Below are 114,610 nucleotides of genomic sequence, written 5' to 3' on the forward strand. Positions count from 1 at the left end.
AACAACTTCAACCACTTGCGCTTCCGATCTCTCGTTAGCGGGAGGCGAATTCTACAGCGTTACACGCTGCTGTCAACACCTCTTTTTCTCCGCTTTCGACCGAGAAGATCGAAACGTTAATAGAGCCAAACAACACTGCCCTACCAACTCCTTCTGGGCTTCGATGATCTGAAGCAGCTCGCTGTCGAAACCTACATAACTCTTTGTTTACCAAGGAGTTTTCCGTTTCGACTGCGCCGGAAGTGGGGCGAATTATAGGCTTTCAGAATCTGCCGTCAACGCCTTTTTTCATATTTCTGTCATATCAGTCAAAAAGCCCCAAAAACGCGAAAGCCGGCCCCAAGGGGCCGGCTTTCTGCCTTACTTACAAACTAGGAAAGGCAAACTGCGACGCTTCATGGCTGGCCCGTTGTGGCCAGCGCTGGGTAATCGCCTTGCGACGCGTGTAGAAACGCACCCCATCCGGCCCATAAGCATGCAAGTCGCCAAACAGCGAACGCTTCCAGCCACCAAAGCTGTGATACGCCACCGGCACCGGCAGCGGCACGTTGACGCCGACCATGCCTACTTCAATCTCGTCACAGAACAACCGCGCCGCTTCACCGTCCCGGGTGAAGATACAGGTACCGTTGCCGTACTCGTGATCGTTGATCAACTGCATGGCCGCTTCCAGGCTATTCACCCGAACCACGCACAGCACCGGCCCGAAGATCTCTTCTTTATAGATGCGCATCTCAGGCGTCACGCGATCAAACAGGCAGCCGCCCAGGAAGAAGCCCTCTTCGTGACCGGCAACACTCAAGCCACGACCATCGACCACCAGCTCGGCCCCCGAAGAAACACCGTCTTCAATATAGCCACTGACCTTGTCCCGCGCCTGGCCGGAAACCAACGGCCCCATGTCCAGCCCACAGGACGTGCCCGCACCAATCTTCAGCGCCTTGATCTGCGGCACCAGCTTGGCGATCAACGCATCCGCCACTTGGTCGCCGACACACACCGCAACAGAGATCGCCATGCAGCGCTCACCGCACGAGCCATACGCCGCGCCCATCAAGGCACTGACCGCATTATCCAGATCCGCATCCGGCATCAGCACCGCATGGTTCTTCGCCCCACCCAACGCCTGTACACGCTTGCCGCGCTTGGTGGCTTCGGAATAGATGTACTCGGCAATCGGCGTCGAACCCACAAAGCTCAACGCCTTGACTTCAGGCGCTTCGATCAGCGCATCCACCGCGCTCTTATCGCCATGCACCACACTCATCACGCCTTTGGGCAGACCGGCTTCCAGCAGCAGCTGCGCAATCAGCAACGTAGAGCTAGGGTCACGCTCCGACGGTTTGAGGATGAAGCAGTTACCGCAGACGATAGCCAGCGGATACATCCACAACGGCACCATGGCCGGAAAGTTGAATGGCGTAATACCGGCCACCACACCCAGCGGTTGGAAATCAGACCAGGCATCAATGTTCGGGCCGACGTTACGGCTGTATTCACCCTTGAGGATTTCCGGCGCCGAACACGCGTACTCGACGTTCTCGATCCCGCGCTTCAGCTCGCCGGCAGCATCTTCAAGCGTCTTGCCATGCTCTTCGCTGATCAGTTGGGCAATGCGCGCTTCGTTCTGCTCCAGCAGTACCTTGAAACGGAACATCACCTGGGCACGCTTGGCCGGCGGCGTGTTGCGCCATGCCGGGAATGCCGCCTTGGCCGAGTCGATGGCGCTTTGAATCGTTTCACGGCTGGCCAACGGTACTTGGTGAATCACCTGGCCAGTCGACGGGTTGTACACGTCGGCCGTGCGACCGTTCTCGGTCACCAGTTGGCCGTTGATCAAATGTTGGATGAGGCTCATGCAGGGCTCCTGAAAAGTTGTTCTATATAGAAGGAGAAATCAGTCGATCTTGTTCAGCACTTCGCCGACCGCATCGAACAAGCGATCCAGGTCCTGCGGCTTGCTGTTGAAGGTTGGCCCGAACTGCAGAGTGTCGCCGCCAAAGCGCACGTAGAAGCCGGCTTTCCACAGGGCCATACCTGCTTCGAACGGACGCACAATCGCATCACCATCACGTGGGGCGATCTGGATCGCACCGGCCAGGCCATAGTTACGAATATCGATCACGTTCTTGCTGCCCTTCAAGCCATGCAGCGCGTTCTCGAAATGCGGTGCGACTTCGGCCACGCTCTGCACCAGGTTTTCCTTCTGCAGCAGGTCAAGTGCCGCCAGGCCCGCCGCGCAGGCCACCGGGTGAGCCGAGTAGGTGTAGCCGTGTGGGAATTCCACTGCGTACTCAGGCGTCGCCTGGTTCATGAACGTCTGATAAATCTCGGTACTGGCAATCACCGCGCCCATCGGGATCGCGCCGTTAGTGACTTGCTTGGCAATGCACATCAGGTCCGGAGTCACACCGAAGCTGTCGGCGCCAAACATCGAGCCGGTACGACCGAAGCCGGTGATCACTTCGTCGAACACCAACAGAATGTTGTGCTGATCGCAGATCTCACGCAGGCGCTTCAGGTAACCCTGCGGCGGCACCAGCACGCCAGCGGAACCCGCCATCGGTTCAACAAACACTGCAGCGATGTTCGACGCATCGTGCAACTCGATCAGCTTGAGCAGCTCATCCGCCAGGGCAATACCGCCCAGCTCCGGCATGCCACGGGAGAACGCATTGCTCGCCAACAAGGTGTGAGGCAGATGGTCAACATCCATCAGGCCCTGGCCAAACAGCTTACGGTTACCGTTCACACCGCCCAGGCTGGTACCGGCGATGTTCACACCGTGATAACCACGGGCACGGCCGATCATTTTGGTCTTGGTGGCCTGGCCCTTCAGGCGCCAGTACGCACGCACCATTTTCACCGCGGTATCGGCGCACTCGGAGCCGGAGTCGGTGAAGAACACGTGGTTCAGGTTGCCCGGGGTCAGGTCAGTAATCTTTTCTGCCAACTGGAACGACAAAGGATGACCGTATTGGAAGCCTGGCGAGTAGTCCAACGTGCCCAATTGCTTGGCGACCGCCTCCTGGATTTCCTTGCGGGTGTGCCCGGCGCCGCAGGTCCACAGACCCGACAGCGAGTCATACACCTTGCGCCCCTTGTCATCGGTCAACCAGCTGCCTTCGGCCGCCACGATCAGGCGCGGGTCACGGTGGAAGTTACGGTTGGCGGTGTACGGCATCCAGTGCGCGTCCAGCTTCAATTGGCTGGCCAGGGTGGACGGAGCGTTTTCGGGCATGTTCATCAGCAAAACCTCGCAAGGCAAAAGGCAGCGTAGGGATTTGAAAAAGCGTTGTTGCAGCTAAATTGCCACGGGGATAAAGTCGGTGAAATCCAACTCTTCTAACCTTCAGTCAGGCCTTCACTAAACTATGAGCAGCCGTCGACCCGACCCACTGGCCCAAGTCAGCGACTTCGATATCCGCCTGTTGCGCATCTTTCGCAGCGTGGTGGAATGCGGCGGCTTCTCGGCGGCGGAAACCGTACTGGGCATTGGTCGCTCGGCCATCAGCCAGCAGATGAGTGACCTGGAGCAGCGCCTTGGCCTGCGCCTGTGCCAACGCGGGCGGGCGGGGTTTTCCCTGACCGAGGAAGGACGCGAGGTGTATCAGTCGGCGCTGCAGTTACTCAGCGCCCTGGAAAGTTTTCGCACCGAGGTCAACGGCCTGCACCAGCATTTGCGCGGTGAGCTGATCATTGGCCTCACCGACAACCTCGTCACCCTGCCCCACATGCGTATTACCCACGCCTTGGCACAGTTGAAGGAGCGCGGCCCGGACGTACAAATCCAGATCCGCATGATCGCCCCCAATGAAGTCGAACAAGGCGTGCTCGATGGCCGCCTCCATGTGGGTGTAGTCCCGCAGGCCAGCGCCTTGTCGGGCCTTGAGTACCAGCCGCTGTACAGCGAGCGCTCGCTGCTCTATTGCGCCGTCGGCCATCCGCTGTTTTATGCCGACGACAAACAACTGGACGACGAGCGCATCAACAGCCAGGACGCCATCGCCCCCACCTTCCGCCTGCCCGCCGATATTCAGGCGCATTACCAGGCACTCAACTGCACCGCCAGCGCTTCGGACCGCGAAGGCATGGCCTTCCTGATCCTGACCGGCCGCTACATCGGCTACCTGCCCGACCACTACGCCAGCCTATGGGTACAACAAGGCCGACTGCGTGCGCTGAAACCGGCCACACGTTTTTACGATTTAAGCCTCGCTTCGGTCACGCGCAAGGGCCGTCGCCCTCATTTGGTGCTGGAAAGCTTCCTCGAGAGTCTGGCCGCAACGCGCTAGCACGGGCCTCACATAAAAACCTGAGCAACTGGACAGCTTTTTGCAAGGCAAGGGAATCTCGAACCATCAGCCATGAGTTCCCAACGCCATGCCGCCAGAATCCTCCAGCCCCAGCGACCTGATCTACGGCCTCAACGACCGCCCTAAACCACTGCCCGCATTGCTTGCTGCGTTGCAGCATGTATTGGCCGCCTTTGTCGGCATCATCACCCCGCCATTGATCATCGGCTCCACCCTGGGCCTGACCGCTTACCTGCCCTACCTGATCAGCATGGCATTGATGGTTTCGGGTGTAGGCACCTTCATCCAGGCGCGCAGGCCGTTTGGGATTGGCGCCGGGATGATCTGCCTGCAAGGCACCAGCTTTGCGTTCCTCGGCGCGGTATTGTCGGCGGGGTTTCTGGTCAAGCAACGCGGCGGCAGCCCGGAAGACATTCTGGCGATGATTTTCGGCATTTGCTTCTTCGGCGCTGCGGTGCAGGTGGTGTTGAGCCGTTTCATCGGCCAGCTCAAAAGGGTGATCACACCGCTGGTGACCGGCATCGTCATCACCTTGATTGGCATCAGCCTGATCAAAGTCGGCATCACTGACCTGGGCGGCGGCTTCAACGCCCCGGACTTTGGCGCCCCGACCAACCTGGCACTCGGTGTGTTCGTGGTACTGACGATCATCCTGCTCAACCGCTCGAACACCCCGTGGGTACGTCTATCCGCCATCATCATTGGCCTGGCATTGGGCAGCCTCGCCGCCTGGTTCAGCGGCAAACTCGTCCCCCAAGCCCTGCCCGACTTGCCATTGATCAGCCTGCCTACGCCGTTCCACTTCGGTTTCAACTTTGACTGGAGCGCGTTCCTGCCAGTAGCGCTGATTTATCTGATCAGCACCATTGAAACAGTCGGCGACCTCACCGCCAATTGCATGATCGCCCGCCAGCCCATCAGTGGCCCGTCCTATATAAGCCGGCTCAAGGGCGGCGTGCTGGGAGACGGCATCAGTTGCATGATCGCCGCCACCTTCAGCGCCTTTCCCAACACCACCTTTGCCCAGAACAACGGCGTGATCCAACTGACCGGCGTCGCCAGCCGTTATGTCGGCCTATACATCGGCGTAGTGCTGTTTTGCCTCGGACTGTTTCCGTTGATTGGTGCGGTGCTGCAACAAATTCCCAAACCGGTACTGGGCGGCGCAACCCTGGTGATGTTCGGCAGCGTAGCCGCCGCCGGCGTGCGCATCCTCGCCCAGGCCCCGCTGGACCGACGCAGCATGCTGATCATCGCCACCTCGTTTGGCGTCGGCCTCGGGATCGCCGCCCAGCCGAACCTGCTGCACTTGATGCCAACGCTGGTGCAGAACCTGTTCGACTCCGCCATCACCAGCGGCGGCCTGACCGCCATTGTGTTGTGCCTGTTGCTGCCTGAACCCAAGGCCACCGCGGATGCCGCAAACCGGGCCCCGGAAAGCGACACTCTGGAACCACTTTGAGGGTTTTATCGTATCGGGACTTGTCTGGGGCTTGAGGGTGGGTTATCTGTGCACACGTCGTATTCATCGATCTGCACGGAAACCTCCATGAGCCTCGAAGTTCCTGCCCACAGCAACCACGCCGGAAAACCTGCAAGCCGCATTCGGCAAAAGAACGAACAAGCGATTTTGCAGGCCGCCGAAGACGAGTTCGCCCGTCATGGCTACAAAGGCACCAGCATGAACACCATCGCGGCGAGTGCCGGGTTGCCGAAAGCCAACTTGCATTACTACTTCACCAACAAGCTGGGCCTGTACATTGCCGTACTCAGCAACATCCTCGAACTGTGGGACAGCACCTTCAACACCCTGACCGCCGAGGATGACCCGGCCGCAGCGCTGACCCGCTATATCCGCACCAAGATGGAATTTTCCCGGCGCCAGCCGCAAGCCTCGCGGATCTTCGCGATGGAAATCATCAGCGGCGGTGAATGCCTGACCGAATATTTCAGCCAGGACTACCGCGCCTGGTTCAGCGGCCGTGCGGCGGTGTTCCAGGCCTGGATCGACGCCGGCAAAATGGACCCCATCGACCCCGTACACCTGATCTTTTTACTGTGGGGCAGCACCCAGCATTACGCTGACTTCGCCACACAGATCTGCCGCGTGACCGGCCGCACCAAGCTGACCAAGCAGGACATGGAAGACGCCGGCACCAACCTTATCCACATCATTCTCAAAGGCTGCGGCATCAAGCCCGCCCTCTAAACGAAGTTACCCATGCCTTTCACGCTTACCGGCCTTTGCGAGTTTCGCGAAGAAATTCGCAAAAGCCGCTTCATTACCCTCGCCGCCCCCATCGCCAGCCCCCAGGACGCCCAGGCCTTTATTGACCAGCACAGCGACCTGAACGCCACGCACAACTGCTGGGCCTGGAAACTTGGCGATCAATACCGCAGCAATGATGACGGCGAGCCCGGCGGCACGGCCGGGCGACCGATCCTGGCCGCGATCGAAGCGCAGGATTGCGATCAGGTCGTGGTGCTGGTGATCCGCTGGTACGGTGGCATTCAACTGGGCACCGGCGGCCTGGCGCGCGCTTATGGCGGCGGCGCCAACAAATGCCTGCAAGCTGCCGAACGCGTCGAGCTGATCAAACGCGTGCCGCTGAGTTGCTCCTGTGGTTTTGCCGAGTTGCAGTTGGTGAAACTGCGAGTGGCCGAACTGGGCGGATTGGTGATGGAAGAAACCTTCACCGCCAATGGCGTCGACCTGCAACTGGCCCTCGGCGAAGCCTGTATCGACACCCTGCAAACCCAGCTCGCCGACCTGAGCCGCGGGCGTATCCTGCTGCAGCGTTGAAACTGCCCACATCTACTGTGCACCTGCCTGTGGATAACCTGAGCACACTCGCCTGTAACCCTTCTGTCACAAGGGTTCGAGGCGGTTGTTCAGTTTTTGTTCAGCTCGCCACACTAAAGTATTGATCCAGCTCAAAAACAGTCAGTCAGGCGGGTTATGTCCTTTAGAACAAAGGGCCACAGCGCTTATACCCACCGATTGCGCTTGCGCACAATTACTGTGGAGCAACCTGTGGATAACCCGTGCAAGAGTGAGCCGGCGGCAGAGCCCGCAACGCCCGGGCGCAACTGAGCGTTTTTTGATCAACTAGCTGCCCGGCGCACCGGCATCAACTGCGCCACCGCCCACAGCACCTCAAACACCACCACAATCACCAATACCGTACTGGCGCCGTGGGCCAGCGCGTAAATCTGCCAGGTGGCAAACAGCACTCGGCCGGCGGCGTCATAGCGACCAAAGATCGCTTGAGGATCGCGGATTCGCAGCACCGACCACACACAAACGATCGAGCCCATCAGGTTGGCCATCAACATATGCACAGGTGCGAACGACGGCAGTTCGCCGGGCAGATTCAACGCCACCAAGGCGTTATGCAGCAGAACAAAGGTCCAGGGGGTGACCAGCGCCGCGGTGACGATCAAATCGTACCAACCGCTGGCCCGAACCAGTTGACGGTATTGGTGTGCAGTCCACATGGCAGCAAGCTCCTTCAATTCAAGAAGCCAGCAACGTAAAGCCTGGAGTATGCTCCAAGGTCAAGCCCCTTCGAGCCCTCTGCATGCGTATCGGCGAATTAGCCCAGGCCAGCCAGGTCAGCCGCGACACCCTGCGCTTCTACGAGCAACGCGGGTTGATTGCCGCGCAACGCAGTGCCAACGGTTACCGCGACTACCCCGACGACATGGTGCAGTTGGTGCTGTACATCAAGACCGCCCAGCGCCTGGGCTTCAGCCTGGGTGAAATTGGCAACAGCGTCGGCGCATTATGGCAAGCGCCAGACCCCGACACCGCCGTCACTCAACTGTTGCAAGACAAGCTCAACCTGATCGAAACCCGCATCGCCGAACTCGATCAACTGCGCCAGGAGTTGCAGCAAAGGCTCGGCCAGCGTTGTCCACTGAACCCGTGAACCTCCATCGTCAAAGGAAGCCATTCATGTCCACTTCAAAAACCGCACTGATTATCGGCGCCTCCCGGGGCTTGGGCCTTGGCCTGGCCAAGCAACTGCTGGCGGACGGCTGGGAGGTGACCGCCACCGTGCGCGACCCACAAAAGGCCGATGCCTTGAAGGCCCTGGGCCCGGTGCAGATCGAAAAGCTCGACATGGATGACCAACAGGCCGTGATCGCCCTGAGCCAGCGGCTCAAGGAAAAAACCTTCGACCTGCTGTTCGTCAACGCCGGTGTCAAAGGCCCCGCCAACCAGGAACCCGGCCACGCCACGCTGGCTGAAGTCGGCCAACTGTTTTTCACCAACGCCGTGGCGCCCATCAATTTGGCCCAGCGTTTTGTCGGGCAGATCCGCCCGGACACCGGCGTGCTGGCCTTCATGAGCTCGATCCTGGGCAGCGTCACCATCCCCGACGGCTCGGACCTGGCCTTGTACAAAGCCAGCAAGGCCGCCCTCAACTCCATGACCAACAGTTTCGTCACTCAACTGGGCGACCAGAAACTGACCGTGCTGTCGTTGCACCCGGGCTGGGTAAAAACCGACATGGGCGGCGAAAACGCGCAAATCGACGTGCCCACCAGCGTCCGCGGCCTGGTCGACCAAGTGAATGCCTACAGTGGTAAGGGCGGCCATCACTTTGTGGACTACAAGGGCGAGACCATCGCCTGGTAAAAAACCGCGATCGTTATCGGCCGATTGCCGTCGATAACGATCCACCCGTACACTGCGCACCTCGCCCTCCCCGGCGACCCTGGATCAGCAGACAGGGCAACACTGAGCTGGCAAACCTGAACCCATCATTCAGAGGAGCCGGCCAATGCCTGCGACCCGTATCTGGTTAAAAAACCCCCTCGCGATTTTCACTGCCAATGGCCTCGACGCCCGTGGTGGCCTGGTGCTGCAAGACGGTGTGATCACCGAAGTGCTGGGCTGGGGCCGAGAACCTGCCGTGCCCTGCGCAAATATTTTCGATGCGCGCCAGCATGTGGTGCTTCCGGGGCTGATCAACACCCACCATCACTTCTATCAAACCCTGACCCGCGCCTGGGCGCCGGTGGTTAACCAGCCGTTATTCCCGTGGCTCAAGACCCTGTACCCGGTCTGGGCGCGACTGACCCCGGAAAAACTCGCCCTCGCGTCTAAAGTCGCCCTCGCGGAATTGCTGCTCTCAGGCTGCACCACCGCAGCGGATCACCACTACCTGTTCCCGGAAGGCCTTGAAAACGCGATCGACATACAAGTCGACAGCGTGCGCGAACTGGGCATGCGCGCCATGCTAACCCGCGGCTCCATGAGCCTGGGCGAGGCCGACGGCGGGCTGCCACCGCAGCAAACCGTGCAACAAGGCGAAGTAATTCTGGAAGACAGCCGCCGCCTGATCCGCCAGTACCACGAGCGCGGCGACGGCGCGCAAATCCAGATCGCCCTGGCGCCGTGCTCACCGTTTTCCGTGACCCCGGAAATCATGGAAGCCAGCGCCGAACTGGCCAACCACCTCGACGTGCGCCTGCATACCCATCTGGCAGAAACCCTCGACGAAGAAGACTTCTGCCTGCAACGCTTCGGCCTGCGCACCGTGGATTACCTCGACAGCGTCGGCTGGCTCGGCCCGCGCACGTGGCTGGCCCATGGCATTCACTTCAACCCGGAAGAAATCACACGCCTCGGCGCCGCCGGCACCGGAGTCTGCCATTGCCCGAGCTCCAACATGCGCCTGGCTTCCGGGATATGCCCAACGCTGGACCTGCTCGCCGCCGGTGCACCGATTGGCCTGGGCGTGGACGGTTCGGCGTCCAATGATGCCTCGAACATGATCCTGGAAACGCGCCAGGCCCTGTACATCCAGCGCCTGCGGTACGGGGCAGAGAAGATCACCCCGGAACGGGTGCTGGGTTGGGCTACCAAAGGTTCGGCGCAGTTACTGGGCCGCAGCGATATCGGCGAACTGGCCGTAGGTAAACAGGCCGACCTGGCGCTGTTCAAGCTTGATGAGCTGCGCTTCTCCGGCAGCCACGACCCGATCTCGGCACTGCTGCTGTGCGGCGCCGACCGGGCCGACCGGGTAATGGTCGGTGGCAAATGGCGGGTGATCGACGGGCAGGTCGAAGGCCTGGATCTGAAAGGCTTGATCGCCGATCACAGCCAGGCGGCACGTGCGCTGATAAGCGGGATTTAAGCCAAGCCCAGATCAAATGTGGGAGCCGGGCTTGCCCGCGATGCAGGCGCCTCGGTCTTTCAGTCGCGCCGAGGTGATGCTATCGCAGGCAAGCCAGCTCCCACATTTGATCAGCGGTGTACCCAAAATTGGTTACAGTCCAAGCAGCGACAGCATGATAAATGTCGCAAACAACACAAAATGGGTCATTCCTTCGATGGCGTTGGTTTCGCCATCGTTGAGGTTGATCGCGCTGACAATCAACGTGATAAACACCATCACGGTTTGCACCGGCGTCATCGCCATCTGAAACGGTTGGCCGGTGTACAAGGCCATGGCTTCCATCACCGGCACCGTCAGAATCACCGTCGACAGCGACGCACCCAGCGCAATGTTCACCACTGACTGCATGCGGTTGGCCAGCGCCGCGCGCAACGCGGTCAAAATCTCCGGGGCGGCGGAAATCGCGGCCACGATGATCGCGGTGATCACCGGCGGAGCGCCGGTGCCTTCCAGGCCGAGGTCGAGGGTCTTGGACATCACCTCGGCCAACGCGCCAATCACAACCACACCAAACACCAGGGTGGCGATGGAGAACGCCAGGTTGATCGGCGGCGATTCTTCTTCTGGCTGTTTCTTGCGACGTTTTTCCGGGTAGCTATAGCTGAAGAAATAACTGTGGGGCCCAACCTGCATCCGCAGGAACAGGGTGTAGAGCACCACCATCGCGCCGATGGTGAAGGCCGAGTAAATTTTCCAGTCGGCTTCGGGGATAAATTCCGGCACCACCATCGACACACCCATGGCGGTAAGGATCATCACGCTGTAGGTCCTTGCCGAATCATCGTTGTAGGACTGCTCGCCATGCTTGATCCCGCCCATCAGCGCAGCCAGGCCGAGGATGCCGTTGATGTCGAGCATTACCGCAGAGTAAATGGTGTCGCGCACCAGGGTCGGTGACGGTTCGTTACTCATCATGATCGCCAGAATCACCACCTCCACCAGCACCGCGGCGAGGGTCAGGATCATGGTGCCGTAGGGGTCGCCGACCTTTTCCGCCAATTGCTCGGCATGGTGCGCCACGCGCATCGAGGCCACGACGATAAAGCCGATCAGCGCAATGCCGCCCAGCAGCGCCACCATCTGCCCGCTGTGCAGCATCCAGTGCTCCAGCGGGTAGGCGGCGATGGCGGCAATCAGCGCCAACAGCATGAATTTTTCTTGCTTGATAGAGGTGAGCATTGCAGGCCTTTTATACGCGGCAAATCAGTCATTGATGGGGTACAGACTGCACCGCGCAGCTAACGTTTCGTTACACCTTAGTTCACGTACCGCTTGCACGACGCCTGCGGATACTCACCGCTTGGTCAGGTTTTGCCGATTATTTCGGCGTGCGCCTGTAGAATGCCGCCATTGCACCTGATGAGAATTTATAAATGTACGATTGGCTCAACGCCCTGCCCAAGGCTGAATTGCACCTGCACCTGGAAGGCTCGCTGGAGCCTGAACTGCTGTTCGCCCTGGCCGAACGCAACAAAATCGCGCTGCCCTGGAACGACGTCGAAACCCTGCGCAAGGCTTACGCCTTCAACAACCTGCAAGAGTTTCTCGACCTCTACTACAAGGGCGCCGATGTACTGCGCACCTCACAGGACTTCTACGACCTGACCTGGGCCTACCTGCTGCGCTGCAAGGCGCAGAACGTGATCCACACCGAACCGTTCTTCGACCCGCAAACCCACACCGACCGTGGCGTGCCGTTCGAAGTAGTGCTCAATGGCATCGCTGCCGCCTTGAAAGACGGCGAGCAGCAACTGGGCATCACCAGCGGTTTGATCCTGAGCTTCCTGCGCCACCTGAGCCAGGAGGAAGCCGAGAAAACCCTCGACCAGGCGCTGCCGTTCCGTGACGCGTTTGTTGCCGTGGGGCTGGACAGTTCGGAGATGGGCCACCCGCCGAGCAAGTTCCAGCGCGTGTTCGATCGTGCCCGTCATGAAGGCTTCCTGACCGTCGCCCACGCCGGCGAAGAAGGCCCACCGGAGTACATCTGGGAAGCCATCGACCTGCTGAAGATCCAGCGTATCGACCATGGCGTGCGTGCCATTGAAGACGAACGCCTGATGCAACGGATCATCGACGAGCAGATCCCACTGACAGTGTGCCCGCTGTCCAACACCAAGCTGTGCGTGTTCGACGACATGTCCCAGCACAACATCCTAGACATGCTTGAGCGTGGCGTTAAGGTGACGGTGAACTCGGATGACCCGGCGTACTTCGGCGGCTATGTCACCGAGAACTTCCATGCGCTGTACACCTCCCTGGGCATGACCCAGGACCAGGCCAAACGCCTGGCGCAAAACAGCCTGGACGCACGGTTGGTCAAGCCTTAATCACCGGTTGCAGCAAGCCGGGCAATTTCCAGTTGCCCGGTTTCACTGACCTGCAACGCCTGGGACTCATTGATCACACTGACCCAGCTCGACTGCATGCACAGCTGCAACAGCGCGGCCCCCAACGCACCGCCCAGGTGCGGCTGCTGTTCGCTCCAGTCAAAACAATCGCACACGATCGGCCGAGCCAGTGCCTGGGTGAAGATCCCCAGCCCTGCGAATTTGCGCGCACCAAAGGGCGTCACTTCCGTGCGTTGCTCCGGGCGCTCCAACCACCCGGCCGCCATCATCCGTTGATATAACCCCGCCGCCAGTTCGCCACCTAAATGCCCATGACAAAGCCTGGCCCGCCGTAATGCGGCAGGCGCAATCAATGACTGGGAATGGGTAGGCGTGCTGCGGGCGACGCTGGCCATGGTGGTGCAGGCCAGGGCATCCACGGCGGCCGCTACGTCGGCGGCGGCCACCCGAAAGAAGCGTTTGCCGCTACGGGCTTCGACGCGCAGCAGGCCACCGGCCGTCAATCGCGTCAGATGAGCATTCGCCGAGGCCGCTGACAACCCGGCAAGTGCTGCCAGTTCATTGGAAGGTTTGGCCGAGCCGTCCATCAACGCCCACACCATCGCGGTACGTTTCGGGTCGGCCAGCAAGGTGGCGATCTGGCTGATACAAGGTGCCTGTTCCATGTGCTCATTCACTCCCTGTTGAATCATTCGTCTGCTGCGGTTGGCGCAAAAGTATAAGCGTGAAAACGCCCGGTTCCGTGCCGTCTTACAGCGCAACCAAGGACAGGGGCTGAAGGAAATTTCCCGATATTCCCGGGGTTATGGTGTAGAGGTTGATCGCTCCGGCAACTGCGCAGTCAATGTCGCACAACGGGCGACGAGCATTTCCCGCAGCAGATTGATCGGTTTGCTCAACTGCGCGCGATGAGCGCACAACAGGTTGAGCGGCGTACGCTCGCCCCGCAGCTCCGGCAGAATCAGACGCAGGCGGCCCGCCAGCACATCGGAGCTGACATCCAGCCAGGACTTGTAGGCAATACCCACCCCGGCCACCGCCCAGCGTCGCACCACATCGGCGTCGTCACTGAAGCGGTCGCCGGTCACTGTCAGGCTGACGTCACGTTTGCCGTCGTTGAAGCCCCAATGGTCGTGCACCCGGCTGCCGAGCATGTACAGCAGGCAATTGTGCTGGGTCAGTTGCTCCAGATGACGAGGTTCGCCATGCCGCGCCAGGTAGCTGGGAGCGGCGCAGAGCACGCGGTAGTTGTCCGGGGCGATGGGCAGCGCGATCAGGCTGGAGTCTTCGGGTTCGCCATAGCGCAGGGCGATGTCCACCGGCTGGCGGAACAGGTCGGCAATCCGGTCGCCCAACAGCAGGCGCACGCTCAGGCCGGGGTAGTCACGCTGAAACTCATCCAGCCAGGGCAGCAACTGGTTGCGGCCAAAGTCCGACGGTGCCGACAGTTGCAACACCCCGCTGACCTGATCCTGGCCACTGGCCAATAACCGCCGGCCTTCATCCAGGCTGCTCAAGGCGGCCCGCGCGTACTCCAGGAAGCCTTCACCCTCGGCCGTCAGGCGCAGGCTGCGGGTGGAGCGCGCCAACAGCCGCGCGCCCAGTTGCTGCTCGATGCGCTTCAACGCCGCGCTGGCCACCGCCGCCGACATGTCCATGACCCGCGCCGCCGCCGATAGGCTGCCCAGGTCTGCCGCACGCACAAACAACTGCAAGTCATCAAAGCGCAGCACGCTGACCGCCTATTATCAAAAAAATATTGAAAGAGACTGCTCTTTTAGCGGGTTTTATCTTGCAGAGAAATAGCCAATCATCTGTCCATCCCGTTCATCACGTGTCTGGAGTCGAATATGTCCGCTGCCTTTAACGTCATCGCCACACTGATCGCCAAGCCCGGCCAACAAGCCACCCTGGAAACCCTGCTGCGCGAGCTGCTGGAACCGACTCGCGTCGAAGCCGGCTGCCAGCAGTACGACCTGCACCAGGACCTGCAACACCCCGAGACCTTCTACATGCTCGAACGCTGGAGTGACGACGATGCCCTGGCCGACCACGACCAGAGCGCCCACATCCAGAATTTCCGCGCCAAGGCTGCCGACGTGATCGAGCATTTCGACCTCAAGCGCCTGAAGTTTCTTGCCTGACCCCTGAACCCTTTTTGGAAACCATCATGAAAGCCATCGCCTACTACGCTGCATTGCCCATCAACGATCCAAAATCCCTGCAAGATATCGAACTGCCAGAAGCGGTCGCCGGGCCCCGCGACCTGCTGGTAGAAGTCAAAGCCATCTCGGTGAACCCGGTCGACACCAAGGTGCGCCAGAACGTCGCCCCGGAAAACGGTGCAGCCAAAGTGCTGGGCTGGGATGTGGCCGGTGTGGTCAAGGCCGTGGGCAGCGAAGTCAGCCTGTTCAAGGTCGGCGACAAGGTATTTTACGCCGGCTCCCTGATACGCCCCGGTGGCAACAGCGAACTGCACACCGTGGATGAGCGCATCGTCGGCCATATGCCAAAAACCCTGGGCTTCGCCGATGCTGCAGCACTGCCACTGACTGCCATCACCGCCTGGGAACTGCTGTTCGAACGCCTGCAAGTGCGCGAAGGCAAGACCGATGAAGGCCAGAGCCTGCTGATCGTCGGTGCGTCCGGCGGTGTGGGATCGATCCTGACCCAACTGGCGAAACAGCTCACCGGCCTGAAAGTAATCGGCACCGCCTCCCGCCCTGAAACCCAAGCGTGGGCCAAGGACCTGGGCGCCGACCTGGTGATCGACCACAGCAAACCGTTGAGCGATGAGTTGAAAAACGCCGGCCATCCGCAGGTGAACTATGTCGCCAGCCTGACCCAGACCGACCAGCACCTGGACCAACTGGTGGAAGCACTGATTCCCCAGGGCAAACTGGCGCTGATCGATGACCCCAAGACGCTGGACGTGAGCAAACTCAAGCGCAAGAGCCTGTCGCTGCACTGGGAGTTCATGTACACCCGCTCGATGTTCGAAACCAGCGACATGATCGAACAGCACAACCTGCTCAATCGCGTGGCCGAACTGATCGATGCCGGCACCCTGAAAACCACAGTGGGCGAGCACTTTGGCGTGATCAACGCCGCCAACCTGCGCCGTGCCCACGAGCTGCTGGAGAGCGGCAAGGCCAAGGGCAAGATCGTGCTGGAAGGGTTCTAACCAGGGGTTCTGTCAGTGTTGTCTGTTATTCGTGTAAGTAACGGACGACACCGCTAGTCAGAGACTTGATCCTTGTCATATTTGTAAGCGTATTCGGGTTTATATTGGCCGCCTTTGCCACGCAATCTTTTACGTGAGGAGGTCAGCAATGAAGATCCTGATAAAAGCGCTAGCAAGATCCGAAGGCAACAAATGGCAGGTGCGCCTGGACCACAATGCCTTTACCTTCCGCAGTGAGGCCGAAGCCCGCGCGTTTGCCGACACCCTGCAAACCCGCATCCAGGCGCCTCACCGCTTCCCCGAAAGCCAGCAGCGTTCTGCTGGCTGACCCTGATCAGTCCGCCGCTTGCAGTGCCCGTTGGCGCTGCAGGCGCCGGGTCAGCGTCGCGACCGTCACCGCCAGCACGCCACACAAGCTGATGACCATTGCCATCGGCATCGCCGTGCCATCATGCAACACGCCGACCAACGACGCCGCGCCCGCCGCAATCCCAAACTGTATGCAACCGAGCAACGCCGACGCACTGCCCGCCCGTGCACCCTGCCCACTCATGGCGCAGGCCGACGTGTTGGGCAAAATGCAGCCCAGGCTGGCGATGCAGATAAACAGCGGCACCAGCAACGGCCACAAAGCGTCAGTGCGCAGCGCAGTAATGGCCAGCAACGCCAGGCCCGCCGCCAGGTAGACCCACACCGTGCGCGACAACAAAAACGCCGGGCCGCGCGAGGCCAGCAAGCGTGCATTGACCTGTGCCACCAGGATAAAGCCGGCGGCGTTGGAGCCAAACACCCAGCCATAGTGCTCGGCAGGCACGCCGTATAGCTTGATAAACACGAACGGCGAGCCCGCGATGTAGGCAAACATGCCGGCAATCGAGATGCCGCCGGTCAGGGCATAGCCCAGGTAAACCCGGTCCGACAACAACCGGCCGTACTGGCGCAATGCACCCGACAGTGGCTGACGCGGTTGATGGGCGGGGAAACTTTCCGGCAGGCCAACCGCCACCGCGATGGCCGCCATCACACTGAAGGCCGTCAGTGCCAGGAATATCGACTGCCAACCCCATATGCCAACCATCACCCCGCCCGCCAGCGGCGCAAGGATCGGCGCCAGCCCGGTGACCAGCATCAGTTGCGAAAACACCTTGGCCGAGCCCACCGCGTCGCACTTATCGCTGACCACCGCCCGGGAGATCACCATGCCCGAGCAACCGCCCAGGGCCTGGACGAAACGTGCGCCGATCAGCCACTCCAGCGAAGGCGCGTACGCGCAGGCGAAGGAAGCGAGGGTAAACAGGGTGACGCCGCTGAGCAGCGGCCCGCGTCGCCCGAAACGGTCGGCCAGCGGCCCATAGATCAACTGGCCGATTGCAAGGCCCGTAAAGTACACGGCCAAGGTCAGCTGAATATGTTTTTCGTCGGTGCCGAATGCCACGGCCATGGCTGGGAAACCCGGCAGGTAGAAATCGATGGCCAACGGCGCGAACGCGCTCAAGGCCCCTAAAATAAGAATTATACGAAGGTTCATCAGGCACCCAGGAGAGTCGGCAGCCCGACAGTTTAGCCGGGCATGGGTGCCTTGAACATTAAGTTAGCTCGCTAACTATTCAAACACTCAGGCGAGCTTGACGCTGTAGCCTTCCTCACTGATCAAGTTGACCACCTGCGCCGGCGACAGCAGGCTGCTTTCCACGCCGACTTCCTTGGCCGCGAGGTCGACGCGCACGCTGGCCGCCGGGTCCATGGCCTGCACCGCCTGGGTCACTGCGCGAACGCAGTGGCCACAGGTCATTCCTTCAACGCTGAATACTTGCATGACATGACTCCTTTGATGAGGTTGCCCGCAGTTTTGACCTTGCCACGATGGCAAGGTCAAGTTCTGAAAACATCGGCCGGGCTGGCATTCATTCGCGGCCTCGGCCAAGCTGCAGCTATCCACGATGTGAACCTCGGAGAATTCGCCATGCGCTGGTCGTTTTTTGGCATTGTCAGCCTGATGGGCTTGTTTGCTGCTGTGCCACCGGCCAGCGCGGACCAAGATTACGCGGTGCTGATCATTTCCCGGGAGCGCCTCGAAGTACCGACCAACTGCGAGATCGGCCTGTACATCCAGGACCAGTTGGCCGGGCGGCTGTTCCAGGAGCAGGCCACCTCGTTTAATTTGCCGGCGGGGAATGTGTCATTGCGCCTGAAGTTATTGCCGGGCCAGTCCCAAGGCTGCTTGCCGGGCATGCTCGCGCCACCGGCGCAAAACATCACCTTGAAGGCCGGTGACGTGCGCAAGTTGCGCATCGCGCAAGGGCCAGACGGGATGTACCTGAAGCCGGCAGCACTGGAGTACTAAGCCCCGAAAACCTGTAGGAGCGAGCTTGCTCGCGAAAAACGTCAACGATAACGCGTTCATCCTGAATAAACGCGGCGCCCTCAAGCTTTTCGCGAGCAAGAACTAGGCGTCCCCCTCGCTCCAACAGTAAAAAGCGCCTTGACCTTCCCCACAGGTCAAGGTTGATCCTAGGGGCAATCTCTCCTGGAGTACTGCCCATGAACGGATCCACCACCTTCGACCTGTCGATCGGCGGCATGACCTGCGCCAGCTGCGCCGGGCGGGTTGAACGGGCACTGGGCAAAGTGCCCGGGGTGCAAAGCGTCAGCGTCAACCTGGCCAACGAACGCGCCCACATTGAAGTGCTCGGCCAAATGGACCCCAGCGTCCTGATCGCCGCCGTCGACAAGGCCGGCTACACCGCCACCCTGCCCCAAAGCGAAACCGCTACCCAAGCCAGCCAGGAACAACGCCTGAGCCATGAACGCTGGTCGCTTTTGCTGGCGATTCTTCTCGCCGTACCGTTGGTGCTGCCAATGCTGGTGCAACCGTTTGGCCTGCACTGGATGCTGCCGGCCTGGGTTCAGTTTGCGCTGGCCACCCCGGTGCAATTCATCTTCGGTGCGCGCTTCTATATCGCCGCCTGGAAAGCCGTGCGCGCCGGGGCCGGGAATATGGACCTGCTGGTAGCCATCGGCACCAGCGCCGGTTACGGCCTGAGTATCTATGAATGGCTTACCGCATCCGCCGGCACCCTGCCGCATCTGTACTTCGAAGCCTCGGCCGTGGTGATCGCCCTGGTGCTGCTGGGCAAATACCTGGAAAGCCGCGCCAAGCGCCAGACCGCCAGCGCCATCCGCGCCCTGGAAGCCTTGCGCCCGGAGCGGGCGATTCAAGTGATCGATGGCCGCGAGCAAGACGTTGCCATCACCGCCCTCAAGCTCAATGACCTGGTGCTGGTCAAACCCGGCGAACGCTTCCCGGTGGACGGTGAAGTGGTGGAGGGCCAAAGCCACGCCGACGAAGCGCTGATCAGCGGTGAAAGCCTGCCGGTGCCCAAACAGCCTGGCGACGCGGTCACCGGCGGCGCCATCAACGGCGAAGGCCGGCTGCTGGTACGCACCCTGGCCCTCGGCGCGGAAAGCGTATTGGCGCGGATCATCCGTTTGGTGGAAGACGCCCAGGCCGCCAAAGCCCCGATCCAGAAACTGGTGGATAAAGTCAGCCAGGTGTTCGTGCCGGTGGTGCTGGTGTTGGCCTTGGCCACGCTGGTGGGCTGGTGGTTGTATGGCGCACCGCTGGAAGTCGCGCTGATCAACGCCGTCACCGTATTGGTGATCGCCTGCCCTTGCGCCCTTGGCCTGGCCACACCCACCGCCATCATGGCCGGCACCGGCGTCGCCGCCCGCCACGGGATTTTGATCAAGGATGCCGAAGCCCTGGAACGCGCCCATGAAGTCAGCGCCGTGGTGTTCGACAAGACCGGCACCCTGACCTCCGGCGCGCCGAAAATCGCACACCTGGCGGCTGTCGATGGCAACGAAGCGGCCCTGCTGCAACAGGCCGGTGCGTTGCAACGCGGCAGTGAACACCCGCTGGCCAAGGCGGTGCTGGATGCCTGCGCCGAGCAAGGCCTGAACGTGGCCGACGTCAGCGCCAGCCAGTCCCTGACCGGGCGCGGCATAGCGGGCACGCTTGACGGTCGGCAACTGGCTTTGGGTAACCGCCGCCTGCTGGAAGAAACCGGCTTGAGCACCGGCGACCTCGCCAACTCGGCCAGCGCCTGGGAAGCCGAAGGCCGCACCTTGTCCTGGCTGATCGAACAAGCCCCGCAACCCCGTGTGCTGGGTTTGTTCGCCTTCGGTGACACACTCAAACCGGGCGCCCTGCAAGCGATACAACAACTCAAGGCCAGGCAAATCAGCAGCCACCTGCTGACCGGCGATAACCGTGGCAGTGCCCGCGTGGTAGCCGAAGCCCTGGGGATCGACGACGTGCACGCCGAGGTGCTGCCCGCCGACAAGGCCGCCACCGTCGCCGAGCTGAAAAAGACCGGCGTGGTGGCGATGGTCGGCGACGGCATCAACGACGCACCGGCCCTGGCGGCAGCCGACATTGGCATCGCCATGGGCGGCGGCACCGACGTGGCGATGCACGCGGCCGGCATCACCCTGATGCGCGGCGACCCGCGGCTAGTGCCCGCAGCCCTGGAAATCAGCCGCAAGACCTACGCTAAAATTCGACAGAACCTGTTCTGGGCCTTTGTGTATAACTTGATCGGGATTCCGCTGGCCGCGTTCGGTCTGCTTAATCCCGTGATGGCCGGCGCAGCCATGGCCCTGTCCAGCGTCAGCGTGGTAAGTAATGCGCTGCTGTTGAAAACCTGGAAGCCCAAGGACCTGGAGGACAAGCGTCCATGAACATCGGCCAAGCAGCACGCCAAAGCGGCCTGAGCGCCAAGATGATTCGTTATTACGAGTCCATCGGCTTGTTGAAAGCGGCTCATCGTACCGACAGCGGCTACCGTATTTATGGCGCCGACGACTTGCACACACTGGCGTTTATCAAGCGTTCGCGGGACTTGGGGTTTTCCCTTGAGGAAGTCGGCAAACTGCTGACCCTCTGGCAGGACCGGGGACGCGCGAGTGCCGACGTCAAGGCGCTGGCCCGCCAGCATATCAATGAGCTGAACCAGAAGATCCGCGAGCTGGGGCAATTGCGCGATACGTTGCAGGACCTGGTGGAACACTGCCAGGGTGACCATCGGCCAGACTGCCCGATTCTCAAGGAGTTGGCTTCGGGCAGTTGTTGCGCCTGACCAGACTTTACTGACTGCACAAAACAAATGTGGGAGCTGGCTTGCCTGCGATGCAGGCACCTCGGTCTGTGAGCCAAACCGAGGTGATGCTATCGCAGGCAAGCCAGCTCCCACATGGACCGGGATCCTTTCCGGTTATTGGATCACTGCATCCAGGGCGGCGGTGGAGGTTCTTCCGATGCCTTGCTCGCAGGTGCATCGTCTGCCGCACGAATCGCCTGGCGACGCTCTTCATCAAGCCGCGCCGCTTCGATTTCGCGGATAACACCGCCCACGTCAGCCAACTCTTCCGGCTCGTCGAACTCGCCAGTCAAGACGCTGGCCGGGTGCAGAGTGCCGGCTTCGTAAAGCGCCCACATCTCCTTGGCGTACTTGGTCTTCTTCAATTCCGGGGCAAAACGCCCGAAATAGGAAGCCATGTTGCCCACATCCCGTTCCAGCATGGTGAACGCGTGGTTGTTGCCCGCGGCATCCACCGCCTGAGGCAGGTCGATGATCACCGGGCCCGTCGGCGTCAGCAGCACGTTGAACTCGGAAAGGTCACCGTGCACCAGGCCGGTACACAACATCAGCACGATCTGGGTAATCAGGAAGGCGTGGTATTCGCGGGCCTGGTCCGGGTCCAGCGTCACGTCGTTGAGACGTGGCGCAGCATCACCGTATTCATCCGCCACCAGTTCCATCAGCAGCACGCCTTCAAGGAAGTCGTACGGCTTGGGCACGCGAACGCCCGCACCGGCCAGGCGAAACAGCGCCGCTACCTCGGCGTTCTGCCAGGCGTCTTCGGTTTCTTTCTTGCCGAACTTGGAGCCCTTGGCCATGGCCCGGGCCTGGCGGCTGTTGCGGACCTTGCGGCCTTCCTGGTATTCGGACGCCTGACGAAAACTTCGTTTATTCGCCTCCTTGTAGACCTTGGCGCAACGTAACTCGTTGCCGCAGCGCACCACGTAAACAGCTGCTTCTTTACCACTCATGAGTGGGCGCAGCACCTCGTCGACCAGACCGTCCTCGATCAGGGGTTCAATGCGTTTAGGAGTCTTCATCAGCTTTTATTGTGGGTCCTTTATTACCAAACACGCGTATGGCACTCGTTATACGGCAATCCTCTCGCCGCGGGGAGAGGGTACCGACCTTTGACCGCTTAAGAATGCATCCAATATGCCAAATTGACCGGCGGCCCGATCATAGCCGAGATCAGCGCTCAATAATCGCGGTGACGCCCTGGCCCCCGGCGGCGCAGATCGAGATCAGGCCCCGGCCCTTGCCCGCCGCATCCAGCAGCTTGGCCAGGTTGGCGACGATACGCCCTCCAGTGGCGGCAAACGGATGGCCGGCCGCCAATGAGCTGCCCTTGACGTTCAGCCGGCTGCGGTCGATGGAGCCCAGCGGCGCGTCCAGCCCCAGGCGGGTCTTGCAGTATTGCGGGTCTTCCCAGGCCTTCAGCGTGCACAACACTTGGGCGGCGAAGGCTTCGTGAATCTCGTAGTAATCGAAGTCCTGCAGCGTCAGGCCATTCCGGGCCAGCAAGCGCGGCACGGCGTACACCGGCGCCATCAACAGACCTTCGGCACCGTTGACGAAATCCACCGCGGCCGCCTCGCCATCGCGCAGGTACGCAAGAATCGGCAAACCGCGCTCTTTGGCCCAGGCTTCACTGCCCAGCAGCACCAACGAGGCGCCATCGGTCAGCGGCGTCGAATTGCCGGCGGTGAGGGTGCCCTTTTCGCTGCGCTCAAAGGCGGGCTTGAGGCTGGCGAGCTTTTCCAGGGTCAGGTCGGGGCGCAGGTTGTTGTCGCGGGTCAGGCCAAGGAAGGGTGTGAGCAAATCGTTATGCCAGCCTTCGGCGTAGGACGCGGCCATTTTCTGGTGGCTTTCCAGCGCCAGTTGATCCTGCTCGGCGCGGGGGATCTGCCAAGTCTGGGCCATCAATTCGCAATGCTGGCCCATGGACAAACCGGTGCGCGGTTCGCCGTTGCGTGGCAGTTCCGGCTTGAGGTGATGGGGACGAAGTTGTAACAAGACTTTTAATTTATCCGCCATGGATTTACTGCGATTGGCTTGCAGGAGGATTTTGCGCAGCCCTTCATTCACCCCGATGGGCGCGTCGGACGTGGTGTCGACGCCACCGGCAATCGCGCATTCGATCTGCCCCAAGGCAATCTTGTTCGCCACCAGCAATGCCGCTTCCAACCCCGTGCCGCAGGCCTGCTGAATGTCGTAGGCGGGGGTTTGCGGCGACAGGCGCGAGCCCAGCACGCACTCGCGGGTCAGGTTGAAGTCCCGGGAGTGCTTGAGCACCGCCCCGGCGGCCACCTCGCCCATGCGCAGGCCGTGCAGGTTGTAGCGTTCGATCAGGCCTTCCAGAGCGGCGGTCAACATCGCCTGGTTACTCGCCGTGGCGTAAGGGCCATTGGAGCGGGCGAAGGGGATGCGGTTACCGCCAATGATCGCTACACGGCGCAATTGAGTCATGGAAAGCTCCCTGAAGGTTGTGGGTGAGTCTGTGAGACTAGCCTAGGCTCAATCGAACGACTTTCACCTAACGATGGTCCACCGTTTGAACCCCAGCACTCGGAGAGCGTTCCATGTCTGACCGTTATATCGACTTCGCCAACTCCAGCCTCGGCCATCGCCTGGTCGCCGCCATTGGCCTGCCGTCACCGGTACGCCTGGAACGCTGGCAGGCCGGGCGCCTGCGTCCCGTGGAGGGCGCGCTGCTGATCGGCGGCGGCCCGCTGGCGACCAATATTCTGGCGTTCGCCAACAGGCTGACCGACGCTATCTATAGCTACGGTACCGAACCGTCGACGGCCACGCCCTGGATTCCCGGCCACGGGCCCAAGCTCAAGGCCGTGGTGTTCGATGCCAGCCAACTGCAGCACACCGATCAACTCAAGCAGCTGCGGGAATTCTTTCAGCCGCTGCTGAAAAATCTCGATCACAGCGCGCACCTGGTGATCCTTGGCCGCGCCCCGGAAAGCCTCAGCGACCCGTTTGCCGCCAGCGCCCAGCGTGCCCTTGAAGGCTTCAGCCGGTCGTTGGCAAAAGAACTGCGCAGCGGCGGCGTCCTGCAATTGCTGTATGTGGGCGAAGGTGCCGACGACCAGTTGGAAGGTGCGTTGCGCTTCTTCCTCTCGCCAAAAAGCGCGTACATCTCAGGGCAGGTGATTCGCCTGAACGCCTGTGCCACCCACGTCGAGGATTGGACCCGCCCTCTCGCCGGGCGCAAGGCGCTGGTGACCGGTGCCGCTCGCGGTATCGGCGCCTCGATCGCAGAAACCCTGGCCCGTGATGGTGCCGAGGTGATTCTGTTGGACGTGCCACCCGCCAAGGCCGACCTCGATGCCCTGGCTGCACGCTTGGGCGCTCGCAGCATTGCCCTGGATATCTGCGCCGAGGACGCCGCCGCCCAGTTGATCGAACACCTGCCGGACGGCATCGACATCGTGGTGCACAACGCCGGCATCACCCGCGACAAGACCCTGGCCAACATGACACCGGAATACTGGGACGCGGTATTGGCCGTCAACCTCAACGCGCCGCAAGTGCTGACCAAGGCCCTACTGGACAGCGGCACCCTGCACGACAATGGCCGCGTGGTGTTGCTGGCGTCCATCAGCGGCATCGCGGGCAACCGCGGGCAAACCAATTACGCCGCGAGCAAGGCCGGGCTGATCGGCCTGGCGCAGGCCTGGGCACCGTTGCTGGGGGAACGCGGGATCAGCATCAATGCGGTGGCCCCAGGCTTTATCGAAACCCAGATGACCGCGCATATTCCGTTCGCCTTGCGTGAGGCCGGCCGCCGCATGAGTTCGCTGGGCCAGGGTGGCCTGCCCCAGGACGTCGCCGAAGCGGTGGCATGGCTCGGCCAGCCGGGCTCGGGCGCCGTCAGCGGCCAAGCGTTACGGGTGTGTGGGCAAAGTCTATTGGGAGCGTAAGCATGCAGTGGCAGACATTAGGCAGCACCCCGTTTCTACCGCCGCTGTATTGGCGTGCGGCGCTCAAGCGCAAGATCACCGGCACCACATTGCCTGAGCACGGGCTGCGCTGCCGGGTCAGCGTCAACCCCAAGGAGGTGGCGGCATATCGCAAGGTCTGCGGGTTTGCCGAAAGCCCGGTGCTGCCGGCAACCTACCCACATATCCTGGCATTCGGCCTGCAGATGCAATTGCTCACCAGCAACGAATTTCCATTCCCGCTGCTGGGCTTGATCCACCTGAGCAACCGCATCCGTATCCTGCGCCCGCTGGGCGGTGTGAGTGACCTGATGGTCGGTGTCTACGCGCAAAACTTGCAGCCACACGCCAAAGGGGCAACTTTCGATATTGTGACCACGGTCGAGGACTCATTGGGGCCGCTGTGGGAAGCCGAAAGCCGAATGCTCTGTCGCGGCGTAAAACTCGAGGGGGTGGCAGTGGATAACACCCTGCAAACCCCTACGGGTGTCAGCGAGTTGGCGCGCTGGAAAGCCCCCGCCGATATTGGTCGCCGCTACGCCCGGGTGTCTGGCGACTACAACCCGATTCATTTGAGCGCGATGACCGCCAAGTTGTTTGGCTTCCCACAGGCCATCGCCCATGGCCTGTGGAACAAGGCGCACACACTGGCCGCGCTGAGTGAACATTTGCCGGCAGCCAACCTCCAGATAGACGTCGAGTTTAAAAAGCCGGTGCGTTTGCCGGGCGAAGTTATCTTATTGGCGAGTGCCGCCGGCCCCCGCGGTGAGTTGCAACTAAAAGGCGCCGCAGACATTGAACATATGACGGGGCGCTGGCAGCCTGCTTACTGATCAATTGTATATATACACCCTAAGTTATAGCGGGCTATTGATAGCCCGCTAAGTTTATCAACACCTTGATTTATAAAGCGTCAACTCTTCCACACCGCCTGCGGATATACCCTTGGTATTAGTCACTAAGCCGGCTAAACCGGCCTGTATATAAATCGTTAATACCAAGTTGAGCGTTGCGCTAAAAGGCACTCGGGTTTGTTATGGCCATAACGGACGAATGTATCGCTGCCCCTAGAAACAGCGAACTTCGATAACAACAAAGGCTGTACCAGGTGCAAGGAACTCAATCATGAAAACTCAAGTCGTGTTGTGGAAAGCAAGTACCGCGCTGGCCCTGATTCTGGCAGTAAGCCTCGGAGGCTGCAGCAGCGGTGGTGGTGGCCATCACACTAGCGTCGCGGCGTCTTCTCCGGATGCCGGCAGCGGCGCGGGTGGTGGTGCTGGCGGTGGTACCGATGGCGGCACTGGTGGAGGTACCGGCGGCGGCACAGGTGGTGGCACTGACGGAGGTACCGGTGGTGGTACAGGTGGTGGTACTGGCGGCGGTACCGGAGGTGGCACAGGTGGTGGTACTGGCGGTGGCACAGGTGGTGGTACCGGAGGCGGCACAGGTGGTGGTACTGGCGGTGGCACAGGTGGTGGTACCGGAGGCGGCACAGGTGGTGGTACTGGCGGTGGCACAGGTGGTGGTACTGGCGGTGGCACAGGTGGCGGCACGGGTTCGCCCACTCCCCTCGTCACCGGTCAGGTAGTGGGCGCCGTGGGCGGTGTAGTCGGCAATGTCGGCACCGCCGTGGGTGACTTGGGCACAACCCTGAACACCGTTCCAATTGTCGGCACTACCGCCGGCGGGCTGGTCACTGCGACGGGCACTGCCGTCACTAGTATTGGCACCGGCTTGACCAACGGCCTGGGTACCCTGGGCACCAACAGCAACGCCTTGGGCACCACCGTTGCCGGTGTAGCCGACGGCGTGGCCGACCTGGGCACCGGCGTATCCAATACCGGCAAGTCCCTGGGCACCACATTGGGCGGCATTCCCGTGGTCGGTGGCTTGACCGGTGGTGTCGGCGGCGCAGCCGGCGGCCTGGTTGATCAGGTTGGCCAGGCGGTCACCATGCTCGGCGACACCTTGAGCACTGCCAGCACTACCGGACCTTTGGGCAGCGCGACCAATACGGTAGGCAAAAGCGTATTGGTGCCAGTGGTTTCCCTGTTGGAAAACACCACCGGCAACCTCGGCAACAAGACAGGCCTGGGCAACCCGGTTGGTGGCGTACTGGATAAAGTCGGTTCCACAGTCACAGGCCTGGGTGGCCAAGTGGCCAGCGCCGGCGGCACAGGCAACCCGCTGGGGGCTGTCGTCGGTGGCGTATTGACCGGCGTCGGCACCACCCTCGACAAGTCGAGCGGCTACGTCAACCCGGCAACCACGACCCCACAATCGGGCCTGCCTGAACTCGTCGGCGGCCTCGTCGCCAACGTCGGTAACGGCCTGAATATCGGCAACACCAATGGCACCGTCAGTGCAGCGGGCATCGCAGGCGGCTCTGTGGGCAACACCGTGGCTTCCCTCGGCACGTTGATTGGCGGCAATGGCGTAGCCAACACCGGCGCCACAGCGCCAGTAGGCACCCTGGCGACCAACGTCGGTGCAGCACTCAACCCCGTCACCACGGGTGTTGCCGGCCTGACGCAAAACATCGGCACCAGCACCGGTATCGGCGGCCCCGTCAACGGTCTGGTGACTCAGGTCGGCGGGGCAGTCAGCAGCATAGGTACCACCCTGACAGCGGCGAATGCCAACCCGATCACCAATGCCCTGGGCGGTACGCTCAATACAGTCGGCGGCACCGTGGGCTCAGTGGGTGGGCTGGTTACCGGCGGTACTGCAACCGGCGGTAGCGGCGGCCTGCTCGGCGGGTTGAATCTGGGTGCCAGCGCATCTGCTGGAGGCACTGCAAACACCAACACCGGTGGCGGCCTGGGAGGCTTGCTCGGCGGGCTGACCGGCAAAAAATAGAATTGCACCTGGCCATTAGACGGCCTCCCCTACAGCGCCTACGCTTGGTTGAGACGAGAGATTCCGATGAGTCTCTCGTCTTTTTATTGGCCCCTGACAGGCCGTCTCGAACCGTGGCCCAAGACCCGGCGGGAACCCGCGAAACGCTGCTGCAGTTTGACCATGGAGTGTCCTATGCGCGCCTCGACGCCGTTGTTTTTGCTAACCCTCATTGCCGCTTGTGTCCAGGCCGAGACCCTGCCCAGCTTCCTCAATAGCAACGACACCATTCGCAACTTGCCGGTGCCCAATCTTCCCGCCGATGCCTACCGCCCGGTCACGCCCCAGACCCAGTTGCCCGAGCCGTCCGCCACCCAGGGCCAGCCGCTGTTGATGGAGACCAAGGTGACCATCCGCAAGCTGCAAATCGACGGCGGCACGATCTACCCACTCAAGGATGCGGCCCAGGTTTTCGAACCGTTGATTGGCCATGAAACCACCGTCGCGCAACTGATCGAAGCCACCCGTGGTATCACACGCCGCTACCAGCAGGACGGCTACTTGTTGTCCTACGCCTACCTGCCCGACCAGCGCTTCGAAAACGGCCTGGTACACGTGATACTCGTGGAAGGCTACATCAAGGATTACAACCTGCAGGGCGACATCGGCTCCGTCTCGGCCTACGTCGACAAACTGGCGGCCAAGCTGCTGGCCGAGCGCCCACTGACCCGCAAGACCTTCGAACGCTACACCACGCTGATGGGGCGCATACCGGGTGTGACGCTGCAGGCGCAAGTACCGCCACCAGGCACCACCGATGGCGGCACGCACATGCAGATTCAGGCCTCGCGCAAACCCTTCACCAGCAGCATGAGCATGACCGATGACAGCCGTGGCGGCCTGCAGGCCCTGATCACCGGCACCAGCAACTCCCAGACCTCCATGGGTGAGCAACTGAGCATCAGCGGCCTGTTCCCGCCGGGCGAAGACAAGGAGCACTACTACCGCCTCGGCTATAGCCAGTTCGTCAATGCCGAGGGCACCCAACTGGTGGTCAACGCCGAGCGCTATCGCGCCGACCCACGCAGCAATATTCAGTTGGACGGCGGCTTCGAACTCAAGCCCCACCAGCAAATTGACCGCTACTCCATTGGCCTCAGCCACCCGCTGATCGCCTCCCCCACCGAGTCGCTGACCCTGGGTACCCGGCTCTATGCCGTGGACCAGACCACCCGCTATCAACTGGTGGGTTTCCCCCAGCGTTTTGACCTGGAAACCAACCTGCGCGCGTTGGCGTTTGAAGGCGACTGGCGCAAGTCCGACACGCGCCAATTGCGCATACTCAGCGCCGGCCTGTACCAAGGCATCGACGGCCTGGGCGCCAAGACCCGCAGCGACCTGGAAGGTATAAAACCGGATATCGACTTCTTCCGCCTGCGCCTTTCGGGCGTGCAGAGCGACAAGTTCTTCGACAACTGGCAAGGCGTGGCATCGGCCGCGTTTTACTGGAGCAACGACACCCTGCCCGACAGCGAACGTGCAACGTTCGGTGGGCAGAATTTCGGACGTGGCTACCCCGATGACCAGGGCTCGGGCGACAAGGGCTGGGGCGTGGCGTATGAGGTCAACTACAGCTTCAACCGCAGTGGCGAATGGGTAAAAATCCTGCAACCGTACGTGGTACTGGAAAAGGCCAAGACCTGGTTCAACGCGTTGCCGGTCAAGGGCAATAACATGTCATCGGCGGCCGTGGGCCTGCGTTTTGGGGATAACAAGTACTACAACATTGCGCTGGAAGCGGCCAAGCCAATGTCGGACATCGCCCTGGACAGCTTCAATCGGCGGCCGCGGTATACGTTGAGTTTCAGCTACCAGCTTTGAACCCTACATCAGCCTGACTTTCGGCACGGGAAACAGGCTATTGAGGGTGTCGATCAAGCGCACCAGATAGATCGGCTTGCGAAACAGGTCCAGCACCTGCAAACGCAACATGTCGCTCACATCATCCATCTCGGCATGGCCAGACATGACGATCACCGGCAAGTGCTGGCGAGCGGTGTGTTCGCGCAGGCGCTTGATCAGGGAAATACCGCTTTCCTCAGGCATGCGCAGGTCGGTGATAACGAGGGCGATATCGGGGTGCAGGGTCAGCTCCTGCAACGCGAAGGTGACCGAGGTGGCGGTGAAACAGACAAAGCCCTCATTCTCCAGCGACTCGGCCAGTTCAATGAGGGCGTCCTCTTCATCGTCCACCAAAAGGATTTGTTGCCGGGGAGACAAAGAGGAGTTCATGGAGAAATGCCCGAGGCGCAATAGATCATTCAGCGGGACCTGCACGTGTTTGCGCGAGTGACACCATCAGGTATGAATGGCCGCCTGGATCGTCGTAAATACGTTTGTCACCGCAGTACGGATGGGGGTAATAAAGGCCGCCAGCGCAACAGCAACCATCGCGGCAACAAGCGCGTATTCAATACCCGACGCGCCCTCTTTGGAGTAGAAAAAAATCTGGACTTTGATGAAACCCATGCGAATAAGATCAAGGAACATAATGACTTCTCCTTTGCGCCTATGGCGCTGGTACTGCGGCATCACAAAATGATTCCGGTGTGCCACTAGAGCATTGTCAACAAACCCCATACCAACAACTGTAAGAACTGATTAATCACAAAGTATTAGTCGGCATGCTGGCGCCAAAAAAGCTGCCTTTTCACAGAATCTGGAGATATTTGTTGCCCAGTAATGGCATTTCGTCCTAGCTGGGCTACCTTCAAATAGCGAAATAGTTAGATGCCTTTAGCGCCCCAAACGCGTACGCATTAGTAGGAAAGAGCAGTGGATGCAGCAGGATAGGGAGAGCCATCATGAACAGTCGCATTAGCTTGATCCTCGCCGGGCTGCTATTGGTAGGTGCATTGATTGCTGGCTACTGGGGCCTGGTGCTTAGTCGCTCTGCTCCTGTCGCCCCCCCTGTAACTCCATCACCCGAGGTTGCGCAACCCGCAGCCGAAGACCAGACACGCCAACCCGTGGTGGTCCTGGCCCATGATGTTGCACCCTTTGTTGCCCTCACCGCCGCCGACCTGACCCTGGAAAGACTGCGCACGGTTCCCGCCGGCAGCTTGACCCGCCTCGACCAGGCCGTGGGCAAGACCCCCTGGCGGCCACTGCCTGCCGGCACATGGCTCACCGAGGAGAGCTTCAACGCCGGCGGTACCCTGGCCCGGATGATCCGCCCCAGCGAGCGCGCCCTGGCCGTCGCCGTGGATGAAGTAATCGGTGCCGGCGGGCAATTGACCCCAGGCGACTACGTAGACGTTCTGCTCTTCCTGCGCCAGGAAGCCAGCAACCCGCAGCAGTCGGCACAAGTGGTGGTGCCTGCCTTGCGCCTGCTGGGCGTCGGCGACCAATTGGGGCTGACCAACGATGGCAACCCCGCCTCTACCCCACCGGCCACCGCAGACGAAAAACTCAAGCAACAGCAAGGTCGTGCCAGCGCACGCACGGTCACCCTGGCCGTCCCCGAGCAGCTGTTGAGCCGGCTGATGCTCGCCACCCAATCGGGTGTATTGCGCCTGGCTGTACGCAGTGCCGACGAACAACTGTTGAGCCAATACTGGGCCGGCGACACGGAATCCGCGATCAACCTGGAAAACACCAAGCGCGATCTCTACCAGTTCAACCAACTGTCCTTCAGCCAGGCCCCCCTCAACAGTTTCGGTCCAACACCTGCCAACGGGGCTCCAAAACGCTCGGGGGTCGAGGTGATACGCGGCAACCAGGTGACTCAACAAACGCCCTGAAAGAGCTAAGGATGCCTTGAATGAGCAGTCGTTCCGTGTGGTTTTTTTCGCGAGTATTCTGGGCCCTTCTCACCGTGAGCCTGCCCGTCGAGGTGGCACTGGCGGCGTCGGGGAACTGCGCGGGGCTGGGCCAATTGCCGGCCGTGCTGGAGGTGGGCGAAGGTACACAACAGGCAATTCAATCGCCGGTACCGATTACGCGGCTAGCCATTGGCGACCCGAAAGTGGCCGATGTGCAGGTCAACGGTAACCAGGCATTCCTGCTCACCGGTATCGCGCCTGGCAACACCAGCCTGATGGTCTGGACAGCGTGTTCCAGCAGCCCGCGCCAGAGCATGGTGTTCGTCCAGGGCAAGGCCACGTCGGCCCTGACCAGCCTGACCCTGTCACCGTCCGATGACCCGACGCTGCCCAGCCAGGTGCAAACCGACATCCGCTTCGTGGAAGTGAGCCGCACCAAGCTCAAGGAGGCCAGTACGTCGATTTTTGGCCGGGGCGGCAACTTTTTGTTTGGCACGCCCAACAACGTCGCCAACGCGGCGGCCACAGGGTTTCGCGGGCTGCCGGTAAACAACGACACCTTCAACATCGGCTTTGGCGGCGGTCGCGTTTCGGCCATGATCAACGCGCTGGAAAGCAGCGGGTTTGCCTACACCCTGGCCCGCCCCAGCCTGGTGGCGCTCAGTGGGCAAAGCGCGACCTTCCTCGCCGGTGGTGAGGTTCCGATCCCGGTGCCCAGCAGTGGCAGCAACTCCCTCTCCATCGAATACAAGGAGTTCGGGATCCGCCTGACCCTGACCCCGACCGTTATCGACCATGGGCGTATTTCCCTGAAGGTCGCACCCGAAGTCAGCGAGCTGGACTACAGCAACGCGGTCACCATCCAGGGTATCTCGGTACCGGCGCTGACGATCCGGCGCACCGACACCAGCATCTCCCTGGCCGACGGCGAAAGCTTTGTGATCAGCGGCCTGATCAGCACCAACAACACCTCAAGCGTCAGCAAATTCCCGGGCCTGGGCGACATCCCGATTCTCGGCGCGTTCTTTCGCGACTCCAGCGTTAACCGCCAGGAAAAAGAGCTGCTGATGATCGTCACCCCGCACCTGGTACAGCCACTGGCCGCCAACGCCCAATTGCCCTCGTTGCCAGGGGAAAAACTGCGCAATTACGACCCGAACTGGTACCGCCTGTATTTCCTTGAAAACGGTAATTTCGACCGCCGCACTGGACTGTCCGAATGAGCGAGAGCCTGAGCCAGACCTTTCTGGCAATCACCCGCAACACCACAGACCTGGAATGGCTCCAGGGCGCGCTCGCGCCCCTGGGGCAGGTGGTCAGTGCCGGCGCGGGCAGCCTGGACGAGCTGTTGGCATTGGTGGACGTGACGTTCGCCAACCTGGTGTTCATCGGCCTGGACCGTGAACACGTGACCACCCAGTGCGCCCTGATCGAAGGCGCCCTGGAGGCCAAGCCCATGCTCGCCATCGTGGCCCTGGGCGATGGCATGGACAACCAGTTGGTGCTCAATGCAATGCGCGCCGGCGCGCGGGATTTCGTCGCCTACGGCTCACGCTCCAGTGAAGTTGCCGGCCTGGTTCGTCGCCTGAGTAAACGCTTGCCGGCCGTCACCCCCAATGCCCACCTGGGCGGGCTGACCGTACTCTATGGAACCCAGGGCAATGCCGACGGCGCGCTGATCGCCAGCCACCTGGCGCTGGTGGTGCAAAAAAGCGGGCAGCAAACATTGTTGCTCGACCTGGGCCTGCCGCTCGCAGACAGCCTGGCGCTGCTGGGGCTGGAAAGCTCGTTCCACTTCGGCGATGCCCTGCGCCACCTGCGCCGCCTGGACGCAACGCTGATCAACAGTGCCTTCACCTCGGCCGAAGCCGGCCTGCGCATCCTCGCCTACCACACCAACGACGAGCCGCTGGAGCGTACCAGTGCGGCCGAGCTGTACATGCTACTCAGCGCCCTGCGCCAGCACTTCCAGCACATTGTGGTGAACCTGACCGGGCAACCCGACAGTGAAGCCGTGCGCACCTTTGTCAGCCACTGCGACAAACTGCTGTGGTGCACCGACCAAAGCGTGCCGGACTGCCGCCGTAACCTTGCGATACTCAACCTGTGGCGAGAAAAAGGCATGAAACTGGAGCATGCCCGCCTGCTGGTAGACCGCTACCTCAAAGGTGCCGCCCCGGACTCGGAGGCGCTGGGCAAAAGCTTCGGGCTGGAAGTGATCGCCGTGTTGCCCTGGAGCCCGGAAGTTCGCCTGAGTGCCAAGAACCAGGCCCAGACCCTGTTCTCCCTGGCGCCGCGGGAAACCCTGACGCAAGCGTTGCGCAACTTGGGCGAGCGCCTGGCAAAACGCTCCGAAGGCCTGGCAAAACCCTCAACCAACTGGCTTAACCGCCTGCTGAGGACCAAATGAGCGGCGAGAAACTGTTTGGTGTTCCCGCACGCGGCAGCGTCGGCAATACCGATCACGACGGCCTGAAACTGGTGCTGCATCGCTACATCATCGATGCCATCGAGGAGTCGGGGAAAAACCTGCTGGAAGGCACCCGCCAGTCCCTGGCGCAGTTTGTGATCGACAAGGTGGCCGAGTACATCACCCGCATGCACCTGGCAATTTCCCGTTATGAGATGGAACGCCTGGCCGAAGAGATCGTCGATGAGCTGACCGGTTTCGGCCCGCTGGAAGTGCTGCTGCGCGACCCCACCGTCACAGAAATTCTGGTCAATGGCCCGCACCGGGTATTCGTCGAGCGCGACGGCCTGCTGCAACAGAGTGATCTGCGCTTCATTGACGACCACCATGTCGAGCGGGTCATGCAGCGGATCCTCGCGCCGCTGGGGCGCCGGCTGGATGAATCTTCGCCAATGGTCGATGCGCGCCTGCCCGATGGCAGCCGGGTCAATGCGATCATTCCGCCGATTGCCCTGGACGGGCCTTGCCTGTCGATTCGTAAGTTTCGCAAAGACATGCTTAAAAGCAGCGACCTGGTGGCTATGCAAACCATCGACCAGGCCATTTTCGAGTTCTTCCAGGACGCCGTCGGCAAGCGCTGCAACATCCTGATCAGCGGCGGTACCGGCACCGGCAAAACCACGCTGCTGAACATTCTCAGCCAGTTGATCAACCCCCGCGAACGCCTGGTCACCATTGAAGACGTGGCCGAACTGCAACTGGGCCATCCCCACGTCGTGCGCCTGGAAACCCGCCCGCCCAATGCCGAGGGCCATGGCGAGGTAAAAGCCAGCGACCTGATCCGCAACGCCCTGCGGATGCGGCCCGACCGGATCATCCTCGGCGAGATTCGCGGTGTCGAAGTCATCGATGTGTTGACCGCCATGAACACCGGCCACGACGGTTCGATGAGCACCGTGCATGCCAACAACGCCCAGGACGCCTTGCTGCGCCTGGAAACCCTGGTGGGCCTCACCGGGCGGGTGGTGGCGGAAAAAACCCTGCGGCAAATGATCTGCGCGGCCCTCGACGTGGTGATCCAGTTGACCCGCCTGCCCGATGGTCGCCGTTGCGTCAGCGAAGTGGTAGAGGTGGTGGGCATCCGCGAGGACGTGTACGTCATCAACACCCTGTTTCGCCATGACAAGCGCACCGGCTTTGGCTTCGTGCGGGAGGCTGTCAACCCGGCGGGTGACAAGTTGCGCCACGAAGGCCACCTGCCGGTGTAGGAGGCAACCCAATGATCGGTCCGATTCTGCTCGCCCTGCTCGCCGTGGCCCTGCTGGTACTGGGGATAGGCTTGCTGCGCAACGGTTTACGCAAGGCCCAGACCGACCGGGTACTGGAGCGCCTGGCCGAAGGGCAACCACAGTCCATAAAAGACAGCGCGGTAGCCACCAGCCTGGAACGCACCTTTATCCGTGCAGGCCTTGGCAGGCCTACCGAGCGCCTGGGCCTATGGTTGACCTTGTGGGCATTGGGCGCCCTGTTGGGAGGCCTCGTGGGCCAGTGGGTCGGCCTGGGGGTGATGGTGCTCGGGCCGCCCTTGGCACTGCGCCTGTACATCGCCGTACGCTACCGGCGGCGGCTGCGCCGAATGGTCGAACAACTGCCGCAACTGCTCGACCATGCCGTACGCAGCCTCAAGTCCGGACGCACCCTGGCGGATGCGATCCTGAGCGGCATCGAGGCCAGCGACGACCCGTTGAAAAAATCCATGGGCCGCATCAAGCGCAATGTGCAACTGGGTGTGAGCCTGCCAGAGGCGGCTCAAGACTATGCCGAGTTTTATGAACAGGATGAACTGCGCCTGTTTGCCTTGGGCCTCAAGGTCAACCACCGTTACGGAGGCAACGCCAGCGAGTTGCTGGAAAACCTGATCAAAATGATTCGCGAGCGTGACCAGGGTACCCGGCAATTACGCGCCATGACGGGTGAGACCCGGGTCACCGCAATGGTGCTCGCAGTGCTGCCGGTGAGTGTGGCGGGCTACTTCCTGATCGTTAATCCGACGTACCTGATGGCCATGTGGGATGACCCCAGCGGCCAACGCCTGATGCTCGGTGCGTTCGCCTTGCAAATCATCGGCTGCGTGGCGCTGTGGCGCATGTTGCGGAGCATCTGAGATGGCGATTTTGATCAGTGTCCTGTTGTTTCTTGCCGCGCTGTCGCTCCTGTTGGCCAATGTGTTGAGCAGTCGTCGCCAGCAACGCCTGGTCACCCAACGCTTGCAAGGCGAGCCAGGTCGTAACGAAAAAATGAGTGAGTGGCTGCACCAGCTGGGCAGCACCCGGATCGGCCAGCGCACCGTCAGCCTCGATAACGAAACCCAAACCCTGTTGAGCCGCATGGGCTGGAGAAAGGCCAGCCAACGCTCAATGTTCGCCGCGTGCCAGATCGGCTCGCCGATCCTCATGTTGGGCCTGACGGCGCTGGCACTGGAGCTGTTTTTTCCCGGCACCGAGCATGGCTCGGTGATCGCCCTGCTGGGCCTGATCATTGGGTATCTGCTGCCCAAGCGGGTCCTGGTTTCACTCGCCAAAAAGCGCCAGCAGCAAATCGCCCGTGAAGTGGCGACCTTCATCCCTTTGGTACGCATTCTGTTTGAGTCCGGCATGGCCGTAGAGCAGGCGCTTCGAGTCATGGCCTACGACGCGCAGAAACTGCTGCCGGTGCTGACCACCGAACTGCGCCTGGTGTTGGCACGCGTCGATTCCGGACTGGAGCTGGGTGAGGAATTGAACAAGGCCAGCCAGATACTGGACGTCGATGAACTGACCGATACCTGCCTGATCCTCCAACAGCTCCTGCATCAGGGCGGTGGTGCGATGAAGTCACTGCAGTCGCTCAAACAACTGCTGGATGACCGGCGCCTCACCCGCCTGCAGGAATACATTTCCAAGATGTCGGCAAAAATGTCCGTCGTGATGATGCTGTTCCTGTTTCCCGCATTACTGATCGTATTGGCCGGCCCTGGCTTTATCGCCATCGCCAAAGCCTTCACTTTTTGAGAGGACACGCCATGAAGAAAGTAATGATCGCCTGCAGCCTGCTGTTGCTGGGTGGTTGCGCCAGTAACGGACAACTGCCGTGGGCGGGTTTTAGCGCACAGGGCAGTTGTGCCAAGCCCAACTCCAACCAGGAGTTGTCGCTGAACCTGGCCGACGATATGGCCAACGAGGGCAAGCTCCACGCCAGCCTGGCCAACCTGCAAAACCTGCCAGACAACCTGCCCCAAGTGCGCCAGCGCCAGGCCAAGGTGTATCGCCTGCTGGGCCGCAGTGAAGCCGAGCCGTTGTACCGCAGCCTGCTTGGCACCTGCATGGCTGCCGAAGGCGAGCACGGGCTCGGCCAACTGGCCGCCGCCCGGGGCGACAACGGCCAAGCCATGGCGCATTTGCAACGCGCCGCCAAAATGTCGCCCACCGATGAAAAAATCCGCAACGACCTGGGTGTCGTGTACCTCAACCAACGGCGTATGGAAGACGCGCGCTTCGAATTCCTCACCGCCATGGAGCTCAAGCAAAGTGACCAACTGGCAGCGGTCAACCTGGTGACACTGATGATCTACCAGGACAACTGGGAACAGGCGGCGCAAGTGGTCAGCCGCATGGGCCTGAGCCCCGAACAAGTGACACAGGCCCAGGCCCGGGCACAGCAACTCAAGGCGCCCGCCTCGACGGTGACGCCGGCAAAGGATCAGGTCGCCGCCGTCAGCGACGTGCTGCAAGCGCCGCCTGTCAAATAGGCTTCTGAAGGGAGTACTCAAGATGAAACTCACACTGCTCGCCGCTGTGCTGCTAACCAGCCTGCCGCTGACGGCGCTGGCGATAGAACCCGGGCCTTCTTCGCCCCAACAAAAACAGACCGAGGGCTGGCTGCAACTGCAGGTCAGCGGTGAACAGGCCTCCTCCCACGTGCAAAAGGCCACGCCCGCTGAACGCGACCAAGCCCTGCAACGTTTGCTGGACAGCTACAAATACTCTATTCCGCAGTACTACGACCAGAAACAGGGCGGCAGCACCCCCGGGGGCGACAGCAACTAGGCCTGTACCGAATGGTGTGGCAGGACGGGAATACGAGCTGTCAGTGATTAATGCCGCAAGTTCGCCGTTAAAAGCAGGGCGCTTTCCAATCGAATGGTGTCGTCTACAAACTATCGATATGCCGACACTACACTGTCGCCAGTGGGAGCTTGTGCTTCGGCGCCCCGAATACTCGGTAGCCCTAGTGGGCAGTGACGCGCTGGCGTGCCGATGAATGGTTCGGCGACAACGCCAGCGCCAACTGGGTGCGGTTGTGCATATGGGTCAGGCGCAGCACTTGGGACACGTAGAGTTTCACCGTGTTTTCAGTGATGCCCAGCTCACAGGCAATTTGATAGTTGGTCTGGCCCTTGCCAACCAGCCTTGCAACATCTAGCTGGCGCGGGGACAACTGATTGAAGATCGCCGGTATTTCATCAGGGTCAGTTTCGTTGGCTTCGCCGTCGGTTTCAGTCGACGGGCTCGATTGCGGGCTGCTGCGCACTTTGTCGAGGTCGTGATACAGGTCGTCAATGGACGCCGAGAGGAACTGCAACTTCTGGTTCAGGTGCCCCAGGTCGACGTTTTTCTGCCGGTCTTTCAGTGCCACGACCTGGCGCTGAATACCTTCGAGCAGTTCGTCCAAATTGATCGGCTTCTGGTAGTAATCGGCAATCCCTGCGCGCAGAGCCTTGATCACGTCCTGCTTGTCGGCACGCCCGGTCAGCATGATGGCCTCAAACGCCCGTTGCTTGCCAGCCAGGCGCTGCAGGGCCTGGACCAGCTCGATGCCATCCATGTCTGGCATGTGCAGATCGCACAGCACCAAGCCAATCTCGGCGTCATCGCGAAAACGCTCGACCGCCTGCTGGCTGGAGTTGCAAGGGACGCAACGGTAACCGCTGCTCTCAAGAAACTCGCAAAGCTCTTCCACAATCAGGGGCTGATCGTCGACCACGAGCACTTTCACTTCAGAGGTAAGCTTGTTCACGCGCTACTCCATGCCTGGGCAAGCCAAAGACCGACCGATCCATTCCGACCACTTTCCTGTACGACCTACTCATAAACGTAGACGTACTTTCCTACTATGTACATAGCGATACCCTATGTGGCGACTAATGGGATCCAAAGCCAGGCCAGGCAAAATCCGACCAGTAAAAACGGCACGAATGGCTGCCTGGCCGACTGTTCCGGACCAAAGTACTGCAAGGTATTCCTAAGCCCTTGATTCATCAGCGGCCACAGCCTGGGCGCCAGTAACAGCCAGGCCGCGCTGGCAAGGCCTGCGCCGATAAACGTGCCCAGTACATAAAGGGTGTTGGTCGCCAGCCCCAATGCCACGATCAACTTCACGTCACCGGCGCCAAGCCGCCCCATTGCGTAGCCGGGCACCGTGAACAACAGCGCCACACCAAACGCCAGGCCACCCTCGACAGCCGGCGCGCCGAGCCAGGTGGTGCCACTAAAGAGCAGGTAAACCAGCGCCAGCAGGCAGGCACCGAGGGTCAAGCGGTTGGAGACCTGACGTAGACGAACATCCTGCACGGCGCACAGCACCAGCCAAACGAATAGGACGAGGCTTTGAATCACGTAAAAAAAATCCCTTTTTGCTGAATGATTCTATGCTGATATCAGGTAGTGGTAGTCAGGGTAGACGAGTCATGAAAAAAGGCCTCCCCGGGAAGCAAAAAGGTGCCGCCGCGCTGGAGTTCGCGTTGGTCTTCATGATTTTTTTTGGCGTGTTTTATGGTTTGGTGAGCTACAGCCTGCCGTTACTGCTGATGCAGTCCTTTACCCAGGCCGCCACCGAAGGGGTAAGACGTAGTGTGGCCCTGGACCCCGCCACGGCCGGTTACCCAACGGCATTGCCCCAACAGGCCATCACGGCGGCGCAGACGCAACTGTCGTGGATCCCTCCCCAATTCAAATTTCTTCCCGGCTACGTCACGGCAACCTACAGCCCGACGGGCCTGTTGACGGTGTACATCAACTACCCCACGTCCAGCCTCCAGAATGTGTTGCCGTTCCTGGTGCTGCCTGGCTTGGGTACCGTCCCCGCGCTGCCCCCCACGCTTTCCGCCCAGTCGAGCATGCAGTTTTGACCTCAGGGGATAAACTGTTCGGCCGCCTGCTCGGACGCGGCAACCACCTGCCTGCAGAAGCGTCGCCGGGAATGCCCGCCACCGCTGCGTTGTTGTTCTACCTGGACGCCCAAGGGCGAGTTGTAGACGTCCAGGGCCCGCTTCGCCATCGGCTGGAACAGCCCGCCGGGCAACTGCCCACCTCGCTGCTCGATTACCTCACCCCCATGAGCAGCCTGGTGATCGAAGGCGCGCCCGGCGAATGGCAAGGGCAAAGCCTGGACCTGGACTTCAAGGGGCTTGCCGGGCAAACCCTGCATACCCGCGGCTGGGTTCAACCCGAGGCCAAGGGCTGGCTGCTGCACCTGCTGGACATTGGCGACCTGATTGCCCATCGCCAACTCACCCAGCAACGCGACCTCAACCAGCGCGTCAGCGATCAGATCCACGAGCAACTACGGGTGTGCAGCCTGACGCGCCTGCCCGAGGTGTTGCTGGACACGCTGCAGACCATTTCCCAGCACTGGCACATCCCCTGCGTTGGTGTTGCCTTGCTCGATGAGCAGGGCCAGGAATGGTGTATCCAGGGCTGTTACAGCGCCCACGATGCACCGGCCCTGTGGCATAACGGGCAAGCCTTGGGCGCCAGTCTCGATAGCTTGGGCGGTACGGCGCCGGTCAGCCTTGGGGTCAACCGTGGCCACAGCGACCACCCACGCCTGCAAGGGCTGTTTGGCAATGCCGATGGTTTTCTGGTGCCTTACCGGGATGGCCAGGGCGTAGGAGCCTGGCTGCTGTGCGGTTTTTATAGCCGCCAGGAACAGACCAGCGACCGTGACTGGTTGCAACTGACCACCGCTCTCGCCGCACCGCTGCTCGGTCGCCTGCGCGAGCAGCGCCATCAACAGCAGCTGGACCGCCTTGAAGCGCTGCAAGGACTGCTCGGCACCGGCTGGTGGGAACTGCCTCCCCACACTGACGACATTGAGCTTGCGCCGCTGTTGCTGCGCACCCTGAGCCAAGGCGAGGCCACCACACGGCTCTCGTTGCCAATGTGGCTGAAGCTGATTCACCCTGCCGACCGAGAAGAACTCGCCAGCCGCCTGCAAGACCTCAAAAACCTGGGCAAGCCGCTGTCCAGCAGTGTTCGCCTGCTGCGTGCCGACCCGGCGCAAAACCCCATCTGGTACCGCGTGCAGGGGCAAGCGCTGGGCTCGGGCGCGCACCGTCGACTGGTGGGCTTCATGCTCGACATCAGCGATATAAAAAACCAGCAACAACAGGCCGCCGCCGCCCACGCCCGCCTGGACAACCTGATCGCCAGTTCCCCGGCCGTGATCTACGTACAGCGCTACGTGGAGGGCACGCTGCAACCGGTGTTTTTCAGCGACAGCCTGCTGCCGCTGCTGGGCCGCACCCTGGCCGACTTCACCCCGGCGGCGCTGAACCAATGGGTCCACCCCGACGACCGCGACCTCTACTTTGACCGTACCCGCCGCCTGTTGCGCGAAGGCCACGTAAGCTGCCGCTACCGGGTGCTCGACAAACAGGGCGCGTACCACTGGCTGCTGGACGAAGCCCGCCTGTTGCGCGACGACCTCGGGTTGCCCGTAGAAGCCGTGGGCCTGTGGCTGGATGTCACCGAATCGACCCTGGCGGCAGAACGGGTCAAGGCGAGTGAGGAGCGCTATCGGATCCTGGTGGAAGACTCCCCCGCGATGATCTGCCGTTATCGTCCGGACCTGACCCTGACCTTCGGCAATACGCCCCTGGCCACCTACATGGAGTGCCTGCCCGCGCAACTGCCGGGCATGAACCTCAGCCAGTGGCTGTCCGAAGAACAACGCGAGGCGTTTGTGCAGCGCATTGGGCAGTTGACCCCGGAGTTCCCCGTGAGTACCGCCGAAATCAGCCTGCAACTGCCGGGGCGTACACATGCCTGGTGGGTGTGGTCGGACCGGGGGGTGTTCGACCAACAGGGCCAGCTACAGGAAGTGCAGGCGGTGGGCCGCGACAACACCGAAGTGCGCCGCTCCCAACAGCAACTGACCCAAAGCGCAAAAATGGCCACCCTCGGTGAAATGGCCACCGGCCTCGCCCACGAGATCAACCAGCCGCTGAACGTGATGCGCATGGCCATCGTCAACGTGCTCAAGCGCTTGAGCAACGGCGATGCGCAAATCGACTACCTGACGGAAAAACTCCAGCGCATCGACGCCCAGGTCCAGCGGGCAGCGCGCGTGGTGGACCATATGCGCGTGTTCGGGCGCCGCTCGGAAGTCGAACAACAACCCTTCAACCCGGCGCAGGCGGTGGAAGGCACCCTGTCGTTGCTCAGTGAAGGCCTGCGCGGCAAGGGTGTGGAGCTGCGCGTGGCGCAGCCGGACGTTACGGTGCAAGTCAAAGGCTATGTCGACCAGTTGGAGCAGGTGCTGATCAACCTTATCGTCAATGCCCGCGACGCCCTGCTGAGTAAGCGCGAACACAACCGCGACCTGCAGCCGTGGATCTCGGTACACATCGAGCACGACAGCCGTCACGTACGCATCTGGGTGGAGGACAACGGCGGCGGGATTGACCCGCGCCTGCTGGAGCGGATTTTCGAACCGTTCTTCACCACCAAACCGATTGGCGTGGGCACCGGCCTGGGGCTGTCGGTGAGCTATGGCATTGTCGAAAACATGGGCGGCCGGCTGAGTGTCGCCAACAGCGAACAGGGCGCGAAGTTTTGTGTGGAGCTGCCGCTGGTTGAACCCTAGTTCACCAACGCCGCTTGCCCGTGAGGCCGGCAACTGAGGTTGGCCCCTACTTCCACCGCATTCAGGTTAACCCCAAGGCTCGACAGCAGGCTGTTCACCAACGGGTCCAGGATCGGGCTGAGTACCCCGCCGATCACCGTGCCCAAGGTGCTGTTGAGTCCGTTGAGCAGCGTCGCTGTCGTTGTCAGTAACCCTCCAAGCAGATTGAACCCGGTCGGTTTATAGACCTGCAATTGAATCCCCGATAACGCGTTGCTGATCGCACTGAGAAGACTGGCAGTCGATGAGGCGTAGTACTGCGGTGGCAGGCTGATTTCCGGCGGTTGCAGGTACGTGTGGGCGGGCAAGGCACTCGTCGCCGCCCCCACCGAACTATTGACGCTGAGGCCAATGCCGCCCCCGTAAAACGCCTTGCGCGTCGCGGGGTCGCACGTCGTCGGGCCTAGCCCCAGCAAAGGTTTGAAACAGGTAATGGCGCCGATATCCACCACTGGTAAAGGAGGAATCGGATTGAGCGTGGTGTTGCTGTTAAACGCGTTGATCAACTGCGGGCTCTGGCCAATTTGTACAGTAACAATCGAGGCATTGGTTTGAGTGGTCAGGGTCTTGGTGGCGTCGCTGGCGCAAGTAAACCCGGTGACATAGCTTTCCGCCCTGGCCAGTTGAACGACCACATCGATCCTGGCCGCCGGCGGATTTGAGGACGACGACAGCACTTGCAGATTGGTCATCTGGCAATAGCCACCCAACAGGCACAGCACCGAATTGATGGTGCCCCCCAGGTTCAAGCTCAACAGGTTGTTCAACACGTCCGAAAGCGGCCCGACCAAGCCGTTCAAGGCGCCGTCCACCAAGGGATTGTCCAGTACCGGCAGCCCCAGGGTCAGGCCGAGGCTTAACTGGGCGGTCTTCACATAAATGCGCGTCGCAGAGGTACCGTCCTTGGCGTAGGTAGGGTCGCCGATTGCCGACAACTGCGGCGGCTGGATCACCTTCAACTGCACCCCGCCGTTCAGCAGGCCCGGAATACTCACCGGGATGGTCGCAACCACCCCGTTCTTGGTATTGGCCAACTGCACAAAGGCTTCGGCCAGTTGGAACACGTTCAACGTGGTGTTCAGTCCCGCCGACACCGCCCCGGTTTGCAGTTGCAACAGGCTGCCCAGGGTGACATCCAGGTTACCAACAATAGCCTTGATACTGGTAAGGCCGCTGACCGCCACGCTGGCCGTACTGCCTCCGGCACTGAGCACCGTGATTGCCGCATCGAGCAGTTGGCTGATCTTGACGTTCTGGGTCAACAATTGGTCGTAGGCTCCCGCCGTCACTCCCACGTTCAACGCCAGTTGGTTGAGGTAACTGAGCAGATTGATGTTGGTGTCCACCAGCCCTTGCCAGCCTGCCACGCTCAGATTCAACGAGCCGCCCAACAACTGGCCGAACAACAGGTTCAATGCTGCCGACTTGCTCGAGTCCACGGTGACCAACGTAGATTTGATCGTCAGTTGCGCCTGGGGGGGCAAAATCTTCGGCGCCGCCACCGCAACCGCAGACAGCTGGGTGTTCACGTTGTATGCACTGCCACTGGCCATTGCCCAGATACCGCCGGCAACGCTGGTCATGACCGGGCGCGAGGCGATCACCTGGATGGCATCGGTCTTGGTCGAGTCTGCGGAGAACACCCGCTGGTTAGTGGCCCCGGTTGCCAGCACCCCACAGGTCACCACCAGGGCACTGCCCGGCGGGATGACATACCCGTTGCGCACCGCGCTGGCACCGGCATACGTGGGCGCAGTGTTGGTCGCCGGCAGGCAGTCGCCCTTGCGTTGCACAGCCTCCAGCGCCGCTATGTCGGCGATCGACTGCAACTTGCGCTTTTCCACGTACAGGCGGCTGCTGTCGATGACCAGCAACAGGAACACCAGGGCGATGCCCAAGGTCAGGGCCGCCATCAAGCCAATTGCACCGCGCTGCCTTGCATACCCGGCGAGGTTGCCGGAACGAAGTCGAAGAGACATCGAGCACTCCTTTGCCGGCACACTGCCGAGCGCTTACTCTCCTGTGTGCTTGGGAGTGTAGACAACAGCGGCAGGGGCTGCAGGCCAGTCGCCGTAAATCAACTGGCGACCGGCGCGGGGCAATTCAAAGCGTCAATGCGGCGGGTAGTTGGAAAGCACTTTGGTGACTGTTGCGCGAATCGCTGCGCTGCGGTCCTGCGGTTCCGGAGAGCTGGCGAGCATTTGCTCATCGCTGCCGCGCCACACCAGTTTGCCGTCCTTGCCGTCCAGCAGGTCGATCTGGATGGTCGCCACTTTGTAGGTGATGTTGCGGGTTTCGTTGTACATCGGTGCGCCCCAGTAACCATTCCACGGGCCGCCCCAGGCGCCGCCATAGTTGGTGGTGACTTGTTGCTGGCGGTCTTCGACGATCAGGTATGCCTGCACATTCAGGTCAGCCTTGGTGCCCGGCGCTGCAGGGCGCAGGCCACGCTGGTCGAGTTGCTCGCCCACGGCCTGGCGAATGCGCTGTTCGGTGAGGTCGCTCTTGATCCGCGGGTCATCCGGGCGGTACTGCAACGCCGGTTCTTTCCAGCCCCAACTGCGGTAGGCACCGAAGTCCCGGCTGGCGTCGAAATCATGGTTGACCTGGCTGCTCTGGCAGCCGCCCAGCAACACAACAACAGCAAGTGCAGCGATACGACGAAGCATGGTTTTTCTCCAAAAGACGAACTGAGCCTGAGATGAGAATAGCTGCTAACTGGGTGGGTAGGCGGTCATTGCTTTCTGCATCGCTTCCCGCAAGGCATCGGCACGTTCGCTGAGGCTGCCCTGGCTTGCGGTTTCGGCGCTGGTGCTCCATACCGGCTGGCGGGTGCGGGCGTCGAACAGGCTGATGCGCGCCACGGCCACCGTCACCTCATAGGTGCGTACCACCGGCACACTGTTGTACATGCCGTAGCCGTTGCCATAGCGGTTATACCCACCGCCATAACCGTAGCCATAGTCGTCCTGGACCTGGCGCAGGCGTTTTTCCAGGCGCACGTCGGCGCTCACAAACAGGTCGGGGGCGCGGTTGTCGTGCAGGGGGCGCAGGCCGCGCTGGTCGAGGGCGCCGCTGACCGCCTCGGCAATCTGCGCCGAATCGGCCCAGGCCGAGCCCGCCGGCAGTTGGTTGTTAAGCCAGGCCCAACTGCGGTAGGCGCCGTAGTCGCGCACCGGCGCCGGGTAGGCGCTGGCATCAAAGGTGTTGGCCGCCTGGGCAGGCGCCGGCGGCATCGGGGCAGACGCCGCCACATACGGGTTGTTGCTCTGGCAACCCGCCAGGCCCAGGCCCAGCAGGATCAGTCCAAGACAGCGCTTCATTTCGACCTCCGCAGACTGGGCCGCTTAAACCGGACGGCAAATCCAGTGCAAATAACGCCCAAGTCCGGCAAAGCTTGGGTGACGACGGTGAGCGAGCTCCATCTCCAACACGTCCTGCAACTCGGCGCGGGCCTGGAATTCCACCGGCATATAGTCGTGGAACACCCGCACGCCACTCTGGGTTTCGACCTGCCACAGGCCTTCTAGTTGCGTCGCCAACTCCCGTGGGTCCAGGGGTTGTTGCGGCGTGAGGCTCTGCTTCTCGCCGGCCATGTCGTTCTTGCGCATTTTGCGAAAGTGGCCTTTGAGCAGGTTGCGGTAAATCAAGGCATCGCGATTGTAGAACGCCAAGGACAACCAGCCACCGGGCGCGGTCAATTGGTGCAGCACCGGCAGGATCGCGTGAGGTTCGGCCAGCCATTCCAGCACGGCGTGGCACAACACCAGGTCGTAGGGTTCGGTGAGTTGGCCGAGCAAGTCCTGCCAGGGCGCTTGAATGAAGGTTGCCGTCTGCCCGGCGTCGGCGAAACGCTGGCGGGCGCCTTCGAGCATCGGCTCGGCGGGTTCGGCCAGCGTCACGTCGTGGCCGCGCTCGGCCAGCCATAGCGACATGTGCCCCAGCCCCGCGCCGATATCCAGCACCCGCAGCGGGCGATCCGGCAACGCCTCGATCAAATCAGCCTGGAGCACCGCCAGGCGAATTGCGCCCTTGGCGCCGCCGTAGATCTTCTCGGCGAAGCGGGTGGCCAACTGGTCGAAATGACGGTCGCTCATTTGGCAAACCGCCGTTCGCTGTCGGCCAGCTTGGCCTGTACCACTTGATCCATGTCTAACCCCAACTCACTGCACAACAGCAGCAGATACAACACGATGTCACCCACTTCCTGGCCTGCATGGGCGAGTTTGTCGGCGGGCAACTGGCGCGACTGGTCTTCGCTCAACCACTGGAATATCTCCACCAGCTCGGCCATTTCAACGCTGGCGGCCATCGCCAGGTTCTTGGGGCTGTGAAATTGCTTCCAGTCGTTGGTATCGCGGATGCGGTGCAAGCGTTCGGTGAGGTGTTCGAGATTCATGGGGGGCTCCTGAAGGTGCATAGCTTCGGGCGGATGCCGGGCGAAGGCAAGTGAATCCCTGCGGCCCGTAAACCTCTATGCTAGAAGGGAACTAGCTTGGACCAACAACGACCAAAGGCTCAGGTTCGGCAGCTACGCCCACCGTCTTATCAGGACACACACATGCAAACAGACTTTTTCGGATGGCTGGGTCTCAAGATCGGCCAGATCATCCACTTTATCGTCGAGCTGTTCGGCGGGCTGTTCAACACGCTGTCCCACGCGGGCGGCGACTTTGTCGACGGGCTGGCCAGATCCTTAGGGATGGACACCTCGATCATCAGCATCCTCATGCTGATTATCGGGTTGATGCTGCTGTACTCGGCGGTGCGCGCGTTTATGCGAGCGTCGATCATCATGGGGATTATCTGGTTGATGCTCGGGCTGTGGGTGCTCAGTTGGGTGGTGCATTAATAAAGGGCCAGCAGGGTAAATCCCTTTAATTTGCGGGACGTTTCCGAGACAATCTTTCGGCCTTGTGCCTGTTGGGATGGGTGGCTAGTCTTCGGCCCTTCACTGCATATCAGTGATCGGGTTTAGTCGCCCGGAATTAGTGAGCGCAAGTTGTCGCCATGCTTCATGGCGGCTGTGCGCAGGGCACCTTCGGGTGCGCCGGGTTCCACTAGCCGGTCGACTAACCTGCGTACAGCCGCCACCCTCGTTTAGTCGCGCGGGTGTCAGCTCCTTACCTTCTAGTGGAGTTACACCATGCATAAGCTCGTCCCCGATCCACCCAGCGACCTCCTCAACGACCGCGCCGCCTTCAATCGCGCCCTCGAACACTACCTGCCGTCTCAGGGCTTCCACACCATCAACGAAGACCTGAGCTTCGAAGATTCCCTGCTGTACACCGCCAGCCTGCTGAACAGCTCCTCGGCGACTGCGCTTGATTGTGGCGAGCTGCTGGATAGCCCGCAGCGAGCGAAGATTTTGGCCGTGTGGCACTTACTGGAAATTGCCAAGACCACCGTCGACCGCTCCATCGAATGCCTGCACCCGCGTAAGACTTAAGCCTTCATTGCCTGGCCGTCAGCTATCGCAGGCAAGCCAGCTCCCACAGGGGAATGCATTCCAAGTGTGGGAGCCGGGCTTGCCCGCGATAGCGATCAGCCAGGCAACAGATGAGCGTGCAGCCAGTTGCAGCCCAAAACCAAAGTTCAATACCCAGCTCTGGTTTATGGATGAAATGGGTATTTTCGCTATTTTCGAATAGCGGTTTCATTGATCCTGTGTGAAGTAGACCATCGCCGAATAACTCTTCATAAGTGCAACCCAGCCCTCTTACCAAACGAGCAATTGTTGCTATATCCATCTTAGTACCACCCCTGGTCTTCGTTGACCGTATGCATTTGAGTACGTGCCGCCTCAAGGCCAGGCTCGAAAAAAACCGCAACCAGCAGGTAGGTCTCTATTACATAAAAATTTCTCTCTACAAGAAAAGAGGGCACGCATTCATTTTAATTAAATGTCGCCCCCCCATTTTCTCATCAGTTCTGGACAGATCAGTCGTGGCCTTTATTAATTAAAGAAAACACCAACGTATTTACCGCCTCCATTGCAGTGTAATGAAAAACAGCCTTTTTATTCGTATGAGTTATAGGATTTAACAAGTAGGCGTCCCAACCGCCAGTTAGCCCCATGGGCTGCGGCATCTTTGCAGGCCCTTTCGAGGCCATCGGCTCACCAAAGTGAACGCGAACATCTGACTGCCTCGTTACTGTCGAAAAGGGCTTCGGCAGCTCACCTTGGTATGCTGCGGTCGAAGGCGTAGTTTTGAGCAGGGTAATGAATAGCGTCTCAAACCGCTTAGTCTCGGCCCAGAAGCTCATTGAAAGGCCTGGAGCAATGATTACGTCCAGCAAGTCCCGCCCCGGATAGAGCTCCTGCAGTGGTATGCCGAGAACGACGCCTTCGCAGACCAAATCTGCAAAAGGACGCCCTAGGTTCTTTATCCAGCACTCAATGGTTACCACGTCCATTTGGAAGCTCAATAGTGACCCGGCTTGAGCAAGGAAAAGCCGATGTTGTTCACAGCAAGGCTTTCGAGATAGCCGAATGTCACTTTGGCACTTAGATTCGACCCAGTGGACAAGCGATACGCATCCCAGCCTCCACGCATACCTAACCCACCCGGAAGCTTGGCAGGACCTTTGGTCTCCATTGGCTCTCCCAGCACGCTACGTACCCAGCGCTGGTTCATGTTCAGAGTGAACGGAGCGGGTAAATCTGCGGTGTACACTGGCTGGCCCACGGTTGAAATCAGAGTAATCAGCACTTGTTCCAAATAATTGGTCTCGTCCTTGAATACCAGCTCCACACCGGCGACCGGGTGCATCGTTGGCCAGTTACTTTGCCCAAACGGCTTTATAAGCGGTTGGTTGGGAATCGTCCCTTTGGCTACCAGTTCGGCGAATCCAAGACCCAAGCTGTTTATCCATAACTGAATAGTCTGAGAGTCCATCAGTACCACCCCTGTTCTTGATTGATCTTATGCATCTTGGCCCGTGCCGCCTCAAGATACATTCGATAACGCCCAGGCTTTTGCAGGTTGGGCAGGCAACTCTGTCACCTTCCCGGGCAATCAGCTTCCCTTCGATTTCTGCACCATCAAGGCCGGCCTTCACCACCCCGTGTGCCGTGGTTTTCGCCCCGTCTGTGATGTTGTAGCGCCTCACACCTGGCTCTCTATCCAGTAGCCGGGCTGTAAAAGCCCCGCAATACTATCGCCGTCTGCGTATTCAACAGTTTCTGCATTTTCCATGCTGTTTCCCTTTTCTCGCGCCCAAGCGCGTCTGAGCACCACAAGGGTGTTGATTGATCAGTGACGGAATAGCGCCGGTATGGCGTGAAAAGGATGTTGCTGAACAGCCCGAGACCAAACAACTGACCGTTCGGCTAGGTTCTTGAATAAACCGAATCGCCTCACGCCCATCGAGGCGTCTCGTGTAGGAATACCGCTCTTCACATTGGATCTGCGTCGCCGCTAACGGCCAGTTACAATGCCGCTCCCCAAAGGAGCCCGCATGACTTCCCTGCTAACCGACTGGCGCGACCGCCCCACCCACCGCCGCGTGTGGGCGCTGGCTGCGCCGATGATCCTGTCGAACATCTCCGTGCCGCTGGTAGCGCTGGTAGACAGCATGGTCATCGGCCATCTGCCCCACGCCCACCAGCTGGGCGCCGTGGCCGTGGGCGCCAGCCTTTACACCTTCCTCGCCTGGGCCATGGGCTTCCTGCGCATGGGCTCCACCGGCTTCGCCGCCCAGGCTGCCGGGCGCGGTGACGGCGCGGCGCTGAGGCAGATTTTGTTGCAAGGGCTGTTACTGGCGCTGGGCCTGGCGATGTTGCTCGGCAGCATCGGTATTCCGTTAAGCGGCCTGGTACTGGACTGGATGCAGCCCTCGCCCGAGCTGAACCAACTGACCCGCGAATTTTTCCACACCCGCCTCTTCGGCCTGCCCGCCGCCCTGGCCAGCTACGCGCTGGTGGGCTGGTTCCTCGGCACCCAGAACGCCCGCGCACCACTGGCGATTCTGCTCACCACCAACCTCGTGAATATCGCCCTCAACCTGTGGTTCGTCCTGGGTTTGGACTGGGGCGTAGTCGGCTCGGCCCGCGCCTCGGTAATCGCCGAATGGACCGGTGCCCTCCTTGGCCTCGCCCTCACCCAAAAAGCCTTGCGCGCCTACCCCGGCCATATCGCCTGGGCCGCACTCAAGCTGTGGCAAAGCTGGCGCCCGCTGCTGGCGGTGAACCGCGACATTTTTATCCGCAGCCTGGCCCTGCAATCAGTGTTTTTCATGATCACCGTGCAAGGTGCTCGCTTGGGTGATGCGACGGTGGCGGCCAATGCGCTGCTGCTGAACGGATTACTGCTCACAGCTCATGCCCTGGACGGACTGGCCCATGCCGTGGAAGCCTTGTGCGGCCACGCCATCGGCGCCCACGACCGCCAGGCCTTGCGCCGATCACTGGTGGTGGCCAGTGGTTGGTCGCTGCTGGCCAGCATCGGTTTCGCGATCCTGTTCGCCGTGTTCGGCCACCTGTTCATCGCCATGCAAACCGATATCCCAAGCGTGCGCGAAACCGCCGACATCTACCTGCCCTATCTCGCCGTGCTGCCGTTGATCGCGGTGTGGAGCTACCTGCTGGACGGCCTGTTCATCGGCGCCACCCGCGCCCGGGAAATGCGCAACGGCATGCTGCTGACGGTGGTCATTTTGCTGCCGTTCGCCTGGCTGTTGCAGGGCCTGGGCAACCACGGGCTGTGGATAACCTTCCTGCTGTTCATGGGCTTGCGCAGCCTCACGCTGTGGGCGATTGCCTGGCGCCTGAACAAACAGGACCGCTGGCTTACTGGCCCGGCGTGAACTTGATAAACGCCGTGACCCGGTCCAACACCGGCGCCAGCCAGCGCAGCGGCCGGGACATGGACGCCACCAACGTGGCGTGGCTGGTTTTGGTGAAGTAGAACTCCTCCACCGGCACACCCGCTGCCCGCAGCTTATTCGCCAAGCCGCCGGTATTGCGCTTGGGGTTGACCAGGTTGTCGTCCACCGAGGCAATCAACAGGCTCGGCGGCGCGCTTTGGCTGACGTGGTTGATGGGTTGGGAATCGGGCGGCGAATCCGGATAGAAGAACACCGGGCGCACATCGCGGTTTTCAATCGGCAGGAAGTCATACGGCCCCGCGAGGCCGATCCAGCCTTTGAAGATTGACGGAGACAGACCAACCCCAGCCAGCCACTGTGGGTCCAGCGCCAGCATCGCCGCGTTGTAGGCGCCGGAGCTGTGGCCCATCACATACAGCGTGCGGGGATCGCCACCGTACTCGGCACTGTGCTGATACGCCCAGGCGACCGCTTGCGCGCCGTCCTGTAGAAACAGCGGGTAACGCACTTGCGGGTAAAGCCGGTAGTCGGCAATCACCACCACGATGCCGCGTGAGGCCAGGGCTTCGCCGACAAAACCGTAGTCATTCTTCGAGCCGCTGTTCCAGCTGCCGCCATAGAAAAACACCACCACCGGCGCATTGGGCAAAGCGGTGACGGGGCGGTAGATATCGAGTGTCTGGCGGGGGTCATCACCGTAGGCAATGGAGGATGTCTTGGTGAAGGTGCTGGAGGGTGTGAGTGCGTTGAGCACGTTGATGGGGGAGCAGGCTGCGAGCAGCGCGACCATTGCCAGGGTGAACACTTGCAGGAGTTTACTCGACATCGCCTAGCCCCTCTTTGCGTAAACCCTGGCCTTTGTGGTGAGCGGGCTTGCCCCGCGCGAGGCAAGCTCGCTCACCACAAAAAAAGCTGCGCTGTACCCCGTATCAGGAGGACAGGTACGACGAACGCGTCAACCCAAGACGCAACGCGTCCAGGAACTGAGTCCGCTCCGCCGCCGTGATCTTCGCGCTGGCGCACTTGTCACGGTAGTGAGTCATCAACTCCTCCGGCGACAAGTGCACGTAGCGCAGCATGTCTTCGATGGTGTCGTGGGTCTCAATGCCGGCGCTGTACACCGAACCGTCTTCACGCTGGTAGATGTTCACCGAATCGGTGTCACCGAACAGGTTGTGCATGTCGCCCAGGATTTCCTGGTAGGCGCCCACCAGAAAGATCCCCAGCAGGTAGTCCTCACCTTCGTTCACCGCGTGCACCGGCAAGCTGGTCTCGATGCTTTGCTCGTCGACGTACTGCTTGATCTTGCCGTCGGAGTCGCACGTCAAATCCTGCAGCACGGCACGGCGCAGCGGCTCTTCGTCCAGGCGGTGCAACGGCAGGATCGGCAGCACCTGACCGATGGCCCAGGTGTCCGGCAGGCTCTGGAACACCGAGAAGTTGCAAATGTACTTGTCGGCCAGCTTGTCGTTGAGTTCGTCCAGCACCTGGCGATGCGAGCGCTGGCGAGCTTTCAACGAGTTATACAGGCGGCGGCACACGGCGAAGTAGCACTGTTCGGCCAGGGCTTTTTCGGCCAGGGTCAGCTTGCCGTCGGCGTACTGGGTAGCCACGTCGCTCATGTAGTGAGTGGCGCGCCAGTAGGTTTCGGTGACCATTTCAATGTCGGTCGGGCCCAGCAGGTCCACCAGCCATTGCACGGTTTCCGGCAGGCTTTCCTTGTTCTCGATTTCCGGCACGTCGTCGTTGTGCTTCTCGACGTCGGTCACTTGCACCACCAGCATGGCGTGATGCGCGGTCAGCGAACGGCCGCTTTCGGAGAAGATGTTCGGGTGCGGCAGGCTCTGCGCGTCGCAGAATTCCTTGAGCATGCCCACGACCACGCCGGCGTAGTCGTCCATGTCGTAGTTGATGGAGCTGGCGTTACGCGAGTGGGTACCGTCGTAGTCCACGCCCAGGCCGCCGCCGACGTCGATGTGGTCGACTGGCAGGCCGAGGTTGCGCAGTTCGCCGTAGTAACGAATGGCTTCCTTGAACCCGTGCTGATAGTCGGCCAGGTTGGCGATTTGCGAGCCCATGTGAAAGTGCAGCAGGCGGATGCCCTGGTCCAGGCCCGCCGCGCGGAAGCGCTCGACCACCGACAGCAGTTGCGCCGCCGACAAGCCGAACTTGGATTTTTCGCCGCCGGTGTCTGCCCACTTGCTCGACGCCAGGGACGACAGGCGCACCCGCAGGCCCACCTGAGGCTTGACCTTGAGGTTGGCGGCCTCTTCGATCACCAGGCCCACTTCGGATTCTTTCTCGATCACGATGAAGACGTTGTGGCCCAGCTTCTGGCCCATCAGCGCGAGGCGGATGAACTCACGGTCTTTGTAACCGTTGCAGACGATGGTGCCGCCTTTCGGGGCCAGGGCCAGCACAGCCAGCAGCTCGGGCTTGGAGCCGGCTTCCAGGCCGATGGACACGTCCTGGGTGGCGATGATGTTTTCGATCACCGCTTCCTGCTGGTTCACCTTGATCGGGTACAGCGCGGTGTATTTGCTCTGGTATTCCAGGCGCTCGATGTTCGCGTCGAAGGCACCGGTCAATTGGCGCACGCGGTCTTGCAGGATGTCGGGGAAGCGCACCAGCAACGGCAAGGACAGGCCGCTTTTGCGCAGCTCGTCCACTTGCTCGTACAGGTCGACGGGCGTGCTGTTCGGGCCGTTCGGACGGACTTCAACGCGACCGGCATCATTGATCGCGAAATACCCGGCCCCCCAATGGCGAATCCCGTAAACACTGCGGCTGTCCGCAACGGTCCATTGGCTGCCATCGTCTTTGCGTGTGCGTCGTACGGACATCGAAGTCCCCTATAAATGAAGTCGAAGTGCACCGGCCTGATCGGAGGCTGGCGCAGTCTAAAGAATGAAAATGACGATTTGCCTGTGAGAGGGGTAGACCCCACTTGCAGTGCAGAGTTTAGACACCGGTCAGGAACAGGCTCTGTGAAAACCATGGAGATGACAGTTCGCGTTCAGCAAGCGGTCATCGGGGTGGGTTTCACAGAGGCTGCTAGCCGCCGGATTTCTTCGCCTTGTAACCCAGCTTGATCAGCTCGGCCAACAGCAACTCGACGTGGTCGCCCTGGATCTCGATGATGCCGTCTTTCAAGGCACCACCGGTGCCACAACGCTTTTTCAGCGTGGTGGCCAACTCCTTCAGGGCGTCTTCAGCCAGGGGCACACCGGTGATGGTGGTCACCGTCTTGCCGCCACGGCCCTTGCTCTCGCGACGTACGCGGGCAATACCATCGCCTTCGGGAATCAGGGTTGTTTTGCAGGTACAGGCATCCACGGGCTGGCGACAGTCCGGGCAATGTCGACCTGCGTCGGTGGAAAATACCAGGCCACCAAGGGCGGCGAAGGATGCGGCTTTTTTGGCCACCGGCAATCCTCTTGGGAGGACAAAGACTGATCGATGGGGTCATCGACCGCGAAGCCCCACTCAGGCAGGGGCAGCGCACTGCACCGCCTGGGCGGCGCAGCTTGAAAAGTCGCGCAGTGTAACGGCAAAAACGCCCCTTGCTAAGGGCCAAATGGCGCCAATTTATGCAACTTTAGCGACGTAGGGCCAAATAACGACGCAACCCTTCCTGCGCGTCCGGGCAATAGGGCTTTTGCTCGGCTTCCTGCAACACGGTTGCCAGTGGCACAAAGCGCGCCTCCATGACTTCTTCCGGCTGGATGTGCAGCGGCCCGTCCCACACGGCCGAGAACGAGGTGCACCAAAGCCGGCTGTCACCGTCTTCGAAGTAGAAATGATCGTGGGCAGTCAGTTCGACGCCACTCACCCCCAATTCCTCCTCCAGCTCCCGGGCCGCCGACTCGGCGTAGGTCTCGTGGGCCGCCACCATCCCGCCCGCCGCCGTGTCCCAGAATCCCGGGTACATGGCTTTGCTCAGGGTGCGCCGGTGCACGCACAGTTCACCGGCAGAGTTGAACAGGAAAATAAAGGTGCAGCGCCCGATCAGCCCGCGCCCGCGCAAATCGGAACGCACCAGGCTGCCGAGCAGGTTGTCCTGCTCGTCGACCCAGGCAATCAATTCAGCGTCGGAGGCGGCACGGTGCGCAGCCTCCCGGGTGGAAGCATCCATCATCAACCCTGGTTCAGGAGCTGACGCAGGTCGATCACTGCAGCGTTGGCCCTGGAAATATAGTTGGCCATGACCAGCGAATGGTTGGCCAATATGCCAAAACCACTGCCATTAAGGATCATCGGGCTCCACACCGGCTCCTGCGAGGCTTCCAGCTCACGAATGATCTGGCGCACGCTCACGGTGGCGTTCTTTTTAGCCAGCACGTCGGCGAAGTCGACTTCAATGGCGCGCAGCAGGTGCGACAGCGCCCAGGCCTGGCCGCGGGCTTCGTAGAACACGTTGTCGATCTGCATCCATGGGGTTTCCACCACTTCTTCGTCGACCTGCGGCACTTCACCCGGCGCCAGCGCTTCGGTTTTCAACGCGGTGTTGAGCTTGACCCGGCCCACACTGGCCGACAGCCGTTGCGACAGCGAACCCAGGCGGGTCGCCACATCACCCAGCCAGTTGTTCAGGTTGTCGGCACGCGCATAGAACAGCGCGCCGCGCTGATTCGGGTCAGACAACCGTGCTTCGTAACGGCTCAGGGAGTTGATGCCTTCCTGGTATTCCGACTCGCTGGACGGCAGCACCCAGCTCTTGTTGTCGAAGTTGAAGCGCGGCTCGGCCTTGGCAAGATCCGCGTCTTCCGCCGACTGCGACTGGGAACGGGCGAAATCCTTGCGCAGGGCGCGGGTCAGGTCACGCACCTGTACCAGCACGCCGTATTCCCAGCTCGGCATGTTGTCCATCCACAGGCCCGGCGGGAACCGGTCGTTGGAAATATAGCCGCCCGGCTTGTTCAACAGGGTGCCGACCACGGTCTTGAGGGTTTCGACGGTGGTGAAGCCCACCACCATCTGCTTGCCTTCCTTCTCGGCGGCAATTTGCGCGTTCTGCTGAACCGGGAACAACGCGGGCTCTTCGCTCCAGTACCAACCCAGGGCACCGGTGACCAACAGGTACAACGCAATCAGCGAGAGCAACGCACGGCTCATCAGCAGGTTACGGAAATAGCTGCGGGGGGCCGACTTGGTCTCGGGGGCCGGGCCCTTTGCACTGCCTGCGCGGTTTTTCCAGTCCAGCATGGCGATATCCTTTCAATCACTTGAGTTCAATAGCTACGACCACAACCCTACCCCATCGTGCCGAGCCGTGCGGCGCTTTTAGTCGGGGTGGCGCGTGCACGCGGCTCGACTATAAAGGATGCACGCTTTTTAAGCCCGCATGACCGGTGGGTCGACAAATGAATAACCAGGACCTCGCAGTTAATTGACGTATGACACTCGTGCAACGGAAAAGAGGTGCTAGCATAGAGCCATCAGTTCGACCTCAGCATGCAGCCTAACTAGTAGTCAGGATATGACCGAGCCAGAAGACCCCAGCCGTGAGCGTCTCAAGCACCATTTTGCCCAGCGGGTAATTCATCAGGCACGTCAAATTCTTGAGATCTGGCAGCGCCTGCAACGCAGCGAATGGTCCACCGCTGACTTGTCCGAGCTCAGTGAGGCCAACCTGCGCCTGCTGCGTTTTGCCGAGCGCTTCGAGCAGCCGGAGCACGGCCAACTGGCGCACCTGATCAGCGCTTCGCTCAAGGCGGTGGACGACAACCGCGGCCGCCTGAGCAGCCACCTGATCACCGAACTCAACCGCTTGATGCAGCGCCTGTCGCGCACCGGCCTGCGCCAGGGCGACCAGTTGGAACAAACCTTCCTGCCGCCGATGCGCAAGCCCATCTACGTGATGCTGGCCGATCATGACCGCGCCGAGCGCCTGGCCAAGCAACTGGAGTTTTTTGGCTTGAGCGCCCAGTCCCTCGACAGCGTGGCGGCGTTTCGCGCATCGATGGCCGAGCGGTTGCCGGCGGCCATCGTGATGGATGTGGATTTCTGCGGCACCGGCCTGGGCCTCAAGCTCGCCGCCGAAGCCCAGGAAGGCCTGGAGCAAAAGCTGCCGCTGCTGTTTTTCAGCCTGCACGAAACCGACACGCCTACCCGCCTGGCGGCCGTGCGCGCCGGCGGCCAGGAGTTCCTCACCGGCACCCTGGAAGCGTCGAGCCTGCTGGAAAAAATCGAAGTGCTGACCTGCGTCGCCCAGTACGAACCCTATAAAGTGCTGATTATCGACGACTCGCGGGCCCAGGCGATGCACACCGAGCGCCTGCTCAACAGCGCCGGCATCGTCACCCGCACCCTGATCGAACCGATCCAGGCCATGGCCGAGCTGGCAGACTTCCAGCCCGACCTGATCATCCTCGACATGTATATGCCAGCCTGCACCGGTACCGAACTGGCCAAGGTGATCCGCCACAACGACCGCTACGTCAGCGTGCCGATCATCTACCTCTCGGCCGAAGACGACCTGGACAAGCAACTGGACGCGATGAGCGAAGGCGGCGACGACTTCCTCACCAAGCCGATCAAGCCACGGCACCTGATCACCACCGTGCGTAACCGTGCAGCCAGGGCGCGCAACCTCAAGGCGCGGATGGTGCGCGACAGCCTCACCGGGCTGTACAACCACACGCACATCCTGCAATTGCTCGAAGACTGCAGCTTCCGCGCACGCCGCGAGGCCAAGCCATTGAGCTTTGCGATGCTCGACATCGACCATTTCAAGCGGGTCAACGACAGCCACGGCCACCCCATGGGCGACCGGGTGATCAAGAGCCTGGCGCTGTTTCTCAAGCAGCGCCTGCGCAAGACCGACTATATAGGCCGCTACGGCGGCGAAGAATTTGCCATCGTGATGCCCGACACCGATCTCGACGCGGCCTGCAAAGTGCTGGACGAAATCCGCGGGCGCTTTGCCGAGATCCACTACCCCGCCCAACCGCAGGATTTGTGGTGCACCTTCAGTGCCGGCGTGGTGCAACTGTGCGACGGCTCCGACAGCCTGATGATGGCGGCCCAGGCTGACGAGGCGCTGTACCGTGCCAAGGACGCCGGGCGTAACCGGGTGATGGCGGCCCGTACACCAAAGCAAAGTGCCACCTTTTCACCGGAATCCACCGAATCCGTCATAACTCTGTAATAGAAACGCAATAACTTCAGGCACTTACTTCTGCTGTCGGTTGAAACCACGCATGCGCCTGAAGCTGCTGACGAATCTGAACACACTCTTGCTGGTCGCCGTTTGCCTGGCCCTGGGCGCGACACTCTGGTGGTCGCAACGCGCCCTGGAACGGCCCTATCTGTTGATGGAGCGCTACCTCGGCCTGTCGCAGACGTTCCAGAACCAGGCCGCGCGCAATATCGATGATTACCTGGCCAGCGGCGACGCCCTGCGCCTGAGTAGCGCCAGCCAGAGCCTGGAAAACCTGTTGCAGCAGCTGGATGAACTGCCGGCAGACCTGGCGCAAAACCTGCGCCCCAGCCTTGTGGACCTGGACACCTTCAGCAAGACCGACCTGCTGGCCGCCGGCAAGCTGGCCGGCGACCCGCAAGCCCTGTTGCTGCAAGCCGAACGCGAACTCGGTGCCAACCTGGAGCAACTGAACCAGTACGCCAGCGGCGTCAGTACGCCCGAGGCGGCGCGCTATCTGCCGCCGTTGTTCGCCGCCTCCCAGCACCTGGCCAAACTTTCCCTGGCCCGCGACAAACTGGTGAGCAGCGGGCGCAGCGAACTGGCCGACGATGTAGAGCGCGAAGTCAGCAACATCCGCAGCCAGGCTGACGTGCTGGGGCTATTGCCATTGCTGGGAGTGACCGCCAGCAGCGAATCCAATACCGACGACTTCTCGGCCATGATGGGCCTGGAAAACACCGAAAAAACCGTGGCCCAGGACACCGGCGTCGACCTCAAGCGCGAGCTCAACAGCCTGCTGACCCGCTACCCCGCCGAACTGAAACGCACCCGCGAGCAAATCCAGCAACGCACCGAACTGGCCACCAGCACCCACCTGAAAATCAACGCCGTGCAGCACGCCATCGCCGGGCTGGAGCCGGTGGTGCGGGCCCAGCATGCCCAGATCCAGGGCGAAGTGCGGCTGATGCAAGGCGTGATGATTGGCCTGATTTTGCTGATTGCGCTGCTGATCGACACCTTGCAGCGGCGCCTGGCGCGGGTGCTGACCAACCTGGCGCCGGCCTTGTCGACGTGGGCCGAAGGCGATTTCAGCCGGCCCATTGCCTTGGGCAAGACCAACCGCGAACTGCACGCTATCGAAGAGTCCCTGAACCGCCTGCGCGCTTATCTGGTGGACCTGGTAGGCACCATCAGAGGCAACGCCGAGCAAGTGGCCGGCAGCAGCAGCGCGCTGGCCGAACTGAGCAGCGGCATGCACGATGGCGCCGAGCGCCAGGCCGGTGACACAGCGCAGATTCGCGATTCCCTGGGCGAACTGGAAGCGACTATCCAGCAGGTGGCCGGCGACGCCAGCCAGGCTGCCGAAGCCAGCCGCAGCGCGGGCCAGGCGGTGGAACAGGGCCAGCGGGTGATCGGCCTGAGCCTGACCGGGTTGCACGCATTGGTCGGCGAAGTGCAGATAAATGCGCAGATGATCGAGAAACTCGCCGAAGAGTCCGCAACCATCGGTGGCGTACTGACGGTGATCCGCTCGATTGCCGACCAGACCAACCTGCTGGCGCTGAACGCCGCCATCGAAGCCGCCCGAGCCGGTGAAGCCGGTCGCGGGTTCGCCGTGGTGGCCGATGAAGTGCGCTCCCTGGCCCAGCGCACCGCTGGCGCCACTGCCGAGATCCAGCACCTGATCGCCGGCCTGCAAACCGCGGCCCGCCAATCGGTAGAGGGCATGCGCGCCCAGGTCGAACACGCCGAAGCCACCGCCGAGCAAGCACAGGCAGCCGACGGCGCGCTGGATGAAATCGTCGGCGCGATCCAGACCATTTCCGACACGGCGGTGCGGATTGCCGATGTCACCGCGCAACAAAGTAGCGCCGTCAGTGAAATCCGCGATAACAGCGAGCGAATCCACCAACTGGGCGAGGAAAACCTGCTACGAATTGGCCAGGGACGCAGCCAGGGCGAGCACTTGCTGGTACTTGGCGGGCAACTCAATACCGCCGTGCAAGCCTTCCGCGTCTGACACACGCCCTGTAGGAGCCGGCTTGCCGGCGATGAGGCCCGCACATTCATCGCCCTACTCACAGACGCCATCGCCGGCAAGCCGGCTCCTACAAATGACCGAATTTGACACCCCGGTCACATATTTTGCGCAATCCTCGCTAATCGTGCTGCCTACTGCATAGAACTGGACAGTCACAAAGCCTTTGCGGCATAGTCGCCGGGTTCTACCGTGCCCACATCAATAACAAGGAACAGCCGATGGCGACCTTACTGGTTCTTCACGGACCCAACCTGAACCTGCTCGGCACCCGCGAACCGGGCGTCTACGGGGCAGTGACCCTCGAACAGATCAACCTCGATCTGGAGCGACGGGCACGTGATGCCGGCCACCATCTGCTTTACCTGCAAAGCAATGCCGAGTACGAATTGATTGATCGCATCCATGCCGCGCGCAGCGAAGGCGTGGATTTTATCCTGATCAATCCCGCCGCTTTTACGCACACAAGCGTTGCATTACGTGACGCGCTGCTGGCGGTGAGCATCCCATTCATCGAAGTGCATTTATCGAACGTGCACAAACGCGAACCTTTCCGCCATCACTCTTACTTCTCCGACGTTGCGGTAGGAGTGATCTGCGGCCTTGGCGCCAGCGGTTACCGACTGGCCCTGGAGGCCGCCCTGGAACAGCTTGAAGACACGGCCAAGCGCCCCTGACCGACCCTTTGGGAGTTGATGATTCATGGATATCCGTAAAGTTAAGAAATTGATCGAACTGCTGGAAGAATCCGGTATCGACGAGCTGGAGATCAAGGAAGGCGAGGAATCCGTACGGATCAGCCGTCACAGCAAGACCCCGGCCCAACAGTTCTACGCACCACAGATGCAAGCGCCGGCGCCTGCGCCAGTGGCTGCCGCTCCGGTTGCAACCGTTGCCGAAGCCCCTGCTGCTCCGAAACTGAACGGTTTTGTGGTCAAGTCGCCAATGGTCGGTACCTTCTACCGCACCCCGGCACCGACTTCGCCAGCTTTTGTTGAAATCGGCCAGACCGTCAAAGTGGGCGACACCATCTGCATCGTTGAAGCGATGAAGATGATGAACCACATCCAGGCTGAAAAAGCCGGTGTGATCGAATCCATCCTGGTAGAAAACGGTCAGCCGGTTGAATTCGACCAACCGCTGTTCACCATCGTTTGAACCGCGGAGAGCCAACGATGTTGAAACCTGCGAAGCTGGAAAAAGTCCTGATCGCCAACCGCGGCGAAATCGCCTTGCGAATCCTGCGTGCTTGCAAGGAAATGGGCATCAAGACCGTCGCGGTGTACTCGACTGCCGACAAAGAGCTGATGCACTTGGGTCTGGCTGACGAGACAGTTTGCATCGGCCCGGCGCCTGCCAACCTGTCTTACCTGCACATCCCGGCGATCATCGCGGCCGCTGAAGTGACTGGCGCTACCGCCATTCACCCAGGCTACGGTTTCCTCGCGGAAAACGCCGATTTCGCCGAACAGGTGGAAAAATCCGGTTTTGCCTTCATCGGCCCGAAAGCCGACACCATTCGCCTGATGGGCGACAAGGTATCGGCCAAGCACGCCATGATCGCAGCCGGCGTGCCAACCGTTCCCGGCTCCGACGGCCCATTGCCTGAAGACCCGGAAACCGCTCTGCGCATTGGTCGCGAAGTCGGTTACCCGGTGATCATCAAGGCCGCTGGCGGCGGCGGTGGTCGCGGCATGCGCGTTGTGCACAAGGAAGAAGACCTGATCGAGGCGGCCAAGCAGACTCGCGAAGAAGCGGGCGCCTGGTTCAGCAACCCGATGGTCTACCTCGAAAAATACCTGACCAACCCACGCCACGTGGAAGTCCAGGTACTTTCCGATGGCCAGGGTCACGCGATTCACCTGGGCGACCGTGACTGCTCGCTGCAGCGTCGCCACCAGAAGGTGCTTGAAGAAGCACCGGCACCGGGCCTGGATGAAACCGCCCGTGCTGAAGTTCTGGCGCGTTGCGTCAAGGCCTGCATCGACATCAACTACCGTGGCGCGGGCACTTTCGAGTTCCTGTACGAGAACGGCCGCTTCTACTTCATCGAGATGAACACTCGTGTGCAGGTAGAGCATCCGGTCTCGGAAATGGTCACCGGTATCGACATCGTCAAGGAGATGTTGAGCATCGCCGCTGGCAACAAGCTGTCGTTTACCCAGGATGATGTGAAGATCCACGGCCACTCGCTCGAGTGCCGGATCAACGCCGAAGACCCGAAAACCTTTATCCCAAGCCCTGGCATGGTCAAGCACTTCCATGCACCCGGCGGCAACGGCGTTCGCGTCGATTCCCACCTGTACAGCGGCTACAAGGTTCCGTCGAACTACGACTCCCTGATCGGCAAGCTGATCACCTGGGGCTCGACCCGCGATGAAGCCATGGCACGCATGCGCAATGCCCTGGACGAAATCGTGGTAGACGGCATCAAGACCAACATCCCGTTGCATCGGGACCTGGTTCGCGATGAAGGCTTCTGCGAAGGTGGTGTGAACATTCACTACCTGGAACACAAGCTGGCTAATCAGTAAGCGAAGTGATCCACCCAACAAAGCCGCCTTCGGGCGGCTTTGTTGTTTCTGGGATACAAAAAACACCACAAAACCTTGTGGGAGCTGGCTTGCCTGCGATGGCGGTGGACCAGTGAGGTAATGCTCCGCTGACACTCCGCTATCGCAGGCAAGCCAGCTCCCACATTTAGCCTGCGTTCAGTCAGTGGTGTCGTCTTCTGCCCGCCGCTCGCGTAAACTTGCGCGCTTTCGCAGCCCCACCCCGCTGCACACTCATTTTTTTCAAAGGTGCCCGCCATGCCTTGGCTGCAAGTCCGTCTCGCCATCAGCCCAGAACAAGCCGAAACCTACGAAGACGCGTTCCTCGAAGTGGGCGCCGTGTCGGTGACCTTCATGGACGCCGAAGACCAGCCGATCTTCGAACCCGAGCTCAACACCACCCCGCTGTGGTCCCACACCCACTTGCTGGCCTTGTTCGAAGACGGCACCGATGCCGCCAGCGTCCTGGCCCATATGGAACTGCTCACCGGCGGCCCGCTGCCGGAGCACCACAGCGAAATCATCGAAGACCAGGACTGGGAACGCAGCTGGATGGACAACTTCCAGCCGATGCGTTTTGGCCAGCGCCTGTGGATCGTGCCGAGCTGGCACGCCGCCCCCGAGCCTGACGCCGTGAACCTGCTGCTGGACCCGGGCCTGGCGTTCGGCACCGGCACTCACCCCACCACCGCCCTGTGCCTGGAATGGCTCGACGGCCAGGACCTGCAAGACTGCAACGTGCTGGACTTCGGCTGCGGCTCGGGGATTCTGGCAATCGCCGCCCTGCTGCTGGGCGCCAAGGAAGCGGTCGGTACCGATATCGACGTGCAAGCCCTGGAAGCCTCCCGCGATAACGCCGGGCGCAATAACATCGCTGAAGAGAAATTCCCGCTGTACCTGCCGGAGCAATTGCCCCAGGTGCAAGCCGACGTGCTGGTGGCCAACATTCTCGCCGGGCCGCTGGTGGCCCTGGCACCGCAGCTGTCGAGCCTGGTCAAACCGGGCGGGCGCCTGGCGCTGTCGGGTATCCTCGCCGAACAGGGTGACGACGTTGCCGCCGCCTACGCCCAGGATTTTGAGCTGGACCCGATCGCCAACCGCGATGGCTGGGTACGCATCAGTGGTCGTCGGCGCTAGAATGATCGCCTGCATGAATCGGATGGCCGCATGACCGACAGTTTCGTCACCCAGTGCCCACACTGCCAAGCACGCTTTCGCGTCAGCCACGCTCAATTGAGTGTGGCCCGTGGCGTGGTGCGCTGCGGCTCATGCCTGCAAGTGTTCAACGCCGCGCGCCAACTGCTGGAGCAACGCGCCAGTGCGCCCGCGCCCCAGCCACCGGCAGCGGTAGAACCGCCACCCGAGGCGCCACGGGCCATCAGCCAAAAGCAATGGACCGCCGAAGAGCTGGACCTGGACAATTTGGACCTGGACGAAGAACTGGCCAAGCTGGAACGTCGCGAGATCCAGCACACACAGCCCGTGGGTGCAGACCGTCGCCAACACGGCGCCGACCGCCGTCAAAAAGAAGACGCCCTCAGCGCCAGCCGTGATACGGCCAAGGCCGAGGAAGAGCAATGGGCCGCCAGCCTGTTCAGTGAGCCGCGCGATGAACGGGCGCAAGCCCCGCAACCACCCGACGGCGAACCGCAACCCGCCAAGGCAGCACCCGGCAAACCCAAGCGCACCGAGCCCTCGATGTCGTTTGAAGCCGTTGAGCCGGACGACGAGCCGCCGCTGCACGCAAGCACCGCCGATGACGAACTCGACCCACCGGTAACCGCCGAAACAGTCGAGCCCGAACCCGAACAACCCGAACGCCCGCAGCCCAAACGCAAGCGCCCTCGCCCCGAGGCCAGCGCCCACGACGACATGCTGCAAGACCTGGAAGACGACCCGCTGCACCTGTACTCCCAGAAGCGCTCCTCCGGCTGGGGTCGCCGCCTGTTGTGGGGCCTGCTGGTGCTGCTGGCCGCCGCCGGCCTGGCGGGACAATACATCGCCTACCAATTCGACGACCTGGCACGCCAGGACGCTTACCGTCCGTGGTTCCAGGAACTGTGCCCAAAACTGGGCTGCACCGTGCCATCACGCGTCGATATCGCCCACATCAAGAGCAGCAACCTGGTGGTGCGCAGCCACCCGGAGTTTGCCGGCGCCCTGGTGGTGGACGCGATCATCTATAACCGCGCGACATTCTCCCAACCGTTCCCGCTGCTGGAGCTACGCTTTGCCGACATGAACGGGAGCATGATCGCCAGTCGTCGCTTCAAGCCCGCCGAGTACCTCAGCGGCGAGTTGGCAGGCCAGACCGAGATGCCCTCGCAGACGCCGATCCACATTGCCCTGGACATCCTCGACCCGGGCAACAAAGCGGTGAATTACAGCCTGAGCTTCCACTCTCCCGAGTGAAACGGTTCACCGGCCGGGGTTTGACGGCAGATTATTGACTGCGCCGCCCTGGACCAAACCGGCGGCGATAAGAAAATAACTGTTCAGATTTTATCCAATTCAGCCTTTATCCAGTCATCGAGAGCGGGTATCATGCCAACCCTTTTTCGAACTCTAATGATCCGGCCCCACAACAGGGAAGTCCTATGTCGGCGGTACGCATCGGCCCATACACATTGCACAACGGCTTGATCCTCGCCCCGATGGCGGGCGTCACCGACCAGCCCTTTCGTCAGCTTTGCAAGCGTTTGGGCGCAGGGCTTGTAGTCTCGGAAATGGTCACCAGCGACATGAGCTTGTGGAACACCCGCAAATCGCGGATGCGCATGATCCACGAAGGTGATCCCGAGCCCCGCTCGGTACAGATCGCCGGTGGTGATGCGCAGATGCTGGCGGACGCGGCCCGGGCCAACGTGGAGTTGGGCGCGCAGATTATTGATATCAACATGGGGTGCCCGGCCAAGAAGGTCTGTAACAAGGCCGCAGGCTCTGCGCTGTTGAAGGATGAGCAGTTGGTGAGCGAGATCCTGCATGCCGTTGTCGCTGCAGTGGATGTGCCGGTCACCCTGAAGATCCGCACCGGCTGGGACCGGGACAACAAAAATGGCCTGACGGTGGCGAAGATCGCCGAGCAGGCGGGCATTACAGCGCTGGCGGTGCATGGCCGCACCCGCGCCGACCTTTACACCGGTGAAGCCGAGTACGACACCATTGCCGCGATCAAGCAGGCGGTGTCGATTCCCGTCTTTGCCAACGGCGACATCGATTCAGCCGAGAAAGCCCGGCGCGTGCTGCACGCGACCGGCGCCGATGGCCTGTTGATTGGCCGGGCTGCCCAGGGGCGGCCGTGGATTTTCCGTGAGATCGAGCATTTTCTGCGTACCGGCGAAGTATTGCCGGCACCGGAGCTGATCGAGGTGGAACGTATTCTGCTAGAGCATCTGGCCGCCCTGCACGCCTTCTACGGAGACGTGATGGGAGTACGCATTGCTCGCAAGCATGTGGGCTGGTATCTCGCAACCTTGCCGGGCGCCAGGGAGTTTCGCGCCCACTTCAATCGTTTGGATGATACGGAAGCACAGTGCGCCAACGTTCGTGAATTCTTTTGCGAGCGTTACAAGAGCCTGGTGACAGGGGACGGAGAAGGGGTGGCCGCATGACGATGATGACCGAGACTTTAGTGAGTGGAACAACACCCGTGAGCGACAACGTCAATTTGAAACAGCACCTCAACACGCCGAGCGAAGAAGGCCAGACCCTTCGCGGGAGTGTCGAGAAGGCGCTGCACAATTATTTCGCCCACCTTGAGGGCGCTGCCGTCACGGACGTGTACAACCTGGTGCTCTCCGAAGTCGAAGCGCCGTTGCTCGAAAGCGTGATGAACTACGTCAAGGGCAACCAGACCAAGGCCAGTGAGCTGCTGGGCCTTAACCGTGGCACGCTGCGCAAGAAACTCAAGCAGTACGATTTGCTGTAAGCATTCAATCAAACCAGAAAGGCGCCCGCGTAAAAACGGACGCCTTTTTTGCTGACTCCTTTGCTTTTGATGGAAATTGAAATGACCGACCAGACTACCCGCCTGCCGATCCGCCGCGCCTTGATCAGTGTCTCCGACAAGACCGGGATCCTCGAATTTGCCCGGGAGCTGGAAGCCCTGGGCGTGGAGATTCTTTCCACCGGCGGGACCTTCAAACTGCTGCAGGACAACGGCGTGGCCGCAGTGGAAGTGGCGGACTACACCGGTTTCGCAGAAATGATGGACGGTCGGGTCAAGACCCTGCACCCGAAAATCCACGGCGGGATCCTCGGTCGTCGCGGTATCGACGACGCCATCATGACCGAACACGGCATCAAGCCGATCGACCTGGTGGCCGTTAACCTGTACCCGTTCCAAGCCACCATCGACAAGCCAGGCTGCGACCTGCCGACCGCCATCGAAAACATCGACATCGGCGGCCCGACCATGGTTCGCTCGGCAGCCAAGAACCACAAAGACGTGGCCATCGTGGTGAACGCCAGCGACTACGCCAACGTGCTGGAAAGCCTGAAAGCCGGCGGCCTGACCTACGCCCAGCGCTTCGACCTGATGCTCAAGGCCTTCGAACACACCGCCGCCTACGACGGCATGATCGCCAACTACATGGGCACCGTGAACCAGGCGGCTGAAACCCTCAGCACAGAAGGCCGCAGCCAGTTCCCGCGCACCTTCAACAGCCAGTTCATCAAGGCTCAGGAAATGCGCTACGGCGAGAACCCGCACCAGAGCGCGGCGTTCTACGTTGAAGCCAAACCGGCCGAAGTCGGGATCGCCACCGCGACCCAACTGCAAGGCAAAGAGCTGTCCTATAACAACGTGGCCGACACCGACGCCGCGCTGGAATGTGTGAAGAGCTTCGTCAAGCCAGCCTGCGTAATCGTCAAGCACGCTAACCCGTGCGGCGTGGCCGTAAGCCCGGACGCCGAAGGCGGTATCCGCCAGGCGTACGAACTGGCCTACGCCACCGACACCGAGTCGGCCTTCGGCGGCATCATCGCGTTCAACCGTGAACTGGACGCCGAGACCGCCAAGGCAATCGTCGAGCGTCAGTTCGTTGAAGTGATCATTGCCCCGTCCGTCAGCGAAGAGGCCCGCGCCATCGTCGCAGCCAAGGCCAATGTGCGCCTGCTGGCCTGCGGCGAATGGTCGGCTGACCGTGCCGCAGCCTGGGACTACAAGCGCGTCAACGGCGGCTTGCTGGTACAGAGCCGCGACATCGGCATGATCGGCAGCGAAGACCTGAAGGTGGTGACCAAGCGCGCCCCGACCGAACAGGAAATCAACGACCTGATCTTCGCCTGGAAAGTCGCCAAGTACGTTAAATCCAACGCCATTGTCTACGCCAAGAACCGCCAGACCATCGGTGTCGGCGCCGGCCAGATGAGCCGTGTCAACTCGGCACGTATCGCTGCGATCAAGGCCGAGCACGCCGGCCTGCAGGTGCAGGGTTCGGTGATGGCATCGGATGCATTCTTCCCGTTCCGTGATGGCCTGGACAACGCCGCGAAAGCCGGTGTGACCGCCGTGATCCAACCGGGCGGCTCGATGCGTGATGCAGAAGTGATTGCAGCGGCGGATGAAGCCGGCATCGCCATGGTCTTCACTGGCATGCGTCACTTCCGCCACTGATCCAATTGACTGGTGGGCACCAGCTCCCACAGAAAAGCCCCCCACTGTGGTCTTCAGAATTCAGCGTCATCCGAGGTTTTTGAAATGAATGTTTTGATCATTGGCAGCGGTGGCCGTGAACACGCCCTGGCCTGGAAAGTTGCCCAGGACCCGCGCGTCCAGAAAGTTTTCGTCGCACCCGGCAATGCCGGCACCGCCATTGAAGCCAAGTGCGAAAACGTCGCCATCGACGTATTGGCCCTTGAGCAGTTGGCAGATTTCGCAGAGAAAAACGTGTCCCTGACCATCGTCGGTCCGGAAGTACCCTTGGTTGCCGGCGTGGTGGACCTGTTCCGCAGCCGTAACCTGGACTGCTTCGGCCCAACCGCCGGCGCGGCCCAGCTGGAAGGTTCGAAAGCGTTCACCAAGGATTTCCTGGCGCGCCACAAGATCCCGACTGCCGACTACCAGAACTTCACCGAGATCGAGCCAGCCCTGGCTTACCTGCGCGAAGTCGGTGCACCGATCGTGATCAAGGCCGACGGCCTTGCCGCCGGTAAAGGCGTGATCGTGGCCATGACCCTGGCCGAAGCCGAAGACGCCGTGCGCGACATGCTCGCCGGCAACGCGTTTGGCGAAGCCGGTTCGCGCGTAGTAATCGAAGAGTTCCTCGACGGCGAAGAAGCCAGTTTCATCGTGATGGTCGACGGCAAGAACGTGTTGCCGATGGCCACCAGCCAGGACCACAAACGTGTGGGCGACGGCGACAGCGGCCCGAACACCGGCGGCATGGGTGCTTACTCTCCCGCCCCGGTAGTTACCGCGCAAGTGCACAAACGTGTGATGGACCTGGTGATCTGGCCAACCGTGCGCGGCATGGCGGATGAAGGCAATGTGTACACCGGTTTCCTGTACGCCGGCTTGATGATCGACAAGGCCGGCAACCCGAAAGTCATCGAGTTCAACTGCCGCTTCGGCGATCCGGAAACTCAACCGATCATGCTGCGCCTGCAATCGAGCCTGGTGCTGTTGGTGGAAGCAGCATTGGCCCAGGCCCTGGACAAGGTCGAAGCCCAGTGGGACCCACGCCCAAGCGTCGGCATCGTGCTGGCCGCCGGCGGCTACCCGGCCGACTACGCCAAGGGCGATGTGATTGAAGGTCTGGATGCGGCTGCTACGCTGGAAGGCAAGGTGTTCCATGCGGGCACCGCGCTCAAGGATGGCAAGGTGGTCACCGCCGGTGGTCGCGTGTTGTGCGCAACCGCCATGGGCAGCAGTGTAGATACTGCCCAGCAACAGGCTTACAGACTGGCGGCGAAGATCGACTGGAAGGGCTGCTTCTACCGCACCGACATTGGCTACCGTGCCATTGCCCGCGAGCGTGGCGAGAGTCAGTAAACAGCTATCCGTTCGGTTAGGCAGGGGCCCTTGGCCCTTGCCCTACGCTTGTGGCCCCGCGCATAGTTATACCCATGCATCAACCTACGAAGGGATTTCGCCGTGCGCTGGCTCAGGATCGCCATAGGTTTCACTGTCAGTCTGCTGACCTTGCTCTGCTTGCTACCGGCCCAGGCCGCCGCACAAGGCAGTGGCTGGGCGGTATTGCTTGATGAACAGGCCGATCTGCAACTGAGCGATATCCGCTCGCCCCGCTACATCAATCAATTCAGCCCCATCGAACTCGACCGGATTACCGCCGCGCAACCGGACGGCGCGCTGTGGGTACGCTTCAGGCTGCAACCTGGCAAGCACGAGCAAGTGCTGCGGGTATTCGCCCCTGACCTGTCACACCTGAACCTGTACGTGCTCGACGGCGACACCCTGGTGGAGCAACAAGCCACCGGCACCCGCCAACCCCAGGCCGAGCGCCCGCTGCCCAGCAGCGACTTCATGCTGCCGATGCCGCAAAGCCAGAAGCCGCTGGATGTGTACCTGCGCATGGTCTCGGAACACGAGCTGCGCCCGTACATCACCCTGGAGCCCGCGGTGCTGGCCGCGGCCAACCAGAACCAGACGCTGATCTACGGGCTGCTGTTCGGCTGCCTGGTGATGCTGATCCTGCACAACCTGACCCGCTACGCCTACCATCGCTCCCGCAGCAGCCTGTGGCTTGCCGCCTGCGAGCTACTGTTACTGCTCAGTTTGGCGCTATTGCTCAATGTGGTGGGGCCGTGGCTGCCGAACTGGCACGCGATACAAACCCCCGGCGCCTACCTCGCCCTGCTGCTGACGGCGCCGTGCGGGCTGATGTTTGCCTACCGCTTCTTTGCGCCCCTGGGCCCGCATCCGCTGAACAAACTGTTGATGGCCGACATCCTGCTGATCGTCCTGACCGGCCTGTTGCTGCTGTTCGTCAACACCCTGCCCCTGAACATCATCACCTACGCCCTGGTGGCGCTGGCCGGGTTGAGCATGCTGTTTGTCTCGGCCTATCATTGGCAAAAAGGTTATCGCCCGGCGCGGCTGTTCATGCTGGCGATGGTGATCTTCAACATCGGCACGCTGATTATCCTGCCGGCGTTGCTGGGCCTGACGTTGGTGGCGCCGCAAGGCTTGATCGTCACCCTGCTCGGTTTTATCTGCCTCAGCGGCCTGTTGATGAGCCTGGCCCTGGGCGAACGCCAGCGCGCCATCACCGAAGACAACTTCAGCCTCAGCCGCGACCTGGCCGCCAGCAATGCCGAGATCGCCGCCAAGGCCGAGTTCCTGGCCAAGATCAGCCACGAAATCCGCACGCCCATGAACGGCGTGCTGGGCATGACCGAATTGCTGTTGGGCACGCCGCTGTCGGTCAAGCAGCGCGACTACGTGCAAACCATCCACAGCGCCGGCAATGAACTGCTCACGCTGATCAACGAGATTCTCGACATCTCCAAGCTCGAATCCGGGCAGATCGAGCTGGACGACGTGCAGTTCGACCTCAACGCGCTGATCGAAGACTGCCTGAGTATTTTCCGCGCCAAGGCCGAGCAGCAGAACGTCGAGCTGATCAGCTTTATCCAGCCACAAGTGCCACGGGTGATCAGCGGCGACCCGACACGCCTGCGCCAGGCGCTGTTGAGCCTGCTGGAAAACGCCCTGCAAAAAACCGATGAAGGCGAAGTGCTGATCGTCGTGGCGCTGGATGAGCGCAGCAGCAAACCGCGCCTGCGCATTGCCGTGCAAGACAGCGGCCTGCCGATGGAGGCCGCCGAGCGCGACGCGCTGTTGCACAGCGAATTGCACAGCAAGAACTTCCTGTCTGCCACCCGCTTGAGTGGCCATCTGGGCCTGGTAATCGCCCGCCAGTTGATCCTGTTGATGAACGGCGAGTTCGGCATCAAGAGTGGCAGCCAACAGGGCAGCACCCTGTGGCTGACCTTGCCGCTGGACCCGGAACGCCTGGAACACCCGACCTCCGACCTCGACGGCCCGCTCAAGGGCGCGCGCGTGCTGGTGGTGGACGACAACGACACCTGCCGCAAAGTGCTGGTGCAGCAATGCACTGCCTGGGGCCTGAACGTGAGTGCCGTGCCTTCGGGCAAGGAAGCGCTGGCGCTGCTGCGCACCAAGGCACACCTGCGGGACTACTTCGACGTGGTGCTGCTGGACCAGAACATGCCCGGCATGACCGGCATGCAACTGGCAGCGAAGATCAAGGAAGACCCGAGCCTGAACCACGACATATTGCTGATCATGCTCACCGGCATCAGCAATGCGCCGAGCAAGATCATCGCGCGCAACTGCGGGATCAAGCGCATCCTCGCCAAACCCGTGGCCGGCTACACCCTCAAGACCACCCTGGCCGACGAGCTGACTCAACGCAGCAAGGGCTCGGTGCAGCCTCGCCAGCCAGCGATCAGCGCACCGGCGCCCGTGACGGTGCCGAGTGATTTCCGGATTCTGGTGGCGGAAGACAACAGCATCTCCACCAAGGTGATTCGCGGCATGCTTGGCAAGCTCAACCTGCAGCCCGACACCGCCAGCAACGGCGAAGAAGCCTTGCAGGCGATGAAGGCCCAGCGCTACGACCTGGTGTTGATGGACTGTGAAATGCCGATCCTCGATGGCTTCTCTGCCACCCAGCAACTGCGGGCGTGGGAAGTCGGCAACCAGCGCATTCGTACGCCGATCGTGGCACTGACAGCGCACATTCTGTCGGAACATAAAGAGCGTGCACGCCAGGCCGGGATGGATGGGCATATGGCCAAGCCGGTGGAGCTGTCGCAGTTGCGCGAGCTGGTGGAGTATTGGGTTGCGCAGCGCCAACAGCGGCCAGAGCACGCACCTACCTGACCCGAAACAGGATCTCCCTGTGGTAGCTGGCTTGCCTGCGATGGCGGTGTATCAGTCACACACATGGGTGCCTGACACACCGCCATCGCAGGCAAGCCAGCTCCCACATTTGTTCCGTGGCGCCTGATAGACTCCCCTCACGTCCCCGCCGCGAGCCGCGCCCATGCTCCATGTGCTATTCAGCGTTTATTTGAAGATGCTGGTGCTCTACAGCCCCTTCTTCGTGCTCTCCTGCTTTATCAGCCTGACCCGCGGCTACTCCAGCAAGGAACGTCGACGCCTGGCCTGGAAAGTGGCCCTCGCTACCCTGGTCTCGAGCGTGTTGCTGTACCTGTTCGGCCGGGTGATTTTCAGTGTGTTCGGCATCACCGTCGACGCCTTCCGCATCGGCGCCGGCAGTGTGCTGTTTATCTCGGCGCTGGGCATGGCCCAAGGCAAGTCGGCGGTGCAGACCGACAACGTGCAGCAGGACGTGACCATCGTGCCGCTGACCATTCCCCTGACCGTCGGCCCCGGCACCATCGGTGCACTGCTGGTGATGGGCGTCAGCCAGCCGCATTGGGACGACAAGATCACCGCCATCCTCAGCATTGCCCTGGCCAGCCTTACGGTGGGCGTGGTGCTGTACCTGTCCAACCGTATCGAACGTATCCTCGGCGACCAGGGCTTGCAGATTGTCAGCCGCTTGATGGGGTTGTTTGTGTGTGCCCTGGCCGCGCAAATCATCTTCACCGGGGTACGCGGCTACCTGGTGCCGTAGATCAAATCCTGTATTTGGCGATGGCCAGGCGGACCTTGTCCCCTGCGCTGTCACGCAGCAGTTGAATCGTGGCCTCGTTGACCACTGAGCTGTTCAGCACCAGGCACGTGCGGCCGCTGAAGGCTTCGATTGACGCACTGTCCCACTCCAGAAACGGCACGCCCAACTGCTTGCTGACGCCGTGGGAGCTGTAGGTCACCAGCACCATCGAGATCTCCCCCGCGGTTTCCGAGCAGGACGCCAGGCCGAAATCGCCGCCGTCACGCACGGTGGTATTTCGTTTGAATAACTCAAACGAGTCCGGGAGTTGCTTCAAGGCTTCAACCGCATCCCCCACCAACTTGGGCAGCGCACTGATCAACGGCCCCGACAGGAACGTCGAGGCCACGGTGGCCGCCACCAGGTTCAGGGCCGCCAACTGCACCGACAGCCCTTTGCGGGTGGTATACACCCGCTCGAAACTGCTCCGGACCGGCATCCAGCCCAGGCTGCTCATGACCTTGATGAATTCGTTGTACCAGGCTTCTGTTCCGCGGGCGATCCGCAACACGTCGCTGACGTAGCTGCTCGCCAGCAAATAGCTTTTGCGGGTGTATTCCTTGTTAAGGCTGGTCATGCCGTCCACGAACGACATGACGCTGTTGTTCACTACCGCCGCATTCAACTCATCATCCCCCTCAGGTGTCACCAACGGGCTCAACCCCGGTGATGGTTTGGACGCGCCTGGAAGCCGATAAGCGGCAATCAGCTTCCTCCTTTTTGCGCTGTTGATTCGTCTGTCATTTCGCTCCATAGCCATTTCTCCATAACCCCCAACATGGGGCTTAACGCCAACACTAGTCGAGTTGCCAGGGATTTTTAGCAGCTGCAAATTGACGAACGAACGCGCTGCACTGCGCAGGAAAAATCACCGTGAGCCGCAACGCTCAGTAAATGCTGGGGATGAACCTGACGTTTGGCCAGACGCTGTAATTTTCTTCAGCGAGTAGAGAAAGGTACGACTCGACACGACGCAAAAAGCGCTCGGCAAGCAGACCTTTCTTCCAGCACCGAATGACTTTTTGAAGGTGGCCCCATTGCGGGGCCAGCGTTTTTCAGGAGGCGGGCTTCTCGCCATACCACCGTGGCGTGTACACCCACTCGCCGCCATCGGCGCGGGGGAACACGCAAGTGGTGGACGAACCGATCAGCACCATGGTGCGCATGTCCACCTGCTCCGGCGTCAGTTGCCCCAGCGTCGTGACGCGCAGGGTCTGGCCCGGGCGGCCAATATCGCGGCCCAGCACCACTGGCGTTTCGGCCGTGCGATGCTGCGCGACGATTTCCAGGGCGCGCCCCAACTGCCAGGGCCGCGCACGGGAAATCGGATTGTAGAACGCCAGCGCCAGGTCGGCCTGGGAGGCCAGGTCCAAGCGCTTCTCAATGATTGCCCACGGTTTGAGGTTGTCCGACAGCGACATCACACAGAAGTCATGCCCCAGCGGTGCACCCGCCTGCGCAGCGGTGGCGAGTGAGGCCGACACCCCCGGCAAGATCTCCAGGTCGACCTGATGCCAGGCCGGGTCGCTGGAGTCGTGCAAGGCCTCGATCACCGCAGCCGCCATGGCAAACACCCCCGGGTCACCCGAGGACACCACCACCACCGAACGCCCCTGCGCCGCCAACTCAAAGGCGTGACGGGCGCGCTGCATCTCTTCGCGGTTATCGGTGCAATGCTGGACCTGGTCCGGGCGGAACGGCCCGGCCATACGTACATAGGTTTCGTAACCCAGCACATCGGTGCAGCGGGCCAGTTCGGCCTTGACCGCCGGCACCATCAGTTCGGCAGCGCCGGGGCCCAGACCGATGACCGCCAGGCGCCCACGGGGGCGACCGATCAAGGACAGGTCCAGGGGTGCATCGGCCACCGTAATGGCGATGTCCGCCTGGGTCGCCAAACCGGCGAAGCGCAACGGCACGCCCAACTCGATTGAAGCCTCCTGCAACGACGAATCGGCCATCTCGGTTTCAGCCGCCAGCAAACACGCCAGGGACTGCACCGCGAGCCCTGCGTCCTGCAACGCCGCACGAATGCGCGCGGACAATTGCGGCCCCGGCTGGCAGGTGACCAGCACATTCTTTGGATAAATCAGCAGCTCGTTCGGCGCAGGCGTGCGCTCGGCGCTGCCGACGTGAATCGCCAGGCGCGCCAACTGATCCTGCGGCAAGTTGGCCTGATCCAGCCACGGCGCGGCGCCTTCGATACGCACCGATTCACCCGCCAGCAAGTCGGAAACGAAACGCTTGCCCAACTCCAGATCACCCAGTTGATAACCGCTGGGCGGGTTGAGCAGGCAGGTGCCGAAACGCAGCTCGCCGCTGGTAGTGATCGCCGCGGCAACGCCCAAGGCGGCGGCAATTTCCCGCGCCAGCACGTTCACGCCACCGAGGCCACCAAGCAACGGCACGACCGCGCTGCCGTCTTCGGCGACCGCCAGCACGGCAGGCTCGACGCCTTTCTCCAACAACAGCGGCGCCAGGGTGCGGATCACAATCCCGGCGGCGCACAACGCGATAATCGGCGTGCCCTGTTGATACAGCTGGCGCACGGTGGCGCCGAATTCCTTATAGGCCTGATCTGCGCCCTCGACCCGTCCGGCCAGGCCGTGGATCAACGCGTCGGGGTACAGCTGCTGGATAGCCCGGGCAGTGGCGAGGCTGCCCTGCCCCAGGATGACAATCGCGGGAGCCGTCATCAGCCTTGCCACCTTTCGCCGGGAACGATGATCAGCGAGAAGTACGGCGAGGACGTTGGATCGACGTCGCTCAGGGCAACGATTTTCTGATTGGCCATGGTCGCGCGCTCGACGTACAACGCCCGGTTCGCCAACCCCAACTCTTCCAATACCTGGCGTACCTTGGTGAAGTTGCGCCCCAGCTTCATGATCACCGCCGCATCGGCATCCGCCAGGCGACGCTTGAGCTCGTCATGGGGCAACACGCCGGAGAGCACCGACAGGCTCTGGTTGCGATACACCAACGGCGCACCCAGTACCGACGCACCACCAAGCATCGAGCACACGCCCGGGATCACCTGGGCTTCGTAGTGCTCGGCCAGGCGGTCATGCAAATACATGTAGGAGCCGTAGAAGAACGGGTCGCCTTCGCAAATCACCGCCACATCGCGCCCGGCGTCCAGGTGCGCGGCAACATCGACACTGGCGGTGTCGTAGAAATCGCTGATCACCTGCTCGTAGGACAGCGGCGCCGGCAGAACTTCAGTGGTCACCGGGTACACCAGCGGCATCAGGGTTTGCTGTGGCACCAAATGGTCTTCGATGATGCCGAAGGCGTTGCCCTTTTTGCCCTTGGCCACGAAGTACGCCACCACCGGCGATTCACGCAGCAGGCGCAGGGCCTTGAGGGTAATAAGTTCCGGGTCACCGGGGCCTACGCCCAGGCCAATCAAACGTCCGCGTGCCGGCATTATTCGACCTCCGTGGCCAAGGCGTTGACCGCAGCGGCCGCCATCGCACTGCCGCCCAGGCGGCCCTGCATGATCACGAACGGTACGCCACGGCTGTCTGCGGCAAGCATAGCCTTGGATTCGGCGGCGCCAACAAACCCCACCGGGAACCCGAGGATCAGTGCAGGTTTTGGCGCGCCGGCGTCGAGCATTTCCAGCAGGTAGAACAAGGCAGTCGGCGCATTGCCGATCACCACCACACTGCCTTCCAGGTGCGGGCGCCACAATTCCAGGGCGGCGGCGGAGCGGGTGTTGCCCAGCTCACGCGCCAGCTCCGGCACGCTGTCATCGCGCAGGGTGCAGATCACCGGGTTGTTGGCAGGCAGGCGGGTGCGGGTCACGCCTTCGCAAACCATCCGCGCATCACACAGGATCGGCGCACCAGCCGCCAGCGCTTCACGACCGGCCTTGCCGGCACCTTCGGAAAATTGCAGGCCGTCGATGGCATCGACCATGCCGCAGGCATGAATTACCCGCACGGCGAGTTTTTCCAGGTCGGCAGGAATGCGATCCAACTTGGCTTCTGCGCGAATGATCGCGAAGGAGTTGCGATAGATCTCCTGACCGTCGCGGATGTAATCAATCATCGGTGTTGCTCCGTGGGTGGGCGCGCAACAAGGCGCCCGCCGCTTCAATAGAAAGAGAGCGCGCGTGCAGGCGACCGAAACCGGGTTGGCCTGCATCGCGAAAATAGAGGTCGTAATGGCCGGGGCTCACGGCCAGCAACGTGACCGGCGCGGTGTGCGCAGCGGCGCAGGACCGTGAACAGCCGGACAGGTGCACGCTGTGGCCGGGCGCAAGCGTCGCCAGTTGCAGCGCGTCGGCCTTGGTGTTTGCCAGGCCTTTGGCGCAACCGCTTGCACCGGTGCAGGCGATCAGGCGCGCCAGGGGGTGGTCCACTGAACACAGAAAACCAAGCTGTTCCAGGCGCTCGGTGACAGCCGCCGCCTCCCGGACATTGGGCAGCAGCAGGCCTTGCCATGGTGTGAAACGCAGGGTGGCGTCGCCATGCTCGACCGCCAGTTGCGCGGCGCCCCTGAGCATCGCCGAATCCAGGCGGCCCAAGGGCGCAACGGCGGCGACGTAGACCTGATTTTTTTGGCGCTGTGGATAACTTCCCAGGTACAGCGGCGCGGGGTTGGTGCGCCGTGAAAAGCCGTCAACTGCCTGCAATGGCAGGTTTAGCCGCCCGAGAAAGTTATCCACAGGTGTTTCGGCCAGCAGGTGCCGCATACGGGTTTGATCCGGCCGGGCCAGTTCAAGGAACAGCTCCAGCACCGCCACCACCAATGCATGGCCTTGCGCTAAAGGCACTGCGGCCAATGGCGCATCCTGCGCCGGGCAGCCTGCCAGGCCGAACGCCAACAGCGTCTCGCCATGGGTGTCGAACGCCGACAGCCACAGGTCGTGATGATGTTCGAGCATGGCCAGCGCTTCACCACCGTCCAGTTGCACCGCGAACTTGGCCGACAACGCATGGAAACGCGGGTGGGTTTCCAGGGTGGCGAGGATCTGGTCCGCCAACAGCCGGGTATCGAACAGCATGTCGCGGTCGATGCCGGCGCTGGGACTGAGCATCAGGTTGCGCACATCGTCCCCGGCGGCGCTCTTGGGGCCCAGGTCAGCGGCAAGCAGGGCAGCGATCAGCGCGTCTTGCCCGGCGCCTATCCCGCGAATTTGCAGGTTGGCGCGGTTGGTCGCCTCGATCACCCCGCCGGCATGGGCCTGGGCCGCTTCTGCGACGGCAAATGCCTGCTTGGCGCTGATCGAACCACCAGCCAGTTTGATCCGGCAAATCCCGCCATCCAACGCCTGGACAATACGCAGCAACCCCGGACAGGCCGAGGGGCGCAAGGTAGTGGACAGTGGTGTTGGTTTCACAGGGCTACCGGTTCACGGGTAAAGGCGCGGTATTATGCCTGCTTTGTCCGGCGGCATGAAAAGCCTGCCCGTCGGATGTCGTTCAAGGAATTCATATGTCGCCCTGGCTGACGGTAGTAGGCATCGGTGAAGACGGCTTCAAGGGCTTGGGCAGAAACGCCCGGCACGCCCTGTTGCGCGCCTCGGTAATTGTAGGCGGCCAACGTCAGTTGGACCTGTTGCCGGTGTGTATCCGTGGCGAACGCCAATTGTGGCCCAGCCCGTTTTCCCTGGACCCTGTGTTGGCCAAACGCGGCGAAGCGGTGTGTGTGCTGGCCAGCGGCGACCCGATGTTCTATGGCGTGGGCGCGAGCCTGGCGCGACACATTCCTGCCGATGAGCTGCTGATTCTGCCCGCGCCCTCCTCCGTGTCCCTGGCGGCGGCGCGGTTGGGCTGGCCGTTGCAGGACGTGGTGACGCTGTCGGTGGTTGCGCGGCCGTTGGCGGCGCTGAATGTGCATCTGGCCAGCGGCGTGCGTGTGCTGGTGTTGAGCAATGACGGCCAGAGCCCGGCGGCGATGGCTGCGCAGTTGGCCGAGCGTGGGTTTGGCGCAAGTCGCCTGAGCGTGTTTGAGCATCTGGGCGGCCCGGATGAGCGCCGCATCGACGGCATCGCCCGGGATTGGCCAGGCGAACCGATTGCCGCATTGAACCTGGTGGCCATCGACTGCGTGGCAGACGCCAACACACCACGCCTGTCCCGCCTGGCCGGGCTGCCGGACTCGGCGTTCAAGCACGACGGCCAACTGACCAAGCGCGACGTGCGCGCCATGACGCTCGCCCGCCTCGCGCCAATGCCCGGTGAACTGCTGTGGGACGTGGGCGCGGGCAGCGGCTCCATCGGGATCGAATGGATGCGTGCCCATCCCAGTTGCCGCGCGCTGGCCATCGAGGCCGACGACGGGCGGCAACGGTTGATCGAACACAACCGTGATGCCCTTGGCGTACCCGGCCTGCAGTTGATTCGCGGCACCGCGCCCCACGCACTCGCAGGCCTGGAAGCGCCCGACGCGATCTTCATCGGCGGCGGCGTGACCCGCGACGGCGTGCTCGACACCTGCTGGCACCACCTGCGCCCCGGCGGCCGGCTGGTGGCCAACGCCGTGACCCTGCAAAGCGAAATGACCCTGATGGCCTGGCGCGAACAACACGGCGGCGAACTCACCCGCATTCATGTGGCCCAGGCCCAGCCACTGGGGGACTTTGATACCTGGCGCCAGGCGCTGCCGATCACCTTGCTGGAAGTGATCAAGCCGTTATGAAACGCATCCTGCTGTTAGGCGGTGTGACGGAAGCCCTGGCCATCGCCCGCACACTGGGGCCCGAGCATATCTACAGCCTGGCGGGCGTCGGGCGCGTTCCGAGCGACCTTACGTGCCAGGTGCGCGTCGGCGGCTATGGCGGCGCTGAAGGCCTGGCGCAATTTATTCGTGAAGAAGGCATTGAGCTGGTGCTGGACGCCACTCATCCGTATGCCGCGCAGATCAGCGCCAACGCGGCCCATGCCGCGGGTATGTGCGGTATTCCATGCTGGGCCCTGCGCCGCCCGGCGTGGCAGCCACAGGCCGGTGATGACTGGCGCGAAGTCAGTGACTGGGCGGAGTTGATCGAAGCGCTCAAGCCATTCAAGCGACCGCTGTTCACGTTGGGCCGCGAACCGTTGCAACACCTCGACGAAATCCCCGCCGACCAGTTCTGGACGTTGCGCGCACTGGATGTGTACCCCGGCAATGAACGCTGCGAAGTGATCGGCGCCCGTGGGCCGTTTTTGATCGAGGATGAGCGGGCGTTGTTCGAGCGGCGGCAGATTGATGTGCTGATCAGCAAGAACAGCGGCAGCAGCGCCACGGAGCCGAAGTTGGAAGTGGCAAGGGAGCGTGGGGTGCCGGTGTTGGTGTTGAAGCGGCCGGTGTTGGCGCAGGTGGATCGGGAGTTCACGACCGTCAACTCGGTACTGGAAGCATTCCAGTCTGTATGACGCAACACGAAACAAATGTGGGAGCTGGCTTGCCTGCGATACAGACGACGCAGTCGTTCAGATACACCGCAGCGATGCCATCGCAGGCAAGCCAGCTCCCACACTAATCTGCGTCGGTCAGTTAGCTCCTCGCGGCGGCCGTCTGTCCGGCTGCATCGTGCACCCGATCAGCCAGCAACTCCGCCAGTTCGATCAACTGAGCGACACCCAACAACTCCTCTCGCTTCGATCCTTCCAGGCTAAACGCCAAGTCGCAACTCAGCGCGTTGGCCGAGGCAAGTGTTTCAATGAGGTTGACCAACAGGTCTTCGGTGCTGATTCCATCGGCTACGGTGAACAGCCGAAAGGGGGGATTGGGGGTAGGTTTAATCATTGTGAAGCTCCGGAGAAGTACAAAGGAGCTACCACTGATCGCCGCGATGCGATGGGGTGGTAGCTGTACGCGGGTTCGCGGACCGGCTCTCCAGAACACCGGCATACCCGAAGGTATCCCGCGCACAGCCACCATAGTGCCGCACAGTAGACGATAAAAAAGCGCCAACTGAAAGGACACGATGACGCTTTTGCGTCTGAAGAAATCCGGGCCGCGACGCCCGACCGCTGAGTTTGCAGCGGTGTACGGAGACTAGAGATTGCGTTTCCTAGGGACAACCTCAAATCACTGTCGGAAATTTCTGTGGAGGGCCTCCACATTCGAATCGGAAACAATCCAAACTGTGGGAGCTGGCTTGCCTGCGATAGCATCACCTCGATCCAGCAGGAAGACCGAGTCGCCTGTATCGCAGGCAAGCCAGCTCCCACAGCGTTCAGCTGTCGCACTGAACATCGCGGCCCATTTGAAAAGAATGGAAATCCTTGATTCCCGTCTATCCTGAACCCCAGCACTGCGACACCAAACCACACCGTCCCTTTTTACTTATCCCCCCCGATCAGGCTAAATACGCACCTGATCGATTAACCCTACGGATCGTCCGCCATGGCCCGTCAACGCTTTGCATTTGCCTGGATCGCCTGCTTTGCAGTGCTGTTCAATGCGTTTGCCATGCCGGTGGCCGGGGCGATGCAGCGTTCGAACAATTCCCTCGACCAGCTGTTGTGGGGCAGTTTCTGTTCTTCCAACGGTACAAAGCTGACGGCGATTGCCCTGGGCAAGCTGGACATTCCGGCGCCGCAGCAGGACGATCACTCCACCATGCAGCATTGCTGGTGCTGCTCGGGCTCGGCGCCATTAGTGGCATTGCCGGGGCACTCACCAACACTGTATTTCGCAAGATTCGACGCGGTGCAAGACCTGCCACCGCCGTCGCTGCAATCCCCCACCCCGCGCCAGCAATGGCCGAGCCTTAACCCCCGCGCCTCCCCAACGGTCTGATTTCTTCGCAAGTGAACTGCGTTTAGAACCGTTCTGGAGAACTGCCATGCTCAAATCTTCCCTGCTTCTGGCTGCGTTGTTGCTGCCGGTGTGTGCTGCTGCCAATGCCGAAGACTTCAAGGTCGGCGAACTGGTGGTCAGCGAACCCTGGTCCCAGGAACTGCCGCCCAACGCGCCAACCGTCGCGGCATATTTCGTGATTCATAACCAGGGCGAGAATGCGGATCGCCTGCTCAGCGTCGACACGCCCGTGGCCGCCAAGGCCGAGCTGCATGAGCATGTGATGCAGGGCGATTTGATGAAGATGCAGCAGGTGACCAGCGTCGCGGTGCCGGCCAAAGGTGACCTGACGTTCGCGCCCATGGCCTACCACGTGATGCTGCTGGGCCTGAAGGACCGCAGCGTATTGCGCGACGGCCAGCATTTCCCGCTGACCCTGAATTTCGAGAAAGCCGGGCCGGTGAAGGTGGAAGTGTCGGTGCAGAAGCAACCGCCCATGGCCGGCCATGAGCACATGCACGCCCAGTAGATAATCCTTCATGGGCGCCACTCGCGCCAGGTTGTCCCCGCCCCGCCGTAAGCCAATGAGCCTGCTGCGCGGCAGCTGGATCAGCCTGTTCGCCATGCTGATGATCTTTATCGGTCCGCTGATTTCCCAAGCGATGCCGATGGATCATCACGCCGGCATGTCCATGGAAATGTCCATGGACGCCCCGAGCTGCCATGGCGACGTAAAGCCTGCGACCGACCACAACAAGGCCCCCGACGAACACCACGTGCTCTGGGAAAAGTGCGGCTATTGCAGCCTGCTCTTCAGTTGCCCGGCGCTGCCTGGCAGCGTGTCGTTTGTCACCCTCGCCAGCCCGCCGCCTGCCAATGCCATAACCCCCGCGCCACGCCTGGGCCATGCCCGGCAAACCGTGTTCCCCGGCGCCCGTAGTCGCGCCCCACCCATCATCGCGTAAGCCCTTCAAACCGTTACTTCACCCCGGCCGACTTTAGACAGACAGCCGCAGGCTGCTGGCCGTGTTGTTTACGAATGAATGATGGAATTTTTCATGTCCAGGTTTTCTGCTGACACCCGCTTGGGATGTACTCCCGTGTTCGCCGTTCTGTGTGGCGCGCTGCTGGTTCCACAGGCCCACGCCGACCAGCCCGACAACGAACTGAGCCCCACGGTGATCACGGCGATCGCCCCCAGCTCGCCGCTGACGATCGTCACCAACCCCAAGGACCCGCGCCAACCGGTGCCCGCCAGCGATGGCGGCGATTACCTCAAGACCATCCCCGGCTTCGCCCTGGTGCGCAACGGTGGCACCAACGGCGACCCGGTGCTGCGCGGCATGTTCGGCTCACGCCTGAACATCCTCACCAACGGCAGCATGATGCTCGGCGCGTGCCCGGGCCGGATGGACGCGCCCACTTCCTATATCTCACCGGAAACCTACGACAAGCTGACCGTGATCAAGGGCCCACAAACCGTACTCTGGGGCCCGGGCGCCTCGGCGGGCACGATCCTGTTCGAACGTGAGCCCGAGCAGTTCGGCGAGCTGGGCACGCGGGTCAACGCCAGCATCCTGGCCGGCTCCAACGGGCGCTTCGACAAGATTGTCGACGCCGCAGCCGGCGGGCCATTGGGTTACGTGCGAGTGATCGGCAACCAGGCCCACGCCGATGACTACAAGGACGGCAACAACGACACTGTCGGCTCACGCTACGACAAGTGGAACGGCGACGTAGCCGTGGGCTGGACCCCGGACGCCGACACCCTGCTGGAACTTACCGCCGGCCGGGGCGATGGCGAAGCCCGTTACGCCGGGCGCGGCATGGACGGCTCGCAGTTCTTGCGCGAGAGCCTCGGGCTGCGGTTCGAGAAGTCCAACATCGGCGAGGTGCTGGACAAGGTCGAGGCGCAGGTCTACTACAACTACGCCGACCACGTGATGGATAACTACAGCCTGCGCGTGCCGTCGGGCACCGGGATGATGGCCGGCCCCATGGCCTCCAACGTCGATCGCCGCACCCTCGGCGCCCGCATCAAGGCGACCTGGCGCTGGGCCGATGTGCAGTTGATCAGCGGCCTCGATGCGCAAACCAACGAGCACCGCGAACGCAGTGCCATGGGCGTCGACACCTACAAGGACCTACCCCGCAGCAAGGACGCCAACTTCCATAACTACGGGGTGTTCGGCGAGCTGACCTGGTACGCCGCCGACCGCGACCGGGTGATCACCGGTGCCCGTGTCGACCGCGCCTCGGCCAAGGACTTCCGGCAAACCCTCGACACCGGGATGATGAGCAGCCCCAATCCCACCGCCGACAAAACCCGCGCCGATACACTGCCGTCGGGCTTTGTGCGCTATGAGCACGACCTGGAGCACAGCCCCACCACCGTGTACGCGGGGCTTGGGCATTCGGAACGTTTCCCGGATTACTGGGAGCTGTTTTCACCCAACACCGGCGCGGTCGGTTCGGTGAATGCGTTCGATGGCGTGAAGCCCGAAAAAACCACCCAGCTGGATTTCGGCCTGCAATACAAATCCGCAAACCTGGACGCCTGGGCCTCGGGCTACGTCGGCCAGGTGCGTGACTTCATCCTGTTCGACTACCAGCCGGGAATGATGGGCACCACCTCCCAGGCGCGCAATGTGGATGCGCGGATCATGGGCGCAGAATTGGGCGCGGCGTACAAGCTGACCGCCAACTGGAAGGCCGACGCCACCTTCGCCTACGCCTGGGGCAAGAACAGCAGCGACGGCAAACCGCTGCCGCAGATCCCGCCCCTGGATGCGCGCTTCGGACTGACCTACAGCCAGGACGACTGGAGCGCTGGCGCCTTGTGGCGAGTAGTCGCGGCGCAAAACCGCATCGACCAGAACAAGGGCAACGTGGTGGGTAAGGACTTCGACAAGAGTGCGGGGTTTGGCGTGTTCTCGCTGAACGCGGCGTATCGCATCAACAAGAATTTCAAGGTCAGTACCGGCGTCGACAACCTGTTCGGCAAGGCGTACGCCGAGCACCTGAACCTGGCCGGTAACGCCGGGTTCGGCTACCCGGCCAATGACCCGCAAGCCATCAAGGAACCGGGGCGCACGCTCTGGACCAAGGTGGACATGAGCTTCTAAGCGCATCGCAGGCAAGCCAGCTCCCACAGTTGCAATGCATTCCCCCTGTGGGAGTGGGCTTGCCCGCGATGGCGTCCTCGATAACACAAAAAATCCAAGCCTTTGCGGAGCACACCCTGATGAACCCACCGAAGATTTCCTTCTACAACATGGCCTGGCGCTGGCATTTCTACGCCGGGCTGTTTGTTGCGCCGTTCATGGTGTTGCTGGCCCTGACCGGCATCATCTACCTGTTCAAGCCTCAGCTCGACCCGCTGATGTACGGCAACCTGCTGACGGTGCAAAGCGCCGAACACGCAATGAGCGCCGACGAGCTACTGCAACGCGCCCAGGCCGCCTACCCACAAGGCAAAATCAGTAAGTACCTGCCCCCCGCCGACGCCACCAGCAGCGCGCAGTTCGTGATGCACAACGACGGCCGCGAAGTGACTGTATTCGTCGACCCGTATCGCGGCGCCGTGCTCGGTGAACAGGACGCCAAGTACAACCTGCAAGCCATTGCCCGCGCGCTGCATGGCGAGTTGATGATCGGCACCGTCGGTGATCGCCTGGTGGAACTGGCCGCCGGCTGGGGCGTGATGCTGGTGATCTCGGGCGTGTATTTGTGGTGGCCGCGGGGTCAATCGGCAGCCGGTATTTTGTGGCCACGCCTGGGCAGTCGCGGCCGCCTGTTCTGGCGGGACCTGCATGCGGTGGTCGGCTTCTGGGGCGCGGCGTTCCTGCTGGTGATGCTATTCAGCGGCATGACCTGGACTGGTTTCTGGGGCAAGCAATACGCCGAGCTGTGGAATAAATTTCCGGCGGCGATGTGGAACAACGTGCCTCAGTCTGACCAGCAGGCCCGCAGCCTCAACACGGCAACGCAGCAGACCGTGCCATGGGCTATGGAAAACACCCCGATGCCGATGTCTGGCGAGCATGCCGAACACATGCAGCATGGCGGCATGACCCAAGGCCCGGCCGCGCCCACCGTCAGCCTGCAACAGGTGGTCGACCTCGCCAACTCACGCAAGGTCGAGCCCGGCTACAGCATCACCTTCCCCACCACCGCCGAAGGCGTTTTCACCATCGCAGTGTTCGCCAACGACCCGCGCAACGACGCCACCCTGCATGTCGACCAATACACCGGCAAGGTCCTGGCCGATGTGCGCTGGGAGCACTACAACAGCGTGGCGCGGGTTACCGAATCCGGCGTGATGCTGCACGAGGGCAAGATGTTTGGCGTAATCAACCAGATCATCGTGCTGCTGATTTGCCTGATGATCCTGCTCAGTGCCGTCAGCGGCCTGGTGATCTGGTGGAAGCGCCGGCCGCAGGGTAGCCTCGGGGTTCCGCCGTTGCGCCACGACCTGCCGAAATGGAAAACCGCGATGGCGATCATGCTTGGGCTGGCGATTGTCTTTCCGCTGGTGGGCGCCTCGTTGATCGTGGTCTGGGCACTGGATCGACTGGTGCTTTCGCGGCTTATTGGCCAAGGTGAATCTGCCTCAGGTTCAGCGTGAACCAGACGAGATGCCCTGCCTGGAGGCGTTATGTAGTCTTGGGCGGGCTTTCGCTCACGCCGCACAAAGTGTTACATTATAACACTTGATGCATCCCCTACTCGCCGCGCGCTGCGGCGAGTACCGCCTCGAAGAAGCGATTTATCGTCCGATGAACAACTACCTTGCGTCCGGCTTGTGCCTGCTCGCGCTGCAAAACAGTGCCCAGGCCCTGACTCTTCCCGCCAGTGCCGTCTCTGCCCCGGCCGTCAATGAGGAGTACGTCGACCTGAAAACCCCGACCACGGCAGGTTCGCGCCTGAACCTCACGGCCCTGCAAACCCCGGGCAGTGTTGAAAGCCAGACGGGCGAGCAGATACGCGCGCGGGGCGATGCCACGGTGCAGGACGCCATTTCCCGGGCCACCGGCATCAACCGCACCGGCTCGCCGGGCGACGGCGGCACCTCGTTGTCGGCGCGCGGGTTTACCGGCCAGAGTTCGGTGCTGCAACTGTACGACGGTGCCCGCATGTTTGATGGCGCGGGCACTTCCACCTTCCCGGTCGACACTTGGTCGGTAGAGCGGGTAGACGTACTGCGCGGCCCGGCCTCGGTAATGTACGGCCAGGGCGCCACCGGCGCGGTGATCAATACCCTGCCGAAGAAACCCTTCGAAGGCGAGATCGAAAACCACGTCCGCCTGGGCTACGGCTCTTATGATCGCCAGCAACAAGCCCTCGACAGCGGCGGCTCGCTGACCGACACCCTGAGCTACCGCCTGAACATCAACCGCCTGCGCAGCAACGGTTTCATCGACCGCGGCGAGTCCTCCAGCGACTTTGTCAGCGCTGCCCTGCGCTGGCAGGCGGCGGATGACCTGAGCTTCACGCTCTCCACCGACTACGGCGACCAGACCCCGCAAAACTATTACGGCACACCGCTGATCAACGGCCAGTTGCACAAGGGCCTGCGCGACAAGAACTACAACGTCAGCAACGACACCCAGCATTACAACGACCAGTGGACACGCCTGGCCAGCGAGTGGCAGATCAACGACAACGTCAGCGCCAGCAACGAACTGTCGTACCTGAAAAACCAGCGCCGCTGGCAGAACGCCGAGAGCTACAACTACGTCAACGCCAGCCTGGTGCGTGCAGACTACCTGGGCATCAAGCACAACCAGGAACAGGTCGGCGACCGCCAGACCTTCACCTTCAAACACATGCTGTTCGGCCTCGACAGCCAGACCGTGACGGGCGTTGAATACAACCGCATTCGCTTCCGCCTGGCCAGTAACGCGCCATTTAATGATCTGACGGATGGCCAGCCAGTCGACATCCTGCATCCGGTGCCACAGCCGTTTGAAAGCGCCGACGCGTTCAAGCCGCAGTCCGTCAGCACCACCAAACAGCTCGCTGCTTTCGCCGAAAACCGCCTGCAACTGACCGACAAACTGTCGTTGGTCACGGGCGTGCGCCGCGACTACGTCCACATCGACCGCCAATCCCTGATGGATGGCAGCGACGCCGACAAAACCTTTACCGGTAACAACTGGAAGGCCGGCCTGGTCTACGCGATCACCCCGGACACCTCGGTGTATGGCCAGTACGCCACCAGCACCGACGGCGTCGGCAGCCTGATCACCTTGGACGCCAACCAGCAGCAGTTCGGCCTGTCCACGGCCAGGCAAACCGAAATCGGCATCAAGCAGGCGTTCTGGGATGCGCGTGGCGAATGGACCCTGGCGGCCTACCACATCGTCAAAAAGAAACTACTGACCGATGTGCCAGGCACCGACCTCAAGGAACAAGTCGGCCAACAGTCTTCCAACGGCCTGGAAGCCAGCCTCGACCTGCAACTGCCGAACGCCTGGCAACTGCAAGCCAACGCGGCCATCGTGCGGGCGCAGTACGACGACTTTTCCGAAGAGGTCAATGGCCAACAAGTGTCCCGCGACGGCAACCGCCCAACCGACGTACCGCATCGCACCGCCAACCTGTGGTTGAGCAAAGCCCTCACTGACGACGTGCGCGCCGGTGCCGGTGTGCGCTACGTGGACGCGCGGTATGCCGACACCGCCAACACCAGCGAGGTGCCGAGCTACACCGTGGTGGACGCCACCGTGTCATGGAAAGCCATGCACAACACGACATTGGGCCTGCAATTGAATAACCTGTTCGACCGCACCTACGCCGTCAGCCAATACAATAACGGCCAGCAATGGATCCTGGGTGAACCCAGGTCGTTGTTTGTGACGGCCGACTACACCTTTTAATTGAATGCGACACTGTCCAATGTGTTGGACCCGAGAGTATTGATGACTTCACTCAACCTCACCGACCTCGCCTGGACCCCACCAGGCCACGAGTACTGTCATCACCAGTTCCAACTGCGTGACGCCAGCCTGCGCGTGAGTGCCGGTGAGTTTGTGGGGCTGATCGGCCCCAACGGCAGCGGCAAGACCAGCCTGCTGCGGTGTGCCTATCGGTTCAGCAAACCGGCTGAAGGTGAGGTGCTGCTGGAACACCAGAACGTCTGGAAGCAATCCTCCAAGTGGTGCGCGCAACGTATCGCCGTAGTGCTCCAGGAGTTTCCCGACGCCTTCGGCCTGCGGGTGGATGAAGTGGTCGCCATGGGCCGCACGCCCCATAAAGGCCTGTTTGACAGCGACACTGTCGAAGACCAGGACCTGATCCGGCAAGCCCTAGAATCCGTTGGCCTGCTGGGCTTTGAAGACCACGCCTTCGCCACCCTCTCGGGCGGTGAAAAGCAGCGCGTGATCCTGGCCCGCGCCCTGGCCCAGCAACCGCAACTGCTGATCCTCGACGAGCCGACGAACCACCTCGACCCCCGCTACCAACTGCAATTGCTGCAACTGGTCAAGCGCCTGAACATCGCCACCCTGGCGAGCATTCATGACCTGAACCTGGCCGCCGCGTTCTGCGATCGCCTGTACGTGATCAACCACGGGCGCATCGTCGCCAGCGGCGCACCCCACGAAGTGCTCACCGCCGAGTTGCTGCGCGAGGTGTTCGGCGTTGAAGCATTGATCGACACTCATCCTTTGTCCGGCTACCCCCGAATTACCTGGATAACCCAACCATGATCCTGCGTTCCCTGCTGTCTTTTGCTTTACTGCTCGGCACTTCCCAGGCATTCGCCGAAGCGACTCATTACCCGCTGAACATCCAAAGCTGCAACCGTCAGGTGACCTTCGCCGAGGCGCCGAAACACGCGGTCAGCCACGACATCAACATGACCCAGATGATGCTCGCCCTGGGCCTCAAGTCGCACATGGCCGGCTACAGCGGCGTGACCGGCTGGAAGTCGGTGACACCGCAAATGGCGCAGATCCTCGACGGCCTGCCGGAACTGGCGAGTAAATACCCCTCGGTGGAAACCCTGCTCAACGCCAACGTCGATTTCTTCTTCGCCGGTTGGGACTACGGCATGCGCGTGGGCGGCGACCTCACGCCGCAAACCCTGCAACCGTTGGGCATCAACGTGTATGAGCTGACCGAGTCCTGCGCGTTCGTGATGAAGCGCCCGGCCGCCACCCTGGAAGACACCTATAACGACCTGCGCAACCTGGGCAAGATCTTCGACGTGCAGGACCGCGCCAATGCGCTGATCGCGCAGATGCAGGCCCAGGTGGCCGAGGTGCAGAAAACCCTGCCCGCCGACAAGCCGCGTGTCTTCCTCTACGACAGCGGTGAAGACCGCGCCATGACGTCCGGCCGCCTGGGCATGCCCCAAGCGCTGATCGATGCGGCCGGTGGGCGCAATATCCTGGATGATGTGGACGCCAGCTGGACCCGGGTCAACTGGGAAACCGTGGTGGAGCGCAACCCGCAAGTGATCGTCATCGTCGACTACAGCGAAATCACCGCCGAGCAGAAAGAGCAATTCCTGCTCAACAACCCGGCGCTGCAATCGGTGGACGCGATCAAGAACCAACGCTTTATTGTCATCCCCTATGTGCAGGCCACGCCCGGCATCGACAATGTGCTGGCGGTTGAAACCCTGGCCAAGGGGTTCCACGGCGAATGATCACCCCTCGCTACGCCTTGCTGCTGAGTGCCCTTGGCGCGTTGCTGCTGATCTCGTGCGTTATCTCGCTGGGGTTCGGCTCGGCGCGGGTGCCGGTGGACGTGGTGTGGCGAATTTTGCTGCACAAGGCCTTCGGTATTGGCGCAGTGGACTGGAGCAACGGCCAGGAACATATCGTGTGGCTGATCCGGGTGCCGCGCATGTTGTTGGGCGCCTTGGTGGGCGCCGGGCTGGCATTGATCGGTGCGGTATTGCAGGCCGTCACACGCAACCCGCTGGCCGACCCGCACCTGCTGGGTGTGACCTCCGGCGCCACCCTTGGCGCGGTGATCGTGGTGTTGCATGTGGGTGAAGTGATTGGCCTGTTGACCCTGCCCATTGCCGCGTTCATCGGTGCATTGTTGAGCATGATCGTGGTGCTGGCGGTGGCCAGTCGCAACGGCCGCCTGGAGAGTGACCGGTTGCTGCTGTGCGGGGTGGCCGTGTCGTTCGTGATGATGGCGGTGGCCAACCTGCTGCTGTTCATGGGCGACCACCGCGCGGCTTCGGCAGTGATGTTCTGGATGCTCGGCGGCCTCGGCCTCGCGCGCTGGGAATTGCTGGCAATTCCCTTTGCCACCGTGTTGCTGGGGCTGGTGTTGCTGCTGGGCATGGCGCGACCATTGAACGCATTGATGGCCGGCGAACAGACCGCCGTGACCCTGGGTTTGAACGCACGCAATGTACGGCTCAAAGTGTTTTTGATCGCCTCGCTGATGACCGGCGTGCTGGTGTCCATCAGCGGCTCCATCGGCTTTGTGGGGCTGATGGTGCCGCACATTGCGCGACGCTTGGTGGGCGCCGAGCATCGCCGGTTACTGCCGGTGTGTGTACTGTTGGGCAGTGTGTTCCTGGTGTGGGTCGACGTAGCAGCCCGCACGATGATCGCCCCCGAGGACTTGCCGATTGGCGTGGCCACGGCGGCGATTGGCGGGCTGTTTTTTATCGGTTTGATGCGCAAGCGCTAACAGCGGTTACTTGGCCGGGTCGTCTTCCTTGAGTGTTTGCAGCAGGTGGCGCGCCACCTGGCTGCGAGGCAGCCAGAAGCGGTCGACTTCCAGAATGGTCAATTTACCCGAGGTGGCCAACCGGCGGATCACCTCACTGGGCAGGACCTTCAGCGTGCCGCCGTCCTCCTCCCAGTCATCGCGCAGCAGTTGGTTTTCGTCGGCGTGGTAACTGGGCTCGAAAACAATCAAACCACCGTGCAACGGAGTGAAGTAGTAGCGGCCACCGGCAACCCCGTCCTGGCGCAGCATTTCTATGGCGCCCCGAATTTCTGACTGGGTCACGAAGTTGCGCGCCAGCGCGTCCTCGTAGCGATCCGCCAAGCGCCGGCGTTGCGCGTCGACCTTGTAAAGCTGTTGCACGCCGATGACCTTATACCCTTTGGGGTAGTGGGTTGAAGTGCTGGTGTACCGCAGGTTCATTACCCCCTCGAACAGCGCTTTGTAGGCAGGCGTATCGCGGCGCCGACCCACCGGCACGGAGGGGCCGGGGTCTTCCACAGGCTGCACGGCAATGAACGTATCGCTGTCACCATTACTCAGGATCGCGCCCTGGCGTGCCTGCCGGGCAAGTGGGGCGAAGCGCTGCCATACCAGGCGCGCCGCATCGTCGGGGTGAGCACACAACGGCCCCAGCGCAAGGCGCGGATCAAGCTCGCCCAGCGTGGGTAGAGACGCGCTTAACGAGCGTGCCCTGGCGACCCAGAACGGGCTGCTGGCCAACAGGCGCAGCTCACCGGATTGCGCCAGTTTCAACACATAGCCATCGACAGTGCCGTTGCTGTGCAGGCTTGTAAGGTAGGCCTCCTGGCGAGCCGCTGAGGTAAAGTCGCTGTCCAGCCGGGTTGCCTGGTAGCGAACCAGCGCACCGTCGGGGCACGACAGGTACAGCGGCAAGAATTGCTCGTCTGGCGCGTTCAGCACCCGCAAGAAACTCAGGGCGGCGAGCATGGCTGCAGGCGCCATCAGTTGCTCATAGCCCACGCCCTGGGGCAGCCTGGCTGAAGCATGCGTCGGCAAGCGCACATACAATCCATGCAGCGCGTAGCCGAGCGGTAAGTTGGCGCTTATAAAGACTCGGTCCAGGTTGAACTTGAGGTCGTCACCCTTGACCGGTGAACTGGCAACAAAGTGCCCATTGTCAGACGACTTGAGAATCACCCCCACACTCAGCTTACCGCGTTCGTGAGTCGCCTCGTGCCCGTGGCGGGCAGCATCATCGGCGTGTTTGAACACCGGGCTCAGTGCCCGGTCAGCCACCGCGTGCTGCACTTCATCCGGTCGCAGGTAAGCCAGGCCGGGCATCCAGCCCGGCAGCACCTTGCGTGCCGTGCCCCACAGCGGGCTGCCCTCCAGCACCGTCAGGGTGCCCACCCGTACCAGCTGGTTGACCAGTTCAGAGGGTTGCCTACGGCCCGCCCGCAGTTGCTGTTCAAGGGCATTGCCGAAAGGGTCATGGGGCGCCTGGCGATTGGCTTGCAACGATGTTTCCAGCTGCTCAAGCAACTGCGTCGTCTCGTCGCGTTGGGCGCGGGACATCAAGTCACGGTCGGGGTCTTGCAGGGTGAAACAGAGCAACGAGCCGTCGGGGCCGAACAGGTATTCATGGGTCCACAGGTGCGCAGACTTGAATAAGGTGCCCAGTACCGGGGTAGCAAACAGGTTCTGGTACACCTGGTTCTCTTGCTCCGCCAACCAGAATGGCAGCACCGCAGCCCCACGGCAGCGATAGCGCGCGACGGCCTTCCAGCCTGGCGCCAGCAGCATCTGGCTGACGTCATCATCGGGCAGGATTTCCTTGGGGTTGAAGTCTTCACCAGACACCGGCACCGCCTGCGTCGCAACAAACTTGCCGTTGCGCCCCAGGACCAGCCCGCCATGACCGGCGCTGTGAGGTTGTTGATAGGCATAGCGCACGGCGTCTGCCTGGGTGCTGAACAGCGGGCTCAATGGCCGTCGCAAAAAATCCCCATAGGCCGCCCAGGGGCTGGATTGGCTGACCTCCAGCTTGCCCGCCCGGCCCCAGCAGTCGCTGGGCACCACCACACTCAGCCAGCTTAATCGTGCGACCTGATTGATAAACGCCACGGGCGACATTTGGCCACCGGCCAGCAAGGTTTTTTCATCCTCAAAGACTCCCGACTCCTGGCGCGCCGGTTTGAACAGAGTCGATGACACCGGGGCCTGCACCCTCAACAACGCGCGGTCCAACGTCGAGATAAAGATCGGCAAGCCGGTCAGCGCGCCGGTCTCGCGCAGGCGCCTGGCCTCCAGGACGGCGCTGTCCAAATCCTCGGCAGAGAGAAAGTGGCGTGCCAGCCAGTGCTCATGGGTGGCAAGCCCTTGCGGTACCCAGTGCCGAACGTAGAACAACCCATGCAGGTGATAGTGCGACGGGTAGGCAAAACCACCCTCGCCAGCGGTTTGAAACAGCCCGCCCTGGGCGAACAAGCCGGCCTTGTCCCAGGACGGCGCCACCTCGGTGCACACAAAGGCGTCTTTGTCCCGATGCTTGAGGATGAAGGCGTAGCCCGTCTGGGTCGGCGCCTCGTAACCGGCAACTTGCCGGTGCAAGGCTTGCGCGGCGTCCTGGGCCTTGGCGAACACCGCGCCAAAGGAAACCTGCTCGGGGCGCTGGCGCTGCGAAATCGTGCGGCTCGGGCGCCAGTGTTCGGTAATCAGGCCCGACGCCCCCCATAGCGGGCTGGGCAATACCACGCGCAGACTGCCGGCAGCCGCCACCTGCCGCACCCACTCTTTGGCCGTCAAGGAACCATTGTCCAAATTACGCGCCACGGGGCTGCCCAGGGCGGAAGGCGTGACGTCCTTGAGCAGCGAAGCCTGTGCGGGCAAATCGACCATGTCATACACCAGCAAGGCGTCGCGGGCACTCGACAGGTAGCCCACCGGCACCTGGTGGCGGTTCTGAATCAAGGTGTAGATGTCGTCGGCAGAAAAAAACTGCGCTTGCAGGTAGGCATCTTCCCGTGACCAGCCCTCGCGTGCCATGCGTGCAGGCTCGATCAGCGACACGCCACGGCACGACCCATACACGGCTTTCAAGGTGTGCCCGGTGGGCAGCAACGAACGGCCCTTGGGGTCCTGGGGATAAACAACACCCAGGGCAAAACGCCCGGTGTCGTCCACATACAGCGGCTCGGTCGCCACGTAGAGGCCATCCGAGCGTTGCAGGATATAGCCGGTGTAGTCGCGCTCGCGTTGGTCTTTGAGCTGCCCATGGGCGTAGCGCGCTGCATCCTCCATCTGCAGGAACCCGCTGCTCAGGAGAGGTTCCTGCACGCTGGCGTAGGGGCGCCAGGTGTCGCCCACCAGGCCTGGGGTATCCCACAGCGTTGCGGGCTGGAGCACCGACAGCGCGCCCGCTTCGGCGACTTTAAGGATCAGGGCATGAGGCGTAAGCGTACCGGCCCGCAATTCGTCTGCCAGGCCGTTGTCTGTTACGCGGCCGTCGGGCAGCACACCAAACAGTTGGCTTTCCTGGGCCGAACCGGAAAACTGGTAACCCAATTGGGCGCCGTCGAGGGTACTGAAGTAGAGGGCCAGGTTGCTGTCGGCATGGCGACGCGCAAAGGCAATGGCCCTGGCGAAATCCAGGGTGGCGATAAACGATTCGTACAACCAGGGTTTTGCGTGAATCCCGCTGCTGTCGGGTTCACTGCGGCAGTACCAACCTTTGAGTACGAAACCCGAGGGCAGCCGTGGCACACCGTCGCTGCCCGCCGGAAACAGTCGCGACAACGCGAAAAAATCCAGATCGTCGCCCGACTGCACAGCATCCGCAGGCTCTGTGACCACGTACTCCGAGGTGCTGCGGTGCTTGAGAATACAACCGATGCGCCTGCCGCCCGGTGCTGCCTGCATGCGGTCATGAGCATACTGCAGCGCCGTGAGCAGGTCGGTAAACACCAGGCTCAGGGGGGTGTCGATGGGCGCGCTCGCCTTGAACGGCGTCTGCGGGGCCCAGGTTGCGGGCACGCGCCCCTGCACGTTGTACCAGGACTCATCGGTCAGCAATACCGTCAGTTCGCCCACCTTCAACAGTTCCTTGACCATCCCTTCGGGTGTGCCATCAAAACCCTGGGGACGAGGTACGATCGTGCTTTGGCGACCGTCCCACAAATACTGTTCAAACTCACGTTCAGCCGCAGAGCCACTTGTCTGATACTTGATCAGCGTGCCCTTCATGCCGCTGGTGTAGAGCGCCTTGGTCAGTGCAGAAAAATGAATAACCGGAAAAATCGTCGCTACGTAAGGGACACTTGCCAGGAACGCCTTTTGCCTCGCCGTACGCTGGTCAAAGTCACTGTAATAACGGGCCACGGCCACGCTCGGGCGCTCGAAAAGCGCCACAATGTGATAGCCCTCAAGCTCCACGCGGGTCAAATACGCGCCGCTGTCGGGCGGTACCCCCCAAATCGCATGCTGCTGTGCTACTCGCAGCAGTTTTGAGGCCAAAAACCGGCCATCACTGCGCTGCAGGATAAAACTCAGGAGATACTCATCGTCCTGCTGGCTGGCGTAATGCTGGTAGCGGGCGGCATCATCGGCGGTCACAAAGACCGGGCTCAAGGAGTCCAGGATACGCGCATAGGGGCGCCAGTCCTGGCCCACGATGCCGGCCTTGTCCCATACCTGCCCGGTCTCAAGCACCGTCAACGTACCGACTGCCGCCACTTCCAGAACAAACTCGACGGGCGTCAGCGTGCCGGCCTTCAGGCGCTCATCGGCAGCCTTGCCTTGATCGGCCACCAGGCGCAATTGCTCCGGTGAGCCGGTGCAGTGATACGCCAGCAGTGCCCCGTCATTGGCGCGCAAATAAAAATCCATTCCCTGCTCATCGTCGGCCACCATTGCGAAGGCTGTCGCCAGGGACGAAGCCGTGAAGAAGCAGTCGGCCAGCCAGGTCTGCTTGGTCACAATGGGCGGGGTTGCCGGCAGCAGCGAGCAGTAGATGCCGTGCAAATAAAACCCGCTGGGTAATTTGGGACGGCCTTTGGGCAATGTCAGCTTCGGATGGCGCAATGCAAACACTTGCTTCAAGGCGGCCGCGGGCAAATGCGCCACATACTCCCGCTCATCATCGATCAACAGGTAGCCAAAGTAAGTGCCTTGCAGGCTCATGTCTTGAAGGCTCGGGTCCAACGGCGGCAGGGCTGACCTGATGGCGTCTTTTACATGGCGAAAGACCTGAGTGTGGGGCGGCGTTTGCCGCTCTTGTGCGGCTTTTTCAACCGTTTGGCTGATCGTCCAGGGCTCAACTACCTGGCCGGCTTTGCCACCCCACACACCATTGGGCACCACAACCCGAAGCACCCCCGCGCGCGCAGCGCTATTGATCAAGAAAATGAAGTTTTCAAAGTCAGTCGGGGGCCTGGAGATTTTGAGTACGCGCAAAAAATCGGCCTCGGTTTTGGAGCCGGTGCTTTCATATTTGATCAGCGAGTTATGGAGCCCCGACAAATAGTAAATCGGGCAAAATGCGCGCCGTTCGATAATGAAAACCAGGCCCTTCATCGAAAAGAAGCTGCTGTCCAGTTGCAACTGTGACGGGGTCCAGTGCGCCAATTCTTTTTTCTGCACTTTGCTTTGGTCGGTGCGAGAACTGTAAAAGGCGTAGACGCTGTAACCCTGTGGATGAATAAAATCCCCCTTGGCATCCGTCTTGAGTATGGTGCCAAAGTCAAACCCGCGGGCATCACCCGCAATCGGCACCGTGGGCTGGTATCGGTTGTCGGCGCGTTTCACTATCACGCCGCCATATACCCGGCCCCGCTTGTCGCTGACCTGGTGGTGCGCCCATGTTGCCGCATCGTTTGCGGTGATAAATACCGGCCCCAACGGCGCAAGTTCCACCGTGACTGTGCCGGGTTGGTCGTCTTGTAATTCAGTGCTGTCCATGTCCACCTACACTCAAATGGCGTTAAAAAAGCCTGGCGTCGCGCCCCGGGATCGGAGCGCGCCAGAAGGCTTGATTGTCAGTGGCTTGGCCGGAATAAACCGTTATATAGATAACGTCGTACGTATCGGGCTGACCGCACCCGAAGACTGGCTGTCAGTTGCGCAATCAGAGCTCGTCGCGGTCGCGAATACCCCCATCACCCACCGCCATCACCCGGTTCAAGTCCGAGGTCAACACGCCCGAACGGCTCCAGAACGGGCCACGCTTGAGTACGCGCAGTCGGCCGTTACGTGTCAATTCGGTGATGAAATGGCTCAACTTGCGCGGGTCGATGTGCAGGCCGTCAACCGCGTTCCAGCGTGACGGGCCGCCGAACAGGTCGGCTTCCTCGACCGAGTTATCGGGCTGGTAGCCCAACAAGGCACCGTCACGTGTAGTCAGGTAATAGTGCGCAATGGCAAGGCCGCGGGTGTGCTTGAGCACGTAGGCGTAGAAGGCCATTTCCTTCCAGGCCACAAAGTGCGCCCGCAAGAGCGCCTCTCCCTCGTAGGCCAGCTCATGCAATGCCGTTCGATACACCTGATGGGCGGCGACAATCGCAAACCCCGGCGCAAATATCGGCACTGTACCCACCAGGCTGCCGGTGCCCCGGGTGGTGAAAAATAGCTGTTCGACCACCGTTGATGGGTAAGCCTGATCTTGAAGCGGCAAAGACGCCACGTAGCTGTCAGCCCCATTGCCTTGCAAAATTGCACTCAGGTAAGCCTTGTCGGTAAACAGGCCCACCTGACGCACATTCCCCAGGACCGCGTCTTCGCCGTGGCTGAACAACGGCCCCAGGGCAACCGGCAACGGGCGACCAGGCGCTATACGCCATGTGGCACTGGGCACCACCACGGTCAATGTGCCGCTGCTCGCCAGGCTGGCGATGTACTCACGCGCCAACAGGCTGCGGGTGCGCAGGGCGATCACATCGCGGGGCGCCTTGCGCACCAACTCCGCCGCCGAGCCAAGCGCCGAGCGTGTGAATCGCAGCAACGCGCCGTCGGCACAGGACACGTAGACCGGCAGTTGCGCCCCGGGCTGCCAGCTCGCCAATGCACTGAGGGCCGATGCCAGGGCTACCGGAGAAAAATAACTTTGCCAAAAAACCTCGTTGGGGCCCGGCGGATGAAAATCATCGATGCTCGGCACGCAAAAATACACCCCGGCCAACTCATGACCGTAGGGGTAGCCCGCGTCGCTGAACACCCGTCGATGGGCGAACTTCGAGCCGTCGTCTGCCACCGGCAGGGTCGCCACAAAACGCTGCGCGGTCGATGACTTGAGCAGCATGCCGAAGGCCAGTGAATCGCGCCGCACCACCTGCCGATGCAGGTGCCGGGCCGCATCATCGGCCGTCAAGCACACGGGCCCCACGCCAGGCTCGGCGCGGGCCTCGACGTAGCCAGCCGGTGCAAGCCGAGACGCGGTATAAGGCTGCCAGCCCCGCACCTGGCCCGGCATGCCCCACAACGGGCTGCCCACCACCACTTGCACATCGAAGGTATTGGCCACCCGGTTGACGTATTCGGTGGGGCTCAGTTGGCCACTACGCAGGTTGCGTTCCATCGGGCTTTTTTGCCAATCATCCGGTGCCCGGCCCGGCGCCTTGAGGCTGTTGGTCAAGATGTGCTCATCAACGGTCAACCTGCGGGGCGACAGCCGCAGCAGCGCACCGTCCGGCGCCAACAGGTATTCGCTCAGGCGCTGGCTTGCCGTCAATGCCAGGGGTGCCAGGGAGCGGGTAGAAAACATGCAGCCGTAAACCTGCTTGTGTTGCGCCGACAGCGCAAACGGCCACTCACGGTAAAGCCGCGAGTGGTAGCGCGCCACCACCACGCCGCGCGGCGTGTACAAGCCCTGGGTAGCCATTTCGTCGGGCAATATCCAGTTCTGATCGAAGTCATCCCCAGGCACCACCAGTGGCTCGGTGGCGAAAAACCCGCCGTCATCGCGCCGCAGTACCAACCCGCCATACGCCTGCTCACGGGTCTGGCCGATACGCGCCTGCATCGCCCGCACCGCGTCGTCCATGCTGATAAACACCGGGCTCAGGTGCCGACGCTGCAGGTGGGCGTAAGGCTTCCAGCCGCTGTGAACGGGGCCGACCCGGTCCCAGCAGGGGCTGGTCTGCACCACTGCCAATTCGCTGTCGTGGATGAGCCGGTTTACAAAACCCAGCGCCGTGAGCGTGCCGATGCCCAGCGAACGGACAAAATCTTCGGGCCCGCTACCACCGTCCTGGAGGGCAAATGCTGTGGACTCGTACGGCAACCGGCAACGCAACAAGGCGCCTTGCTCGGTAGCAAAATACACAGGCAATCGGGCGCCGGGGCGGCCGAGCTTTTTGGCCTGTTCCACCCCATCGTAAAGCGCTGGCGGCAGGATGAAATGGCGACTCAACCATTGGTCGGCCGCAGACAAGCGCTCCCCCAGCCAGGCCTGCCCGTGCATTAATGCATGGCAGTGAAACCCTGGCGCTACGGCCGCCCCGTTGAACAGGCTCGACAGTGCAAAGGCCGTGCGCCGGCCATCGTCGGGCACCCGCTCACTGGCCACGTATTCATCCCTGTCGTCATGCTTGAGGATAAACAGGAAAAACGCCTGGCTCGTGGGATAGTTCTGCAATGGCCGGGCCAGCGCATCACGGGCCGCGCTGTCGGAGGCGCCGAACACCGCGCCATAGGCGACCTGACCGGGCCGCTCATAACCGAGCACCGCGATGGAGGGCTGCCAGTCGGCGCCAAGCTTGCGCGGCGGCCCCCATAGCCGGTTGCCCTCCACCACCCGCACGCCACTGATCCCGGCCAGTTCACGCACTACCCCCGAAGGCTTCAACGTACCGTCGGCCAGGCTTTTGGCAATGGCACTGGCGCCCGCCAGCTCGGCCTCCTTCCAGCGTAATAAAGCTTCCCCGCCGGAACCGGTGGGCTCCAGCACCACGAGGCTGTCTTCGGCACCCGACAAGTACGCCGCCAGCGTACGGCCGAGAACACGGTAGGCTTCGGCGTCGGTAAACATCTGCGCATTGAGGTCTGCCTCATCTGCGCTCCAGTTCAAACGTGCGGCCTGCGCCGGGTCGCTCATGGACAACGCCTTGTGGGAGCCAAACCAGGCATGTACCTGATGGCCGACGGGCAGCAGACGCATGGAATTGTCCGGCCCCACCGGGTAAAAGCCCTCGAACGCGAACGGGTTGGCACCGGTTTGCAGGTGGTCGGTGACCACATAACGCTGCTCGGCGGTCTTGAGTATCAATGCGCCAAACTCGCGATCACGCTGCTGTGCCACGCGGGCATGGGCGTAACGCGCTGCGTCGTCGGCGGATAAAAACACCTCGCTCAACCCCGGCCTGGGAAATGCCGGATAGGGCCGCCAATCAGAACCTACCTGGCCACGTGGCCCCCACATCACGGTGCTGCGTACAACACTCAGTTGCCCGGCATTGGCCACCCGCCGGATAAAATCCTGTGGGCTGAGCGTGCCATTGAGCAACGCCGTGTCGAACCCGTTATCCGTCACGGTACCGTCGGCATCAACCCTGAACAACGCGGTTTCGGCCTCGCCGAAGGAACAGCGATAGTTGAGCAATGTCCGCTCGATACAGGGATGGTAGATCGACAAGCCAATTTCCGGGTTCAACAATCCCGATGTTCTGAGTTGGTGAATACCCAAAGCCAGGTCCCGGGGCGCGAAGAAATTTTGATACAGCCAGGCCTCTTGAGGCGGCAGCGCAGAGGAAGGGACGTCGCCGGGCGTCAGCAACCCCAGCAGCTCATAACCGTCGGGCAATAGCGGTTTGTCGTGCTTGCCCAGTGCAAACAACTGCGGCATGTACGCACGCCGCGGGTCCATTGGGCGCCCCAGTGTGGCGATGTACTGCTCCTTGCCATGGGCCTTGAGCACCACGCCTGCCTCGGGGCCATCTGCCCGGGCAAGGCGAATGGCCTTGGCGGCCTGGTCCTGCACGGGCGTAAACAGTGGCATGCCCGTCAACGCAGTGGAACTGAAGGGTTCAAACACCACCCAGTCAGCCGGTACCTTGCCGTGGGAGCCACCCCATAGCGCGGTTGGAACCACCAGGTTCAACTCGCCCAAGGTCGAGACTTTTTTTACCAGGTCGCTGAACGGGCCATAGACCCCCACAGGATTGCGCGCCGGTTTTCCTGCCCGGATCCATAAGGCAAAACTGCGTTCGGCGTCGGACCCGCTGGGCGCATAACGCAGCAGCGAACCGTCGGGCCCGGAAAGATAGGCCGCCGGGAAAAACGCCCGGTCATCCACGTCGTGGGTAAAGTCCGTATTTGAAAAGAAACCCAAAAAAGCCTTGACCATCCGCGTATCAAACGAGCGGTTGCGCTGCTCAATCCGCTCATGCTGGGAAGGATGGGAGTGATAGCTGGCCACGCAGGTGTAGCCCCTGGGGTGCTGGTAGTAACCCTCCGGGCTGACGGCGAGCACTTTGAACAGGTCAAATTGCATCGCATCCCCGGGTACCGGCTCGGTGGCGAAGTACAGCCCGTCGGGGTTTTTCACAATCACGCCGCCGTACTCGCGGTCGCGGCGCGCCCCTATCTTGCGGTGCGCCCAGTAGGCGGCATCCGCCTCGTGCACAAACGCCGCGCTGAGGGGCGGCAGGCGCGCCGCGCCGCGGTGGGCTTGGGCAGCACGTAGTTCGCGGGATAATCGGATCGCCATGAAAACTCCTTGGATGGGCATCGTCAGTGTCCATTCTCAGCGCCCATCAAGGTGTAGCGGCGGTAGGTAAGTACCGGCACCTTTAAGGTGCGAAAGCGTGCACGCACCTGCACCAAAGGCGCCGTACTGGTGCGACAGGCGCACCGTTGACCCAAGCCTCGCGCCGGTGCACCACGATTGCGCGCCTCGGCACAGCCTTTGCAATCACTCCTGCATCACACCATTGAGTCATGGAGATTGCACAATGAAGCGTCGCAGCTTGATCAAGGCTTTCACACTGTCGGCGTCCATCGCCGCCATGGGCATGACCTGGACCGTACAGGCCGCCGAGACCATCAAGGTCGGCATCCTGCACTCGCTGTCCGGGACCATGGCCATCTCCGAGACCTCGCTTAAAGACATGGCGTTGATGACCATCGACGAGATTAACGCCAAGGGCGGCGTGAACGGCAAGATGCTCGAACCGGTGGTGGTCGACCCCGCCTCGAACTGGCCGCTGTTCGCGGAAAAAGGCCGGCAGTTGCTGACCCAGGACAAGGTTGCCGTGGTGTTCGGCTGCTGGACATCGGTCTCGCGTAAATCGGTATTGCCGGTGTTCGAAGAGCTCAACGGTTTGCTGTTCTACCCGGTGCAATACGAAGGCGAAGAGATGTCGCCGAACGTGTTCTATACCGGTGCGGCGCCCAACCAGCAGGCGATCCCGGCGGTGGAATACTTGATGAGCGAAGAAGGCGGCGGCGCCAAGCGCTTCTTCCTGCTGGGCACCGACTATGTGTACCCGCGCACCACCAACAAGATTTTGCGTTCGTTCCTGCATTCCAAAGGCGTAGCGGACAAAGACATCGAAGAGGTCTACACCCCGTTCGGCCATGCCGACTACCAGACCATTGTGGCCAACATCAAAAAATTCTCGGCCGGTGGTAAGACCGCCGTGATCTCCACCGTGAATGGCGACTCCAACGTGCCGTTCTACAAAGAGCTGGCCAACCAGGGCCTGAAAGCCACCGACGTTCCGGTTGTCGCCTTCTCTGTGGGTGAAGAAGAACTGCGCGGCATCGACACCAAGCCACTGGTGGGCAACCTCGCTGCCTGGAACTACTTCCAGTCGGTGGAGAACCCGGTGAACAAAAAATTCGTGGCCGACTGGAAAGCCTACGCCAAGGCCCACAACCTGCCGGGCGCGGATAAAGCCGTGACCAACGACCCGATGGAAGCCACCTACGTGGGCATCCACATGTGGGCGCAGGCGGTTGAGAAAGCCAAGTCCACCGACGTCGACAAAGTACGTGAGGCCATGGCCGGGCAGACCTTCGCCGCGCCGTCCGGTTTCACCCTGACCATGGACAAGACCAACCACCACCTGCACAAGCCGGTGATGATCGGTGAGATCCAGGCCGATGGGCAGTTCTCGGTGGTGTGGCAGACCCAGGAACCGATCCGCGCGCAGCCGTGGAGCCCGTACATTCCGGGGAATGACAAGAAGCCGGATTACGCCGTCAAGAGCAACTGATCCAAGGGGTGTCGGCATCTGAGATGCCGACACAAACCCTGTAGGAGCTGGCTTGCCTGCGATGCGGATACCTCGACAGGTCTGATGCACCGCTATCGCAAGCAAGCCAGCTCCCACATTTGTTCGAGCAAGGCCCAAGAATATGCCCACTGCCCTCCACCGCTTCATCCTCGCCGCCCTGCTGTTGCTGCCCTTCGCCGCACACGCCAGCGACGCCGAAGACTTCCTTGCCGCCAACCCGATGCAACAAGCCAAGCTGCTCCAGGACTGGGCCGCCCAGCCTGACCCGGCACGCATCGAGCTGGTGGACGCCCTGCAACAAGGCCAGATCAGCGTCAACGGCGAAACCAAGACCGTACGCCTGAACAACCGCCTGCGCGGCCTGATCGACAACGTGCAAGCCAGCCAGGAACTGCTCGCCGCTGACCCCAAGGTGCGCCTCGCCGCAGCCCTCACGCTGCAAAAAAGCGCACAACCTGCGCAGCTGAAATTCCTCGACCAACAGCTCGCCGGCGAAACCAATGACGACGTGCACGTCGCCTTGAGCCTGGCCCTGGCCAACCTGCAACTGGTGGACACCGACCCGGCCGTGCGCCTGGCTGCCGTGCGCTTGCTCGGCGGCACCGGCGACCCATTGGCCCGTACTCGCCTGGAAGCCTTGCTCGCCCCCGGCGTCGAAGCCGACGCCACGGTGCACACCGCCGCCGAGACCAGCCTGGCCCAGGTCAAACGCAAACTGCTGATCGGCGAGATCCTCGGCCAGGCCTTCAGCGGCATGTCCCTGGGCTCGATCCTGCTACTGGCCGCGCTCGGCCTGGCGATCACTTTCGGCTTGCTCGGCGTGATCAACATGGCCCACGGCGAGATGCTGATGCTCGGCGCCTACTCCACCTATGTGGTGCAGTTGATGATGCAGCGCTACGTGCCCCAGGCAATCGAGTTCTACCCGCTGATCGCATTGCCGGTGGCGTTTTTTGTCACCGCGGCCATCGGCATGGCACTGGAACGCACGGTGATTCGTCACCTGTATGGCCGCCCGCTGGAAACCCTGCTCGCCACCTGGGGCATCAGCCTGATGCTGATCCAACTGGTGCGCCTGGTGTTCGGTGCGCAGAACGTTGAAGTGGCCAACCCCGAGTGGCTGTCCGGCGGGATCCAGGTGTTGCCCAACCTGGTGCTGCCGTACAACCGCATCGTGATCATCGTCTTCGCGCTGTGCGTGGTAGTGCTGACCTGGCTGCTGCTGAACAAGACGCGCCTGGGGCTCAACGTGCGGGCCGTCACCCAGAACCGCAACATGGCCGCCTGCTGCGGCGTGCCCACCGGGCGCGTAGACATGCTCGCCTTTGGCCTGGGCTCCGGGATCGCCGGCCTGGGCGGCGTTGCCTTGAGCCAGATCGGCAACGTCGGCCCGGACCTCGGCCAGAGCTACATCATCGACTCGTTCCTGGTGGTGGTACTCGGCGGCGTCGGCCAACTGGCCGGTAGCGTCATGGCCGCCTTCGGCTTAGGGATAGCCAACAAGATTCTCGAACCGCAAATCGGTGCCGTACTCGGCAAGATCCTGATCCTCGCGCTGATTATTCTGTTCATCCAGAAACGCCCGCAAGGACTCTTCGCACTGAAAGGACGGGTGATCGACTGATGAACCAGCCATTGATGCTCACGGCCGCACAAAAGGCCGGCCCCAAGGTGACCGTCGCGGTCGGCGCAGTGATCTTGATCCTGCTGCTGGCGCTGCCGTTGTTTTCCCTGTTGTCACCGGAAAATCCGCTGCACGTTTCTGCCTACACCCTGACGCTGGTGGGCAAGATCCTGTGCTACGCCATCGTCGCCCTGGCGCTGGACCTGGTGTGGGGTTACGCCGGCATGTTGTCCCTCGGCCACGGCTTGTTCTTTGCGCTGGGCGGCTATGCCATGGGCATGTACCTGATGCGCCAGGCCTCGGGTGACGAGCTGCCGGCGTTCATGACCTTTTTGTCGTGGACCGAATTGCCTTGGTACTGGACCGGCACCAGCCACTTCCTCTGGGCCATGTGCCTGGTGGTATTGGCGCCAGGTTTGCTGGCGCTGGTGTTCGGGTTCTTCGCCTTCCGCTCGCGGATCAAGGGCGTGTACTTCTCGATCATGACCCAGGCCCTGACGTTTGCCGGGATGCTGTTGTTCTTCCGTAACGAGACCGGGTTTGGCGGCAATAACGGCTTTACCAATTTCCGTAGCATCCTCGGTTTTGGCATCACCGAACCGGGCACCCGGGCGGTGCTGTTTGTGGCCACCGTGGCGTTGCTGGTGGCCAGCCTGTACATCGGCTGGCGCCTGGCGCAGAGCAAGTTCGGCCGGGTGCTGACGGCGCTGCGGGACGCGGAAAACCGGCTGATGTTCTGCGGCTACGACCCGCGTGGGTTCAAGCTGTTTGTGTGGGTGTTGAGCGCGGTGTTGTGCGGCTTGGCGGGTGCGCTGTATGTACCGCAAGTGGGCATCATCAACCCCAGCGAAATGTCGCCGACCAACTCCATTGAAGCGGCGGTGTGGGTGGCGCTCGGTGGTCGCGGAACATTGATCGGCCCGCTGCTGGGCGCCGGTGTGGTCAACGGCATGAAGAGCTGGTTCACCGTGGCCTTTCCTGAATACTGGCTGTTCTTCCTCGGCGCGCTGTTCATCATCGTCACCCTGTACTTGCCCAAGGGTGTGATCGGCCTGCTGAAGAAAAGGGGCGACCAATGAGAATCACCGCGACGGCCGAATTTATGCTCGAACCTATCCTTGAACCGAACAAAGACCAAGGCACCAGCCGTGATGCCATTGGCCTGGGGCAAGTCGCCGGCACGGGCCTCAACACTCGCCACGGTACGATTTTGACCCTGGAAGACATCAGCGTCAGCTTCGATGGTTTCAAGGCGTTGAACGACCTGAACCTGTACATCGGCGTCGGCGAATTGCGCTGCATCATCGGCCCCAACGGCGCGGGCAAGACCACGCTGATGGACGTGATCACCGGCAAGACCCGGCCCAGCCACGGCAAGGCCTGGTTCGGCGAAACCCTGGACCTGACCAGCATGAGCGAAGTGCAGATCGCCCAGGCCGGCATCGGTCGCAAGTTCCAGAAACCCACGGTATTCGAAGCCTTGAGCGTGTTCGAAAACCTGGAACTGGCGCAAAAGACCGACAAGTCAGTGTGGGCCAGCCTGCGGGCGCGCTTGAGTGGCGAGCAGAAAGACCGCATCAGTGAAGTCCTCGACACCATCCGCCTGACCGCCTCGGTCAATCGCCCGGCCGGCTTGCTGTCCCACGGCCAGAAGCAGTTCCTGGAAATCGGCATGTTGCTGATGCAAGACCCGCAACTGTTGCTGCTGGACGAACCGGTGGCCGGCATGACCGACGCCGAAACCGAGTTCACCGCCGAGTTGTTCAAGCGCCTGGCGGGCAAGCATTCGCTGATGGTGGTGGAGCACGACATGGGCTTTGTCGGCGCGATTGCCGACCACGTGACGGTGTTGCACCAGGGCAGCGTGCTGGCCGAAGGGTCGCTGGCACAGGTGCAGGAAAATGAGCGGGTGATCGAGGTTTACCTCGGTCGCTGATGCTTTATGTAGGAGCTGGCTTGCCTGCGATGGCATCGACACGGTGCAACTGATACACCGAGTCGCCTGTATCGCAGGCAAGCCAGCTCCCACAAGGAATTGAGGAGATTTTGAACATGCTGCAAGTCGACAAGCTGCATCAGTACTACGGCGGTAGCCACATCCTGCGCGGGCTTTCCTTTGAGGTAAAAGTCGGCGAAGTCACCTGCCTGCTGGGCCGCAACGGCGTGGGCAAGACCACCTTGCTCAAGTGCCTGATGGGTTTGCTGCCGGCCAAGGAAGGCGCGGTGAACTGGGAAGGCCGCGCCATTACCGGCTTCAAGCCGCACCAGCGCGTACACGCCGGCATTGCCTACGTGCCCCAGGGCCGGGAGATTTTTGGCCGGCTGACGGTGGAAGAAAACCTGTTGATGGGCCTGTCGCGCTTTCCAGGCTCGGAGGCCAAGGAAGTACCAGCTTTCATCTACGAGCTGTTCCCGGTGCTGCTGCAAATGAAGCAACGCCGGGGCGGCGACCTGTCCGGCGGCCAGCAACAGCAACTCGCAATCGGCCGCGCCCTGGCCAGCCGCCCGCGCCTGTTGATTCTCGACGAGCCCACCGAAGGCATCCAGCCTTCGGTGATCAAGGAGATCGGCGCGGTGATCAAAAAACTCGCAGCACGCGGTGACATGGCGATTCTGCTGGTGGAGCAGTTCTACGACTTTGCCGCCGAATTGGCCGACCAGTACCTGGTGATGTCCCGGGGCGAAATCGTCCAGCAGGGGCGTGGAGAAAATATGGAAAGCGAGGGTGTGCGCGGGCTCGTTACGATCTAACCTGTAGCCTCCTAACGATAAGCACTGACGATGACTCTACCTGCACCCACTGCGCTGTTCACCCCCAGCTGGCACGCCGAGCTGGAACTCGGCTACGCGCGTTTTGGCGACACCACGCGCCCGGTGATGCGCCGCCACCTCGGCCCGCTGCGGGTGCAAAAGCACCTGTACGCCGAAGGCCCCCAGGTGTGCCAGCACATTATCGTGCACCCTCCTGGCGGGATTGCCGGCGGTGATCGCCTCGACATCACCGCCCACGTTGCCGAAGGGGCCTGGGCGCAATTGACCAGCCCGGGCGCCGCCAAGTGGTACCGCGCCGGCGGCCCGGCCTACCAGAAGCTGGAGCTGACCGTTGAGGCCGGCGCCACCCTGGAATGGCTGCCACAGGAAACCATCGTGTTCAGCGCCGCCCAGGCCGAACTCACCACCCGTATAGACCTGCAAGGCGATGCCCGGCTGTTTTACTGGGACGTAGTCGCCCTTGGGCGCCCCGCCAGCGGTGAACGGTTCGAGCTGGGGCACTTCCAGTCGCACCTGGATATCCGCCGCGACGGCCAGTTGATTTGGCATGAGCGCCAGCGCATTGTGGGCGCCGACGGTTTGCTCGACTCGCCCATCGGGCTGGATGGGCAACCGGTGTTTGCGACCTTGCTGGTGACCGGCGACATCGACCCCGAACTGCTCGAACAATGCCGCTCGCTGCCCCATGACGTACGCGGCGACCTGACCCAATTGCCCGGTTTTCTGGTAGCCCGTTGCCTGGCGGGTGAAGCGTTGTTGGCACGGGGTTGGTTGATTGAATTGTGGCGCCTGTTGCGCCCGGCGGTCTTGGGCCGCGAGGCACTATCACCGAGAATCTGGAGCACATGAAGATCAAACGTTGACCCTGTTCCCTGTGGGAGCCGGGCTTGCCCGCGATGGCATCACCTCGGTACATCAGACATACCGAGTCGCCCGCATCGCAGGCAAGCCAGCGCCCACATAAAGCAGCTTTCACATTGGATCTTCCGTGTTTTTATGAATGTAGTTTGAAGGACTTTGAACGATGGACCTGACCCCACGGGAAAAAGACAAACTGCTGATCTTCACCGCAGGCCTTGTGGCCGAGCGGCGGTTGGCGCGCGGTGTGAAGCTCAACTACCCGGAAACCATCGCCTACATCTCCGCTGCGCTGATGGAAGGCGCCCGCGATGGCCGCACCGTCGCCGAGCTGATGCACTTTGGCACCACCCTGCTCACCCGCGAACAGGTGATGGAAGGCATCCCGGAAATGATCCCGGACATCCAGGTGGAAGCGACCTTTCCCGACGGCACCAAGCTGGTCACCGTCCACCAACCCATCGCCTGAGGCCCGGCCATGTCTTTTTTGATTCGTGATGCGCTGCACGCCGACTTGCCGGCGATTCGCGACATCTACAACGACGCGGTGCTCAACACCACGGCGATCTGGAACGAACAACCGATAGACCTGGGTAACCGCCAGGCCTGGTTCAGTGCGCGCCAGGCGCAGTTTTATCCGGTCCTGGTGAGCGTCGAAGACGAGCAGGTCACCGGCTACGCCTCGTTCGGCGACTGGCGGCCTTTTGAAGGCTTTCGCCACACCGTCGAGCACTCGGTGTATGTGCGCAGCGACCAGCGCGGCAAGGGCCTCGGCCCCCTGTTGATGGCCGCACTGATCGAACGGGCGAAAACCTGCGACAAACACGTGATGGTTGCCGCCATCGAGAGCGGCAACCAGGCCTCGATCCGCCTGCATGAGCGCCTGGGTTTCGTCACCACCGGGCAAATGCCCCAGGTGGGCACCAAGTTCGGCCGCTGGCTGGACCTGACCTTCATGCAACTGACGCTCAACCCTGGCGCTGCGCCGCCCAAGGAGTGACACCGATGAACGCCGCCCAACTGCGTCGAGTCAATGCCGAAAGTTTTGCCCATTACCGCCAGGGGTTGGTTGAGCTGCTGCTGGACGCTGTGAAGCACGGCGCATCGGTAGGGTTCATGGCCGACTTCGACGAAGCCCAGGCCCGCAGCTACTTGAGTGGCGTGCAGGCGAGCGTCGAGGACGCCAGCCTGTTGCTCTGGGTGGTGGTACGCGATGAACAAGTGGTGGCCAGCGTGCAATTGGCGCTGTGCCTGAAAGCCAACGGCCTGAACCGCGCCGAAGTGCAAAAGCTGCTGGTGCACAGTGAAGCGCGGCGCCGCGGCCTCGGCCAGCAACTGATGAACGCCCTGGAACTGAGTGCCCGCCAATACAAACGCGGGCTGTTGTACCTGGACACCGAAGCCGGCTCCGACGCCGAAGCCTTCTACCAGTCGCTGCGCTACACCAAGATCGGTGAATTGCCCAACTACTGCCAAAGCCCGGACGGGCGCTACGCCCCGACCGCCATCTACTTCAAGACCCTGGGACAACCTGCATGATTCCTGGCGAATTTCAGATCCAGCCTGGCGACATCGAACTCAACGTGGGCCGGCGCACTGCCACCCTGAGCGTGGCCAACAGCGGCGACCGGCCGATTCAGGTCGGCTCCCACTACCACTTTTTCGAAACCAACGACGCGTTGACGTTCGACCGTGCCGCCAGCCGTGGCATGCGCCTGAATATCCCGGCCGGCACCGCCGTGCGCTTTGAGCCGGGGCAGAGTCGCGAAGTGGAACTGGTGGAATTGAGCGGCAAGCGCCGGGTGTTCGGCTTTGCCGGAAGAATCATGGGTGACCTTTAGGGTCTCATCGCAGGCAAGCCAGCTCCCACCTTTGGAATGCATTCCCCTGTGGGAGCTGGCTTGCCTGCGAAAGCGCTTTCACATTCAACACACATTTCTCAGGGCAAACACATGAAAATCAGCCGTCAAGCCTACGCCGACATGTACGGCCCCACCGTCGGTGACAAGGTCCGCCTGGCCGACACCGAGCTGTTCGTCGAAGTCGAACAGGACTTCACCGTCTACGGCGAAGAAGTGAAATTCGGCGGCGGCAAGGTGATCCGCGACGGCCAGGGCCAGAGCCAACTGCTGGCCGCCGAGGTGGTCGACACCCTGATCACCAACGCGCTGATCATCGATCACTGGGGCATCGTCAAGGCCGATGTGGGCCTGAAAAACGGCCGCATCTTCGCCATCGGCAAGGCGGGCAACCCAGACATCCAGCCCGGCGTCACCATCGCCGTCGGCGCCAGCACCGAAGTGATTGCCGGTGAAGGCATGATCCTCACCGCCGGCGGCATCGACACCCACATCCACTTCATTTGCCCACAGCAAATCGAAGAGGCACTGACCAGCGGCGTCACCACCATGATCGGCGGCGGCACCGGCCCGGCCACCGGCACCAACGCCACCACCTGCACCTCCGGCCCGTGGCATTTGGCGCGCATGCTCCAGGCCTCCGATTCGTTCCCGATGAACATCGGTTTTACCGGCAAGGGCAACGCCAGCCTGCCGGAGCCGCTGATCGAACAAGTAAAAGCCGGGGCCATTGGCTTGAAGCTCCACGAAGACTGGGGCACCACACCCGCAAGCATCGACAACTGCCTGAGCGTTGCCGACGAGTACGACGTGCAGGTGGCGATCCACAGCGACACCCTCAACGAGTCCGGGTTTGTCGAAACCACCCTCGCCGCGTTCAAGGGCCGCACCATCCACACCTACCACACCGAAGGCGCCGGTGGCGGTCACGCGCCCGACATCATCAAGGCCTGTGGCTTGCCCAATGTGTTGCCCAGCTCCACCAACCCGACCCGGCCGTTCACCCGTAACACCATCGACGAACACCTGGACATGTTGATGGTCTGCCATCACCTGGACCCGAGCATTGCCGAAGACGTGGCCTTCGCCGAAAGCCGCATCCGCCGCGAGACGATCGCTGCCGAAGACATCCTGCATGACCTCGGCGCGTTCTCGATGATCAGCTCCGACAGCCAGGCCATGGGCCGCGTGGGCGAAGTCATCACGCGTACCTGGCAGACCGCCGACAAGATGAAAAAACAGCGCGGGCCACTGCCGGGCGACGGTGAAGGCAACGATAACTTCCGTGCCAAACGCTACATTGCCAAGTACACGATCAACCCGGCGATCACCCACGGCATCAGCCACGAAGTGGGCTCGATCGAAGTGGGCAAATGGGCCGACCTGGTGCTGTGGCGCCCGGCGTTTTTCGGGATCAAGCCGACCCTGATCCTCAAGGGCGGCGCGATTGCCTCAAGCCTGATGGGCGATGCCAACGCCTCGATTCCAACCCCGCAACCGGTGCACTACCGCCCGATGTTTGCCAGCTACGGCAGTTCGCTGCACGCCACCAGCCTGACCTTCATCAGCCAGGCGGCACTGGCCGCAGGTTTGCCCGAGCAGTTGGGGTTGAAAAAGCAGATCGCCGTGGTCAAGGGTTGCCGCTCGGTGCAGAAAACCGACCTGATCCACAACGATTACCTGCCGCATATCGAGGTCGACCCACAGACGTATCAGGTCAAGGCCGACGGCGTACTGCTGTGGTGTGAACCGGCAGATGTATTGCCGATGGCGCAACGTTATTTCTTGTTCTGAAGGATTGGCCGCCGATTACTTCGGGGCGATCGGCGCTGCCAGCGCCTCGTCGGTGAGCCTCGCAACGATCACGCGTTCTGCATCGTATAACTCATCCAGCAGCGCATTGAATTGAGCCGCGCCCAGACGCGCCCCGGGCACGAATGTTCCTGGGGGCTTGTCCAGTTCGATGGTCGAGCGCCTGATAACATTGCGCAGCAGCAGCTTTTCGGACTCCGGCAATTCAGCCTGTTTTTTCGCCCACCTGGCCATGGCTCTCTCCAACCGGTCCAGGGCCTGGAATTTGTTTTCGACCGCGACGAAGTCGGTCAAATTCTGGCGCTTCACAAAGTCGCGCCAAAAACCCAACTCGACCACAGCATTTCTCAGCCCTTCGCCTTCCCCCTGTGCATTTACCCGCGTCAATGCATCGTCCAGCATCTGTGGCGTAACGCCGGGCACCGTATACCCGGTGGCCCTGGTTTGCCACGGCAAATCCAGCCGCTCTGCCAGCCCTGCGGTGTACGCCAGGTAGATGCTCGCTTCGTCAATTTCGGGCAAAGGATTGCCCGCGGCATCGAGCCCCGGATTCAGGGCATCCGGGAAAGCGTGCCCTTGAGCCACCAACGCTTGTATTCGCTCTTCAATGATAATCCCCAACTCATAGAGCCTCACGGTGCCTTTGGCCAGGTTCAACATGGGTATCCCTAT

Annotated in this window: 101 protein-coding genes and 1 pseudogene (1 of these 102 cut by a window edge); 66 read left to right on the forward strand and 36 right to left on the reverse strand. The window is 61.7% G+C overall.

Going from position 1 to position 114,610, the window contains the following annotated elements; all coding sequences use genetic code 11:
* Nucleotides 1–364: 364 nt before the first annotated feature.
* The gene (locus tag ACZRN6_RS17490; protein ID WP_464008389.1) at nt 365–1,858 is read right to left on the reverse strand and encodes a CoA-acylating methylmalonate-semialdehyde dehydrogenase; all 1,494 of its coding nucleotides are present in this window, start codon (nt 1,856–1,858) and stop codon (nt 365–367) included.
* Nucleotides 1,859–1,897: 39 nt separating this feature from the next.
* Nucleotides 1,898–3,247 carry an omega-aminotransferase AptA gene (gene aptA / locus ACZRN6_RS17495; protein ID WP_088424674.1) on the reverse strand — a complete coding sequence of 450 codons (1,350 nt, stop codon included), beginning with the start codon at nt 3,245–3,247 and terminating at the stop codon, nt 1,898–1,900.
* Nucleotides 3,248–3,374: 127 nt separating this feature from the next.
* Between aptA and ACZRN6_RS17500 the strand changes: the two genes are divergently transcribed.
* The 4 genes from ACZRN6_RS17500 to ACZRN6_RS17515 all read left to right on the forward strand — a co-directional run bounded on the left by ACZRN6_RS17500 (nt 3,375) and on the right by ACZRN6_RS17515 (nt 7,119).
* Nucleotides 3,375–4,295, forward strand: a complete 921-nt coding sequence (locus tag ACZRN6_RS17500; protein WP_010174131.1) for a LysR family transcriptional regulator — start codon at nt 3,375–3,377, stop codon at nt 4,293–4,295.
* Between the two features lie 88 nt (nt 4,296–4,383).
* A complete protein-coding gene (locus ACZRN6_RS17505) occupies nt 4,384–5,778 on the forward strand; it encodes a uracil-xanthine permease family protein (protein WP_322143107.1) in 1,395 nt (464 codons plus the stop codon).
* An 87-nt stretch (nt 5,779–5,865) separates the two neighbouring features.
* On the forward strand, nt 5,866–6,525 hold the full coding sequence (locus ACZRN6_RS17510; RefSeq protein WP_003211175.1) for a TetR/AcrR family transcriptional regulator: 660 nt from the start codon (nt 5,866–5,868) through the stop codon (nt 6,523–6,525).
* 12 nt (nt 6,526–6,537) lie between these two features.
* On the forward strand, nt 6,538–7,119 hold the full coding sequence (locus tag ACZRN6_RS17515) for an IMPACT family protein (protein ID WP_322143106.1): 582 nt from the start codon (nt 6,538–6,540) through the stop codon (nt 7,117–7,119).
* Nucleotides 7,120–7,421: 302 nt separating this feature from the next.
* Here the strand turns inward: ACZRN6_RS17515 and ACZRN6_RS17520 are convergent, their stop codons facing one another.
* Nucleotides 7,422–7,814, reverse strand: a complete 393-nt coding sequence (locus tag ACZRN6_RS17520; RefSeq protein ID WP_322143105.1) for a hypothetical protein — start codon at nt 7,812–7,814, stop codon at nt 7,422–7,424.
* An 83-nt stretch (nt 7,815–7,897) separates the two neighbouring features.
* Here ACZRN6_RS17520 and ACZRN6_RS17525 point away from each other — a divergent pair, with 83 nt between their 5' ends.
* The 3 genes from ACZRN6_RS17525 (at nt 7,898) to ACZRN6_RS17535 (ending at nt 10,465) form a co-directional block, all read left to right on the forward strand.
* Complete coding sequence (locus ACZRN6_RS17525; protein ID WP_322143104.1) at nt 7,898–8,248, forward strand: MerR family transcriptional regulator; 351 nt, start codon at nt 7,898–7,900, stop codon at nt 8,246–8,248.
* 26 nt (nt 8,249–8,274) lie between these two features.
* Nucleotides 8,275–8,961 carry an SDR family oxidoreductase gene (locus ACZRN6_RS17530; RefSeq protein ID WP_322143103.1) on the forward strand — a complete coding sequence of 229 codons (687 nt, stop codon included), beginning with the start codon at nt 8,275–8,277 and terminating at the stop codon, nt 8,959–8,961.
* A 145-nt stretch (nt 8,962–9,106) separates the two neighbouring features.
* Entirely contained in the window at nt 9,107–10,465 is a 1,359-nt protein-coding gene (locus ACZRN6_RS17535; protein ID WP_322143102.1) for an 8-oxoguanine deaminase, read from the forward strand.
* Nucleotides 10,466–10,597: 132 nt separating this feature from the next.
* Here ACZRN6_RS17535 and ACZRN6_RS17540 read toward each other — a convergent pair whose 3' ends face one another.
* Complete coding sequence (locus tag ACZRN6_RS17540) at nt 10,598–11,686, reverse strand: calcium:cation antiporter (RefSeq protein ID WP_322143101.1); 1,089 nt, start codon at nt 11,684–11,686, stop codon at nt 10,598–10,600.
* Nucleotides 11,687–11,880: 194 nt separating this feature from the next.
* Here ACZRN6_RS17540 and ACZRN6_RS17545 point away from each other — a divergent pair, with 194 nt between their 5' ends.
* Entirely contained in the window at nt 11,881–12,834 is a 954-nt protein-coding gene (locus ACZRN6_RS17545) for an adenosine deaminase (RefSeq protein WP_088424684.1), read from the forward strand.
* Here ACZRN6_RS17545 and ACZRN6_RS17550 read toward each other — a convergent pair.
* Together ACZRN6_RS17550 and ACZRN6_RS17555 are read right to left on the reverse strand one after the other, a co-directional pair.
* A complete protein-coding gene (locus tag ACZRN6_RS17550; RefSeq protein WP_322143100.1) occupies nt 12,831–13,520 on the reverse strand; it encodes a helix-turn-helix transcriptional regulator in 690 nt (229 codons plus the stop codon). The two genes, ACZRN6_RS17545 and ACZRN6_RS17550, sit on opposite strands and share 4 nt — an antisense overlap.
* 138 nt (nt 13,521–13,658) lie before the next feature.
* Nucleotides 13,659–14,588, reverse strand: a complete 930-nt coding sequence (locus ACZRN6_RS17555) for a LysR family transcriptional regulator (protein ID WP_322143099.1) — start codon at nt 14,586–14,588, stop codon at nt 13,659–13,661.
* Nucleotides 14,589–14,705: 117 nt separating this feature from the next.
* On the opposite strand from ACZRN6_RS17555, the gene ACZRN6_RS17560 reads away from it, so the two are divergent.
* The 3 genes from ACZRN6_RS17560 to ACZRN6_RS17570 all read left to right on the forward strand — a co-directional run bounded on the left by ACZRN6_RS17560 (nt 14,706) and on the right by ACZRN6_RS17570 (nt 16,367).
* Nucleotides 14,706–14,999, forward strand: a complete 294-nt coding sequence (locus tag ACZRN6_RS17560) for a putative quinol monooxygenase (protein ID WP_322143098.1) — start codon at nt 14,706–14,708, stop codon at nt 14,997–14,999.
* A gap of 26 nt (nt 15,000–15,025) precedes the next feature.
* On the forward strand, nt 15,026–16,039 hold the full coding sequence (locus tag ACZRN6_RS17565) for a zinc-binding alcohol dehydrogenase family protein (RefSeq protein ID WP_464008390.1): 1,014 nt from the start codon (nt 15,026–15,028) through the stop codon (nt 16,037–16,039).
* Nucleotides 16,040–16,187: 148 nt separating this feature from the next.
* A complete protein-coding gene (locus ACZRN6_RS17570) occupies nt 16,188–16,367 on the forward strand; it encodes a hypothetical protein (RefSeq protein WP_063033289.1) in 180 nt (59 codons plus the stop codon).
* A gap of 6 nt (nt 16,368–16,373) precedes the next feature.
* Here ACZRN6_RS17570 and ACZRN6_RS17575 read toward each other — a convergent pair whose 3' ends face one another.
* Nucleotides 16,374–17,567: a multidrug effflux MFS transporter gene (locus ACZRN6_RS17575; RefSeq protein WP_464008391.1), complete on the reverse strand. Its 1,194-nt coding sequence runs from the start codon at nt 17,565–17,567 to the stop codon at nt 16,374–16,376.
* 87 nt (nt 17,568–17,654) lie between these two features.
* The gene (locus ACZRN6_RS17580; protein WP_464008392.1) at nt 17,655–17,855 is read right to left on the reverse strand and encodes a heavy-metal-associated domain-containing protein; all 201 of its coding nucleotides are present in this window, start codon (nt 17,853–17,855) and stop codon (nt 17,655–17,657) included.
* A 147-nt stretch (nt 17,856–18,002) separates the two neighbouring features.
* On the opposite strand from ACZRN6_RS17580, the gene ACZRN6_RS17585 reads away from it, so the two are divergent.
* The 3 genes from ACZRN6_RS17585 (at nt 18,003) to cueR (ending at nt 21,180) form a co-directional block, all read left to right on the forward strand.
* Entirely contained in the window at nt 18,003–18,383 is a 381-nt protein-coding gene (locus tag ACZRN6_RS17585) for a hypothetical protein (RefSeq protein WP_322143094.1), read from the forward strand.
* A 197-nt stretch (nt 18,384–18,580) separates the two neighbouring features.
* The gene (locus tag ACZRN6_RS17590) at nt 18,581–20,782 is read left to right on the forward strand and encodes a heavy metal translocating P-type ATPase (protein WP_464008393.1); all 2,202 of its coding nucleotides are present in this window, start codon (nt 18,581–18,583) and stop codon (nt 20,780–20,782) included.
* Nucleotides 20,779–21,180: a Cu(I)-responsive transcriptional regulator gene (gene cueR / locus ACZRN6_RS17595; protein ID WP_464008394.1), complete on the forward strand. Its 402-nt coding sequence runs from the start codon at nt 20,779–20,781 to the stop codon at nt 21,178–21,180. The genes ACZRN6_RS17590 and cueR overlap by 4 nt, the downstream gene beginning before the upstream one ends.
* 143 nt (nt 21,181–21,323) lie before the next feature.
* Here cueR and ACZRN6_RS17600 read toward each other — a convergent pair whose 3' ends face one another.
* Nucleotides 21,324–22,223 carry a PA4780 family RIO1-like protein kinase gene (locus ACZRN6_RS17600; RefSeq protein WP_322143092.1) on the reverse strand — a complete coding sequence of 300 codons (900 nt, stop codon included), beginning with the start codon at nt 22,221–22,223 and terminating at the stop codon, nt 21,324–21,326.
* A gap of 151 nt (nt 22,224–22,374) precedes the next feature.
* Nucleotides 22,375–23,652, reverse strand: coding sequence for an acetyl-CoA C-acetyltransferase (locus ACZRN6_RS17605; RefSeq protein ID WP_464008395.1), 1,278 nt, complete (start codon nt 23,650–23,652; stop codon nt 22,375–22,377).
* A 113-nt stretch (nt 23,653–23,765) separates the two neighbouring features.
* Between ACZRN6_RS17605 and ACZRN6_RS17610 the strand changes: the two genes are divergently transcribed.
* From ACZRN6_RS17610 to ACZRN6_RS17625, 4 genes are all read left to right on the forward strand, one after another.
* On the forward strand, nt 23,766–25,118 hold the full coding sequence (locus tag ACZRN6_RS17610; RefSeq protein ID WP_464008396.1) for a 3-oxoacyl-ACP reductase: 1,353 nt from the start codon (nt 23,766–23,768) through the stop codon (nt 25,116–25,118).
* A gap of 2 nt (nt 25,119–25,120) precedes the next feature.
* Nucleotides 25,121–25,969 carry a MaoC family dehydratase gene (locus tag ACZRN6_RS17615; RefSeq protein WP_464008397.1) on the forward strand — a complete coding sequence of 283 codons (849 nt, stop codon included), beginning with the start codon at nt 25,121–25,123 and terminating at the stop codon, nt 25,967–25,969.
* Nucleotides 25,970–26,261: 292 nt separating this feature from the next.
* Nucleotides 26,262–27,995: a collagen-like triple helix repeat-containing protein gene (locus ACZRN6_RS17620; RefSeq protein ID WP_464008398.1), complete on the forward strand. Its 1,734-nt coding sequence runs from the start codon at nt 26,262–26,264 to the stop codon at nt 27,993–27,995.
* Nucleotides 27,996–28,169: 174 nt separating this feature from the next.
* Nucleotides 28,170–29,855, forward strand: coding sequence for a ShlB/FhaC/HecB family hemolysin secretion/activation protein (locus ACZRN6_RS17625; RefSeq protein WP_464008399.1), 1,686 nt, complete (start codon nt 28,170–28,172; stop codon nt 29,853–29,855).
* A gap of 3 nt (nt 29,856–29,858) precedes the next feature.
* On the opposite strand, the gene ACZRN6_RS17630 is transcribed toward ACZRN6_RS17625, so the two are convergent.
* Both ACZRN6_RS17630 and ACZRN6_RS17635 read right to left on the reverse strand, forming a co-directional pair.
* Nucleotides 29,859–30,266 carry a response regulator gene (locus ACZRN6_RS17630; RefSeq protein WP_322143086.1) on the reverse strand — a complete coding sequence of 136 codons (408 nt, stop codon included), beginning with the start codon at nt 30,264–30,266 and terminating at the stop codon, nt 29,859–29,861.
* 66 nt (nt 30,267–30,332) lie between these two features.
* The gene (locus ACZRN6_RS17635) at nt 30,333–30,524 is read right to left on the reverse strand and encodes a Flp family type IVb pilin (RefSeq protein ID WP_322143085.1); all 192 of its coding nucleotides are present in this window, start codon (nt 30,522–30,524) and stop codon (nt 30,333–30,335) included.
* A 314-nt stretch (nt 30,525–30,838) separates the two neighbouring features.
* On the opposite strand from ACZRN6_RS17635, the gene cpaB reads away from it, so the two are divergent.
* From cpaB to ACZRN6_RS17675, 8 genes are read left to right on the forward strand one after another with little or no spacing between them, the layout of a single operon-like run.
* Complete coding sequence (gene cpaB, locus ACZRN6_RS17640; RefSeq protein ID WP_322143084.1) at nt 30,839–31,777, forward strand: Flp pilus assembly protein CpaB; 939 nt, start codon at nt 30,839–30,841, stop codon at nt 31,775–31,777.
* 20 nt (nt 31,778–31,797) lie between these two features.
* Nucleotides 31,798–33,021 (forward strand): type II and III secretion system protein family protein, encoded by a 1,224-nt coding sequence (locus tag ACZRN6_RS17645; RefSeq protein WP_322143083.1) that lies wholly within the window; start codon nt 31,798–31,800, stop codon nt 33,019–33,021.
* Nucleotides 33,018–34,208, forward strand: coding sequence for a pilus assembly protein (locus tag ACZRN6_RS17650; RefSeq protein ID WP_322143082.1), 1,191 nt, complete (start codon nt 33,018–33,020; stop codon nt 34,206–34,208). The genes ACZRN6_RS17645 and ACZRN6_RS17650 overlap by 4 nt, the downstream gene beginning before the upstream one ends.
* Nucleotides 34,205–35,476: a CpaF family protein gene (locus tag ACZRN6_RS17655; protein ID WP_322143081.1), complete on the forward strand. Its 1,272-nt coding sequence runs from the start codon at nt 34,205–34,207 to the stop codon at nt 35,474–35,476. The genes ACZRN6_RS17650 and ACZRN6_RS17655 overlap by 4 nt, the downstream gene beginning before the upstream one ends.
* 11 nt (nt 35,477–35,487) lie before the next feature.
* On the forward strand, nt 35,488–36,372 hold the full coding sequence (locus tag ACZRN6_RS17660) for a type II secretion system F family protein (protein ID WP_322143080.1): 885 nt from the start codon (nt 35,488–35,490) through the stop codon (nt 36,370–36,372).
* 1 nt (nt 36,373) lies between these two features.
* The gene (locus tag ACZRN6_RS17665) at nt 36,374–37,258 is read left to right on the forward strand and encodes a type II secretion system F family protein (RefSeq protein ID WP_322143079.1); all 885 of its coding nucleotides are present in this window, start codon (nt 36,374–36,376) and stop codon (nt 37,256–37,258) included.
* Nucleotides 37,259–37,269: 11 nt separating this feature from the next.
* Nucleotides 37,270–37,995 (forward strand): tetratricopeptide repeat protein, encoded by a 726-nt coding sequence (locus tag ACZRN6_RS17670; protein ID WP_322143078.1) that lies wholly within the window; start codon nt 37,270–37,272, stop codon nt 37,993–37,995.
* Nucleotides 37,996–38,017: 22 nt separating this feature from the next.
* On the forward strand, nt 38,018–38,293 hold the full coding sequence (locus ACZRN6_RS17675) for a DUF3613 domain-containing protein (RefSeq protein ID WP_464008400.1): 276 nt from the start codon (nt 38,018–38,020) through the stop codon (nt 38,291–38,293).
* A gap of 181 nt (nt 38,294–38,474) precedes the next feature.
* On the opposite strand, the gene ACZRN6_RS17680 is transcribed toward ACZRN6_RS17675, so the two are convergent.
* Both ACZRN6_RS17680 and ACZRN6_RS17685 read right to left on the reverse strand, forming a co-directional pair.
* Nucleotides 38,475–39,263: a response regulator transcription factor gene (locus tag ACZRN6_RS17680; protein ID WP_464008401.1), complete on the reverse strand. Its 789-nt coding sequence runs from the start codon at nt 39,261–39,263 to the stop codon at nt 38,475–38,477.
* A 113-nt stretch (nt 39,264–39,376) separates the two neighbouring features.
* The gene (locus ACZRN6_RS17685; RefSeq protein WP_322143075.1) at nt 39,377–39,862 is read right to left on the reverse strand and encodes a prepilin peptidase; all 486 of its coding nucleotides are present in this window, start codon (nt 39,860–39,862) and stop codon (nt 39,377–39,379) included.
* A gap of 71 nt (nt 39,863–39,933) precedes the next feature.
* On the opposite strand from ACZRN6_RS17685, the gene ACZRN6_RS17690 reads away from it, so the two are divergent.
* Nucleotides 39,934–40,374, forward strand: coding sequence for a TadE/TadG family type IV pilus assembly protein (locus ACZRN6_RS17690; RefSeq protein ID WP_322143074.1), 441 nt, complete (start codon nt 39,934–39,936; stop codon nt 40,372–40,374).
* Nucleotides 40,371–43,112 (forward strand): ATP-binding protein, encoded by a 2,742-nt coding sequence (locus tag ACZRN6_RS17695; RefSeq protein WP_464008402.1) that lies wholly within the window; start codon nt 40,371–40,373, stop codon nt 43,110–43,112. The genes ACZRN6_RS17690 and ACZRN6_RS17695 overlap by 4 nt, the downstream gene beginning before the upstream one ends.
* Here ACZRN6_RS17695 and ACZRN6_RS17700 read toward each other — a convergent pair.
* The 5 genes from ACZRN6_RS17700 to ACZRN6_RS17720 form a co-directional block, all read right to left on the reverse strand.
* Nucleotides 43,109–45,130 (reverse strand): pilus assembly protein TadG-related protein, encoded by a 2,022-nt coding sequence (locus ACZRN6_RS17700; RefSeq protein ID WP_464008403.1) that lies wholly within the window; start codon nt 45,128–45,130, stop codon nt 43,109–43,111. The two genes, ACZRN6_RS17695 and ACZRN6_RS17700, sit on opposite strands and share 4 nt — an antisense overlap.
* Nucleotides 45,131–45,262: 132 nt before the next feature.
* The gene (locus ACZRN6_RS17705) at nt 45,263–45,820 is read right to left on the reverse strand and encodes a DUF4136 domain-containing protein (RefSeq protein ID WP_322143071.1); all 558 of its coding nucleotides are present in this window, start codon (nt 45,818–45,820) and stop codon (nt 45,263–45,265) included.
* Nucleotides 45,821–45,865: 45 nt separating this feature from the next.
* Complete coding sequence (locus tag ACZRN6_RS17710; protein WP_464008404.1) at nt 45,866–46,474, reverse strand: DUF4136 domain-containing protein; 609 nt, start codon at nt 46,472–46,474, stop codon at nt 45,866–45,868.
* A gap of 24 nt (nt 46,475–46,498) precedes the next feature.
* The gene (locus tag ACZRN6_RS17715) at nt 46,499–47,248 is read right to left on the reverse strand and encodes a methyltransferase (protein ID WP_464008405.1); all 750 of its coding nucleotides are present in this window, start codon (nt 47,246–47,248) and stop codon (nt 46,499–46,501) included.
* Nucleotides 47,245–47,550, reverse strand: coding sequence for a MazG-like family protein (locus ACZRN6_RS17720; RefSeq protein ID WP_177041441.1), 306 nt, complete (start codon nt 47,548–47,550; stop codon nt 47,245–47,247). Before ACZRN6_RS17720 ends, ACZRN6_RS17715 begins: the two co-directional genes overlap by 4 nt.
* A 162-nt stretch (nt 47,551–47,712) precedes the next feature.
* Here ACZRN6_RS17720 and ACZRN6_RS17725 point away from each other — a divergent pair, with 162 nt between their 5' ends.
* Both ACZRN6_RS17725 and ACZRN6_RS17730 read left to right on the forward strand, forming a co-directional pair.
* The gene (locus ACZRN6_RS17725; RefSeq protein ID WP_322143068.1) at nt 47,713–48,003 is read left to right on the forward strand and encodes a hypothetical protein; all 291 of its coding nucleotides are present in this window, start codon (nt 47,713–47,715) and stop codon (nt 48,001–48,003) included.
* Nucleotides 48,004–48,297: 294 nt separating this feature from the next.
* Nucleotides 48,298–48,600, forward strand: coding sequence for a DUF6124 family protein (locus ACZRN6_RS17730; RefSeq protein WP_464008406.1), 303 nt, complete (start codon nt 48,298–48,300; stop codon nt 48,598–48,600).
* Nucleotides 48,601–49,091: 491 nt separating this feature from the next.
* On the opposite strand, the gene ACZRN6_RS17735 is transcribed toward ACZRN6_RS17730, so the two are convergent.
* From ACZRN6_RS17735 to ACZRN6_RS17745, 3 genes are read right to left on the reverse strand one after another with little or no spacing between them, the layout of a single operon-like run.
* Nucleotides 49,092–49,568 (reverse strand): DUF6392 family protein, encoded by a 477-nt coding sequence (locus tag ACZRN6_RS17735; RefSeq protein WP_464008407.1) that lies wholly within the window; start codon nt 49,566–49,568, stop codon nt 49,092–49,094.
* A gap of 8 nt (nt 49,569–49,576) precedes the next feature.
* Nucleotides 49,577–50,050: a DUF6392 family protein gene (locus ACZRN6_RS17740; RefSeq protein ID WP_464008408.1), complete on the reverse strand. Its 474-nt coding sequence runs from the start codon at nt 50,048–50,050 to the stop codon at nt 49,577–49,579.
* Entirely contained in the window at nt 49,935–50,264 is a 330-nt protein-coding gene (locus ACZRN6_RS17745) for a PAAR domain-containing protein (protein WP_464008409.1), read from the reverse strand. Before ACZRN6_RS17745 ends, ACZRN6_RS17740 begins: the two co-directional genes overlap by 116 nt.
* A 348-nt stretch (nt 50,265–50,612) precedes the next feature.
* On the opposite strand from ACZRN6_RS17745, the gene ACZRN6_RS17750 reads away from it, so the two are divergent.
* Nucleotides 50,613–51,959 (forward strand): MATE family efflux transporter, encoded by a 1,347-nt coding sequence (locus ACZRN6_RS17750; RefSeq protein ID WP_464008410.1) that lies wholly within the window; start codon nt 50,613–50,615, stop codon nt 51,957–51,959.
* Here ACZRN6_RS17750 and ACZRN6_RS17755 read toward each other — a convergent pair.
* From ACZRN6_RS17755 to ACZRN6_RS17775, 5 genes are all read right to left on the reverse strand, one after another.
* Nucleotides 51,943–52,806, reverse strand: a complete 864-nt coding sequence (locus tag ACZRN6_RS17755; protein WP_464008411.1) for an alpha/beta hydrolase — start codon at nt 52,804–52,806, stop codon at nt 51,943–51,945. The two genes, ACZRN6_RS17750 and ACZRN6_RS17755, sit on opposite strands and share 17 nt — an antisense overlap.
* A 103-nt stretch (nt 52,807–52,909) precedes the next feature.
* Nucleotides 52,910–54,823 carry an arginine decarboxylase gene (speA, locus tag ACZRN6_RS17760; RefSeq protein ID WP_464008412.1) on the reverse strand — a complete coding sequence of 638 codons (1,914 nt, stop codon included), beginning with the start codon at nt 54,821–54,823 and terminating at the stop codon, nt 52,910–52,912.
* Nucleotides 54,824–55,034: 211 nt separating this feature from the next.
* Nucleotides 55,035–55,406, reverse strand: coding sequence for a translation initiation factor Sui1 (locus ACZRN6_RS17765; RefSeq protein WP_167664869.1), 372 nt, complete (start codon nt 55,404–55,406; stop codon nt 55,035–55,037).
* Between the two features lie 172 nt (nt 55,407–55,578).
* On the reverse strand, nt 55,579–56,115 hold the full coding sequence (locus tag ACZRN6_RS17770; protein WP_322143061.1) for an NUDIX hydrolase: 537 nt from the start codon (nt 56,113–56,115) through the stop codon (nt 55,579–55,581).
* A 2-nt stretch (nt 56,116–56,117) separates the two neighbouring features.
* The gene (locus ACZRN6_RS17775; protein ID WP_322143060.1) at nt 56,118–57,185 is read right to left on the reverse strand and encodes a DUF2333 family protein; all 1,068 of its coding nucleotides are present in this window, start codon (nt 57,183–57,185) and stop codon (nt 56,118–56,120) included.
* 274 nt (nt 57,186–57,459) lie between these two features.
* Here ACZRN6_RS17775 and ACZRN6_RS17780 point away from each other — a divergent pair, with 274 nt between their 5' ends.
* From ACZRN6_RS17780 to ACZRN6_RS17840, 13 genes and pseudogenes are all read left to right on the forward strand, one after another.
* A complete protein-coding gene (locus ACZRN6_RS17780; RefSeq protein WP_322143059.1) occupies nt 57,460–59,130 on the forward strand; it encodes a PleD family two-component system response regulator in 1,671 nt (556 codons plus the stop codon).
* 1,507 nt (nt 59,131–60,637) lie between these two features.
* A pseudogene (locus tag ACZRN6_RS17785) lies at nt 60,638–61,144 on the forward strand (methyl-accepting chemotaxis protein); the annotation flags it as partial.
* A 239-nt stretch (nt 61,145–61,383) separates the two neighbouring features.
* A complete protein-coding gene (aroQ, locus tag ACZRN6_RS17790; protein WP_003217307.1) occupies nt 61,384–61,839 on the forward strand; it encodes a type II 3-dehydroquinate dehydratase in 456 nt (151 codons plus the stop codon).
* A gap of 25 nt (nt 61,840–61,864) precedes the next feature.
* Nucleotides 61,865–62,320 carry an acetyl-CoA carboxylase biotin carboxyl carrier protein gene (gene accB, locus ACZRN6_RS17795; protein ID WP_088424725.1) on the forward strand — a complete coding sequence of 152 codons (456 nt, stop codon included), beginning with the start codon at nt 61,865–61,867 and terminating at the stop codon, nt 62,318–62,320.
* Nucleotides 62,321–62,337: 17 nt separating this feature from the next.
* The gene (accC, locus tag ACZRN6_RS17800) at nt 62,338–63,696 is read left to right on the forward strand and encodes an acetyl-CoA carboxylase biotin carboxylase subunit (RefSeq protein WP_322143057.1); all 1,359 of its coding nucleotides are present in this window, start codon (nt 62,338–62,340) and stop codon (nt 63,694–63,696) included.
* 276 nt (nt 63,697–63,972) lie between these two features.
* Entirely contained in the window at nt 63,973–64,851 is an 879-nt protein-coding gene (gene prmA, locus ACZRN6_RS17805) for a 50S ribosomal protein L11 methyltransferase (protein WP_464008413.1), read from the forward strand.
* Between the two features lie 30 nt (nt 64,852–64,881).
* Nucleotides 64,882–66,126 (forward strand): DUF3426 domain-containing protein, encoded by a 1,245-nt coding sequence (locus ACZRN6_RS17810; RefSeq protein WP_464008414.1) that lies wholly within the window; start codon nt 64,882–64,884, stop codon nt 66,124–66,126.
* A 185-nt stretch (nt 66,127–66,311) separates the two neighbouring features.
* Nucleotides 66,312–67,325, forward strand: a complete 1,014-nt coding sequence (dusB, locus tag ACZRN6_RS17815) for a tRNA dihydrouridine synthase DusB (protein ID WP_010174025.1) — start codon at nt 66,312–66,314, stop codon at nt 67,323–67,325.
* On the forward strand, nt 67,322–67,642 hold the full coding sequence (gene fis, locus ACZRN6_RS17820; RefSeq protein WP_003186237.1) for a DNA-binding transcriptional regulator Fis: 321 nt from the start codon (nt 67,322–67,324) through the stop codon (nt 67,640–67,642). The genes dusB and fis overlap by 4 nt, the downstream gene beginning before the upstream one ends.
* 81 nt (nt 67,643–67,723) lie before the next feature.
* Nucleotides 67,724–69,331 carry a bifunctional phosphoribosylaminoimidazolecarboxamide formyltransferase/IMP cyclohydrolase gene (purH, locus tag ACZRN6_RS17825; protein ID WP_464008415.1) on the forward strand — a complete coding sequence of 536 codons (1,608 nt, stop codon included), beginning with the start codon at nt 67,724–67,726 and terminating at the stop codon, nt 69,329–69,331.
* An 84-nt stretch (nt 69,332–69,415) separates the two neighbouring features.
* A complete protein-coding gene (gene purD / locus ACZRN6_RS17830) occupies nt 69,416–70,708 on the forward strand; it encodes a phosphoribosylamine--glycine ligase (RefSeq protein WP_322143053.1) in 1,293 nt (430 codons plus the stop codon).
* A gap of 102 nt (nt 70,709–70,810) precedes the next feature.
* On the forward strand, nt 70,811–73,585 hold the full coding sequence (locus ACZRN6_RS17835; RefSeq protein ID WP_322143052.1) for a hybrid sensor histidine kinase/response regulator: 2,775 nt from the start codon (nt 70,811–70,813) through the stop codon (nt 73,583–73,585).
* A gap of 163 nt (nt 73,586–73,748) precedes the next feature.
* A complete protein-coding gene (locus tag ACZRN6_RS17840) occupies nt 73,749–74,345 on the forward strand; it encodes a MarC family protein (protein ID WP_003217330.1) in 597 nt (198 codons plus the stop codon).
* Between the two features lies 1 nt (nt 74,346).
* Here the strand turns inward: ACZRN6_RS17840 and ACZRN6_RS17845 are convergent, their stop codons facing one another.
* The 5 genes from ACZRN6_RS17845 to cobG all read right to left on the reverse strand — a co-directional run bounded on the left by ACZRN6_RS17845 (nt 74,347) and on the right by cobG (nt 79,716).
* A complete protein-coding gene (locus ACZRN6_RS17845; protein WP_322143051.1) occupies nt 74,347–75,138 on the reverse strand; it encodes a hypothetical protein in 792 nt (263 codons plus the stop codon).
* A gap of 301 nt (nt 75,139–75,439) precedes the next feature.
* On the reverse strand, nt 75,440–77,080 hold the full coding sequence (cobJ, locus tag ACZRN6_RS17850; protein WP_464008416.1) for a precorrin-3B C(17)-methyltransferase: 1,641 nt from the start codon (nt 77,078–77,080) through the stop codon (nt 75,440–75,442).
* Nucleotides 77,080–77,811 (reverse strand): precorrin-2 C(20)-methyltransferase, encoded by a 732-nt coding sequence (locus tag ACZRN6_RS17855; RefSeq protein WP_322143049.1) that lies wholly within the window; start codon nt 77,809–77,811, stop codon nt 77,080–77,082. Before ACZRN6_RS17855 ends, cobJ begins: the two co-directional genes overlap by 1 nt.
* The gene (locus ACZRN6_RS17860) at nt 77,811–78,437 is read right to left on the reverse strand and encodes a precorrin-8X methylmutase (protein ID WP_322143048.1); all 627 of its coding nucleotides are present in this window, start codon (nt 78,435–78,437) and stop codon (nt 77,811–77,813) included. Before ACZRN6_RS17860 ends, ACZRN6_RS17855 begins: the two co-directional genes overlap by 1 nt.
* On the reverse strand, nt 78,430–79,716 hold the full coding sequence (cobG, locus tag ACZRN6_RS17865; protein ID WP_464008451.1) for a precorrin-3B synthase: 1,287 nt from the start codon (nt 79,714–79,716) through the stop codon (nt 78,430–78,432). The genes ACZRN6_RS17860 and cobG overlap by 8 nt, the downstream gene beginning before the upstream one ends.
* A gap of 110 nt (nt 79,717–79,826) precedes the next feature.
* Between cobG and cbiE the strand changes: the two genes are divergently transcribed.
* Together cbiE and ACZRN6_RS17875 are read left to right on the forward strand one after the other, a co-directional pair.
* Nucleotides 79,827–81,032 carry a precorrin-6y C5,15-methyltransferase (decarboxylating) subunit CbiE gene (cbiE, locus tag ACZRN6_RS17870; protein WP_464008417.1) on the forward strand — a complete coding sequence of 402 codons (1,206 nt, stop codon included), beginning with the start codon at nt 79,827–79,829 and terminating at the stop codon, nt 81,030–81,032.
* The gene (locus ACZRN6_RS17875) at nt 81,029–81,748 is read left to right on the forward strand and encodes a cobalt-precorrin-6A reductase (RefSeq protein WP_464008418.1); all 720 of its coding nucleotides are present in this window, start codon (nt 81,029–81,031) and stop codon (nt 81,746–81,748) included. Before cbiE ends, ACZRN6_RS17875 begins: the two co-directional genes overlap by 4 nt.
* 121 nt (nt 81,749–81,869) lie before the next feature.
* Here ACZRN6_RS17875 and ACZRN6_RS17880 read toward each other — a convergent pair whose 3' ends face one another.
* On the reverse strand, nt 81,870–82,121 hold the full coding sequence (locus ACZRN6_RS17880) for a DUF6124 family protein (RefSeq protein WP_087693137.1): 252 nt from the start codon (nt 82,119–82,121) through the stop codon (nt 81,870–81,872).
* 603 nt (nt 82,122–82,724) lie between these two features.
* Between ACZRN6_RS17880 and ACZRN6_RS17885 the strand changes: the two genes are divergently transcribed.
* From ACZRN6_RS17885 to ACZRN6_RS17925, 9 genes are all read left to right on the forward strand, one after another.
* Complete coding sequence (locus tag ACZRN6_RS17885; protein WP_464008419.1) at nt 82,725–83,120, forward strand: DUF2946 domain-containing protein; 396 nt, start codon at nt 82,725–82,727, stop codon at nt 83,118–83,120.
* A 46-nt stretch (nt 83,121–83,166) separates the two neighbouring features.
* Nucleotides 83,167–83,649, forward strand: a complete 483-nt coding sequence (locus ACZRN6_RS17890) for a copper chaperone PCu(A)C (RefSeq protein ID WP_088424743.1) — start codon at nt 83,167–83,169, stop codon at nt 83,647–83,649.
* Nucleotides 83,650–83,659: 10 nt separating this feature from the next.
* The gene (locus ACZRN6_RS17895) at nt 83,660–84,085 is read left to right on the forward strand and encodes a DUF2946 domain-containing protein (protein WP_322143044.1); all 426 of its coding nucleotides are present in this window, start codon (nt 83,660–83,662) and stop codon (nt 84,083–84,085) included.
* Between the two features lie 78 nt (nt 84,086–84,163).
* Complete coding sequence (locus tag ACZRN6_RS17900; RefSeq protein ID WP_464008420.1) at nt 84,164–86,245, forward strand: TonB-dependent copper receptor; 2,082 nt, start codon at nt 84,164–84,166, stop codon at nt 86,243–86,245.
* Between the two features lie 119 nt (nt 86,246–86,364).
* Complete coding sequence (locus ACZRN6_RS17905) at nt 86,365–87,747, forward strand: PepSY-associated TM helix domain-containing protein (RefSeq protein WP_464008421.1); 1,383 nt, start codon at nt 86,365–86,367, stop codon at nt 87,745–87,747.
* A 151-nt stretch (nt 87,748–87,898) separates the two neighbouring features.
* Nucleotides 87,899–90,001, forward strand: a complete 2,103-nt coding sequence (locus ACZRN6_RS17910) for a TonB-dependent receptor (RefSeq protein ID WP_464008452.1) — start codon at nt 87,899–87,901, stop codon at nt 89,999–90,001.
* 42 nt (nt 90,002–90,043) lie between these two features.
* Nucleotides 90,044–90,832: an ABC transporter ATP-binding protein gene (locus ACZRN6_RS17915; protein WP_322143041.1), complete on the forward strand. Its 789-nt coding sequence runs from the start codon at nt 90,044–90,046 to the stop codon at nt 90,830–90,832.
* Entirely contained in the window at nt 90,829–91,776 is a 948-nt protein-coding gene (locus ACZRN6_RS17920; protein WP_322143040.1) for an ABC transporter substrate-binding protein, read from the forward strand. Before ACZRN6_RS17915 ends, ACZRN6_RS17920 begins: the two co-directional genes overlap by 4 nt.
* On the forward strand, nt 91,773–92,783 hold the full coding sequence (locus tag ACZRN6_RS17925; RefSeq protein WP_322143039.1) for a FecCD family ABC transporter permease: 1,011 nt from the start codon (nt 91,773–91,775) through the stop codon (nt 92,781–92,783). Before ACZRN6_RS17920 ends, ACZRN6_RS17925 begins: the two co-directional genes overlap by 4 nt.
* Nucleotides 92,784–92,789: 6 nt before the next feature.
* Here ACZRN6_RS17925 and ACZRN6_RS17930 read toward each other — a convergent pair whose 3' ends face one another.
* Nucleotides 92,790–98,741 (reverse strand): hypothetical protein, encoded by a 5,952-nt coding sequence (locus tag ACZRN6_RS17930; RefSeq protein ID WP_464008422.1) that lies wholly within the window; start codon nt 98,739–98,741, stop codon nt 92,790–92,792.
* A 166-nt stretch (nt 98,742–98,907) separates the two neighbouring features.
* The gene (locus ACZRN6_RS17935; RefSeq protein WP_464008423.1) at nt 98,908–103,482 is read right to left on the reverse strand and encodes a DUF4329 domain-containing protein; all 4,575 of its coding nucleotides are present in this window, start codon (nt 103,480–103,482) and stop codon (nt 98,908–98,910) included.
* Nucleotides 103,483–103,726: 244 nt separating this feature from the next.
* Here ACZRN6_RS17935 and urtA point away from each other — a divergent pair, with 244 nt between their 5' ends.
* The 11 genes from urtA to ureC all read left to right on the forward strand — a co-directional run bounded on the left by urtA (nt 103,727) and on the right by ureC (nt 113,920).
* Nucleotides 103,727–104,992 carry an urea ABC transporter substrate-binding protein gene (gene urtA / locus ACZRN6_RS17940; RefSeq protein ID WP_088425954.1) on the forward strand — a complete coding sequence of 422 codons (1,266 nt, stop codon included), beginning with the start codon at nt 103,727–103,729 and terminating at the stop codon, nt 104,990–104,992.
* A 142-nt stretch (nt 104,993–105,134) separates the two neighbouring features.
* On the forward strand, nt 105,135–106,637 hold the full coding sequence (gene urtB / locus ACZRN6_RS17945; protein ID WP_322143036.1) for an urea ABC transporter permease subunit UrtB: 1,503 nt from the start codon (nt 105,135–105,137) through the stop codon (nt 106,635–106,637).
* On the forward strand, nt 106,637–107,716 hold the full coding sequence (urtC, locus tag ACZRN6_RS17950) for an urea ABC transporter permease subunit UrtC (protein ID WP_063033353.1): 1,080 nt from the start codon (nt 106,637–106,639) through the stop codon (nt 107,714–107,716). The genes urtB and urtC overlap by 1 nt, the downstream gene beginning before the upstream one ends.
* Nucleotides 107,713–108,573: an urea ABC transporter ATP-binding protein UrtD gene (gene urtD, locus ACZRN6_RS17955; protein ID WP_416152056.1), complete on the forward strand. Its 861-nt coding sequence runs from the start codon at nt 107,713–107,715 to the stop codon at nt 108,571–108,573. Before urtC ends, urtD begins: the two co-directional genes overlap by 4 nt.
* A 116-nt stretch (nt 108,574–108,689) precedes the next feature.
* A complete protein-coding gene (gene urtE, locus ACZRN6_RS17960) occupies nt 108,690–109,388 on the forward strand; it encodes an urea ABC transporter ATP-binding subunit UrtE (protein WP_003217380.1) in 699 nt (232 codons plus the stop codon).
* A gap of 30 nt (nt 109,389–109,418) precedes the next feature.
* Nucleotides 109,419–110,258: an urease accessory protein UreD gene (locus ACZRN6_RS17965; protein ID WP_464008424.1), complete on the forward strand. Its 840-nt coding sequence runs from the start codon at nt 109,419–109,421 to the stop codon at nt 110,256–110,258.
* Nucleotides 110,259–110,433: 175 nt separating this feature from the next.
* Nucleotides 110,434–110,736: an urease subunit gamma gene (ureA, locus tag ACZRN6_RS17970; RefSeq protein ID WP_003217383.1), complete on the forward strand. Its 303-nt coding sequence runs from the start codon at nt 110,434–110,436 to the stop codon at nt 110,734–110,736.
* 9 nt (nt 110,737–110,745) lie between these two features.
* Nucleotides 110,746–111,267: a GNAT family N-acetyltransferase gene (locus ACZRN6_RS17975; protein ID WP_322143033.1), complete on the forward strand. Its 522-nt coding sequence runs from the start codon at nt 110,746–110,748 to the stop codon at nt 111,265–111,267.
* Nucleotides 111,268–111,272: 5 nt separating this feature from the next.
* A complete protein-coding gene (locus tag ACZRN6_RS17980; protein WP_464008425.1) occupies nt 111,273–111,806 on the forward strand; it encodes a GNAT family N-acetyltransferase in 534 nt (177 codons plus the stop codon).
* Complete coding sequence (locus tag ACZRN6_RS17985; RefSeq protein WP_177039716.1) at nt 111,803–112,108, forward strand: urease subunit beta; 306 nt, start codon at nt 111,803–111,805, stop codon at nt 112,106–112,108. The genes ACZRN6_RS17980 and ACZRN6_RS17985 overlap by 4 nt, the downstream gene beginning before the upstream one ends.
* A gap of 111 nt (nt 112,109–112,219) precedes the next feature.
* The gene (ureC, locus tag ACZRN6_RS17990; protein ID WP_464008426.1) at nt 112,220–113,920 is read left to right on the forward strand and encodes an urease subunit alpha; all 1,701 of its coding nucleotides are present in this window, start codon (nt 112,220–112,222) and stop codon (nt 113,918–113,920) included.
* Nucleotides 113,921–113,935: 15 nt separating this feature from the next.
* On the opposite strand, the gene ACZRN6_RS17995 is transcribed toward ureC, so the two are convergent.
* A protein-coding gene (locus ACZRN6_RS17995; protein WP_464008427.1) for a dermonecrotic toxin domain-containing protein crosses the window boundary here: on the reverse strand, nt 113,936–114,610 show its 3' portion. 4,479 nt of this gene lie beyond the right edge of the window; 675 of the gene's 5,154 nt are visible here — the last part of the coding sequence; the start codon falls outside the window, past its right edge; the stop codon is at nt 113,936–113,938.

The organism is Pseudomonas sp. A125, assembly GCF_055409485.1.

Coding starts and splice junctions, on each gene's coding strand:
- ACZRN6_RS17605 (WP_464008395.1), bottom strand. CDS start 23,652: ATGACTCAATTGCGCCGTGTAGCGATCATTGGCGGTAACCGCATCCCC.
- ACZRN6_RS17980 (WP_464008425.1), top strand. CDS start 111,273: ATGAACGCCGCCCAACTGCGTCGAGTCAATGCCGAAAGTTTTGCCCAT.
- ACZRN6_RS17530 (WP_322143103.1), top strand. CDS start 8,275: ATGTCCACTTCAAAAACCGCACTGATTATCGGCGCCTCCCGGGGCTTG.
- urtA (WP_088425954.1), top strand. CDS start 103,727: ATGAAGCGTCGCAGCTTGATCAAGGCTTTCACACTGTCGGCGTCCATC.
- ACZRN6_RS17500 (WP_010174131.1), top strand. CDS start 3,375: ATGAGCAGCCGTCGACCCGACCCACTGGCCCAAGTCAGCGACTTCGAT.
- prmA (WP_464008413.1), top strand. CDS start 63,973: ATGCCTTGGCTGCAAGTCCGTCTCGCCATCAGCCCAGAACAAGCCGAA.
- ACZRN6_RS17615 (WP_464008397.1), top strand. CDS start 25,121: ATGCAGTGGCAGACATTAGGCAGCACCCCGTTTCTACCGCCGCTGTAT.
- ACZRN6_RS17905 (WP_464008421.1), top strand. CDS start 86,365: ATGAACCCACCGAAGATTTCCTTCTACAACATGGCCTGGCGCTGGCAT.
- ACZRN6_RS17735 (WP_464008407.1), bottom strand. CDS start 49,568: ATGGACGTGGTAACCATTGAGTGCTGGATAAAGAACCTAGGGCGTCCT.
- accC (WP_322143057.1), top strand. CDS start 62,338: ATGTTGAAACCTGCGAAGCTGGAAAAAGTCCTGATCGCCAACCGCGGC.
- cueR (WP_464008394.1), top strand. CDS start 20,779: ATGAACATCGGCCAAGCAGCACGCCAAAGCGGCCTGAGCGCCAAGATG.
- ACZRN6_RS17520 (WP_322143105.1), bottom strand. CDS start 7,814: ATGTGGACTGCACACCAATACCGTCAACTGGTTCGGGCCAGCGGTTGG.
- ACZRN6_RS17900 (WP_464008420.1), top strand. CDS start 84,164: ATGATGGAATTTTTCATGTCCAGGTTTTCTGCTGACACCCGCTTGGGA.
- ACZRN6_RS17845 (WP_322143051.1), bottom strand. CDS start 75,138: ATGGAGCGAAATGACAGACGAATCAACAGCGCAAAAAGGAGGAAGCTG.
- ACZRN6_RS17575 (WP_464008391.1), bottom strand. CDS start 17,567: ATGAACCTTCGTATAATTCTTATTTTAGGGGCCTTGAGCGCGTTCGCG.
- purH (WP_464008415.1), top strand. CDS start 67,724: ATGACCGACCAGACTACCCGCCTGCCGATCCGCCGCGCCTTGATCAGT.
- ACZRN6_RS17545 (WP_088424684.1), top strand. CDS start 11,881: ATGTACGATTGGCTCAACGCCCTGCCCAAGGCTGAATTGCACCTGCAC.
- ACZRN6_RS17840 (WP_003217330.1), top strand. CDS start 73,749: ATGCTCCATGTGCTATTCAGCGTTTATTTGAAGATGCTGGTGCTCTAC.
- ACZRN6_RS17935 (WP_464008423.1), bottom strand. CDS start 103,482: ATGGCGATCCGATTATCCCGCGAACTACGTGCTGCCCAAGCCCACCGC.
- ACZRN6_RS17490 (WP_464008389.1), bottom strand. CDS start 1,858: ATGAGCCTCATCCAACATTTGATCAACGGCCAACTGGTGACCGAGAAC.
- ACZRN6_RS17660 (WP_322143080.1), top strand. CDS start 35,488: ATGATCGGTCCGATTCTGCTCGCCCTGCTCGCCGTGGCCCTGCTGGTA.
- ACZRN6_RS17630 (WP_322143086.1), bottom strand. CDS start 30,266: ATGAACTCCTCTTTGTCTCCCCGGCAACAAATCCTTTTGGTGGACGAT.
- urtE (WP_003217380.1), top strand. CDS start 108,690: ATGCTGCAAGTCGACAAGCTGCATCAGTACTACGGCGGTAGCCACATC.
- ACZRN6_RS17965 (WP_464008424.1), top strand. CDS start 109,419: ATGACTCTACCTGCACCCACTGCGCTGTTCACCCCCAGCTGGCACGCC.
- ACZRN6_RS17860 (WP_322143048.1), bottom strand. CDS start 78,437: ATGATTGATTACATCCGCGACGGTCAGGAGATCTATCGCAACTCCTTC.
- ACZRN6_RS17585 (WP_322143094.1), top strand. CDS start 18,003: ATGCGCTGGTCGTTTTTTGGCATTGTCAGCCTGATGGGCTTGTTTGCT.
- ACZRN6_RS17570 (WP_063033289.1), top strand. CDS start 16,188: ATGAAGATCCTGATAAAAGCGCTAGCAAGATCCGAAGGCAACAAATGG.
- aptA (WP_088424674.1), bottom strand. CDS start 3,247: ATGAACATGCCCGAAAACGCTCCGTCCACCCTGGCCAGCCAATTGAAG.
- ACZRN6_RS17930 (WP_464008422.1), bottom strand. CDS start 98,741: ATGGACAGCACTGAATTACAAGACGACCAACCCGGCACAGTCACGGTG.
- ureA (WP_003217383.1), top strand. CDS start 110,434: ATGGACCTGACCCCACGGGAAAAAGACAAACTGCTGATCTTCACCGCA.
- ACZRN6_RS17910 (WP_464008452.1), top strand. CDS start 87,899: ATGAACAACTACCTTGCGTCCGGCTTGTGCCTGCTCGCGCTGCAAAAC.
- ACZRN6_RS17780 (WP_322143059.1), top strand. CDS start 57,460: ATGACCGAGCCAGAAGACCCCAGCCGTGAGCGTCTCAAGCACCATTTT.
- speA (WP_464008412.1), bottom strand. CDS start 54,823: ATGTCCGTACGACGCACACGCAAAGACGATGGCAGCCAATGGACCGTT.
- urtC (WP_063033353.1), top strand. CDS start 106,637: ATGAACCAGCCATTGATGCTCACGGCCGCACAAAAGGCCGGCCCCAAG.
- ACZRN6_RS17885 (WP_464008419.1), top strand. CDS start 82,725: ATGGCCCGTCAACGCTTTGCATTTGCCTGGATCGCCTGCTTTGCAGTG.
- ACZRN6_RS17580 (WP_464008392.1), bottom strand. CDS start 17,855: ATGCAAGTATTCAGCGTTGAAGGAATGACCTGTGGCCACTGCGTTCGC.
- ACZRN6_RS17750 (WP_464008410.1), top strand. CDS start 50,613: ATGACTTCCCTGCTAACCGACTGGCGCGACCGCCCCACCCACCGCCGC.
- ACZRN6_RS17540 (WP_322143101.1), bottom strand. CDS start 11,686: ATGCTCACCTCTATCAAGCAAGAAAAATTCATGCTGTTGGCGCTGATT.
- ureC (WP_464008426.1), top strand. CDS start 112,220: ATGAAAATCAGCCGTCAAGCCTACGCCGACATGTACGGCCCCACCGTC.
- ACZRN6_RS17740 (WP_464008408.1), bottom strand. CDS start 50,050: ATGGACTCTCAGACTATTCAGTTATGGATAAACAGCTTGGGTCTTGGA.
- ACZRN6_RS17810 (WP_464008414.1), top strand. CDS start 64,882: ATGACCGACAGTTTCGTCACCCAGTGCCCACACTGCCAAGCACGCTTT.
- ACZRN6_RS17620 (WP_464008398.1), top strand. CDS start 26,262: ATGAAAACTCAAGTCGTGTTGTGGAAAGCAAGTACCGCGCTGGCCCTG.
- ACZRN6_RS17880 (WP_087693137.1), bottom strand. CDS start 82,121: ATGATTAAACCTACCCCCAATCCCCCCTTTCGGCTGTTCACCGTAGCC.
- ACZRN6_RS17730 (WP_464008406.1), top strand. CDS start 48,298: ATGCATAAGCTCGTCCCCGATCCACCCAGCGACCTCCTCAACGACCGC.
- ACZRN6_RS17550 (WP_322143100.1), bottom strand. CDS start 13,520: ATGGAACAGGCACCTTGTATCAGCCAGATCGCCACCTTGCTGGCCGAC.
- ACZRN6_RS17855 (WP_322143049.1), bottom strand. CDS start 77,811: ATGCCGGCACGCGGACGTTTGATTGGCCTGGGCGTAGGCCCCGGTGAC.
- ACZRN6_RS17875 (WP_464008418.1), top strand. CDS start 81,029: ATGAAACGCATCCTGCTGTTAGGCGGTGTGACGGAAGCCCTGGCCATC.
- urtB (WP_322143036.1), top strand. CDS start 105,135: ATGCCCACTGCCCTCCACCGCTTCATCCTCGCCGCCCTGCTGTTGCTG.
- ACZRN6_RS17710 (WP_464008404.1), bottom strand. CDS start 46,474: ATGAAGCGCTGTCTTGGACTGATCCTGCTGGGCCTGGGCCTGGCGGGT.
- ACZRN6_RS17715 (WP_464008405.1), bottom strand. CDS start 47,248: ATGAGCGACCGTCATTTCGACCAGTTGGCCACCCGCTTCGCCGAGAAG.
- ACZRN6_RS17775 (WP_322143060.1), bottom strand. CDS start 57,185: ATGCTGGACTGGAAAAACCGCGCAGGCAGTGCAAAGGGCCCGGCCCCC.
- cbiE (WP_464008417.1), top strand. CDS start 79,827: ATGTCGCCCTGGCTGACGGTAGTAGGCATCGGTGAAGACGGCTTCAAG.
- aroQ (WP_003217307.1), top strand. CDS start 61,384: ATGGCGACCTTACTGGTTCTTCACGGACCCAACCTGAACCTGCTCGGC.
- ACZRN6_RS17920 (WP_322143040.1), top strand. CDS start 90,829: ATGATCCTGCGTTCCCTGCTGTCTTTTGCTTTACTGCTCGGCACTTCC.
- ACZRN6_RS17985 (WP_177039716.1), top strand. CDS start 111,803: ATGATTCCTGGCGAATTTCAGATCCAGCCTGGCGACATCGAACTCAAC.
- urtD (WP_416152056.1), top strand. CDS start 107,713: ATGAGAATCACCGCGACGGCCGAATTTATGCTCGAACCTATCCTTGAA.
- ACZRN6_RS17770 (WP_322143061.1), bottom strand. CDS start 56,115: ATGGATGCTTCCACCCGGGAGGCTGCGCACCGTGCCGCCTCCGACGCT.
- ACZRN6_RS17635 (WP_322143085.1), bottom strand. CDS start 30,524: ATGTTCCTTGATCTTATTCGCATGGGTTTCATCAAAGTCCAGATTTTT.
- ACZRN6_RS17915 (WP_322143041.1), top strand. CDS start 90,044: ATGACTTCACTCAACCTCACCGACCTCGCCTGGACCCCACCAGGCCAC.
- ACZRN6_RS17625 (WP_464008399.1), top strand. CDS start 28,170: ATGCGCGCCTCGACGCCGTTGTTTTTGCTAACCCTCATTGCCGCTTGT.
- ACZRN6_RS17590 (WP_464008393.1), top strand. CDS start 18,581: ATGAACGGATCCACCACCTTCGACCTGTCGATCGGCGGCATGACCTGC.
- ACZRN6_RS17700 (WP_464008403.1), bottom strand. CDS start 45,130: ATGTCTCTTCGACTTCGTTCCGGCAACCTCGCCGGGTATGCAAGGCAG.
- cpaB (WP_322143084.1), top strand. CDS start 30,839: ATGAACAGTCGCATTAGCTTGATCCTCGCCGGGCTGCTATTGGTAGGT.
- ACZRN6_RS17535 (WP_322143102.1), top strand. CDS start 9,107: ATGCCTGCGACCCGTATCTGGTTAAAAAACCCCCTCGCGATTTTCACT.
- ACZRN6_RS17510 (WP_003211175.1), top strand. CDS start 5,866: ATGAGCCTCGAAGTTCCTGCCCACAGCAACCACGCCGGAAAACCTGCA.
- ACZRN6_RS17720 (WP_177041441.1), bottom strand. CDS start 47,550: ATGAATCTCGAACACCTCACCGAACGCTTGCACCGCATCCGCGATACC.
- ACZRN6_RS17565 (WP_464008390.1), top strand. CDS start 15,026: ATGAAAGCCATCGCCTACTACGCTGCATTGCCCATCAACGATCCAAAA.
- ACZRN6_RS17525 (WP_322143104.1), top strand. CDS start 7,898: ATGCGTATCGGCGAATTAGCCCAGGCCAGCCAGGTCAGCCGCGACACC.
- ACZRN6_RS17650 (WP_322143082.1), top strand. CDS start 33,018: ATGAGCGAGAGCCTGAGCCAGACCTTTCTGGCAATCACCCGCAACACC.
- ACZRN6_RS17505 (WP_322143107.1), top strand. CDS start 4,384: ATGCCGCCAGAATCCTCCAGCCCCAGCGACCTGATCTACGGCCTCAAC.
- ACZRN6_RS17560 (WP_322143098.1), top strand. CDS start 14,706: ATGTCCGCTGCCTTTAACGTCATCGCCACACTGATCGCCAAGCCCGGC.
- ACZRN6_RS17600 (WP_322143092.1), bottom strand. CDS start 22,223: ATGAAGACTCCTAAACGCATTGAACCCCTGATCGAGGACGGTCTGGTC.
- ACZRN6_RS17690 (WP_322143074.1), top strand. CDS start 39,934: ATGAAAAAAGGCCTCCCCGGGAAGCAAAAAGGTGCCGCCGCGCTGGAG.
- ACZRN6_RS17725 (WP_322143068.1), top strand. CDS start 47,713: ATGCAAACAGACTTTTTCGGATGGCTGGGTCTCAAGATCGGCCAGATC.
- accB (WP_088424725.1), top strand. CDS start 61,865: ATGGATATCCGTAAAGTTAAGAAATTGATCGAACTGCTGGAAGAATCC.
- cobJ (WP_464008416.1), bottom strand. CDS start 77,080: ATGACGGCTCCCGCGATTGTCATCCTGGGGCAGGGCAGCCTCGCCACT.
- ACZRN6_RS17755 (WP_464008411.1), bottom strand. CDS start 52,806: ATGTCGAGTAAACTCCTGCAAGTGTTCACCCTGGCAATGGTCGCGCTG.
- ACZRN6_RS17675 (WP_464008400.1), top strand. CDS start 38,018: ATGAAACTCACACTGCTCGCCGCTGTGCTGCTAACCAGCCTGCCGCTG.
- ACZRN6_RS17670 (WP_322143078.1), top strand. CDS start 37,270: ATGAAGAAAGTAATGATCGCCTGCAGCCTGCTGTTGCTGGGTGGTTGC.
- dusB (WP_010174025.1), top strand. CDS start 66,312: ATGTCGGCGGTACGCATCGGCCCATACACATTGCACAACGGCTTGATC.
- ACZRN6_RS17890 (WP_088424743.1), top strand. CDS start 83,167: ATGCTCAAATCTTCCCTGCTTCTGGCTGCGTTGTTGCTGCCGGTGTGT.
- ACZRN6_RS17610 (WP_464008396.1), top strand. CDS start 23,766: ATGTCTGACCGTTATATCGACTTCGCCAACTCCAGCCTCGGCCATCGC.
- ACZRN6_RS17705 (WP_322143071.1), bottom strand. CDS start 45,820: ATGCTTCGTCGTATCGCTGCACTTGCTGTTGTTGTGTTGCTGGGCGGC.
- ACZRN6_RS17925 (WP_322143039.1), top strand. CDS start 91,773: ATGATCACCCCTCGCTACGCCTTGCTGCTGAGTGCCCTTGGCGCGTTG.
- ACZRN6_RS17645 (WP_322143083.1), top strand. CDS start 31,798: ATGAGCAGTCGTTCCGTGTGGTTTTTTTCGCGAGTATTCTGGGCCCTT.
- ACZRN6_RS17655 (WP_322143081.1), top strand. CDS start 34,205: ATGAGCGGCGAGAAACTGTTTGGTGTTCCCGCACGCGGCAGCGTCGGC.
- ACZRN6_RS17665 (WP_322143079.1), top strand. CDS start 36,374: ATGGCGATTTTGATCAGTGTCCTGTTGTTTCTTGCCGCGCTGTCGCTC.
- ACZRN6_RS17895 (WP_322143044.1), top strand. CDS start 83,660: ATGGGCGCCACTCGCGCCAGGTTGTCCCCGCCCCGCCGTAAGCCAATG.
- purD (WP_322143053.1), top strand. CDS start 69,416: ATGAATGTTTTGATCATTGGCAGCGGTGGCCGTGAACACGCCCTGGCC.
- fis (WP_003186237.1), top strand. CDS start 67,322: ATGACGATGATGACCGAGACTTTAGTGAGTGGAACAACACCCGTGAGC.
- ACZRN6_RS17975 (WP_322143033.1), top strand. CDS start 110,746: ATGTCTTTTTTGATTCGTGATGCGCTGCACGCCGACTTGCCGGCGATT.
- ACZRN6_RS17515 (WP_322143106.1), top strand. CDS start 6,538: ATGCCTTTCACGCTTACCGGCCTTTGCGAGTTTCGCGAAGAAATTCGC.